The sequence below is a fragment of the Paenibacillus sp. FSL A5-0031 genome (assembly GCF_001956295.1).
Lineage (GTDB): Bacteria > Bacillota > Bacilli > Paenibacillales > Paenibacillaceae > Pristimantibacillus.
This window is the reverse complement of the sequence record NZ_MRTD01000003.1, coordinates 1-115343: the sequence shown is the minus strand read 5'-3', so window position 1 is coordinate 115343 and position 115343 is coordinate 1. Positions and strand designations below refer to the sequence as shown.

The 115343-nt window shown below is 45.2% G+C and carries 84 protein-coding genes and 1 riboswitch (1 of these 85 running past the window's edge); of the genes, 18 read left to right on the top strand and 66 right to left on the bottom strand.

Annotated elements, in window-relative coordinates; genetic code table 11:
* Window positions 1-806, bottom strand: partial view of an L-fucose isomerase gene (locus BK120_RS06690; protein ID WP_076266722.1) — the 5' end (the start) only. Its footprint begins 985 nt before the window's first position; the window shows 806 of its 1791 coding nt (coding positions 1-806); its start codon is at window positions 804-806; its stop codon lies off the left edge, out of view.
* A 126-nt stretch (window positions 807-932) separates the two neighbouring features.
* On the opposite strand from BK120_RS06690, the gene BK120_RS06685 reads away from it, so the two are divergent.
* Window positions 933-1952: a LacI family DNA-binding transcriptional regulator gene (locus BK120_RS06685; protein ID WP_076266721.1), complete on the top strand. Its 1020-nt coding sequence runs from the start codon at window positions 933-935 to the stop codon at window positions 1950-1952.
* Window positions 1953-1996: 44 nt separating this feature from the next.
* On the opposite strand, the gene BK120_RS06680 is transcribed toward BK120_RS06685, so the two are convergent.
* The 7 genes from BK120_RS06680 to BK120_RS06650 form a co-directional block, all read right to left on the bottom strand.
* Window positions 1997-2518, bottom strand: a complete 522-nt coding sequence (locus BK120_RS06680; protein ID WP_076266720.1) for a complement C1q domain-containing protein — start codon at window positions 2516-2518, stop codon at window positions 1997-1999.
* Between the two features lie 166 nt (window positions 2519-2684).
* The gene (locus BK120_RS06675; protein ID WP_076266719.1) at window positions 2685-3773 is read right to left on the bottom strand and encodes a tetratricopeptide repeat-containing glycosyltransferase family 2 protein; all 1089 of its coding nucleotides are present in this window, start codon (window positions 3771-3773) and stop codon (window positions 2685-2687) included.
* A 150-nt stretch (window positions 3774-3923) separates the two neighbouring features.
* Window positions 3924-4130 (bottom strand): hypothetical protein, encoded by a 207-nt coding sequence (locus BK120_RS06670; protein ID WP_076266718.1) that lies wholly within the window; start codon window positions 4128-4130, stop codon window positions 3924-3926.
* A 97-nt stretch (window positions 4131-4227) separates the two neighbouring features.
* The gene (locus tag BK120_RS06665) at window positions 4228-5076 is read right to left on the bottom strand and encodes an NAD-dependent epimerase/dehydratase family protein (RefSeq protein WP_076267044.1); all 849 of its coding nucleotides are present in this window, start codon (window positions 5074-5076) and stop codon (window positions 4228-4230) included.
* Between the two features lie 15 nt (window positions 5077-5091).
* Entirely contained in the window at window positions 5092-6033 is a 942-nt protein-coding gene (locus BK120_RS06660; RefSeq protein ID WP_076266717.1) for an aldo/keto reductase family protein, read from the bottom strand.
* A gap of 211 nt (window positions 6034-6244) precedes the next feature.
* Window positions 6245-6793 carry a hypothetical protein gene (locus BK120_RS06655; RefSeq protein ID WP_076266716.1) on the bottom strand — a complete coding sequence of 183 codons (549 nt, stop codon included), beginning with the start codon at window positions 6791-6793 and terminating at the stop codon, window positions 6245-6247.
* Window positions 6794-6916: 123 nt separating this feature from the next.
* Window positions 6917-7771, bottom strand: coding sequence for an AraC family transcriptional regulator (locus tag BK120_RS06650; protein WP_076266715.1), 855 nt, complete (start codon window positions 7769-7771; stop codon window positions 6917-6919).
* A 148-nt stretch (window positions 7772-7919) separates the two neighbouring features.
* Here BK120_RS06650 and melA point away from each other — a divergent pair, with 148 nt between their 5' ends.
* On the top strand, window positions 7920-9218 hold the full coding sequence (gene melA / locus BK120_RS06645; protein ID WP_076266714.1) for an alpha-glucosidase/alpha-galactosidase: 1299 nt from the start codon (window positions 7920-7922) through the stop codon (window positions 9216-9218).
* A gap of 143 nt (window positions 9219-9361) precedes the next feature.
* Window positions 9362-10117 carry a cupin domain-containing protein gene (locus tag BK120_RS06640; RefSeq protein WP_083681688.1) on the top strand — a complete coding sequence of 252 codons (756 nt, stop codon included), beginning with the start codon at window positions 9362-9364 and terminating at the stop codon, window positions 10115-10117.
* A 100-nt stretch (window positions 10118-10217) separates the two neighbouring features.
* On the opposite strand, the gene BK120_RS34820 is transcribed toward BK120_RS06640, so the two are convergent.
* The 7 genes from BK120_RS34820 to BK120_RS06605 form a co-directional block, all read right to left on the bottom strand.
* Entirely contained in the window at window positions 10218-14720 is a 4503-nt protein-coding gene (locus BK120_RS34820) for a glycoside hydrolase family 2 (protein WP_076266713.1), read from the bottom strand.
* A 78-nt stretch (window positions 14721-14798) separates the two neighbouring features.
* Window positions 14799-19181 carry a beta-L-arabinofuranosidase domain-containing protein gene (locus BK120_RS06630; RefSeq protein WP_076266712.1) on the bottom strand — a complete coding sequence of 1461 codons (4383 nt, stop codon included), beginning with the start codon at window positions 19179-19181 and terminating at the stop codon, window positions 14799-14801.
* An 88-nt stretch (window positions 19182-19269) separates the two neighbouring features.
* On the bottom strand, window positions 19270-19866 hold the full coding sequence (locus tag BK120_RS06625) for a TlpA family protein disulfide reductase (protein WP_076266711.1): 597 nt from the start codon (window positions 19864-19866) through the stop codon (window positions 19270-19272).
* Complete coding sequence (locus BK120_RS06620; RefSeq protein ID WP_179089758.1) at window positions 19863-20876, bottom strand: S-layer homology domain-containing protein; 1014 nt, start codon at window positions 20874-20876, stop codon at window positions 19863-19865. The genes BK120_RS06625 and BK120_RS06620 overlap by 4 nt, the downstream gene beginning before the upstream one ends.
* 215 nt (window positions 20877-21091) lie before the next feature.
* Window positions 21092-21364, bottom strand: a complete 273-nt coding sequence (locus BK120_RS06615; protein ID WP_076266710.1) for a DUF6171 family protein — start codon at window positions 21362-21364, stop codon at window positions 21092-21094.
* 14 nt (window positions 21365-21378) lie between these two features.
* On the bottom strand, window positions 21379-22872 hold the full coding sequence (locus BK120_RS06610; protein WP_076266709.1) for an alpha-N-arabinofuranosidase: 1494 nt from the start codon (window positions 22870-22872) through the stop codon (window positions 21379-21381).
* Window positions 22873-23053: 181 nt separating this feature from the next.
* A complete protein-coding gene (locus BK120_RS06605) occupies window positions 23054-23842 on the bottom strand; it encodes an alpha/beta hydrolase (RefSeq protein ID WP_076266708.1) in 789 nt (262 codons plus the stop codon).
* A 243-nt stretch (window positions 23843-24085) separates the two neighbouring features.
* On the opposite strand from BK120_RS06605, the gene BK120_RS06600 reads away from it, so the two are divergent.
* On the top strand, window positions 24086-25066 hold the full coding sequence (locus BK120_RS06600; protein WP_076266707.1) for an aldo/keto reductase: 981 nt from the start codon (window positions 24086-24088) through the stop codon (window positions 25064-25066).
* Window positions 25067-25231: 165 nt separating this feature from the next.
* Window positions 25232-25717 carry a C40 family peptidase gene (locus tag BK120_RS06595; protein WP_076266706.1) on the top strand — a complete coding sequence of 162 codons (486 nt, stop codon included), beginning with the start codon at window positions 25232-25234 and terminating at the stop codon, window positions 25715-25717.
* A 210-nt stretch (window positions 25718-25927) separates the two neighbouring features.
* On the opposite strand, the gene BK120_RS36270 is transcribed toward BK120_RS06595, so the two are convergent.
* Window positions 25928-30493: a LamG-like jellyroll fold domain-containing protein gene (locus BK120_RS36270; RefSeq protein ID WP_076266705.1), complete on the bottom strand. Its 4566-nt coding sequence runs from the start codon at window positions 30491-30493 to the stop codon at window positions 25928-25930.
* A 384-nt stretch (window positions 30494-30877) separates the two neighbouring features.
* The gene (locus BK120_RS06585; protein WP_076266704.1) at window positions 30878-31519 is read right to left on the bottom strand and encodes an ATP-dependent DNA ligase; all 642 of its coding nucleotides are present in this window, start codon (window positions 31517-31519) and stop codon (window positions 30878-30880) included.
* Between the two features lie 133 nt (window positions 31520-31652).
* On the opposite strand from BK120_RS06585, the gene BK120_RS06580 reads away from it, so the two are divergent.
* Together BK120_RS06580 and fabV are read left to right on the top strand one after the other, a co-directional pair.
* Complete coding sequence (locus BK120_RS06580) at window positions 31653-31862, top strand: alpha/beta-type small acid-soluble spore protein (protein ID WP_076266703.1); 210 nt, start codon at window positions 31653-31655, stop codon at window positions 31860-31862.
* Window positions 31863-32066: 204 nt separating this feature from the next.
* Entirely contained in the window at window positions 32067-33257 is a 1191-nt protein-coding gene (fabV, locus tag BK120_RS06575) for an enoyl-ACP reductase FabV (RefSeq protein WP_076266702.1), read from the top strand.
* Window positions 33258-33286: 29 nt separating this feature from the next.
* Here fabV and BK120_RS06570 read toward each other — a convergent pair whose 3' ends face one another.
* The 3 genes from BK120_RS06570 to BK120_RS06560 all read right to left on the bottom strand — a co-directional run bounded on the left by BK120_RS06570 (window position 33287) and on the right by BK120_RS06560 (window position 35555).
* Window positions 33287-34540 carry an MFS transporter gene (locus BK120_RS06570; protein ID WP_076266701.1) on the bottom strand — a complete coding sequence of 418 codons (1254 nt, stop codon included), beginning with the start codon at window positions 34538-34540 and terminating at the stop codon, window positions 33287-33289.
* A 156-nt stretch (window positions 34541-34696) separates the two neighbouring features.
* Window positions 34697-35164 carry a MarR family transcriptional regulator gene (locus tag BK120_RS06565; RefSeq protein WP_076266700.1) on the bottom strand — a complete coding sequence of 156 codons (468 nt, stop codon included), beginning with the start codon at window positions 35162-35164 and terminating at the stop codon, window positions 34697-34699.
* A gap of 190 nt (window positions 35165-35354) precedes the next feature.
* Window positions 35355-35555: a cold-shock protein gene (locus tag BK120_RS06560; RefSeq protein ID WP_054024035.1), complete on the bottom strand. Its 201-nt coding sequence runs from the start codon at window positions 35553-35555 to the stop codon at window positions 35355-35357.
* A 279-nt stretch (window positions 35556-35834) separates the two neighbouring features.
* Here BK120_RS06560 and BK120_RS06555 point away from each other — a divergent pair, with 279 nt between their 5' ends.
* Window positions 35835-36614: a CAP domain-containing protein gene (locus BK120_RS06555; protein ID WP_076266699.1), complete on the top strand. Its 780-nt coding sequence runs from the start codon at window positions 35835-35837 to the stop codon at window positions 36612-36614.
* Window positions 36615-36700: 86 nt separating this feature from the next.
* Here the strand turns inward: BK120_RS06555 and hisC are convergent, their stop codons facing one another.
* From hisC to BK120_RS06485, 14 genes are all read right to left on the bottom strand, one after another.
* Window positions 36701-37810: a histidinol-phosphate transaminase gene (gene hisC, locus BK120_RS06550; RefSeq protein ID WP_076266698.1), complete on the bottom strand. Its 1110-nt coding sequence runs from the start codon at window positions 37808-37810 to the stop codon at window positions 36701-36703.
* Between the two features lie 198 nt (window positions 37811-38008).
* Window positions 38009-40558 carry a beta-mannosidase gene (locus tag BK120_RS06545; protein ID WP_076266697.1) on the bottom strand — a complete coding sequence of 850 codons (2550 nt, stop codon included), beginning with the start codon at window positions 40556-40558 and terminating at the stop codon, window positions 38009-38011.
* Window positions 40559-40595: 37 nt separating this feature from the next.
* A complete protein-coding gene (locus BK120_RS06540; protein WP_076266696.1) occupies window positions 40596-42074 on the bottom strand; it encodes a glycosyl hydrolase in 1479 nt (492 codons plus the stop codon).
* Complete coding sequence (locus tag BK120_RS06535) at window positions 42071-43171, bottom strand: SGNH/GDSL hydrolase family protein (protein ID WP_076266695.1); 1101 nt, start codon at window positions 43169-43171, stop codon at window positions 42071-42073. The genes BK120_RS06540 and BK120_RS06535 overlap by 4 nt, the downstream gene beginning before the upstream one ends.
* A 55-nt stretch (window positions 43172-43226) precedes the next feature.
* Window positions 43227-44261, bottom strand: coding sequence for a glycosyl hydrolase (locus tag BK120_RS06530; RefSeq protein ID WP_076266694.1), 1035 nt, complete (start codon window positions 44259-44261; stop codon window positions 43227-43229).
* A gap of 61 nt (window positions 44262-44322) precedes the next feature.
* A complete protein-coding gene (locus tag BK120_RS06525) occupies window positions 44323-45327 on the bottom strand; it encodes a carbohydrate ABC transporter permease (protein WP_076266693.1) in 1005 nt (334 codons plus the stop codon).
* A gap of 26 nt (window positions 45328-45353) precedes the next feature.
* Entirely contained in the window at window positions 45354-46253 is a 900-nt protein-coding gene (locus BK120_RS06520; RefSeq protein WP_076266692.1) for a carbohydrate ABC transporter permease, read from the bottom strand.
* Window positions 46253-48829 carry a DUF5696 domain-containing protein gene (locus tag BK120_RS06515; RefSeq protein WP_076266691.1) on the bottom strand — a complete coding sequence of 859 codons (2577 nt, stop codon included), beginning with the start codon at window positions 48827-48829 and terminating at the stop codon, window positions 46253-46255. The genes BK120_RS06520 and BK120_RS06515 overlap by 1 nt, the downstream gene beginning before the upstream one ends.
* A gap of 14 nt (window positions 48830-48843) precedes the next feature.
* A complete protein-coding gene (locus BK120_RS06510; protein WP_076266690.1) occupies window positions 48844-49464 on the bottom strand; it encodes a Yip1 family protein in 621 nt (206 codons plus the stop codon).
* The gene (locus BK120_RS06505) at window positions 49461-50960 is read right to left on the bottom strand and encodes an NHL repeat-containing protein (protein WP_076266689.1); all 1500 of its coding nucleotides are present in this window, start codon (window positions 50958-50960) and stop codon (window positions 49461-49463) included. Before BK120_RS06505 ends, BK120_RS06510 begins: the two co-directional genes overlap by 4 nt.
* A 9-nt stretch (window positions 50961-50969) precedes the next feature.
* The gene (locus BK120_RS06500) at window positions 50970-51836 is read right to left on the bottom strand and encodes a carbohydrate ABC transporter permease (protein ID WP_076266688.1); all 867 of its coding nucleotides are present in this window, start codon (window positions 51834-51836) and stop codon (window positions 50970-50972) included.
* Between the two features lie 4 nt (window positions 51837-51840).
* Window positions 51841-52764, bottom strand: a complete 924-nt coding sequence (locus BK120_RS06495; protein ID WP_076266687.1) for a carbohydrate ABC transporter permease — start codon at window positions 52762-52764, stop codon at window positions 51841-51843.
* On the bottom strand, window positions 52764-55628 hold the full coding sequence (locus BK120_RS06490; RefSeq protein ID WP_083681732.1) for an extracellular solute-binding protein: 2865 nt from the start codon (window positions 55626-55628) through the stop codon (window positions 52764-52766). Before BK120_RS06490 ends, BK120_RS06495 begins: the two co-directional genes overlap by 1 nt.
* 241 nt (window positions 55629-55869) lie before the next feature.
* Window positions 55870-57231, bottom strand: coding sequence for an ABC transporter substrate-binding protein (locus BK120_RS06485; RefSeq protein ID WP_076266686.1), 1362 nt, complete (start codon window positions 57229-57231; stop codon window positions 55870-55872).
* Window positions 57232-57748: 517 nt separating this feature from the next.
* Between BK120_RS06485 and BK120_RS06480 the strand changes: the two genes are divergently transcribed.
* Window positions 57749-58753 carry a LacI family DNA-binding transcriptional regulator gene (locus tag BK120_RS06480; RefSeq protein ID WP_076266685.1) on the top strand — a complete coding sequence of 335 codons (1005 nt, stop codon included), beginning with the start codon at window positions 57749-57751 and terminating at the stop codon, window positions 58751-58753.
* 112 nt (window positions 58754-58865) lie between these two features.
* Here BK120_RS06480 and BK120_RS06475 read toward each other — a convergent pair whose 3' ends face one another.
* Window positions 58866-60299: a cellulase family glycosylhydrolase gene (locus tag BK120_RS06475; protein ID WP_076266684.1), complete on the bottom strand. Its 1434-nt coding sequence runs from the start codon at window positions 60297-60299 to the stop codon at window positions 58866-58868.
* A gap of 165 nt (window positions 60300-60464) precedes the next feature.
* Window positions 60465-63689: a glycosyl hydrolase gene (locus BK120_RS06470; RefSeq protein ID WP_076266683.1), complete on the bottom strand. Its 3225-nt coding sequence runs from the start codon at window positions 63687-63689 to the stop codon at window positions 60465-60467.
* A gap of 483 nt (window positions 63690-64172) precedes the next feature.
* Here BK120_RS06470 and BK120_RS06465 point away from each other — a divergent pair, with 483 nt between their 5' ends.
* A complete protein-coding gene (locus BK120_RS06465) occupies window positions 64173-66191 on the top strand; it encodes a serine hydrolase domain-containing protein (protein ID WP_083681680.1) in 2019 nt (672 codons plus the stop codon).
* 122 nt (window positions 66192-66313) lie between these two features.
* Here the strand turns inward: BK120_RS06465 and BK120_RS06460 are convergent, their stop codons facing one another.
* The 12 genes from BK120_RS06460 to BK120_RS06405 all read right to left on the bottom strand — a co-directional run bounded on the left by BK120_RS06460 (window position 66314) and on the right by BK120_RS06405 (window position 79307).
* Window positions 66314-66958 carry an HNH endonuclease gene (locus BK120_RS06460; RefSeq protein ID WP_076266682.1) on the bottom strand — a complete coding sequence of 215 codons (645 nt, stop codon included), beginning with the start codon at window positions 66956-66958 and terminating at the stop codon, window positions 66314-66316.
* A 102-nt stretch (window positions 66959-67060) separates the two neighbouring features.
* Complete coding sequence (locus BK120_RS06455; RefSeq protein ID WP_076266681.1) at window positions 67061-67747, bottom strand: ECF transporter S component; 687 nt, start codon at window positions 67745-67747, stop codon at window positions 67061-67063.
* The gene (locus tag BK120_RS06450; protein WP_076266680.1) at window positions 67735-69384 is read right to left on the bottom strand and encodes an ABC transporter ATP-binding protein; all 1650 of its coding nucleotides are present in this window, start codon (window positions 69382-69384) and stop codon (window positions 67735-67737) included. The genes BK120_RS06455 and BK120_RS06450 overlap by 13 nt, the downstream gene beginning before the upstream one ends.
* Window positions 69375-70244, bottom strand: coding sequence for an energy-coupling factor transporter transmembrane component T (locus BK120_RS06445; RefSeq protein WP_076266679.1), 870 nt, complete (start codon window positions 70242-70244; stop codon window positions 69375-69377). The genes BK120_RS06450 and BK120_RS06445 overlap by 10 nt, the downstream gene beginning before the upstream one ends.
* The gene (locus tag BK120_RS06440; RefSeq protein WP_076266678.1) at window positions 70237-71010 is read right to left on the bottom strand and encodes a DUF4430 domain-containing protein; all 774 of its coding nucleotides are present in this window, start codon (window positions 71008-71010) and stop codon (window positions 70237-70239) included. The genes BK120_RS06445 and BK120_RS06440 overlap by 8 nt, the downstream gene beginning before the upstream one ends.
* Window positions 71011-71186: 176 nt before the next feature.
* Window positions 71187-71387, bottom strand: a riboswitch (cobalamin riboswitch).
* 14 nt (window positions 71388-71401) lie between these two features.
* Window positions 71402-72067: an ABC transporter ATP-binding protein gene (locus BK120_RS06435; RefSeq protein ID WP_076266677.1), complete on the bottom strand. Its 666-nt coding sequence runs from the start codon at window positions 72065-72067 to the stop codon at window positions 71402-71404.
* A complete protein-coding gene (locus tag BK120_RS06430; protein WP_076266676.1) occupies window positions 72064-73719 on the bottom strand; it encodes an ABC transporter permease in 1656 nt (551 codons plus the stop codon). Before BK120_RS06430 ends, BK120_RS06435 begins: the two co-directional genes overlap by 4 nt.
* Before the next feature lie 2 nt (window positions 73720-73721).
* Window positions 73722-74861, bottom strand: coding sequence for a Fe(3+) ABC transporter substrate-binding protein (locus BK120_RS06425; RefSeq protein WP_076266675.1), 1140 nt, complete (start codon window positions 74859-74861; stop codon window positions 73722-73724).
* Window positions 74862-74988: 127 nt separating this feature from the next.
* Entirely contained in the window at window positions 74989-76404 is a 1416-nt protein-coding gene (locus tag BK120_RS06420; protein WP_076266674.1) for an ATP-binding protein, read from the bottom strand.
* The gene (locus BK120_RS06415; RefSeq protein WP_076266673.1) at window positions 76401-77078 is read right to left on the bottom strand and encodes a response regulator transcription factor; all 678 of its coding nucleotides are present in this window, start codon (window positions 77076-77078) and stop codon (window positions 76401-76403) included. Before BK120_RS06415 ends, BK120_RS06420 begins: the two co-directional genes overlap by 4 nt.
* 144 nt (window positions 77079-77222) lie before the next feature.
* Complete coding sequence (locus tag BK120_RS06410; protein ID WP_076267040.1) at window positions 77223-78665, bottom strand: DHA2 family efflux MFS transporter permease subunit; 1443 nt, start codon at window positions 78663-78665, stop codon at window positions 77223-77225.
* A 57-nt stretch (window positions 78666-78722) separates the two neighbouring features.
* Entirely contained in the window at window positions 78723-79307 is a 585-nt protein-coding gene (locus BK120_RS06405; protein WP_076266672.1) for a TetR/AcrR family transcriptional regulator, read from the bottom strand.
* A gap of 212 nt (window positions 79308-79519) precedes the next feature.
* On the opposite strand from BK120_RS06405, the gene BK120_RS06400 reads away from it, so the two are divergent.
* Complete coding sequence (locus BK120_RS06400) at window positions 79520-80509, top strand: aldo/keto reductase family protein (protein WP_076266671.1); 990 nt, start codon at window positions 79520-79522, stop codon at window positions 80507-80509.
* A gap of 14 nt (window positions 80510-80523) precedes the next feature.
* Here BK120_RS06400 and BK120_RS06395 read toward each other — a convergent pair whose 3' ends face one another.
* The 6 genes from BK120_RS06395 to BK120_RS06370 all read right to left on the bottom strand — a co-directional run bounded on the left by BK120_RS06395 (window position 80524) and on the right by BK120_RS06370 (window position 85311).
* Entirely contained in the window at window positions 80524-81417 is an 894-nt protein-coding gene (locus BK120_RS06395; RefSeq protein ID WP_076266670.1) for a LysR family transcriptional regulator, read from the bottom strand.
* Between the two features lie 176 nt (window positions 81418-81593).
* The gene (locus BK120_RS06390) at window positions 81594-82220 is read right to left on the bottom strand and encodes an FMN-dependent NADH-azoreductase (RefSeq protein WP_076266669.1); all 627 of its coding nucleotides are present in this window, start codon (window positions 82218-82220) and stop codon (window positions 81594-81596) included.
* A 159-nt stretch (window positions 82221-82379) separates the two neighbouring features.
* Complete coding sequence (locus BK120_RS06385) at window positions 82380-83039, bottom strand: response regulator (protein WP_076266668.1); 660 nt, start codon at window positions 83037-83039, stop codon at window positions 82380-82382.
* 9 nt (window positions 83040-83048) lie between these two features.
* Window positions 83049-84701, bottom strand: coding sequence for a GAF domain-containing sensor histidine kinase (locus tag BK120_RS06380; protein WP_076266667.1), 1653 nt, complete (start codon window positions 84699-84701; stop codon window positions 83049-83051).
* A 107-nt stretch (window positions 84702-84808) separates the two neighbouring features.
* Window positions 84809-85120: an MFS transporter gene (locus tag BK120_RS06375; RefSeq protein ID WP_076266666.1), complete on the bottom strand. Its 312-nt coding sequence runs from the start codon at window positions 85118-85120 to the stop codon at window positions 84809-84811.
* Window positions 85121-85122: 2 nt separating this feature from the next.
* The gene (locus tag BK120_RS06370; RefSeq protein ID WP_076266665.1) at window positions 85123-85311 is read right to left on the bottom strand and encodes a hypothetical protein; all 189 of its coding nucleotides are present in this window, start codon (window positions 85309-85311) and stop codon (window positions 85123-85125) included.
* Window positions 85312-85487: 176 nt separating this feature from the next.
* On the opposite strand from BK120_RS06370, the gene BK120_RS06365 reads away from it, so the two are divergent.
* The 4 genes from BK120_RS06365 (at window position 85488) to BK120_RS06350 (ending at window position 90278) form a co-directional block, all read left to right on the top strand.
* Window positions 85488-86429 (top strand): ribose-phosphate diphosphokinase, encoded by a 942-nt coding sequence (locus BK120_RS06365; RefSeq protein WP_076266664.1) that lies wholly within the window; start codon window positions 85488-85490, stop codon window positions 86427-86429.
* A gap of 152 nt (window positions 86430-86581) precedes the next feature.
* Complete coding sequence (locus tag BK120_RS06360) at window positions 86582-88060, top strand: spore germination protein (RefSeq protein ID WP_076266663.1); 1479 nt, start codon at window positions 86582-86584, stop codon at window positions 88058-88060.
* Window positions 88057-89157, top strand: a complete 1101-nt coding sequence (locus tag BK120_RS06355; protein WP_256710817.1) for a GerAB/ArcD/ProY family transporter — start codon at window positions 88057-88059, stop codon at window positions 89155-89157. Before BK120_RS06360 ends, BK120_RS06355 begins: the two co-directional genes overlap by 4 nt.
* Window positions 89154-90278, top strand: coding sequence for a Ger(x)C family spore germination protein (locus BK120_RS06350; RefSeq protein WP_076266662.1), 1125 nt, complete (start codon window positions 89154-89156; stop codon window positions 90276-90278). The genes BK120_RS06355 and BK120_RS06350 overlap by 4 nt, the downstream gene beginning before the upstream one ends.
* A 64-nt stretch (window positions 90279-90342) precedes the next feature.
* Here BK120_RS06350 and BK120_RS06345 read toward each other — a convergent pair whose 3' ends face one another.
* From BK120_RS06345 to BK120_RS06335, 3 genes are all read right to left on the bottom strand, one after another.
* The gene (locus BK120_RS06345) at window positions 90343-91107 is read right to left on the bottom strand and encodes a DUF3891 family protein (RefSeq protein ID WP_076266661.1); all 765 of its coding nucleotides are present in this window, start codon (window positions 91105-91107) and stop codon (window positions 90343-90345) included.
* A gap of 58 nt (window positions 91108-91165) precedes the next feature.
* On the bottom strand, window positions 91166-91468 hold the full coding sequence (locus BK120_RS06340) for a chorismate mutase (protein ID WP_076266660.1): 303 nt from the start codon (window positions 91466-91468) through the stop codon (window positions 91166-91168).
* A gap of 171 nt (window positions 91469-91639) precedes the next feature.
* Window positions 91640-92947 carry a family 4 glycosyl hydrolase gene (locus BK120_RS06335; protein ID WP_076266659.1) on the bottom strand — a complete coding sequence of 436 codons (1308 nt, stop codon included), beginning with the start codon at window positions 92945-92947 and terminating at the stop codon, window positions 91640-91642.
* A 67-nt stretch (window positions 92948-93014) separates the two neighbouring features.
* Between BK120_RS06335 and BK120_RS06330 the strand changes: the two genes are divergently transcribed.
* Window positions 93015-93995 carry a helix-turn-helix domain-containing protein gene (locus BK120_RS06330; protein WP_076266658.1) on the top strand — a complete coding sequence of 327 codons (981 nt, stop codon included), beginning with the start codon at window positions 93015-93017 and terminating at the stop codon, window positions 93993-93995.
* Here the strand turns inward: BK120_RS06330 and BK120_RS06325 are convergent.
* From BK120_RS06325 to BK120_RS06285, 9 genes are all read right to left on the bottom strand, one after another.
* Window positions 93982-95598, bottom strand: a complete 1617-nt coding sequence (locus tag BK120_RS06325; RefSeq protein ID WP_218639582.1) for an alpha-amylase family protein — start codon at window positions 95596-95598, stop codon at window positions 93982-93984. The two genes, BK120_RS06330 and BK120_RS06325, sit on opposite strands and share 14 nt — an antisense overlap.
* Before the next feature lie 203 nt (window positions 95599-95801).
* Entirely contained in the window at window positions 95802-96893 is a 1092-nt protein-coding gene (locus tag BK120_RS06320; RefSeq protein ID WP_256710826.1) for an LLM class flavin-dependent oxidoreductase, read from the bottom strand.
* Between the two features lie 199 nt (window positions 96894-97092).
* Window positions 97093-99090, bottom strand: a complete 1998-nt coding sequence (locus BK120_RS06315) for a beta-galactosidase (protein ID WP_076266657.1) — start codon at window positions 99088-99090, stop codon at window positions 97093-97095.
* Window positions 99087-99914, bottom strand: a complete 828-nt coding sequence (locus tag BK120_RS06310; protein WP_076266656.1) for a carbohydrate ABC transporter permease — start codon at window positions 99912-99914, stop codon at window positions 99087-99089. The genes BK120_RS06315 and BK120_RS06310 overlap by 4 nt, the downstream gene beginning before the upstream one ends.
* The gene (locus tag BK120_RS06305; protein ID WP_076266655.1) at window positions 99911-100795 is read right to left on the bottom strand and encodes a carbohydrate ABC transporter permease; all 885 of its coding nucleotides are present in this window, start codon (window positions 100793-100795) and stop codon (window positions 99911-99913) included. The genes BK120_RS06310 and BK120_RS06305 overlap by 4 nt, the downstream gene beginning before the upstream one ends.
* Window positions 100796-100989: 194 nt before the next feature.
* Entirely contained in the window at window positions 100990-102285 is a 1296-nt protein-coding gene (locus BK120_RS06300; protein ID WP_076266654.1) for an ABC transporter substrate-binding protein, read from the bottom strand.
* 101 nt (window positions 102286-102386) lie between these two features.
* The gene (locus BK120_RS06295) at window positions 102387-103448 is read right to left on the bottom strand and encodes a response regulator transcription factor (protein WP_076266653.1); all 1062 of its coding nucleotides are present in this window, start codon (window positions 103446-103448) and stop codon (window positions 102387-102389) included.
* On the bottom strand, window positions 103441-105219 hold the full coding sequence (locus tag BK120_RS06290) for a sensor histidine kinase (RefSeq protein WP_076266652.1): 1779 nt from the start codon (window positions 105217-105219) through the stop codon (window positions 103441-103443). Before BK120_RS06290 ends, BK120_RS06295 begins: the two co-directional genes overlap by 8 nt.
* A gap of 95 nt (window positions 105220-105314) precedes the next feature.
* Window positions 105315-106652 carry a glycoside hydrolase family 30 protein gene (locus tag BK120_RS06285; RefSeq protein WP_076266651.1) on the bottom strand — a complete coding sequence of 446 codons (1338 nt, stop codon included), beginning with the start codon at window positions 106650-106652 and terminating at the stop codon, window positions 105315-105317.
* A gap of 215 nt (window positions 106653-106867) precedes the next feature.
* On the opposite strand from BK120_RS06285, the gene BK120_RS06280 reads away from it, so the two are divergent.
* Both BK120_RS06280 and BK120_RS06275 read left to right on the top strand, forming a co-directional pair.
* Window positions 106868-113575, top strand: coding sequence for a DUF7507 domain-containing protein (locus BK120_RS06280; protein WP_083681674.1), 6708 nt, complete (start codon window positions 106868-106870; stop codon window positions 113573-113575).
* A 23-nt stretch (window positions 113576-113598) separates the two neighbouring features.
* Entirely contained in the window at window positions 113599-115251 is a 1653-nt protein-coding gene (locus tag BK120_RS06275) for a DUF11 domain-containing protein (RefSeq protein WP_179089757.1), read from the top strand.
* Window positions 115252-115343 lie beyond the last annotated feature (92 nt).

Below are 115343 nucleotides of genomic sequence, written 5' to 3'. Positions count from 1 at the left end.
ACCGTTTCCCAGTCCTCATCTTTACGCTCTCTTGACGTCTGGATATCCGCAGCATTGTTATCTGCTCCTTCGATACAGTTCTCCTTCACCCAGGTAAGCGCTTTCTCGAACTCCGCTGTATCATAGATGTTTTCTTCCATACGGCGTACAAATTCAGTCATATCAATGTACTCGGTACGCATGCCAAGATATTCTTGGAAGAAAGCGTCATTTACGATTGAACCGGCGATACCCATAGATACAGAGCCCATCGACAAATACGATTTACCGCGCATATAAGCAACCGCCAGACCTGCTTTTGCAAATCCGATCAGTTTATCTTTAACATCAAACGGAACGGAAGTATCGCCTGAATCTTGAACATGCTCACCATAGATGCCAAAGGCCGGAAGCCCTTTTTGCGCGTAACCCGATAGTACAGCTGCCAGATACACCGCGCCTGGGCGTTCTGTCCCATTAAAGCCCCAGACCGCCTTCGGAATGCTTGCATCCATATCCATCGTTTCCGTGCCGTAGCACCAGCAAGGCGTTACCGTTATCGATACCCCTACGCCAGAGGTAGCAAATTTTTGCGCACAGGCTGCTGCTTCAGCTACTCCGCCAATACAGCTGTCAGCGATGACACATTCAACCGGTTCGCCGTTTGGATAACGCAAATTGTCCGATAAAAGCTTAGCTGTCGCGATTGCCATGTTCATGGTTTGTTCTTCCAACGATTCGCGAACGCCTTTTCTTCTTCCGTCAATTGTTGGTCGAATACCTATCTTTGGAAACCCTGATTGAAAACGAAAGCTAGTATCTGTCATATTAAAACCTCCATTATGTTATAATAATGTTACCGATAACATTAAAATAGCAACAATAAGGCTTGCTGTCAATGACTACTTTTTTGTATGATAGAATCTATGATTTATCCATAAGGGGATTACGAAATGGTAACAATATATGATGTAGCCGCTAAGGCAGGCGTCTCCGCTATGACCGTCTCTAGAGTTATCAATAACACTGGTAAAATAAGCGAAAAAACGAGAACGAAGGTAACTCGTGTTATGGAGGAGCTGGGTTATGTTCCGAATCAAACGGCGCGAAGCCTCGTACTCCAGCAAACGAAGCTGCTATTCCTGCTCATAACTGATATTATGAACCCTTTCTATACGACGCTCGCACGCGGCGCGGAAGATGCTGCCAAACGTTCGGGTTATCGTCTGCTGTTTGGAAACAGCGACGAAAATCTGGAAAAAGAAGCCGATTATGTGACGACCATCTTGACGACTCGCGTTGACGGCGTTCTTGTCGCTCCTGCTGGCGATCCCTCTCTTCCTCATTTGAATTCACTGCGCAAGCATAATGTGCCATTTGTGCTGCTTGACCGTGAGGTACCGGGCATTGATTGCGATATCGTGCTTGGCGACAGCAGAGACGGTGCAAGAAGGCTTGTTGAGCATCTAGCCTCACAAGGGCATCGCACAATAGCGATGGTGAATGGTTCTTCCTCCATCTCCAGTGCGAGATTAAGGCTGCAAGGCTATCAAGACGGCATGAAGCTCAATGACCTGGACTATAACGAGAAATATGTATTTGAGACCAGCTTTGGTCCTTTAAACGATTTGACCGAAATGGGCCAGTGGTTCGATCAGCTCTCCCCTCCTCCAACGGCTATCGTTGCGGGCAACAATGTGCTTGCTGTAGAAATTTTACGACTGTTCCGTGAACGCGGAATGAGCGTTCCTGACAATATGTCCATCGTTTGCTTTGACGATCTTGGACCTTATTCAGAAGTAGAACCATTCCTTACCGTAGCTGCTCAGCAGGCTTATCAATTCGGCTACATGGGCATGCAAATGCTAGTTGACCGCATACAAGAGCGTGAAGCTGCGCTGCCGTGGAAAAAAATCGTTTTGCCGGCAGAACTGATTATTCGTCGATCCGTGAAGGAAATCACTTCACTCTAGCTAAGCTTGTAAAAAAGTGCCTAGAGGAAACCTCCAGGCACTTTTTAGTTTATTCTTGCTCCTTCAAACCGAGTAGCTAAACCGCTCTGGATTTGGACATTCTTATTCAAAACGGTGGCAAAAACCTGTACTCGATCACGCGCCTGCAATTGTACAAGACCACTAGCTTCAATAATGCCGCTTGTATTTGTAAAATCTTCTTGATCTGAAATTCTTGGCACGCCGTTTACTCTTATCTCCAAATCAAGCGTATAGGTTGTGACCGTAACCGTTTGAAAGAAGACACTTGCAAAAAGAGCGTAAACGCCTTTTTGTTTTGGACGAAAAGTTGAGTTAGCCGGGTTGTATTCATTGTTGAGATCCAGCTCTTCCACTTGATAAAGAACTTTGGCAGTTGTACCATCAAGAAGATTCTGATCGATTCCAGAAACAGCTCTGAACGCGGATTTTCGTCTTCTCACTGGCTTACAGATCAATTTCTTGCTGACAGGTCGCTTGCAGACAACCTCTTTGCAGATAAGCCTTTTGCTGCTCTGTTTTACCTTCCTTGCTCTTGTAACAGTCATGCTTTTCCCTCCTTCTAACCCTATTTATTTAGCTGGTAACAAAACTAGTTGTTCTAGCAATACATTATTATATGGATCGAATCGATTAATAGAGACGGTACTTGTCTAGCAAAGATGAAACAGGCTGTTTTATTAAAAAATAAAGAGTAGAATTCATATGATCCTGCTAGCTTCCAGCCTTTCTTTTGCCCAGTCGTTTCTCTAGCAATTGTTTGTTGTCTAATAGGTTTGTATCCGTGGGAGCATATGAAAGAGCAATCTCATTATGCTTATACGCTTGCTCTAGTTTCCCTAACTTGCCGTAACAGGCCACTAGCTGCAAATGGGGAAACCATGTCCAAGCCATGTGATTAATGCCAAGCAGACGTTTTTCCGGTTTTTCCAGCTTCAGTGCCAATTGGTACCAGTTAATCGCTTTCTCATAATCATAGTTTTCCTGAAAAAAATAAGCGATACGGCATACGTAATCAGCACGCGGTATATCATAGTTGAATGTTTTTAAAAGAGATTGCAGCTCCTGCTCTTTATTGCCAAGCTCATGATGACAATGAGCCATTCGATCACAAGCTAGCAATTGATCTTCAAAGTAGCTTGCGCGATTAGAAATAATAGCTTCATAAATCTCAATTGCCTTTTCAAAATAATGATTAGCGGTTAACTCCATTGCATAGTGCAGCAATTGCCGATTGGAGAGAACGGCTCCTTTCGCCAGCATTCGTTCATATATACGCAAATTTCGTTCCGAGTTTGTATGCACGCGCCCGTGACTCACAGCAATATCAGAGAAGATCACATGTCCCTCAACTGCCAAATATTCATGCACGGGATCATGCCACTGAAATTGCTTGGAACGCTTCACCAGCCGGTTTCTTTGAATGACAGCTGTAGGCTGTCCAAGAGAATCGAATCCAACATAATAATCCATGCTAACGGAGTCAACAGTTGAATCTATCGTTTGTTTAAGCAAGCTAAACTTCGTTCTATCGTTTTCTTGAAGCCAATCGTCTGCATCCAGCCATAAAATATAATCTTGAGCAGCATGACTGAAAGAGTAATTTCTCGCAGCCGAAAAATCGTCATTCCAATCCATATGAAAGATTCTACTTGTGTAGTTAGCTGCAATTTCCTTTGTCTTATCTGTTGATCCCGTATCTACAATTATGATCTCGTCAACTAGGTCTTTGACGGAGTTTAAGCATTTTGCCAGTACTTGCTCCTCGTTTTTTACAATCATGCATAAACTAATCGTAATCATTGCTACACACCTCCATAACCTATTCTCTAAGCAGTATATGGAGCCATAACTTGTGGTGTTTGGACAAATATACAAACAAAAAAAGGCCGGAAGCTCCTCCTTTTACGGAGAAATCCGGCCTTAATTGTTGATTGCATATGAACGTTAACTCTAGTATTGCTTTGGTGGAACCTCAGGCGGAATGTCCGGCTTGATCTCAGGAACAACCTCCGGTTTAATTTCCGGGATCGTCTGCGGCTCAATTTCCGGAATAGGCTGGTCGGGCTTAATGACCGGCGAATCCGGGGGTATAATTTCCGGCTCCTGTCCTGGATTTGTCTCAGGAACCTCCTGCGGCTTGTTTTCATTATCTAACATGCTTCATCAGCTCCTTTCGCTTATAAGCATGTTTACCCCAAAACAGTCCTAAAATAACGTTCACCGTATAATTTTTTTCTCGGACTCGACTTTCCCTTTACCCGTTGACGTAATTGCGCCATTGATGTTTTGGCTTCCAGCTCAGCAGACGTTTAGCCTTTTCATTGCAGAGCAATGTTTCGTGCCCCTCCAGCGGCTTGCGGAAATCATTGACCTCCGGGAAACGAGCGGCCATTAGCGCACGGCTTGGCAGCGCCATGCTGCTATCATCCGCTGCAAGATTAAGCGCCACGCTTCCGAGCCCCTCTGCTTCAATAGCGAGCTGACAAGCTTCCGCCGCATCTCTCGTATCAATGTAGCTCCATAGAATGCGCTCACGCTGTTCGGGATCATGGATAAATGACTCGAATCGCTCATACGCTTCTGGTGCAATAACATTGCCTAGGCGGAATGAAACAACCTGCATGCCTGTTCTACGGTTTATCATATCCGCTGTTTGTTCATTTACGATTTTGGACAAGCCATAGCTGTCCTCAGGAAGCTGCGGATGCTCTTCATCGACGGGAACATACTTAGGCCCGAACTTCTCTTTGGCAAAAACGAGGCCATAAGAGGATTCGCTCGAAGCAATAACTACCTTGCGGATGCCAAGACCCGCTGCAGCTTCCAATATGTTGTAGGTAGACATCACGTTGTTGTGAAACGTAACCTCATTCGGATGCGAATACGCAACTGGAATGGCAGCCAAATGCACAACGGCATCCGCCCCAGCCAATACGCCGTACACTTCACCCAAATGGTTCAAATCAACGATTACGGTGCGGCATAGCGGTTCGGCTGGATGTTTCACATCCGCATTCACAACCTCGTATCCCTGCTCAACAAAATGCTTAACTACCCATTTCCCCAGCATGCCGCTGCCGCCTGTAACAACTACTTTCGGCACTTCATTCACTCCTTCTTATGCTCCTAATATTTGTTCAATCCGCTCCGTAATATCAGCGCTTAGCACGACACCCGAAGCCTTCACGTTCTCTTCCACCTGTGCAGGATTGCTAGCTCCAACGAGTGCACTAGATACATTCGGCTGGCGCAAAATCCATGCAAGTGCCAGCTGACCAACCGTTAACTCCAGCTCTGCAGCCACCACGCTCAGCTCGCGCACTTTATTGATTTTCTCTTCCGTCACACCTTTGCGCATGCCATCAAGCTTCGCTGCACGGCTGTCCGCAGGCACTTCATTCACCGAACTGTATTTGCCCGTCAGCAGTCCTTGAGCGAGCGGCGAGAACACGACTTGTCCAATACCGCCGCGCTCTCCGTAAGGAATGACTTCCTTCTCGATATATCGGTTAAACATATTATAAATCGGTTGGTTAACTACGATTCGGTCGAGCAAGTAACGATCAGCAATTGCATGCGCTTCCACCATTTGCGCGGTTGTCCATTCGCTAACGCCAACGTACAGCACCTTGCCTTGGCGTATCAGATCATCAAGCGCACGAAGCGTCTCTTCCATTGGCGTACTTGGATCATGGCGGTGACAGTAATATAGATCCACATAATCTGCTCCAAGCCGTTTCAGGCTGGCATTGCACTGCTCCATAATATGTTTGCGGGATAATCCCCGATCATTTGGACCATCACCCATCTGTCCAAACACTTTGGTTGCGAGCACATAGGATTCCCGTGGAAAAGCACGAAGCGCTTCTCCCATCAGCTTCTCTGCTTCCCCTCTCTCATATACATTCGCTGTATCAAAAAAATTAATGCCAAGCCCGTAAGCTGTTTGAATCGCTTTCACCGCATTTTCACGTTCTACATAACCGCCGTATGTTAACCAGCTTCCCAGACTGATCTCGCTAACCTTCAATCCACTTTTCCCTAAATGACGAAATTGCATCTCTACTCATCTCCTTATGAATTGTAAAATAGCAATCGAAATGCTGCCTTAAGCACGCTCGCATCTCTATTCTAGAGAAGTTTGTATCATTATGTAAGTAGTGAAAAAAAGGTCACTATATTATATGAGATATACATACTATACTTAAAGTAACTGCTAGATTCTTGATCTTTATCTTAAAATAAACCCGTTGTGACAGGGATTGGCAATACTATTCGTCCAACCATTGCTGCACTTTATTGTCCATTTCTTTTTGTAAATCTTCTAAAGTGCCGGTTTTATTATGCAGCATATCCAAATACTTTTTTGGAAACATCTTTTTCAACGAAGATTGATAAAGACTGCCGTCTTCCGGTTCAGTATATTCGGTTACAACATATCCCGCTGCTTTTTTCTTCAAGCGAATGACCGCAGGCAAGGAATGCCCCGCTTGATTTTCTAGCCCCGAAAATTTATTAAATCCGCCAAAATAGGAATACATATACACAGTAATAATGCCCGATGATTCGCTTGTGCCATAAACCTCATGCACCTCAAACTGTTTTTCTGTTTGATAGTAAACTGAATCGTATTTTTGAATAATATAATTTGAAATAACCTCGTTCATGTTATCTGATATATGTTTTTCTTCATTGGAAGTTTGCATTTCCTCTGACTCGCTAGAGACCACTTTCCCACTGCTATTCGTTGTTCCATTATTCTCACAGGCACTAAGTATACAAACGGCGGCTAGCAAAACAAACCAAATCTTGAACCTCATTTCAAACCCCTCCTATTCATCCTCATCATCATAGACTCTTTGATGATTACTTAGGTTGCATTTATGGAGAAATTATCCACTGTTTTCGAATAACACCTATCTATTTGTCGCTCGTTTATCGTTCTATTGCTTATTCAAGTTTTTGCGAAATTCCGTAGGGGATTGTCCGCTCCATTTGTGAAATTGCTTCGTAAAAAAAAGCGGGTCATTAAATCCAACAGATGAGGCAATCTGGGCGATCGTAAGCTCACCTTCCAGCAGCTCCTCTGCTTTCTTCATGCGTACCTTTTGTAAATATTGCATGGGCGGCAGCCCCGTCGCATCCTTGAACAGCCTCGTTAAATGCGCGCGATGATAGCCGAGCGTTTGAGCGATCCCTTCTATAGAGAGCTGCTGTCCATATTGGAGCGATATGAGGCGAATTGCCTGATCAATTTGGCGGTAAGAACGAGATTCTGGTACGATCTCTTCGGTTATTCTCGCAGGGTTCATTCGTCCAAGCTCATGAAATATTAGTCTCAGCCAACCCGAAGCCTCCATATTGCCAAGCGCTGGGGCATTCGTTTTCTCCATACCTTTGCGTATTTTCCGAAACATTCGATAAATCGTCGGCAGCGAGAATCCGCGTATAACAGCAAGGTCTGGCGTGATCCCAATCGAACGAAGAGAAGCTTCCACAATATCTCCCGAGAAGGCTACCCATGTATATTTCCAAGGATTGTGCAGGCTTGCCTCGTATTTGACCAGAATATCCGGAAAAATGATGAAAGCGTCCCCCGCGCTGCAAGAGTAAGTCTTCCCCAGCGTTTCAAATGTGCCTTCCCCATCCAGTACAATGTGAATTAAATAATAATCATGAACAGCCGGTCCTATAAAATGGCCCGCGACCGGTTCGCCGATTCCGCTGAACAAGACCGACATTTCGCCTTTCAGCGGAGCTGTATTAATACTCATGGTTATACGATGATGCGTTTCCATCTATGCACCTCCATTAAGCTGACTTCTCTAAGCATACTAAATGATGCAACATTTCTCCATATAATGCTTCGTTCCTTCCATATTCATTTGCAGTTGTTCTCCTTATACTAAAGGAGTCAGCAATCATCCAATAGGAGGCTATTGTCTAATGTCTAAAATTACTTTTATCGGCGCAGGAAGCAGTGTTTTTGCCAAAAACATTCTTGGAGATGTCATGCAGACACCTGCACTGCAAGGTTTTGAAATCGCTTTATTTGACATTGATGCGGAGCGTCTTCTCGATTCCGAGCAAATGCTGCTTAATATTAAAAAAACAAGTGAAAGCACTTGCGAGATTAAAGCTTATACCGACCGGAAAGAAGCGCTTCGCGGTGCCAAATACATCGTAAACGCCATTCAAGTAGGCGGCTATGATCCTTGTACGATTACCGATTTCGAGATTCCAAAAAAATACGGCTTGCGCCAAACGATTGCCGATACCGTAGGCATTGGCGGTATTTTCCGTAATCTACGCACGATTCCTGTAATGCTGGATTTCGCTCGCGATATTAACGAGGTTTGTCCAGATGCCCTGTTCCTTAACTACACCAACCCAATGGCCGTGCTCACGAATGTAATGAACACCTATGGCGGCGTGAAAACGGTTGGCTTGTGCCACAGTGTACAAGTTTGTGTACCACATTTATTTGATCATTTGGGTATGGATACAACGGGCGTTAAGTACAAAATTGCAGGCATCAACCATATGGCATGGCTGCTTGAAGCAAGCAAAGACGGAGTTGATCTTTACCCGGAAATCAAACGCCGTGCAGCCGAGAAGCAATTGGAGAAACATCATGATATGGTTCGTTACGAGCTCATGCTGAAATTCGGCTACTACATCACCGAATCTTCCGAGCACAATGCGGAATACCATCCATACTTCATCAAACGGAACTATCCAGAGCTGATCGAGCGTTTCAACATTCCTCTCGATGAGTATCCGCGCCGCTGTGTTAGTCAAATTGAAGGCTGGAAATCCATGCGCGATTCACTTATTAATGACAGCAAGCTTGAGCACTGCCGCAGTCATGAATATGCTTCGTACATTCTGGAAGCCATTGAAACGAACAAGCCGTTCAAAATTGGCGGCAACGTGATGAATACTGGGCTTATTACGAATCTGCCGAAGGAAGCTTGCGTAGAAGTACCATGCCTCGTTGATGCGAATGGCGTTACACCAACCTATGTTGGCGACCTTCCGCCACAGCTTGCAGCATTAAACCGTACGAATATCAACACGCAGCTATTAACGATCGAAGCGGCGATTACTGGCAAGCGAGATCATATTTATCACGCTGCAATGCTTGATCCGCATACCTCAGCAGAATTGTCTATGGATGACATTGTATCGCTTTGCGATGAGCTCATCGAAGCGCATGGCAGCTGGCTTCCAAGCTATAAATAAACGAATAGGCAGACGAGTGCATCGTTATTCATGCACTTGTCTGCCTTGTTTTTTTCCAGCAACCTTCACCATCATATGGGCAAATACATATCCTATCCCAGTAAACATTTAACCAGCTAATGGAAGAGGGGCAGGATTTTCAAATGACTTCTTATATGGACTATACGTCTCCACAGACGGAATTTGCTTATGATTTGAACAATAGTACTTTTTTCAAAAAAGATCCATACAACTACATCAACTTGCTTTCAGTGAAGCAATTGAATACGTTAGGGAATTCGTCGCTTCTCGATATCTACCTTAGCAAAAGCAATGTCGTTGAGCCTCACTACCATCAGAATGCGTCTGAACTCGTATATTGCATATCAGGATCAGCAGAAATCGCGCTCATGAACCCTTTTACGAACGAGTTCCTTCATTACTTGGTACAGCCTGCTCAAGTCGTCAACATTCCGCAAGGCTGGTGGCACTATGAAATGGCGACCGTCGATAATACTCATCTGCTAGCCATCTTTGATGCGCCAATCCCTGAAGTTATTTTTGGCTCCGATATTTTAAGATTAACTCCAACCAACATCCTTGCGTATACCTACTGCTTAGACCAAGAAAAATTAGAAAATGCGTTAGCACCTTTAAAGGACACCGTTATTTTGGGACCTCCGAGCAATTGCAGCTATAATCCCGTACAAGGCCAAAGCAAAAATATGCAAAAGCCTAATCAAGCTCCAATGCAGCAGCAAGCTCCAGTGCAATCGAATCAAGTATTGCAGCCAAACCAAACGTTGCCGTTCAATAAAGCATATCAGCCTAATCAAGGTATCCAATCTAACCAAGCTAAACCTAACCAAGGCTATTACAATCAAATGTATGGCCAGCAGTATTATCAGCATCCATATTAATAACTTAAACCCACAGAAACCGACAAAAAAAGAGGGAACCCAAGCAGTCCGTTGCTTCGGGTCACCCTCTTCTTTATTGTAAGCAAAATCTAACGAAATGTTACCCCAGAATCCATCTTGCAAGCATCGCGATATCCACAATATCAATCTTGCCATCCGCATTTAGATCGGATTTCTTATATTGCGACCAATTCGGATCTGCGCTTGTTTTGCCATATGCAGCTGCTACGATGCCGAGGTCGCCAATCGATACCTTATTGTCGTTATTAATATCGCCTGACAATTTGGAAGCTTGGAACGTCGTCACTGCCGCACTTAGCTGAGCAATAGCTGCGCTCACTTGCGCTTCGCTTGCATTCGGGTTAACGGCAACGGCTTTCGCTGCGGCTATGGCTTCACCGAACGCTGCTTTTGCTGCTGCCGGATATTGACCAGGCTGTGTGCCGACTACCGCTCCATCGTAAATGGCTTCCGCTGCGGCTATCGCCTGATTTAAACCCGTCACATCAACAACGGCACTAATTTGCAGCGTATGGGAAGCTGATTTTGCTTCAAGCTCTTCTCCCAAGCTATTTGCAACCGTAAAGTCGCTAATTTGAATGGCTGTATTGCCTGTGCTCCCCGTAACAGCTGCCAAGAAGCTCAGCTTCAGCCATTCCGAATTGGCATCAATGCCTTTGCCTTGACCTGCCGCTACAATCCTCACCTTGCCTGGCTCGATAACCTTTTGCTCAAGGATGCTGAAATCCTGCTGCAAGGAGGTGGCGCCAGTCAGCGTTAATTTCGCAGCATCGAAGCTAACTGTTAAAATTTGCGCATACAGCTTTGAATATTTCTCCTCCGTTACGCCTGACAATCCAACCGTTGCATCGAAGGATTGACCCGCTTTCACCTGTGCCGCTCCGGCAATCGTAGCCGTCGCGTCTTTCACAGCAGGAGGTACAACAGAAGCTGCGAAGTCAGCAACCGATTTGCCTAGCGCCGCCAACGCTGCATCTACTGCCGCTTGGTCTGCAGTTGCAAGAGCCAATACGTCTTTAGCTGTTGCGATTGAAGCAGCAAATGCATCTTTTGCAGACTGCGGATATTGACCGGGTTCTGTGCCTGCAACAGCGGAATTATGTTTGGCTTCAGCAGATACAACTGCCGCTTGAAGTGCTGTTTTATCCGACAATTGAGCAGGACCAACCGAGAAATAATCAAAATTTGCTTGGATTGACGTTTTATCACCCGAAGATAGACCATAGAAACCGATTTTCAAATTGCTTAAATTAACAGTCATCGGGTCTGCCGCAGGTTTCCATGCGCTGCCATCCCAATAGAAAGTAGAAACGACGTTGCCTACCTTTTTGATTTGCAAATAGGACGTATCGTAACCTGGATGGCTGACCATGTTTGTCGCTTTAACATAAACCGCATTTTTCTCATATGCGGTTTCGAGGCTTTTGCCAGTTGTTGCTTCCGTATCCCAAACATGGCCCAGCTTGACGTAATTGTCCTCATTTTGCCAAACGAACAATCCCGCTTGCTGGAAGTTTTTGCGTACAGGCGCTTCCACTTTTGTTGTAATGACGAAATCGCCTGCTGGCGCATCCTTTAAAAATATGTTCGGCAAGTTATTTGAATTTCCGAACGTGTCGCCTGGTGAAGTGTCCAAGCTTAAAAAGCCTGGTTTGCGCGTCAGCGACCATTTGGAGTTGTCTGCCTTAAAGACAGACCAAGCACTGTCTAGCGTCGCCTCATTAAACGGATCAACGGAAGAACCCGCCGGAATTGGATCGTTCACCGATACAAAAAATTGCTCACGCGCGTTTTGGAGAGATTTAAGCGCTGTTTGAATTTGTGCAGGCATTGCAGCCTCATTCTGAGCTGTCTCGCGGGCGGAATCAATAACAGCTTTAAAGGAATCAGCAGTCGATTGCCCATATTCACCGGCTCCTGAACCTATTTTCGCGAGATTCAGCATTCCTTCTGCTCTTGCAATTTCAGCGAGCAAATCCCCTTTGGTTGCTGTGCCGATGAGCTCACGATGCGCGGTCGCAATTCGATCAAAATCCATTTTTTCAACCTTGCGATCGTAAGACAATAAGCCGTTAATTTCATATTCCACATCTGTAATTTGTGTGTATATGGCTGCGCTCAGGCCTGATTCCTTCAGCTGCTTCAACCTGTTGATGTAGGCAATATAAGTAGAAGTCAGCTGTTCTTTGCTATTCATTAATTGATAGGAGAATACGAGCGGGCTCCATTCATGTCCTGGGACATGCAAGCCTAAACCGCCATATTCGCCAAGCACAGCTGCCCTTGTATCGCTGTAATTCGGAGCGCCGGGATCAGGATAGCGATGAATATCATTCAAATCGCCGACGCCAGCATCCCACCAGCCGCTTGTGCTGTTAACGAGCCTAGTCGAATCAAGGCTTTTTACATAGCTGGTAGCATCCTTCGTCATTTGCCCGCCTTGATCAAATTGTCCCCAGCCTTCATTAAACACCGTCCACACAATGATCGATGTCACGCTGCGCAATTGATCAACCATCTCTTTGTATTCTTTAAACCACTGCGTCTTCGTTGCTTGTGTAATATCTGACCCTTTATTTCCTTGACGATCCTCAAGGCTCGGCATATCCTGCCATACGAGTACGCCTAGCTTATCTGCCCAATAATACCAGCGTGCAGGCTCCACCTTAATATGCTTGCGAATCGTATTCATGCCGACGCGTTTAACCGCCTCGATATCAAATTTCAAAGCTTCGTCCGTAGGTGCCGTGTATATGCCGTCCGGCCAAAAACCTTGATCAAGCGGCCCCATCTGGAAGACGAATTTCCCATTTACTAGCGGCCTTGTTATACCGTCTACCTTGCCGAGCGTAATCTCTCTCATGCCAAAATAGCTTGAAACCTCATCTACTGTTTGTGCTCCATCCTTCAGATACACCTTTAAATCATATAGATATGGATCATCTGGGGACCAAAGCCGTGCATTTGGAACTGCCACAGCAATCTCAGCTCCAGCTGCTCCTGTTGCGGTTCCCACCACTTTTCCATTTTCCAAAACAACCGCTTCAATCGTTTGTCCTTCAACGCCGATAGCAGCTGCCTTCAGCTTCAAGATGCCATTATGAATATCTGTTACCATGTCGAGTTTATCGATATGTGCAGCGGCTACAGGCTCAAGCCACACCGTTTGCCATATACCCGATACGGAGGTATACCAAATGCCGCCGAGTTTTTTGACCGTTTGTTTGCCAACGGCTTGGTCTGCCCCCATATCCGTCTCGTCCAGTACATGCACGATAAGCTCATTGTCCCCAGCCACAAGATAATCCGTAATGTCAAAGCTAAATGAGGTATAACCTCCCTTATGGCTGCCTACCGATTGTCCATTGACATACACCGTTGCCAAGTAATCAACCGCGCCAAAATTCAGCTTCACTCGCTCACCATCCCAGTTCTCAGGAACGGTAAAGGAACGCTTATACCACATGAGATCCTCCACGCGGTTAATGCCAGAGAGCTTTGCTTCTGCTGCAAACGGAACGAGAATTTTCTCCTTCAACACTTGGCCTACAGGAACAGCTTCTCCCTTCTGAGCTGCTTGGAACTCCCATTCTCCATTCAAATTCATCCATTTTTCACGCGCTAATTGAGGTCTTGGGTATTCAGGCAGAACGTTTTCTTTGTCTACATCCTCCGCCCAAGGGGACATGATCTGATATTTCGAACCATTGTAGACAGGTTTATCGAAGCTAGCTACAGCTGCTCCTGCCGCCGTTTCAAGTCCGCCTTTGCCATCGTAGATTACTTTAACATTGCCTACATCCTTAGAATACATTGGATCTTTCAGCAGTACGGTAACGACTTTATCGTCCCCATCCTTCAAAGCTGCCGACAGAATAGGCAAATCGCCCGTCACGATACGCAATTTCAGATGCTTTACAAACTCAGCAGTGATTGGCTTCAAAGATTCTTGGAATGGCAGCTCAACTTGCAAACCATCCTCGGATACGATACCTCCAAGCGCGAAACCGTCTGGCAAATAAAACGCTTCTGTTGGTACTGCTTCCTTCGCTAAGCTCTTGCTAGACCAGCGCAGGTGAACATTCGAGCCGCCCGTGTCTTCGAACAACTCCAGCTTAATGCTGTATTTCTGACCTGCAACCAAAGTGACAGGCTTTGAAGTTTGCTCTTTGTCCCAGTCCGCTATCCAGTGGTCGATCGTAAGCTTATTATCAACCCAAAGGCGGAAGCCATTATCACCTGTAATGTAAAAGGTATAGTCCTCAGAAAGCTTAGGCTGAATGAAACCCGTCCATCTGATGCCGACGCGATCTTCTTGTCCTGTAAACATTTTGATGGCCGGCTCTAAATTGGAGATATCCAAATTCGAATCGTAGCCAGCTCCTTTAAAGGTTCCAAAAGCAAAATTGGGCGGCCCTCCCGCAGTGAAATATTCAGCCATCAGCCCATGCTGCTGCGAAGCTGCCATTCCCCCTGCATCTGCTGCCGCAGCCTGGGGTGCAAAGGAGATTGCGGAAGCTACTATACTAAATATCATAGATAATGCCACAAGCGTACTCATTGTTTTTCTTATATTCAACATGAACGGAACCTCCAAAGATTCATAGTATCGATACCCAAATCTACTGGAGGAAGTGATGCGCCTTCCCCCTTGTACCGTTTAGCCAAGAATCAAACGAGCGAGTAATGCAAGATCCTCAATATCCACTTTGCCATCATGATTCAAATCTGCCTTTTGGAACTGCTGCCAATTCGGATCGCTGCTGGATTTGCCATACGAATAAGCTACAATCGCCAAATCGCCAACTGTAATTTTATTATCATGATTCACGTCACCGTTACTTGGCTTGATGACACCGGCAAGGAAGTCTTCTAATGCAGCATTCAGCTTCGTAATCGCGGCTGCAATTTCAGCTTTCGTTGCCTTCTCGTCATCAGCAACCAGCTTCGCTTTGTTGATAGCCGATTGCAGCTGCTGCTTCATCGCAGGAGGATATTGTCCCGGTTCTGTTCCTGTTTCCGCTCCATCATACAAAGCTTCCGCATGCGATAATGCCGCCAGCAGTGCAGACTTATCACCCGGAGCTGCCTGTATCTGAAGATGATGCTGCGCTTCAAACAGCAGCAGCTCCTGCCCTTCTGCATTTGCAAGCTTAACATCGGATACCGTTATAGAGGTATTAGCCGTTTCTTCTGTTATGCCCGCTTTGAAAGTCAGCTTCAGCCAGTCTTCGTTTGGTGAAAGGGCTGCCCCCTCTCCAAACGCTAATATCCGAATTTTTCCCGGCTCAAGCTCTTTGGGTTCAAGTACATTCAGCCCTTCCCGTAGTGGCGCCGCACCCGAGAAGCTTAGTTTGCTTGGATCAAAGGTTACCGTAATGTCCTGCGCATAAACGCTCTGATATACGCTGTCCGTAACATTTCGAACCGCTAAGATAAGATTCAGATCAGCACCGCTCGGTACGTTTGCAGCACCTGTCAGTACAACTGTTCCTTGATCCGAAGGCTCAACAGCTTCTTTACTAACTGCTGACAATGCGATGTAGTCTAGCTCATAAAAGCCCGAATTAGATCCAGCTCCCCGCATAAACTTGATTGAGTTAATCCCTTCCTTCAGCTCAACGTTGATGCTTGAAGCCATAAATCGGCCCCAATTAATCGTCCCTGCGAGCTGCAAGGACTGCTCTTCGCCTTCATTAACAATAATTTTTGCAGCAGCTGGCTGATAATTCCCCGTATTCTGCGCGTACCAAATAAACATTTTGTACGTCCCTGCTGCTGGAACCTCAACCTGATTAAAGTTAACGTAGCTGTCGGCATAGTCGATACCGCCAACGTAGCTTGAGCCTGATGCATGCACATTATTGCTGCGAGCCGACGCTTTGAACAGCTGGGCGTTTTCCGCCTCGTATTTATAAGGTTGAATGCCCGTTTCCTCAGTCACCTCAGGGAAATAAGTAACCCGCAGGTTTTCCGCTCCAAACGGAACAAGCGTAATTTCCTCCGTAGGCTCTGCGGAATATACAGGACCAACCGGCGGCTCTGCAGCTGATACCCCGTTAGCTGCTTTGCCCCATGACGGGATTCTCTTCCCTTTGGCAATTAGCTTAATCGGTGTCGTCTCCTGTATGAACGGATTATCCGGCATATCGGATACGACGACCTGAATCGAATCTGCTGGGTTGTTGCGATCAAGCAGCAAACCATAATTCCAAGGCGACTGCGCATTGATGCTGTATTCCTTGAAGCCGAGCGCCTTCACTTGCGGCGCTGGATTAGACTGTTCTACCCAGTTCTCATCGATTTGCAGAGAGAATACGAGCGGTCCTCGTTCGATGCCAATTGAATTGTTGACCCAAGTCGACGTTTTGAGCTCCATTGGCAGGGTCAATACAACGGTATCGCCTTTTGTCCAGTGCCGATCAATCGTAAAATATTGTCCGGATACTGCGGCCTCTTGCGGCTGCCCATTCACCGTGATAACCGCTTTGTCCGTCCATTCCGGAATACGCAGCTTCAGCGGGAAGTTCACACTCTTGGACGCTTCCTCAATCGTAAACCGAATTTGATCCTCGAACGGATAGTTCGTCGTTTCCTTGACGGTTACATTCGCTCCATTGATTTTGGCTGATACACGGCTCGGTCCATAGGCAATTACGCCTAGCCCGCCATCCGAAGTACCCGCCCACATGTCCTTCACAAAATAAGGCCAGCCCATATGCATATTGAAACGACAGCAAGGATAACCCGAATATGGCGACTGTACGGTGCCATTTCCGTAATTTTGCTTAAAGCCATGATCGGTTACGCCGCTTTGCACTTGATTCGGCAGCGAATAGTATTGATGGGTTTTAATATCCTTGCTCATAGCACCCGGAAGCGAATTAAAAGTAATTTTCTCCAGCGCATCTCCGATTGCCGGATCACCGGTAATCATGGCTGCAACCGCGTTGCTGTGTACCCGCTCTACAATGGCACAAAGCTCAACCCCTTGCGTTGAAGCTAACCCTGCGAGCATCTCTGTTCCTGAATTCATGCCGGTAATTTGATTGTGTGATTGATTCAGATGCTCTACACCTGCTTGAAATGCAAGCTTATCTGCTTCATTGTTCGATAGTTGATAATAAATAGAGGGGGTTTTAATCGATTGATTGACGTTGACTGTATGCTGCGAGTAAAAGTTATCAGGATTAATCTTAGCGGCTGTTAAAAAATGGTCGTTCGTAAAAATGTCAGTCTCATCGCCGCCTTGCTTATGCAGCTTCTCAGCGAGCTGCAGCAGAAACTCATCTCCTGTACGGTTGTACAGCCAGAGCACGACATTCATATTGTCGCCGCTGCGGATTTGTCCCCAATCCCTAAGCGGACGCTGGTCTAGATTGTTCAGCTGGTAATGAAAATAGTTCGTAAGAAAGGATATCACTCTCTTGTCATTTGTCGCCTCGTAATAATCCTTGAGCACATAAATAGCAACCATGCGCGGCCACCAATCATTGTCGCTCGCAGGACCGAAGAAGCCGTCATCACGCTGGCTGTTCAACATCCAATTGACCCATTTTTGCGACTTTGCAATCAGCTCCGGATCGTCAAGCGTATAAGCGAGCGCGACCAATCCCTTCACATAATAGATAGGGCGTTCCCAGTTCGATTCTGGCGCTGTTCCACCCAGCCATTCCGAATTTGTGCTGAGCTCTCCGTATAAATCCTCTGCGTATCCGGTTGCACCATCCTTCATAAGCTCTAATTGCTTAAGCAGCCAACCATCAGCTTTGACCGATCCAAGCGGAAGCGGCACAAACGGCGTTTGTACAAGCGGGTCTTTATTTTTGACCAGTTCTTGGAACGACTCCGCCGGTACGGCATAGTCTGTTGCAATAAAATTGTCGAATAGTGGCTCAGATTCATCCGCCCATACCCCAATGCCGCCTGAGGTAAACTTTTGTTCACTGTCATCGGTGTATTCCAGAATGGAATTATGCATATCGTCCACATATATTTTGATGCCGTTTCCATAGGTTACGACCTTCAATTGATAAAACTTGTTCGCAGTGACCGTATCCAGCGCCTTAACGACTTTAAGATCGGTCCACTTATCCGTTAGCCGGCGAAGTACCAAGTTTCCATCATTTCGCAGTCCTGCAAAATAACCTTGAGGCACCTTTCCCTCACCGCTTAGCTTAGTTCGAAACAAAAGTCCTGCCGTACCCGCAGCTGGCGGCAGCTTAATATCGGTCTCCACTGTAAAATCGGAGAACACCGTATCCTTTACGAGCAAAGCCTGATTTGCGCCAGCGTTTACGGTTATCCCGCCCGATTGCAATTTCCATTCGCCTTGAGCAGCATGCCAACTCGGCAATGTGAGCCCATCCGCTGGGACATCAAATGAATCTGTAAATGCGAGCTCCCCCTTATCATTTGAAAGTTTGAGATTGTCATAGGTCGGTTGGGATTGGTAAAGCCTTACGCCGACCTGACCTTTCGTATAGGTCGTATCCGATTGTTCCAATACCAGCTTATCATTGACATAAAACTTAATTTGCGATCCGGCAACGCTAACTTTAAAGTGATAAACAACATTAGGATTAATCGCTATCGAAGTTCGCTTCAGCTCAGTCCATTTGTTGTCCATACGGCCTAGAAATACGCTGCCCGTTCCTTGGGCGGAAATGCCTGCGTAATAACCTTTCACATTGTCCGCCCCTGGCGCTGCGCTAACCGTTCGGAAAAGCAATCCCGCATCACCGTTTCGACTGGCAAGGCTTATATCTGCCTCCACGGTGCCATCTTGTATTTCGGTTTGCTTAACCAAAGCTTTAGAGCCCGGTCCGCTTTCTCCAGTCATTTTGCCATTTGCCGTTGACCATATGCCATCGATGACCGTCCAATTTTCATTAATGATGGAACGATTGAAATGATCCTCGAAAAAAACCGGCTCTGCTCCAGTCGCAGCTTCTACATGAACTGCTGGCAAAAAAATGCTTACATACATTGAAAAAATGAGCGGTAATACAATCATTGATTTCAGCCTGGCACTGAACCGCATCCAGCTTCACTCCTCAATCTTAGTTCTTGCAATCGCAAGCTCATGCTAAGCTTGCGTTTCAATTCAGCTGCTAGAATATGATGCAAGCTCACCTCCCCTCCGTTAACATTTCAAGCTTGCTCTCAAACTCCATCGGATCTATCAAATGAAATGTATCCAGTACCGTGCCGTCCGTATCGATAATAAATGTAGTTGGCAGCGCATGCAGCTCGTATAAATAAGAGGCACGTTTATTGGCATCCAGTAAGTTCGTAAATCGCCATTCATTCTCCTCGATGAAGGTTTCAATGGCGCTTGCTTGTTTTTCTTCCGATGATAGATTCACGCCATAGAAATCTACTTTATCTTCATATCTCTCATGCAGCTTCTTTAAGGTGGGAGCTTCAACACTGCATGCCTCGCACCAGCTCGCCCAAAACTGCAAAACAATCGGTTTATCTTCTGCACCCGCTACGGTGTGGGTTTTTCCGTTCAGATCCTTGAGCGTAAAGGCTGGCGCCTTCACACCTGAAGTCGCTTTGCGGTGCAAAGCAGCCTCCTGATTCACACTTAATACGCTCTCCAGCGCGGATGCATCCAGCTTATCGCCTGCATTCCCGCTCGTTTGATCCGAATTTAATATGAAAAACAAACCCAAGACAGTAGCCGACAAAAAAACAGAAATTACTAGAATCGTTTTTTTCATTGCTTTGAGTCAATCAAAGCAAGCAAGAGAGTAACGGCTTCAGCCCGAGTCGCATTAGCGCTTGGTGCAAATTTATTTTCGCCTCTGCCTTTGATGATGCCCGCTTCAGCAGCCATCGCTACAGAAGGCTCCGCCCAAGCTGGAATTTGGCTTCGATCTGCAAATGAGGATTTTTTCGCCTGATCAACCTTCCATTCGAGCGCTCTAACGACCATTACCGCAATCTCCGCGCGATTAATTGGTTTGCTAGGGCGGAATGTATTGTCCTCGTACCCTGTTATAATGCCAGCTTCTACTGCAGTACCAACAAAAGCGGAAGCCCAGCTGGGTATGCTGCCTGCATCTTTAAACGATACATCTGCTGCAAGATCAGCCTTCAAATCTAGTGCTCTGACGAGCATCGCTGCAAATTCCGTGCGGGTAACCTGTGCATTTGGTTTGAAGGTTCCATCCGTATAACCATTAACAAACCCTAGCTGAACAGCCCGTTCAATGGATGCGATTGCCCAGTGTCCCGCAATATCTTTGAATGATACCGCTGAATTTCCGAGGTTAGCGGTAAGCTTCACATTAGGCTTCAGCGTACTGGAATCAAGGGTACTTTTTACAAGCTTCGCATCGGTAAGCTTTACCTCGGTATTTCCATTTCCTATTGGCTCGAATAGAAAGCTGGATAATACGCTTTTACCATTCTCGCCTGCTTTGTTCCCTATCTTCGTCGCAGCAAACACAATTTGATTGCCTTCGACGATCGGCGATATCGAGAATCCTGCAATGCTGCTGCTGGCACTCTTAAAGCGCAGCTTCTTTGCATCAAATGTCAGCTTCACCTCATAAGCGTACATATCGGTTAGCTTATCCGCAGTAACGACGACTTTAATATCTTTATCCGATTTCTCCTGGGTAAGTGCGAACACCGGCGTATCCGCTGCAAACGCAAAGCTTGGGAGTGCCATAGCAAGCAATAAAACGATCAAACCAGCCGACATAAAACGCTTACATTTCTTCAATGAAATCGTCCCTTTCATCTACATAGAATAGTAATGAGAGATGTGCATAACCATCTAGCCATCCAATCGATAGTTTTATTGTACAAAGATGAATTTGGAATGTATTTGCAATATCAGGTTAAAAGTTATGAATTTCCGCCGTTCCTTTTTTAAAATAAATAGAGCTGCTCTCTATATAGACAGAGAGCAGCTCTAAAATCCTTAATTATATATTTTCATGCATATTTCGACCAGCGGCTATCCCCAGGATTCGGACAAGCACGTTCTTTATATTTGGCAGCAATACGTACGAAACACCCGCATACGGTACAGGTCGTACCATATTGAAACTTAGGGCAGTTTCTACATTGCTGTAGGCGCTGCTCGTACACATCATCCGGCACACTAATTTCAGACTGGAACATCGGCGCCGCCAAGATCCGATCAATCTGCTCATCCGTGACAAGGTAATCATCACGACAGCCTTTGCACGCATTTTTGCTGCTCATCGCTGGTGGTATCCCTATTCTGAGATCAGCTCTAGCACTGTTACCGACATTGGCGAGAGCTTTGCGCTAATTTTTGATCCATTAACAGTGAAAGCTTGAAATGCGGTTGGCGCAACAGCTTCCGGATTTTCAAACGTGTTGTGCGCATCCTTAACGGAAGCTGAAAGCTCTGTACCCGAAACCTTAAGCCCTGCACCAGCTAGGCCGCGAAGATCAATCTCCACATCCGCTTCGGACTGATTGTCCAAATTACACAAGCTTACATGGATGCGGCCACTCGCGTCCTTCGATGCAGATACGGATACTTGCGGAATCTTCTGGTCATTGTGCGCATAATCCTGACTGTCAATCGACGTGGTAAGAAGCGTTGCATCCTGATGCACCTTGTACATATCAAAAACGTGATACGTTGGCGTCAGCACCATTTTCTCACCCTCAGTCAAAATGACCGATTGCAGCACATTGATCACCTGAGCAATGTTAGCCATTTGTACCCGGTCGCAATGATCGTGAAAAATATGAAGCGTAATTCCAGCAACCAGCGCATCACGAATCGTGTTTTGCTGATACAGAAACCCTGGATTTGTACCCGGCTCCACATCGTACCACGTACCCCATTCATCAACCATAAGGCCAACTCGCTTCTTCGGATCATAACGATCCATAATAGCCGAATGGCGCGTAATCAGCTCGTCCATATAAAATGTTTTCTTTAATGTACCGTACCATTCATCCTCGGAGAAGCCTGTTGCTGGACCTTTTTGTGTCCAAAACTCACCCGGAATGGTGTAATAATGCAGCGATATCGCATCCATCATCCCATGCGCTTCCCGCATGACAACGTCCATCCAGCGGTAATCATCTACGTTTGGACCGCAAGCGATCTTATGGATTTTGTTATCGCCATAATTGCGCACATAGGTTTGATATCTGCGATACAGATCCGCATAATATTCAGGTCGCATGTTGCCGCCGCAGCCCCAGTTCTCGTTGCCGACGCCAAAATATTTCACGTTCCACGGCTTTTCCCTGCCGTTTTCTGCACGCAGCTCTGCCATTGGCGATACGCCGTCAAATGTCATGTACTCTACCCACTCTGACATTTCCTGAACAGTGCCGCTGCCCACGTTGCCTGAGATGTAAGGCTCGCATTCCAGCATTTCACACAGCATTAAAAACTCATGCGTGCCAAAATGATTGTTCTCAACAACACCGCCCCAGTGGGTGTTGATCATCCGCTTGCGCGACTCGCGCGGTCCAATGCCGTCCTTCCAATGATATTCGTCCGCGAAGCAGCCGCCCGGCCAGCGAAGAACTGGAATTTTCAGCTGCTTAAGCGCTGCGACTACATCATTGCGAATCCCATTTGTGTTCGGAATAGGAGAATCCTCACCTACCCATATCCCTTCATAAATACAACGTCCCAAATGCTCAGAGAAATGTCCATAAATATTGCGATTAATCGTACCTGCAGCCAAATCAGCGTTAATGGTTATACGGTTTGCCAAATGAATCGACCTCGCTTCAATATAATAGAATAGATAGACTTTGATAAACAGTTGGATTAATATATTTATTCATCCAAATACTTAAACGTTAATCCTAACCAAATCATAATGGTAGCGGATACATTTTGCAACCCTTCGAATAAAAAAAAGCTACCAGCCTCTCGGCATGATAGCTTCCTTCTTATTCGTTTTGTTTTGGCAGCCATTCTAAGAACTGCTGGATATGCGTGTCCCAATAGCTCCATTCATGATTACCCGGACCTTCAACATAAGTTAAAGGATAATTCGCCTGCTCGCTCGCATTACGGAAGGCGATATTATCATTGTATAGAAAATCCTCCGTACCACAGCACTGATAGAGCAGAGGCTTAGCCGCCGAATCCAACTTAGCACTCCCCGCTACAAGATGCAGCAAATCATCATCCGTGCCTTTAATTTCTTTATCACCATATATGAGATGGAACAGACGCTTCAAATCAGTCATTTCGCTCCGTTTCACCATATCCGCCATATCCAGCGCACCGGATAAGCTGCCAGCTGCGGCAAAACGATCCGGATGCCTTAATGCCCATTTGAATGCTCCATAACCGCCCATCGATAAGCCAGCGACAAAATTATCTTCACGGGCATCAGATAGCGGGAAGAAAGAACGAGCAACGGCCGGAAGCTCTTCGGTTAGAAACGTCCAATATTTATTGCCATAGGCCATATCCGTATAAAAGCTTTGATGCACATTCGGCATGACAACCGCAAAACCTTGCTCGGCTACATAACGTTCGATAGAAGTTCTGCGCATCCAAATGGTATCATCATCAGACAAGCCATGCAGTAAATATAACGTTTTATGAAGCTTCTGACTGCTGCGATTATTCATACCAATTTGCGATGTCGTCTGCTGCGGCAAAATAACGGTCATCGATGTACTGAGGCCTAGTGCCTCAGAGAAAAAGTTGCAAGTAATGAGTGCCAAACGCTATTCCTCCTATTAATAAATATGCTTTTTTTATCAGCTTACGCTAATGATATGTAATACTAGTAATGTAGCATCTATATGAAGCGCTTGCAATCTATCATATGAAACGGTGATGCTTTCATGCCCTATACGCCCTAAGGTTAGTTAGTGAACTTTTTTTCAGTGCTTATATGTACAGAAATAGAAAGGTATAATAGAAATCGTCACAGAGTGAATATAAATTTTGGAGGTTGATTACGAATGAAAATGATGCCATTAGAGCGTCGTGGAATATCCGACAGCCGTCTCGTGTTAGGCTGTATGGGTTTTGGCGGAAGCTGGGATCTTGCAGACCCGATTACCCCTGATCATATCAAGCAAGCAGAGGAAGCGATAGAAGCCGCGCTATCAATCGGCATTACAATGTATGATCATGCGGACATTTATACAAGAGGCAAAGCAGAATCCGTATTCGGTCAAATTCTTAAACAGCAGCCCAAGCTTCGCGAGCAGCTCGTCATTCAATCCAAAGTAGGCATTCAGCTTTCGGATGGCATTTTACCTGGTCGCTTCAATTTCTCGCAAGAGCATATATTATCGTCTGTTGATGGCATATTGGAGAGGCTTGGTACAGAATACTTAGATGTTTTGCTGCTTCATCGTCCTGATCCGCTTATGGAGCCGGATGAAATTGCAGAAGCTTTTACGAAGCTGAAATTAACCGGCAAGGTTCGCAACTTTGGCGTATCCAATATGAGCCCGGGACAAATTCGTTTCCTGCAGCGCTCGCTGCCTGATCCTATTGTCGTAAATCAGCTGGAGATGAGTCTGCTCCGTCATGATTTCATCGATCAAGGTGTGCATGTCAACCAAAAAGCAGGTTTAAAAGACAACTTTGCTGAAGGTCTTATGGAATTGATGCAAATGGAAAATATACAAATTCAAGCATGGGGGCCTTTGGCACAGGGGAAATTTTCTGGAAGAGTATCCGAGAATGCAACGGAGTCAGAATTGAAAACAGCTGCTCTCGTACAACAAATAGCTGATGAAAATGAAACGACACCGGAAGCCATCGTATTGGCTTGGTTAATGAAGCATCCCGCTCGTATTCAACCTGTAATCGGCACTGTTAATCCTAAGCGAATAGCAGCTTGCAAGGATGCGGTGAAGCAATCGGAACTTATGACGAGAGAGCAATGGTATACGCTTCTAGTAAGCGCAAGAGGCATAAATATGCCTTAATTCGCGGGAATACGCGGATTATTAATATTTTTTCATTTAATTCTCATAATCGCTCATAATCCTTATAATACCTACCCTTTTGTTCTCATGAGTGAAAATAGCCCTTTTGCGGATGTGTTATAGTCATAATACATAAAACGAAACGCGGAGGGACAACCTGACAGCATGAGAAAATTACACCTACTGAAATCGATTGCCAAAGCAGGCATTTGCAGCGCTATCGTCATATCGGCATTCACAATCGGAACTTTTGCTCCAAAGGCACATGCAGCTACACCTGAAACACTTAATCTTGTTTCTACAGGAAAAGAATTTATCGGCACTCCATATAAATTCGGTGCACCGGCAGGCGTTACATACGCATTTGACTGTTCATCTTTTACTCAATTTTTGTTCAAAGGACTTGATGTTTCTCTTCCACGCACATCTGTAGCACAAGCTACGGTTGGCGAGAAGGTTCCTAAGGGTTCACTCAGCATGGGCGATCTTGTCTTCTTTAAAACGAATGGCAAGACGATTAGCCATGTCGCTATTTATGCAGGCAACAACAAAATTATCCACAGCGCTACAAGCACTGGCGTTACCGTATCGGACATGACCTCCAGCTACTGGTCCAAGAGTTATGTTACAGCAAGACGCGTCACAAATTAATTTATAATATAGAACTTGGCTGTTATCGCCCTTTGCGATAGCAGCTTTTTTTCTGTTTATCGTGAATCAATCGCTAGCTTCTATAACATTCTTAACCATATATACGGGATATGAAACAATAAGATTATTTTCTTTCTATTATGGATGAAATGAATAAGAAAAAAGACATGCAGTACCTTCCTCAGGCCTGCATGTCTTTTTCATTATTTTTTAACGGCTGCCAAGTGCAAATTCAGCCGCTATTTGCTCTGCCGTTAGCGCTTTACTATAAATTTTCAACTCATCTACTGCGCCTTTAAATGGAGTATCCCAATAGTTTACCCCCACGCCAAACACACCGCTATTATTAGTAAACACATTTGGGAAACCGGGGCCTGTAAACTTTTCCTTGCCATTAATATATACTTTGGCTATGCCGTTATTAACGGTAAATGCAATATGCGTCCATTGTCCAATGTTGATTTTCAGCCCTGTACTCGCATCGTACCAAGCAGTGCCAGACCAAAGCATCGTGTCGCTGTTGACTGGGCCTCTTGGCACGAAGCTGATCCAGCTTTCATTCGTTCTTGATCCAAAAAATGCTGTCGCAAAGTTGGTCGCCTCCGCTGGATTAAGCCACATGGAAACCGAATAAACATTGCCTTCAATTATTCCGTCTGGCAGACGAATGCCTGAAGCGCCGTCCAATACAGCCGCTGACCCCAAGATGCCTGTTCCAAACGAAATGCTGCCTCCCGTATTATCTACTCTGTTGCCTGTAATCGTACCCGCAGATACACGCCCTAATGAATCCATCAGATTTGAGTCAAAAGCATAATAAGCATTTTCACCATCCGTTACATGTACAATATAGGTCGCTGTTTTGTGTCCGGCATCATCAGCTGTTGCAGTTATTGTAGTTGTTCCGAGTGCAACTGCTGTTACTTGCCCTGTAGCTGCATTCACGACAGCGATGCTGGAATCACCAGAAGACCAAGTAATCGACTTATTAGCTGCATTAACTGGCAAAACATTGACTTCAGGCAAATAAGCTGTGCCAATCGCTAGCGACTTCTCCGCAGCACCAAGCTGAATTTGTTCAACTAGAACAGAGGCATCAGGCTCGCCAAAAGCCAACCACCCTATTTTCTCTGTATTTAAAGCCACATCGTAAATACGAACCTCATCGATGAGACCTTTATAAGGAGTATCCCAATAGTTGACCCCTAGTGCAAACAGACCGTGCTTGTCTGTGAACACGTTTGGCATTCCTGTACCGGAATATTTCTTAATGCCGTTGATGAATATTTGTGTCTCGCCGTTCTTCACTGTAAATGCAATATGTGTCCACTCATTCAGCTTGATTTGGATACCTGTAGATGCATCATACCAAGCTTCACCTGACCACAGCATCGTATTATTTTTCGCAAAATCATGCCCTCTTGGCATAAAGCTGATCCAGCTTTGCGGTGTTTGTGCACCGAAGAAAGCTGGAGCAATGTTTGCTGCCTCGGAAGGGTTCAGCCACATCGATACTGTATATTCATTCGTTGAAATTAAGCCTTCCGGCAAAAGAACACCAGACGCGCCGTCAAAGCTAGCCGCCTTTCCTTTGCCCGTCGTGCCATCTACAAACGAAATTTCTCCGCCTGTACGATCAATTCGGTCGCCCGTGATCGTTCCTGCCGCCATTATGCCCGTCATCTCTTCAAGATTATTCTCAAAATTGTACTGAGCGACTAATCCATCTGCTAAAGGACTTTCATTATGCTGTTGAACTATAAGTGTGAACGTTTTGGATGCGGATGCGCTGCCTATCGTTATCGTTGCTGTTAATTGTACTGCTGCATCGCCTGAACCTGCGCTTGGCCTTGTTACAGCCCCACTTGCCGTTACGACTGATACATTCGAAGACTCCCATGTAATCGGCCAATGGTTTGCAGCTTTCACGGGTAGGCTGACATCATTAAATACGCGGCTTGTATCGCCTAGCATTAATCTATTAACTGCATTCGCAGCGAGTTCTTGATCAGTAAACGCTGCCAATTGACTTCCCCAAACAGCAGCACCTTTGCCTGACAAAGCGCTAAAAACCATGACGTGTGCATTCGAAGTAGGGTCCCATTGGCGAATGAATACCCCTTTGTATGTCGTTTTAACAGGAACGTCATTTACAAGCTCATCAACTTTCAGGTTCGCATAATAGTCGCCATCTAGTTCCCAAGTTCCGGACACAGCACCTGTAATTTTGCCGCCTTGCTCCAGCTTAATGTAAACAGAAGGTTTAATCTCCTTCGTAATCTCTTTGCCATGGTTAATATAATGATATGCGCCAACGACATCGCTTTCGGAAATTTTGCCAATCGTCTCACCTGTGTAACGATGCGGAGCGACCACTGGCCAGCCATCTTCATTCATAAACATCTGATGCACACGAACCTCGTGGCCTTCCCCGCGGTAAGGGAACCGGCTGTGAAAGATGTTGAACAGCTTACCATTTGATTCATCATAGTAAGTCGAGTTATGACCTGCAGATACATAACCATAGGTAGGGAAGTTCTCTTGTCCATTTAAATTGCTGAAAATAAAATTGCCAAAGCTCTTCACTCCATACGGTTCAATAGCCGCATCTTTAAAGAATGAGCCCTCTAGTCCGTGAGCCTGAATCATATCCTGACCTTCATAATCCACATAAGGTCCATCCGGCTTTAAGGAGCGAGAGATTCTCATATTGTAGCCGCCAACCGAATCTAAACCTCCAAATGTCACAAATAAATAATAGTAGCCGCTATTTGGATGATATTGGATGTAAGGAGCTTCAATGCGACTGTGATTTTGACCCATCAATCGTTTGCCATAACCTTGATTTTCTAATGGAAAACCGGTTTCAGCATTCATCTCTAGAATAAAAATTCCACCTGAGTATGAGCCATAGACCATCCATAATCGGCCATCCTTATCAAAAAACGTATCCGGATCAACAACATTCGGATGTTTTGTACCGTCATAAGCCGTACCCTCAGCGCTTATTCCTTTGCCTGATTTCAGGAAGATGCCTTTATTCACATATGGCCCTTCGATATTATCCGCAACTGCAACCCCGAGTGCTGAGAGCGGTTGATCTCCTTTGCATGCATTGTAATACATGTAAAACTTTCCATCTGCAAGCTGAATAACATCAGCAGCCCATAGCGTATCCGTTTCTGCCCAGCCGAGCGCCTCAGCCAATTCCTTTTTCACGTTGCTTTCAGCACTTTTGAATAGTTTATTCGTTTCCGTCACGCCTGAATCAATTAACGACCAGCTCATGAGATCATTCGACTTGGCAGCCGCCAAATGCGAGCCAAATACGTAGTAAGTTTCGTCAACTTTAATAACGGATGGATCGTGAACCGATACATTTTCAAAAGTCGGCGTCGATGTCGGAACAGGAGTTGTTGACGGGGCAGGAGTTGTTGTTGGCGCAGGTGTTTCATTTCCAACACCATTACCTCCAGCAGCAGGAATCGTCGCTGTCTCTCGCTCAAGCTTAGCCTCATTCTCACTATTGCTTGTCACTTTGCCTTTGCCTGTAATTTTGAGTTTACCGTCAAACAGAATGATAATCTCTTTAATTTCCGCGGCCTCATTTACATGCAAGGCAGCTTTTTGCTCCACTATCATTTTACTTATGATGCCTTTCAGCAATTTAACAGCAGGAAAAGACAATGCAGAAATCTCAACCTTATCAATGTTTCCATCCAGCTCAATGGTTGCAACCTCTGATGTATCCTTATCAATCATTACATTTTTGAAGCCTTCACCAGTTAAACCGGCTGCCTCCTCAAGCTTAACGCCTGAAATGGTGAACACTTGACCAACGGTTGTTGTTCCTTCTGTTACAATTCGCAGCTTGCCATTCTTTTTATCAACAAAAATTTGCGCGATATCCGAATCATTTATTTTGATGCTGTTTTGGCCTCCTCCAAATACTTTCACTACTCCTTTTACTTTGACATTGTCGAGTATGACGTCCCCTTCGGCGATGCCTTCGGTTAAATATAGATCTCCTTCAATAGTTGTATCTTTTAACGTAATATTCGCTGTATTAATGATTATGTTTTTGCTTGAAACATCCGTATATGTGCCCGCTTGATTCAATATCTCTCCAGAAATATTGTTTATTAGCCGCAGCGCCTCAGCTCTTGTAATCTTGTTAGTTGGTTTAAATGTTTGATCTTTATACCCTGTTGCGTATCCTTCCATAACGAGTGCATTCACTGCTTCCTTACTCCATGAAGGCAATGAGCCTAGATCCGTAAGAGCGCTTTCATTTTTGGTCGCACTACTCAATCGAAATACTCTAACTAAGATAACGGCAGCCTCTTGACGAGAAATCGAATCGTTGGGACGGATCGTTCCGTCGCTGTAACCGGAAATATATCCTGCCGCAACCGCCTTCTTCATTTCACTGTAAAAAGAACTGGATGCAGATACATCAGAGAAAACAATCTCTTCCTCATCAACAAAACGAAACACCCGATTCATCAGAGTCATAAATTCCACTCGACTAATCGCTTGATCTGGCTTAAAATCCCCATCTCCATAACCCTGGATAAGCTGTTTCTCGTACCACTCTGTAAAATCCTTTTCCGCCCAGTGGCCTTTCACATCGGATTTGATTTTGCTTTGGTTTGCACGATCCAAGGTACTCTGAACGGGTTCTGTATTACCTTCAGCAGCCACAATTAATGGTGCAGGTACAAGTAATAAACAAACAAGAACCCATGCAATCAGTTTGCTAAAATATTTGAGCATCGCATAACTCCCCTTTCGATTGAAAATCATGTTTCATTCATCATGTTGGCATCATCAGTAAATCGAACGATACGCTCCCAATCACCTCACATTCCTTATTCCTGCATAACTTTTGACCAACGAATAATAATAAAACTAATCGATTACTAATTTTATTAACGTTTACATTGTAACGAAAAACGCTGTAAATCGTCAATATAAAATATATAAATGATGTAAGTTAGTTTCTCTCCCACTCCCCCACTAGTACGGCAGTATTCCATTCCTTCGTTTTAAAAATAAACGCAAAAAATGCCATCAGCTTTTGCCGACAGCATTCATCTCACTCACTATAAAATCATTTACGCATATTCGTTGTTATTAATAAAAATATTAATAATACCTTTACTCAGCAATTGAGGTTTTTTTCTGATCTGAAGCCATCGATAACGATTTATAATCATCATTTTTCACCTTTAGCCAGCTCTCCTGACGACCCTCAGCGTAGATGCTATCCTTGCGCTTGCAGGCAATGCCCTCCAAATCCGATCTTCTTACAAGATCAAAAATAGCTGCACCCTCTCGCTCCACGTACAGCATCTTTTTGAAATAGGCATTATCCTCCAAAATATATTCCAGCAGCCGCTTTCGCTCAAGCAGCGGTTTTTGCCTTAAATCAAGCCCGTTGTAATAAAGAATATCAAATACAAAAAACTGGACCGGCTTCGTCCTTTTGGCTTCACGGATACTCGGCTCCTTCTTCAGCCTGTAACGTTCCTGCAGCGACTCGAACTCAATCGCTCCTGTAAATGGGTTTACATAGGTTACCTCGCCATCTAACAGAACATCCGCAGGCTCCCTCAGCGGTACATTATGTAATTCGGGATACTGCCGCGTAACTTCATTAAAATGCCGAGTATATAAAGCAGCTTTGCTTCCCATAAAGGAGAGCTGCAGACGGTGTCCATCCAATAGGGGTTCAAATATAAAATCATCATCATCAAAAGGTTTTTCATATTCCGTTAATAACATGGGTTCCACAAACATTACGGCGCCCCCTTTCCGTTTAACCATTTTAGCATGATTTCACTTCAAAAATAGGAGGTAAATTTAGGTGAATGATATGAATAAACTCTCACTCGTATCCACATAATAGGTTCAAGAAGGAGGCTGAGAAAAGATGGCAAATCGTACGAATCAACTTCTTATACCGCAAGCCCGTGCAGCTCTAGAGCAGCTTAAATATGAAGTGGCCCAAGAGCTTGGCATTCAACTTCCGCAAGACGGATATTATGGCAATATGACCACTCGTGATATGGGCTCTATCGGCGGATTAATTACACGCCGGCTCGTTCAAATGGCTGAACAGCAGCTGTCAGGACGTCGTTAATTTCTACATAAATAAGCGCCAAGAATGCAGAGATGCTTTCTTGGCGCTTATTTATTTGAGAAAAAATAAGAAATTGTGCAAATAAATGCTTTTGTCACGAATGGAGAACTTCCCTTCTTCCATAAAAATCGGTAAAATGGGAGAGAGTTGTCCCGTTACATAACGCATACAAACAAATTCCATTATGGAAAGGAATATTCTAATATGATTATTCAACCAAAAACTCGTGGCTTTATTTGCACGACAGCACATCCTGAGGGCTGCGCACAACAAGTACAACGTCAAATCGATTACGTAAACGCTCAACCAAGCATTGAAGGCCCGCGCAACGTGCTCGTCATTGGAGCTTCAACAGGTTATGGTCTTGCTTCACGTATCGTTTCTTCTTTCTCTGCTGGCGCTAATACAATTGGCGTTTATTTTGACAAAGCTGCTGAAGGCGCACGCACAGCATCCGCTGGCTGGTACAATTCTGCTGCTTTCGAGGAAGCTGCTGCAGCTGCTGGACGCAAATCTTTCAGCATCGTTGGAGATGCTTTCTCTGATGAAATTAAAGCAAAAACTATCGACTTGATCCGTACGGAGCTTGGTCAAATTGATCTCGTTGTCTACAGCGTAGCTTCCCCGCGCCGTACACATCCAAAAACAGGCGAAACGTTCTCTTCCGTTATCAAGCCGCTTGGCGGCACCTATTCGAACAAAACCGTTAACTTCCATAACGGCGATGTAACGCAAGCTACAATCGAGCCGGCAACAGAAGACGAGCTTCGTCAAACGATTGCTGTTATGGGCGGCGAGGACTGGCAGATGTGGATTGACGAGCTTGAGAAAGCTGGAGCACTTGCTGAAGGCGCAACTACAGTTGCTTACTCTTACATTGGACCTGAAATTACACATGCAGTTTATCGTGAAGGTACAATTGGCGCTGCTAAAAATGATCTGGAAGCTACGGCTCACCGCCTTAACGAACAGCTCAGCACAAATGGCGGTCGCGCATTCGTTTCCGTTAACAAAGCGCTCGTAACGCAATCAAGCTCCGCGATTCCAGTTGTGCCGCTATATATTTCCGCCCTTTATAAAGTGATGAAAGAAAAAGGCATTCATGAGGGCTGCATTGAGCAAATGTATCGTTTATTCTCAGAACGTCTATACGGCGAGAATGAAACATTAGTTGATGAAAAAGGACTTATCCGCGTTGATGATTGGGAGATGAGACCAGAAATCCAAGCTGAGGTTGCCGATGTTTGGGCTAAGCTCTCTACAGAAAATGTTTATGATCTTTCTGATCTTGAAGGTTATCGTCGTGAATTTTTCCAGCTATTCGGTTTCGAGACAGATAGCATCGATTATGAAGCAGACGTTAATCCAGAAGTAAACATCCCAAATCTTCGCTAATATTTCCACTCTAAAACCAATTCGAGCGTTTATTCACTCGAGTTGGTTTTTTTTTGTGTTTGCTGGTGCAAATACATTACTTGTATGGCCACTGCTATAAGGATCATCCCCATAAAAGCGGGTGCGGCATGACCAAATGATACATAGATTTGACCTCCAATGATTGGCCCAATCATTCTGGCTAAGGCTTGAATAGATTGGCTGCCTCCTTGGATTCTCCCTTGTTCACTCGAATCGACAGACTTGGAGAGCATACCATTGAATGAAGGCCCAAAGATTGAATCACCAAAACCAAATATAAACATTCCAGCGATCAAAAGAGGATAAAACGAGAACAAAGCTGATGCGGCAATGAGACTGTAGCCTATAATCTCCGAAACCATTCCAAGAGTGGCGATCTGTTTATCACTACGTTTTTTCAAAAGCTTTGGCATGATGAATCCTTGTGAAATAATGTCTTGGACGCCCATAATTGAAAACATAAGTCCGATTAATGCAGGCTTCCAACTGAAAGAATCCATTGTGAATTGTGAAAAAACGGCCTGTAAAGATCCGTTAGGTATCCAAAGCAAGAACGCTGAGATAAGCAGCCTATTGATGTTTTTCATAGAAAGCAGGTTTGCAAGCTGTGTAAATGCATTCAGTCTTACAAAGGTAATTTCTTTCAGTCTATTTTTCTTGTCAAGGCTCTCCGGCATAAAAAAGTATCCATAAACAACATTCAATAAAGTTATGATTGCTCCAAAATACATGGGTACAGCATAACCAAACTTAGCGAGTAATCCGCCTAGAGTTGGACCAATGACAGTGCCAACGCCTACAACCGCACTCACCCATCCAAAGTATTTGGTTCTCTGCTCTACTGGAATGATGTCTGCAAAATATGCGAAAATCGTACTTATGCTCCCGCCTGTAATACCTTCAATTATGCGTCCAGCAAATAGAATCCATAACGCTCCTCCTATGCCAAAAACAAAGTACCCGATTGCAGAACCCAAAAGGCATATTAAAAGCAATGGACGTCGGCCATATTTGTCGCTCAATGCTCCGAGTACGGGAGCCGCAAAAAATACGCAGACTGCATAAACTGAGGTCAGCAGCGTAACAACTATCGCTTGTTCTCCAGGATTGCTTGTATACGGCTGCACTAAGAATGGGACGACAGGTATGATGATACTAAAGCCTATTCCGCATAGAAACACAGAGATAAGACCGAATAGTAAAGCGTGTTTATCTACGGATTGTTCTGTGTTCTGTTTATTGTGTGATCTAAATCCGAACACTTAAATTCTCCTCTCTAAAGTTGTAATTTTGGTTCCTTGGAAACAAACATATCGTATCTAATTTTTGTTTCCTTGTCAACAAAATAATAACAATAAAAATGCAGCCCTTACTCGAAAGAGAAAGGCTGCCTGAGGTTTTATTTTCATTATTCGTATTTATTCTGATTTAATATCCATTTTTTTTATTTCTGCATCCAAATGCCTACTATACATTTCCACGAAGCTAATCATACTTTCAACTTGTTCCTCGGTTACCTGCTCAAATACGGCTTTATCCCGCTCTTGAAACTCTTTGTGCAGATCCTCGTGGATGTTATAAATTACTTTCCCTTGCTCAGTTAGCCTAAAATAAATTTCTTTCTTATTATCCGACTTCTGGTAGCTTTCAATAAGGCCTTTTTTAATGAGCTTCTTCGTTATTTTACTTATGGCACCGCGAGTCATATAAAAGGATTCTGCAAGTATGGTCACGTTGGAATCTGCATTTTTTTCAATGTATTCGATGCAATGTACTTCAGAAGACTTGTAACCCTTAAGGCTGTCTTCCATCTTATCCTTATTAAGCCAAACCATCTTATTATATAAGTCCCTGAATCCCATCATGATCCGTTCTTCTTTGTTCATGTCCTGTCCTCCCACCCGTTTGGTGCATTAACTATATTAACAAAATTCGTTTCGAGATGTTCGTCAACATACCTCTACCTTACCAAAAACAAAAACAGAGTGGAAGTCCTGCTCCCACTCCGAAAATTTATAACTTGATTAATGTATAAAAAAAACCCCTTAACCGAAGTTAAGGGGTTTTGATTTGATACTATAGTTTTACAACGTTTTCTGCTTGTGGTCCACGGTTGCCTTGAGTTACGTTGAACTCAACGCGTTGACCTTCGTCAAGTGATTTGAAACCGTCGCCTTGGATTGCGGAGAAATGTACGAATACGTCATTGCCGCCTTCAACTTCGATAAAACCGAAGCCTTTCTCTGCGTTAAACCATTTTACTGTACCTTGTTCCATAATTGATTACCTCCAAAAGTATATTAACATGTTTTTTCCAGAAAAACTAAAAATCACACATTGAAAAAGATATCATCATACAAATGACAACCTTTTCAATGGGTGAATTCAAGGTTAAATTTGTTGTTTGTATTGATAATATACCATAGGCATTTGTAATAAGCAAGTCTTCATTTTAAAAAAGATCAAATCCCTTTTTTCTCCGGGATAACAACAGCTTAGTCAGGAAATTATATATCGGGTAGCAAGCACACTATTCTAACGTTGAGGAGTATGTACATGCGGAAATTTTTCATTTTAGCTTTACTTATTTTAGCTGTAGGCTGTTCGTCAAATCCAAGGATGTCAACCAATAAGCACTCTGCTCTTGGTTACACATCAACCAAAACACCTATTATTACGTCAACGCCACACACAACCCAGGCCTCTTCAATCTCTACACCGATGATGAAGAATCCTACTGTTTCAATGAAGGGCTCGCAGTACAACAACATTCCAGATTGGCTGTTGGGCGATGGAGCAAATGGACTCGTTAATAAATACCCTTATCCATTTCCGTCTCAATACCCTGGCCAATACCCAGCTCAACAACCAACAACACAGAATCCAACAACTCAAAACCCGACCACTCAGAATCCAACGACTCAAAAACCATCGACTCAAAATCCAGTGGAGAAAGCTCCTTCTTCCTCTGGACAATATGAACAGCAGGTGCTCCAACTGGTCAATTCTGAACGATCAAAATCAGGGTTGCCTGCACTCAGCATGGATGGATCTTTATCCAAAATGGCTTTGGTCAAAGCACAGGACATGATTAACAACAATTACTTTGATCATAATTCACCAACTTATGGTTCTCCCTTCGACATGATGAAACAATTCAATATTACGTACAGTTCTGCTGGTGAAAATATTGCTAAAGGTCAGCCTACTCCTGATCAAGTAATGAAGGATTGGATGAACAGCCCTGGACACCGCGCAAATATTTTGAAATCCAGTTTCACTAAAATTGGAGTTGGGTATTACCAAGGGGCATGGGTTCAAGAATTTACTGGTTAATCGCATCGATCAAAAAAAGAGCAGCCGACGAATTTCCACTCGTTGGCTGCTCTTACTAACATCGCGGCATAATTATTTACTAAAGACTAAACCGAACCAAGTATTTCGCTTAATGCGGCAATAAACTGATCATTTTCTTCCGGCATACCTATTGAGATACGCACATGGAGCGGCAAACCCCACGTTTTTCCGTGGCGAACGATAATCCCTTTAGCCATTAAACGCATGTAGATGGACTCCGATTCCGGCCCAATCTCAGCAAGTACAAAGTTGGTCATACTGCGAGTATATTTGATTCCAAGCTGGTCAAATGAAGCGTACATGCGCTCACGTTCCTTAACAACCAGTGCTTGCGAACTTAAAACATGCGCTTTATCACCGATCGCTGCTGCTGCCGCTGTCTGGGCAAGTGCATTAACATTAAACGGCTCCTTCACTTGAAGAATGCTCTGAATAATTTGCTGAGGGGCAGCCCCATAGCCTACTCGAATTCCTGCAAGACCGTAAATTTTCGAAAAGGTTTTTAGCACGATGAGCGGGTAGCCTGCTCTTACAAATTCCATTCCATCCGAATACAGCTCCTCCGAAACGTAGTGGCTGTAAGCTGTATCGAGCATAACCATGATACGTTTTGGGATTGAATCGAGTATATAATTCAAATCTTTTTGAGCTACATAAGTACCTGTTGGATTATTTGGAGAACATAGATATATAATTTTGGTACGATCAGTCACTGCAGCAACAATAGCTTCTGCATCATATTGAAAAGCATCATTGAGCGGGACAACGATTGTTTTAGCTCCCATCAGCTGAGCACCAAACTCATATTCACTAAATGTAGGTCCCGGCACAATAATTTCATCACCCGCATCCAAAAAAGCTTCTGCTACAAGCGTGATGAGCTCATCTCCGCCGTTAGTAACAATGACTTGATCTGCATGCAGGTCGTAATGATCGGCAATGGTTTTCTTCAATAATTGAGACTGGTTGTCAGGATAACGATGAAGATCGATCAAGGCGATTTGAATGGCTTCTATCGCTTTTGGAGAAGGTCCTAATGGATTTTCATTAGAGGCCAGCTTAATTACATGCTGCAGGCCATATTCGCTCTGAACCTCCCAAATCGGTTTGCCTGGCGAGTAGGGCTTCATCACTTCCAAAGCCTTTCGTGGTTTAACTTCAATTTTCTCGTTCATACATTTCACCCTTACTAAATAAAGTCGAAACCTTTATTACGATAATACATTAATCCTTTCTCGCAGTAAAGAGTTAATGCGAGATAAGATTGTCGAAATAATGACTAAATTCCCGCTTCAGCAGTATCGTATTGAACATTAAGAAAAGGAGGCACCCCACATAGGCGCCTCCTTTTTATCTACTTTTTTCACTTCATTTTATTTGCCTTCAGCCAAAAAATCGATCATTGAACGAGCTTGCACCTTGCCCGCTGCAGCTGGCTTACTGGCAGCTTCTCCACTTTCGCGCAAGCGGAACTCTACGATTTTAGCTACACCCGGTATCAAATCAAAGAAGTTGTCCGTGAACATGCCCTCGTGCTCTGCGGTAATCCATACCTGCTTAGCAAGCACATCCGTCTCCAGCGCGAACGACGTACCGTTGCTGCCTTCAACCTCTGAAATTCGAATAACCGCTGAAGTTAGCTTCTGTTCTTTCGCTTTCACGAAATAATGTTCCTTGCTGTCTATCAGCTTACCGCCTTGGGTCAGCTCTGCATACAATACAACACGGTTTGCTTCGCAGCCTGTCAGCCATTCAAGCTCGTTTATTGAGCTTACAATTGCTGCACTGTTTCCTGCTGTGGACACTTGAGTGGTTTCCTGCTTAATTAACACGCCTGTAAAGTCGTATAGCGATAATCTAAGCTCGCCTTTCAACGATTCCAGCAAATCCGTCACCGCATGAATATTGATGACGCCGTCATCTGTCTTGTCAAAGGACAGCATTGTGTCGGCGAAGCTTCTTTTCGCATAATACTGCATAGCTTTCCATTTCCCGTAATAATCCATGCCTGCCCAAGAAGCTACTGGCCAGCAATCATTCATTTGCCAGTATAACGTGCCCATGCAATATGGCATGCTGCGACGATGCGCCTCAATCGCCATCTTCATCGCTTCTGCTTGCAGCACCTGACTCATATAAAGAAAAGCAGGGAAGTCCTTAGGCTCGCTCATATAGATATCCATGTATTCTTTAATGAGACGGTTGCCGTCGCCATTTTTCTGATGCGCGCGCATTACCTTAGAATCCAGAGCCAAATCCTGCTCCGTTGCAAATTTCATCACCGTATCATACTCAGGGAATGACTGGAAGCCGTATTCACTCATAAAACGGCCGATTTTCAGGTTGTAGTTCTCGAATGGCTCAACTGCGTGCCATACTCCCCAGTAATGAACATCTCCCTCTGCAGATAGCGGATGCGCATGCTGGTTAATATCCCCCGACAGCGATATAAGCGGTGAGGATGGCCAATATTGTGTTCCTGGCGCAAAGGCTTCAACCGCATCAGGTAAAATGTCATGGAAAACTGCCTCGTAGTCCGCCCAAATGACGGCACGCTGCTCCGATGTATATTCTTTTTTCCAGCCCCAGCCGCCCTTCTCATCAAATTGCGCCCAAGCCGAATCAATCTCGTTATTGCCGCACCACAGCACGATGGAAGGATGATTGCGCAGCCGCTTCACATTCTCTTCTGCTTCCAAGCGAACATTTTCTAGAAAGGCCTCATCGCCAGGATACATGCTGCATGCGAACATAAAGTCCTGCCACACCAAGATGCCGTACTCATCACAAAGCTCATAGAACACCGATTGCTCATATATACCGCCGCCCCATACACGAAGCATATTCATATTCGATTCCGCAGCTGAAACAATTTCATGTCTATATCGCTCATCCGTAACTTCAGTAATGAAGCTGTCATTAGGAATATGGTTTGCACCTTTCGCAAACACAGGAACGCCATTAAGCTCAAAATAAAACGAGGCTCCAACCTCATCCTTGTCTCGCACCAATCGAATGGAGCGAAGACCAGTACGAACGGATTTTGCAGCTATCAACTCTTTATCCTTGCAAAGCTCTGCTGTAAATGTATATAAATGGGCATCACCAAGTCCTCTGCTCCACCAAAGCTTCGGATTCTCGATTTCAACAGGCAGTTGAATCACATTAATCCCTTGCTTTAAGTGCGCAGCCTGCTCCCAAGTTTGTCCCCCAGCACTTAACTTCACCAAGCCGTTCCATTCATGCTCCGACTCAATTTCCACATCTACCGTTAAGCTAGCTTTCGAAGCATTTACCTGATCCTGCTTCACATATACATCGGTAATTTTGCTGCCCGACCAGCCTTCTAGTCTAGCTTCACGCCAAATACCGCTAGTAACGAATCGCGGACCCCAGTCCCAGCCATAATGATAAGGCGCTTTTCTTGCAAAAATACTAATCTTCTGAGCACCCAGTCCGCCAAGCTCTGATTGATCATTACTAGCTGGTAGATTATAGCCAAGCTTCTCGATCTTCGGCAAATCCTCTTGCACAGGGGAGCGGAATTTAATCAACAATACATTATCTTTGGCATTCACCATAGACGTTACATTTGCTTTCCATGTTCTGAACATATTGTCTGCTGACAATACATGATGGCCATTTACATAAACGTCTGCATACGTATCTAATCCATCGAATACGAGTTCAATAGTTGAGGCATTAAACAATTGATCATTTACGTCGAAATGAGTCTCGTATTCCCAATCTATTTTGTCAATCCATTGCAAATCATGCTCATTTGTTTTATAGAAAGGATCTTTGATGATGCCATTGCGCAGCAAATCCGTATGAACGCAGCCAGGCACGATGGCTTCCATCCATTCTTGCTCCTGACAAGCTTTGAATTTCCAATTACTTAGCACTAGTTGTGTTTCTCTCATTTTGTCCTCCTAAGAATATGTGTCTTCCTATCGCTTGTCATTCTTCTTTATCTACAGCTTTTTTCATACCAAACAAGTCTGGAAGTTCATCCAGTGTCGTCACATTTGAATGATTGTAGATTTTTTTCAAAATATCTTGGCTGTTATGTTTTCCATCGTTTAAATAATCGCCTTCCCAGGTGACAAACCAGCTCCAATTCGCACCATACGCTTTCATTAAGTCCGGGTCAGGAATGGAACCATTTTCGGTCATTGCAACAAGTTTTTTATTACTTACTAGAGCGACGAGATTATCAAAATAATTAATGGCTGGAGAATGATCTCCAGGGGTTGGATAACTATCTACACTAACGATATCCACTACGTCATCTCCTGGATACCATTCGGGCTGGACCGAATTCCAGATCCATATGAGATTGTTTAATTCATGCTTATTGACCAGTCGATCGTATACGATTCGGTAAAGCTGCTTTGCCGGCTCAGGACCCTTTGCTCCCCACCAGAACCACCCGCCTTCAGCTTCATGAAGCGGTCTAAATAACACGGGCACATGGGCATCCTTTAACCTTTGAAGCTGTACGGCAATCGTATCGATATCAGCTAGCAGCAGCTTGTACTCCTCCGATCCGGTGTCACTCAAAGCTTTCTCCAAATCAAAGGTTACCGAATCAGCATAAAACCCCCGCCACCATTCTTTTCCCGGCTCGTCAATTAAGCCGGTTGGAGCGTTCCAATGCCATAAGAAGGTTGTAATGCCGCCCTGCTTATGCCAGCCAATTGCTTTTTCCACTTCATACGAGATGGCTCCGTGCGCTGCTCTTGTTTTGGAATAATCGATTAAATCAAACCCGACCATCGCTGGTTCTTTACCGGTAATCTTCTCAATCCAAGAAACATTATCCAGTCCGGTTTGACCCGACAACATCGACTTGCCATAGTTTTTCACCAAATAATTCATTAGCTTTTTGGCTTCTGCAGAAGCATTCCCATTCACTAATTCACCAGAGACCTGATGTTTTGTTTCAGGCTTCGTCTTTTGCAGCTTAATATAGTCGATATCGTAATAACCCCAGCCGCGAGTCAGGCTAATCGTATTCGTTCCCTCTTGTAAAAGCAGCTTCCCTGCCTTGAGCTCCGTAAATTGATCATTTGGCTGTAAAACCAATTCGCCATGGGGCTGATTATTCAATGAAATGCCAGCTACTTTATTGCCATTTGGCGCCCGGTAGCTGACCCATACATTGTATAATACTGCCTTTGGAGCAACAACCTCAAACGATAACTGGTCCTGCTCATCCGTAAAATCAGTAACGAAGCCTGAGCCAGAGAAGCCCTCCGCTTCTTTGGAAACCATAGTACCTTGAAGCAGCCCGGACTCCGCTTCGAATTTCAAAAATGGTTCTTCCTTGTTTGAGCTTGGCAGAACAGCCAATATAACGACTAAAGCGGCGCCTAGAAGCGCTAAGCTGACAGCAAGCGCACTAATGACAACTCGCCTGCTCCTAAGGGCGGTCACCTGATAATCCCCACTTTCGCTAGACGGAAATTAGTGCCTGTGCATTCTGGTCGATTGCCATGAATGACTTCAAGCTCGAAGCGGTGACGGCCGCTCACCCAATCATCTCCGAAACAGCTTAAGCGATACCACCCATCATCCTGGACCCATGATGGCCTCTCCCGCTCCATCACTTGCCACTCCCCATCATCTATTCGGTATCGAAACTCAGCTGAGCTTCTCCCGAAGTCAAAGCCAAGAACGAGTCCTCTTCCCTCGAAGGAGAAGGACAACTCTGCTCCAATGGCCGATGTCTCGAGCACTTGATCGATCCACTCTAGATGAGGCCATCTCCTTATGGCCCAAGAACCTCTCGTATGAATGTGATGAAAAGCTAAGTCGAATACATCATCCCAGCATTGTGTATCCAGCGGCTTTGGTATCAAGTATGAAACCTGATCAGCCTCCACCGCGTGATCCGCATACGATAATTCCTTCTGGAGATATGCAATTACACTTTGCCCATAGCTCAAGCTTCCTCTGCTTGTCGGATGAAGACCATCTGGCAGCCATTCTTCAAATCGCAGCTTGCCTTTCTTGACTTCCTCAAAAGCGTACAAACCCATCCATACCGAGCTTAGCTCATAATGCTCTGCTATCCGCTCAAATTCATTAATCGTGTCCGGTACCAAGCCATGTGCAATGGCGCTGTACATATTTTGCGAATACGTGTATACGATGACGATATCGCGCTGGCCATCAGCGAGCAATTGCCTTATTAATCCTTCGCGCGAACGATTGCGCTTCAAGGTTGGCTCGCCTTCATCATTAACTGCATATTCAATAAAAACCAAATCGCAATTCGTATCGATTAAATCGCGTTTGGCGCGGAAAGCGGCTAAATCGCTGCCCGTTGCTCCGATCGCTGCATTTTCAACCGCGATACGCAGTTCCGGGTATTGCTCCGTGAACCAGGCAATGACTGGCTCCGGCCAGTTATGGCGCGGCCTTGCATCGGTAATCGAGCCTCCAATAAAACCCACCGTCAAGCGTCCCTCTTGGATTCCGCGCCGCGTTCGATGCAGATTGCTTCGGTGATTCCAAATCGACAAAGTCATAAATGGCGTGCTCCTTGCACAAGTATTAGTCCTTGCGATAAATGGCATCCACCCGCTATTCTCGCAGCTGATAATTATTCAAATCAGGCAGCTCATCCTTCGTTAACGAGAAAGGGTGATTATAAAATTTGATAAGCTGTTCCCTATCTGTAAACTTCTCGGCATATACACGGTGCCCATCCACAGTATTATAGACAAAATTGCCATACCACGTGCAATTCCATGCCCATAGTGCACGATCCTGAAGCATAAGATCAGGATCAGGAATCGGTCCATTTTCAGACAAAGCAATAATTTTGTTCATGCTTGTGTAAGCGAGTGCCTTCTCGAAACGATCAAGCTGCGACTCGTAATTTTGCTCAGGAGGATAAATATCTTCTCCAATAATATCGACGTACTCATCGCCCGGATACCAATCCGCATGCTGTCCATTCCATACCCAAATCAAATGGTTCAACTTATGCACGTTCGTCATTCGGTCATACATCAGCTTCCACAATTGAACGCAGGGCTCAGCTCCTTTGCTGCCCCACCAGAACCAGCCTCCCGAAGCCTCGTGCAGCGGTCTCCATAATACCGGTACCCCTGCATCCTGCAGCCGTTTCAGCTCGGAGGAAATCGCATCAATATCTCTGATCAGCAGCTTATAATCCTCTGACTCTTTATCATTCATCGCCTTCTGTACATCAAACGTCGTTGCTTTTGTATAGAAGCCGCTGCCCCACGTTCGGTCAGGGGGCAAATCAATTAAATCCTTAGGCGCATTCCAGTGCCAGCAAAAAGTTACGATGCCGCCGCTTTGCCACCAATCAATCGCAATGTCCGTATCGGAGCATGTGGCCCCGCGCTCTGTGCGCGAGGGTGAATAATTCATGAAATCAAAGCCATAAACGGCTGGGTATTTCCCAGTCACTTCATGCAGTATTTCAAGCTCAGGTGTTGATACTACTCCGATTTGCTGACCGGTCAATATGCGAGTTCCATAAATGTCGCATAAATAGGTCATCAGCCTTTTCGCCTGATCGTCTGCATTCGGGTTTATGAGCTTAGGTTCCACAATGAAACGGGATTGCTGCTTCACATTCAACATTTATGGTTTCTCTCCTTCTTTGACATTTCTTTTTGTATATCCTCACTTAACCTACTGCCTGCTAACCGATAATACCGCTCCGCTCCACACTTTCTACGAAATAACGCTGAACGACTAAGTACAAAATGATTAGCGGTATGATAGCAAGCAAAATACCCGTATCAATAATCATTGCCACATGGTTCGGATCAGCCTTAACGTTACCGCCTCCGGCCGCTACCCCCAGCAGACCTGGAAGCAGCGCATTCGCTTGGGCTGACAATGTCGAAATCTTAATCGGCATAAGTGCGGATTCACTCATGAACAGCGAAGTGAAAAAGGTATCGTTATACTGCCAAACGAAGCAGAACAGCACGACCGTAATGATTGGTGGAACGGCGTTAGGCAGCATGATTTTCAAAAATGTTTTCACTCCGCCAGCCCCATCAATCAATGCAGCTTCCTCTATCTCTTTAGGCATTCCTTTAAAAAACTGGCGGAAAATATAAATGAACAGTCCCGCTTTTAATCCGATTGCCGTTGCAGACGTTATAATAGAAGGCCAATACGTATTGAGCAGATTAACGCCTTCCTTGCCCGTCACTAGATGAATGACTCCGAGTATGTCAAAGCTTCTAAAATGAAGATACATCGGAACCATCAACGTGCTTGTCGGAACTAAAATCGTTAATATGACCAGAGCGAACAGCACATTGCTGCCTGGGAAGTTAAAACGGGCGAAGCCGTACCCAGCAAGCGCGCAAGAAGCTGTCGTTAGCAGCGTAGTCACAATAACAAAGACAAGCGTATTTCCTAGAAGAGGAAAGTAGTGTAAAATATCCATTGCCATTTTGATATTGTCGAGCGTAAAGTGGACAGGCACCATATAAATCGTCGGATTGTAAATATCGACTTTGTCTTTGAAAGCGACAGAAAACTTCATAAGCAGCGGATAAATGATGATGTACGAGATGCCAATAACAAGCGCGTAACGAAAAATGGCGTACAACGTATCGATCGTCTTATTTTTCATTTTCTGCAGCCGATATTTATTGTCCTCGTTGCGAACAGCCTGTGAAGCCTCCATATGCAGCTTCCTCCTTTGTTAATCACTCAGTTGTAATGTACTCTTCTCGATAGCAGCACTCCGATAATGACCAAAACAACGCTTATAATCAACGTGTAAACCCAAGACATCGCTGCGCTGAGCCCAAAATTTTGCGTGGTGAATGCCGTCGAGAAAATCATATCCGTAACTGCGCTGCCCGAGAATGAATCAATAATCGTATAGATGACATTGGTCAAAATGAGCGGGCTAACTAATGGAAATGTGATTTTCCAGAACGATTCATAGGCTGTAGCGCCTTCCATCTTAGCCACCTCATACATGGCACCTGGAACGGACTGCAAAGCAGCTAGAAAAATAAGAATTTGCACGCCTGAGCTTGTAATAATCTCATAGATTCTAGTAATCGCCTGAACGATGTAGTCAACGAACGATAGCGGCAATCCTATGTCGCTAAGTATCATGACCATTGACATAATGTTATAGGTGGAAGAAGCTTCACCCATTTCACTTACGACCGATGAATCGCCTACTAGATTAATAAGCCCCGCTGTTTCAGCAGCTGAAATCGCATTGGAAGCGAGTATGACCGGAAGGAAAAATATCGCTCTCGCGAGTATTCTGCCACGAAATTTCTGATTAAGCAGCGTAGCTGAGAAAAGGCTGAAAAATAATATCATCGGTACATTTAAAACCATTTCTGAAACGGATTGTGTCAAAATCCGATTGAAGGTAGCATCCACGAACAACGCTTCTTTAAAATTCGCCCAGCCAACCGATTCCAATATAAACCCAGTCGGTTCCACCGTTAGCTTGCTGAAGCTGAATTTAATCGATTGGATAAGCGGCGTCGCAAACATAAATATGAAGCCCAGCAGCCATGGGAAAATAAATGCTACGCCTAGAAGTGAGCGCTTGTGCCGCAAAGCTAGCTTATATCCATTCATTAACGCTCACCTCCTACCCAATAGTTTTGAGCTTCAACTTTGTTTCCGTTAATGCTGACTTGCTTATCGGTGTAATTGACAATAATTGATTTCCCATTGCTGTATTGCATCTCTACGACACCGTCTCGATGGCGAATATGCTTCACCATTTGAGCGTTTCTCACATCGGAGAGCACGTCATTTGCTTCCTTATACATCGACAGCGCTTGATCATACCAGTCTTTGTAATGGGTAGAGAACAACTTGTCAAAATGAGTGAATTTCAGTTTAGACGATGGTTCATAGCTCCATGAAAAATGCGGCGCTGAGCCAAGCTCTACCGAACGAAGCAGCTGCTGCTGAATATCCTGCTCATCCTCTAAGTTAATCGCACCGCCGGCATAATCGACATATCCATGAATAACCATTTGATAAAATGGAACTTCCTCATCCGTTAGCACGAAGCCGCTGGATGACGTTGGCACATTTATTAGATGATCTGCGAATGGCCATACATAAGCATTTCCGCCCGTAAGCATCGTTTGATCGACGCGCTCATCCACCTTGCTCAGCTCATCCTCAACGATTTTTTTAGCCGTTTCGCGTTGAATGACACTGCTCGTACGGAAATCAGAACTCAGCACGTTTCCAAGATCCCGCAGCGATATTCCCCGCATGCCAAGCGAATCATACTTCTTCATAAAGGTATCAACAAAGTAGGGAAGCTTTGCCGGTGACAACAAATAATACGAGCCTAATAGCATATCCATTCGATTAAGCGCTCGATTATAAGGATAAAGCTCTGCTTCCTCCCGTGTAACGAAACGCGATGCATCAGAGGATGGAACAAAACCTCCATCATCATGATAAATTTGCTGAAAGGCTACATCTGGGAACAACATCCCGCCGGATTGCTCCAGCTGATTCGCTAGCTTAATGAAGCTGGACTTGCTTCCGAGCTCGCTGTCCACTTTCAGCTTTACTGGTGTCTGATGATTGACGCCGTTGCCGAACCAGCCCGAGTAACGCATGAGCAATCGATCAACCCCATCCGACTTCAGTTGTCCAGCCATTTGTGAGGCTTGCTCAAAGGATGTCATGGAAACGACGGAGCTGTACGGTACACCAAGGAATGATTTTCGCTTATCGACCGTTCCTAGAATATCCAAATAAAATGGAAGCTTTTCATCATCTTTTAATGGCTGAAGCTTGTTTTCAGCTACAAGCCTGTCACGATAAAGCTCAGCCATTCCTGAATAGCTCGCCTTATCGCCAGAGAGAAAGCTGTACCGAATTTGAATGTCGCCTTTATAAATCTCTTCACTCAACAGCTGGATTTCTTGAATCTTTGAGCCTGTGTAAAGCTCAAGCTCATCCTCTCCGCGCAATGAGTAGCTGCTGTGAATATAATTGTAGGAATTTTTTTTACCGCTGATATCAGCAGCGATGCTGGCAACAGCATCACCTTCTTCAATCACCGCAAACCATGCTGCGCTTCCTGCCTTCATCCCAAATACCGGCATTCTAGCACTCTCGCTTACTTGACCGCGGCGGTAGCTGTTATCGTTCGGATCAAGGCCATATACTCTTTGTACGTATTGCTCTTCCTTTACCTTGCCGTTGTTTAGATGGATCAAGCTTCCGGTTCCATCCGGCACGAACATATATCCTTCATTATCCTTATCTGCAGCGCCAAAGAAATTAAGCATCTCGATGCTGCGAATTTGATAGCCTCCGCTTTCTTTGACCTGATTGACTGGAACGGATGCAACCAGCGAACCGCCATCAATGCGGTATTCCAAAGGAATAACGAAGTTTGGTTTGCTCGATTCGCCGCCGCCTGCAACGCCATTTTCCTCATTGTCGAAAGCAAGATCCTCATCGGAATAACCAGCCTTGACGAATGCCGCCGTCATTTTGCTCAGGACAAGCGGCTTGGAAACCTGTGCGTCGAGTCTCTCTAATACTTCCTTATTGTCCGCTTTCGGATAATAGCGCAGTCCCACATATTTGGCCGTCGGCGCATCCAGCTTGGAGAGCACCTTCTCTTCCAATCGCACTTTGCTTATATACCTTGGCAAAGCATCCACACCGATTGACGTATCGCCAATCGTATAGGTGATACGAATGCCGTTCTCAATGCTCTCAGCTGTAAACTGCTTATTTGCGATACTTTCCGTGAAGTTGGTGAACGTATCCAGCGTACCGATTGAATCCCGGAACAGTACCGTCAACTGAGAAGACAATATTTCCTTCTCGAAGCCCGATGCGATCGCATCCTCACTCCGATTGGGCGGATTGCTGTACCAGATTTGGCCTTGCCGTTTATCCCTCACAGCGACCTCTGTCGTTTCGGCGCTGTAGTATAACGATAATTCGGAATTGTCCGCTACAAGCTGCATGCCTGGCACACCTTTTGAAGAATCAGGCATTGCCTTCATTGCGGCTCCAGCTTCCAGCTCAGTTGTCATTTTCATATAAGCGGCTGCTTTAACGGCTTTAGCTCCACGACTGGTGAATAGCAATACGGAGCAGACCAAGATACAAATTGCTGCGGTACAGGCCAGCACCGCAACCAGCTTTTTACGATTTTTCACGGGTGCGGCCTCCTTTACGTACGGAAAATGATTTCACGATAAATATTGATAATAAAATCGATAATTTGCTGCATCATACTCAGTACGAGCGTCCCAAGAAATACGATAATACCCATTACGATTACCGTCAGCAGCATCGTAATAATCGTTTTAAACGCCGTATATTGATGAACCGTCATCGTACCGACAAATAGAAGCGCTAGAAACCAAATGGTAGATATAGACATGACTAAATAATAAAAAGCCGTTTCTTCCTGTACCATAAACCGGCTCGCAATGGTCATGGGCACATAAAGAATGACCATAGGAACAAGCGCATAACCCGTCGCCATAACAATTTCCTTGAATTTACCTTCGCCATCCATTAAGGTTGTAATCGCCCAATTGGATATACACCAAAGAAAGAAAGGAAATACAATCGTAACGAGCTGAGTCAGGCTGTTCAAATGACGTGGATCATTATAGTTCACCAGAAAACCTGCAAACTGATTTTGTAAAATAACAGAAACGATGACGAGCAGCAAAATAGCTAATGCGACCTTTACTTTTCCTTTGCCGTCATACTTCATATCCCAGAAGCCGTCAAAAGGATGAACGATTAAATGCAGCGGAAACTTGATGAAATCCTGCTTCATAGCGATCTGCCCTCCTTAGCGGTTTGCGCTGCAAAGTCCGACATCGTAAGCTTCCTCTTTTTCATACGAGAGCTTACCAGCTTGAACGCAAGCCATGCAGCTGCTAGGACGATCAGCATTGTTAGAAAGGTTCCTGAATGTTCCTTCATTACTTCCCTGCGGTACCTTTTGTAAGCTACGGAATAACTATCGCGGTCCATGCCTAGCTTAAAATACTCGAGCGCTTCCCCGTTCTTCCGCTCCATCAGCAATGATTTGCCAATGCCTATATACGCAATATCGTAGTTGCTGTTTAACCGAAGCACCTCTTGCCAAACCGGTACCGCCAGCTTATCCTCACCGGTGTAATGCAGCTTCACAGCCTCGTTTACGCTGGCTCCAAACTTCGTTGGCTCAAATACGACGATATTGCTTTTCCCACGATCAAGCACCAGTTGTTTTTCACCCAAATGCTCGACGGCGACCGGTATTTTAAACGTACCGATCTGATTCCCCTTACCGCCATACATATAGAGCAAATCGCCTTCGTCATTGTAGGTAAATACTTTGCCTTGATTTCCGTCAAGCACGCTGTACATTCCGTTTTCGAGCACCTTCACATCAATCAGCTTGGAAGGACCAACAGCGCGCCTGAACAAAATATCCCCTAACACATCGAAGTAACCGAAGCGCTTCAGCACATCCTCACCTGATGGATTAAGTCTTTTTACTGGTTCCTTAGAGTCAGGATCGATGTTCGTTGCATATACAAATCCTTTCGCATCGATATCGATATTCGAAAACTCGGTTGGAATAAACAGCACCATTTGCGCTTTCTGTGCTTTGGTTGAAAGCAAGCGCCATATGACTTCGGTATAGTCCCGCTGCACTTTGTTTGTCCCTACATATCCGATAAACTGGCCTTTCTCATCAAACTGCATGATGCCCTCGTAGATGCCTTGCGCTACGACATAAACCCGTTTAGCTTTATCTACCGTTACCTTTAACGGAATAAATTTAAAATCACTTGCCAAAACATCAGATTTGGGCTGCTCGATTATTCGAAGCAATTCACCGTCGCTCGATAACACGACAACTCGCCCGTTGTCCGTATCCGCAACATAAAGCTGCTCCTCCTCATCAACGAATAATCCCGACGGATTTTTAAAACCGATCTTTTCTCCGTCCTTCTCGTACTCGTTAATGATGTTTTTCACTTTCCACTGATCATCTAAAATAACGATTCGGCCATTGCCGCTATCCACAATGTATATGAGCCCGCTTGCAGACACGACCATATCCTTTGGCTCTAAAAAGTCACCGATGCCAATATCAGCTCCGGATATGGAGAGTTTGGGTACATAAGCCGCCGGTGCTGGAACTGCTTCTTCCCAATAGTTATAGTTGTAGCTCTCATATGGCGTCGACGCTGCAGACGCAGGTAGAGGCGCTGCGGTAATAAACAATAGGGAAGCCGCCGCGATGACGAGAAACCATTTTTTCGCTGACAAGTGCATTCCCCCCTTTTAATCTTTCATTCCTGAAGTCGCCATCGTTTCAATAATTCGGCTTTGCGAGAAAACGAACAGCGTAATCGGAACACTCATCAGAATGAGTGCTACTGCTGCCGCCGCTCCTGCGCGAGCAATACCGCCTGCCACAACTTGATTAGCTGCAAAATGCAGCGATTTAAGCTGTTCGCTGTAAATGAAGCCATTCCCATCGCTGCCCCAAAGAATTTGGAAAAGCAAAATAATTAGCGTTAGCCATGCCGGTTTTACATTGGGCATTACGATGGTCCAGAAAATTCGATATTCGCTTGCTCCATCAATTTTTGCCGCCTCTAACAGCACATCAGGAATTTGCTCCATAAATTGCTTCATTAGATAGAGACCGAGCGAATAAGCAAAAGCCGGAATGATGACTGCCCAATACGTGTCGATCAAGCCTAACCATGACATGATCATATAGTTTGGAATAGCTGTTACGGCTGGCGTAAACATCAAGGATAAAACGACAATGCTGAACATGAAGCTTTTACCTGGAAACTTATGCTTGGCTAGCGGATAAGCAGCTGCCGACGCTAACAGTACATGTCCAATGATTCCCATGCCGGTAATGAAAACCGTGTTGAAAATATATCTAGAAAAAGGAACCCATGAATTGCCTAACAATGCGAATAAATCGATAAAGTTGTTCATGGTCGGGTTTCGAACAAATAATGTCGGAGGAAACATAAATATTTCATCCAACGGTTTAAAGGCATTATTAATCGCATAGATTAGCGGCACGATCATGAACGCACCAAACGCCGTAAGCAAAACAAAAAGCGAGAAGCTGCCCCAGAACGATCGATTTACCCGTTTCCTCGGGATTCGAAAGGAGAAGTTCATGAACTTATTCACCTACCCTGCGAAGAAGTTTTTGAACGATGAGATTCGATCCCACCATAATCATGAATAACACAGAAGCAATGGCAGAAGCGTAACCCATCTCAAAACGGGTAGTACCGAAATCGATTAAGTGAGTAACTATCGTCTCAGCTGCATAGTTGACGCTTGGGAACCCTGCGAGAGCGATCGAAACATCAGCCACTGCAAATGCCGTCGTAATCTGAATGACTGCCCCGAACATCAGCTGCGGCCGCATCGAAGGCAATGTAATGTACCAAAGCTCCTGCCAGCGATTCTTCACGCCATCGACTGCGCCAGCCTCATATAATGTCCGGTCAACGGTTTGCAAACCTGCAATAAATGCAAGAAAACCCGTTCCAAGACTAAGCCAAAGCTGAACAAGAATGATGATCGGCAAAATGTATTCCTCTTTTTTCAACCATTGAAGCGGCTCCAAGATGATGCCCAGTTTCAATAAAAAACCGTTGGCAATACCATAACGATCGCCGGAGAAAATCATCAGCCATATAAAATACACGTTTCCGGATATGGATGGCGCATAAAATACGAGTGTCATTATCGCTCTTAGCTTTGGAGACAGCTCATTAATAATCCATGCAAAAACAAAACACGCGATATAACTAATCGGTCCCGTTATTACAGCGAACAACAGCGTGTTCTTTACGGCAATGAGGAAAACATCATCATCTAGAAATAAGCGCGTATAGTTCTGCCAGCCGACAAACTTTGGAAACTCCAGCATATTGAAGTACGTAAAGCTAAGCACCACCGACACCAAAACCGGCAGTACTGTAAACACGGCGAACAAAACCATGTAAGGCGCCAGCAATATGTAGGAGTGTTTGTTTGCTTTCACTTCCCGCAGCTTCAGGTTCCACCAATTTTGCACGCTTGACCCTCCCTCCATTATTGCGGCAACCCGAACTCTTTTCGTTTCGTCGTAATTTCATCCTGCATATATTGGACATAGTCCATAATCGATTCTCGCGCCTGCACTTGACCAACAACCGTCTTATAGAAAGCATTAAACAAATGTCGGCCTGTGAAATATCCGCCTGGCACTTCCGGCACCCCTTGTACCCATTCAAATTGCGCCTTCAAGTTTTCGTAATCGGCAACCGGCCATGGCAAGCTGTCGAGTGCCTTGATATTGGCAGTCGGATAACGGGCTGCTGCGCCCATCAAACCTTCCATTTCACGACCAAACACCGTTTGTGTCGCTTCGCTGGTCCACCATTTCATGAACTCCCATGATGCTTCCTTGTCCTTCGCCTTCTTCATCATTACGACAGCGCTGCCTCCGCTTGGCACCTCACGATTAATGGAGCCATCCTTCTGGATGGTTCCCGGAACAGGAGCGAAGCCCCACATGCCGCGAATTTCTGGCGCAAATACAGAAAGCTGGTTATAGGTTGTATAATCTGCAATGCCGATTGGCATCTGCCCTGTACGGAAGCGATTGGAGAAATCATATTCCCGTTCTAATTTATAGTCGGTATAAAACTCCGTCCATTGCTTAAATGTTTCGATGCCGATGCGTGAATCCAGATCGGATTCTTTGCCATCATTGCGGTATAGCTGTCCGCCATTCTGAAATAATAGTGCCGCATACATCGAGTTTGGCGGTATGTTTTGCCCTTGAACAGCAGCTTGTGCTACAACTGGCAAACCGAATTGCATATGATTTTTGCTTAGAACGGCTAGTAAATTAGAAACTTCATCCCAAGTTTGCGGAATTTCCAGCCCCAGCTGATCAAGCACATCCTTACGGTAAAAGAGCATGTTGAACGTTTGCGTTTCCGGCAACGCATAAACCCCACCATCATAGCTGTATGGAACAACTGCGCTTGGACGGAAACGTTCCCTCACCTCTTCGAAATCAGCAAACTGTGTCAAATCAGTTGAAGCGTTGCGCATCGCAAAGTTAACAGGCAAATCATTTTCAATCTGCATGGCGATGTCGGGACCTTGGCCAGCCAGCGTTGCAGGCAGCAGTGTTCCCATGTTTACCAGCTTCAAGTTGACATTAATGCCGGTAACGGATGTAAAGGTTTCGTCAATCATCGCCTTCATCGTGTTGGCTTGATCCCGACCGCTTCCGATCCATACGGTAATCGACCTTTGGTCGGCGTCCTCAGAAATATTTCCGATCTGATTGTAATCCGTAAAGAAAGAAGAAATAAAAGTTGCAGATTGATGCTTAAGATTCGCAGCGAAGCCCATCCCTTTTTTAGGGAATTTCTTATCTGGTGAAGCGACATACAGCGCATCAATCTCAAGCGGCTGCTGCCTTGCTTGCTGAACCCAAGTTCCTAGTCCGCCCGTGTTTGTCTTGTAGGCCCCAAGCCTTCTCGGAATGGTATCCGGCTTCTCAACCATCTCATCCAATTGCAGTGACATCGTCTTTAGTAGAGCCTCTTGGTCACTGGATTGTCCTGATAATTTGACGAGCTGCGCGGCAATGGTTTTCAGACGTTCACTTTCTTCTTCAAAAACGTTAAGTATGTTGGGTACTTTTTTCTCAATCTGATAATCACGGTATTCATCGGGCTTTGTTCCCGTAATCATCAATATTTTGCGATACATTTCATTCAAATTATAAAGACTGCTTTCAACCTCTCGAATGAGCGGGGCAAACTCGCCTAGGCTTACCTCAAGCCTGAGTGTATGCTTTCCTTTTTCCAGACGGTATAAATAAGGAGACTTTCCACCCATCACATCAAGCCGATAGGAGCTCTTATAACGAAACGCAACCTTTTCCATTTCCTTAAAAGGAATTTCGCCGTCAATGGTTAATGTACGAGTTGAATAAATGCCTCTAACGAAGTTTTGCTGCGTTTTAAAGGCAATTTGGTAAAGCCCCGTTTCAGGGACATCAACTTCCCATTCCATCCATTGACCAGGAAGACGAAAGTTCAAGCCGCCAATCGTATTGATTTTTATTTTTGAAGAGCTGTAAGGATATACTGCAGCACTTGAACGCTCGCTGAGCGGATACAAGGTAGGTGAAGACTTTGCTGTGGAAGCCTCGCCTTCAATCGTAATCAATTGGCCGCTCGTCGCCTTCAGACCATCTGCTTCATACTGCTTTAGCAACTGTTCATAGGTTAGTGGAGCAGGCTGTTGAAATAGTTTCAATTGTTTAACGACCATCGGTTCCCGTGTAGATTCAAGCGTAATCGTATGTTTGCCCTGCGAAAAATAAAATAAGAAAGGTTCATTCTCGTAACCATCGGAATCTTGAAATGTTTTCTCGCTCCATCTCGGCTTCTCCACTTGCTTTGGTCTGAGATCATTGCCTTGATTGTCCTGAACAACTTGAGCTGCTTGATTATCCCAAACACGGTCAAACTGCAGGAAAGCAGCTTCTCTGAACGGACGTTTTCCGTCAATGAATAAATCCCGTTCAATCGCTGAGCTTTTTCCTTCAATGGGATAATAGAGCAAAGAAAGATTATAAAGACCCGCATCAGTCACATCAAATGACCATTCCACTTTGCCCGATTCGCCTGTTAACAAGGAAGATCCGTCCATGCCCTCGTAGTTGTTAAGCTTCTCGAACTCAGCACCCTCTACATGGCTGTAATTGATTGCTTCTAATACGATTTCCCGCTCTGGACGGGCAGCCGCCTCATATTGCGAGACATAATCATGATATTTTTGTTCATTATAAGCCGAGATCTTCGTCGATCCGGATTGAACGGACCCCTCCGTCAGCGAATTATCCGAACTGCCGACTGCATGCACCTTAGGCACTGACGGAAGTACCATTAAAACTGCCAAAACAAAAGGGACTATCTTCTTTGCCACATTGGTTAGCCGCAAATTGCTTATCACCAGAGGTCCTCCTTACATGCATAAACGGTTTCTCCGTCCATAGGCGGGGAAGCTCACGTTTGATGGTGAAATATAAGCCCATATATCTTCTAGCATTTATTTTCCTCGTTCTCATACAATCGGGGGAAGTCATGAAAGACGTCCCCCGACCTGTACATTAAACCGCTGCCTTCAATTACTTAGAAAGCTTGGCTATTGACGCTTCTGCTTCCGGCTTATACTTCTCTGCAGTCGCAGTCACTGATTGATTGTTTACGATAATATCTGTAACGAACTTTCCAGTCGGGAATTCAGGATAAGCATCATCCAGCAAGATTTGGCCTGTGTTCGTAATATGATCACGCTGCATAGCTACATCTTCCTCGTGATTGTAGAGTCCTTCCAGCCACTCTTGGCTAGGGAACTCTTCCGTTTGAGTAATATCAAATGTTTCTTCGTAAATTTGGTAAACCAATTGCGCGTCTTTTACGCCTTTTGGAATAAATTTAGCCGCTTGTGCTGGGTTCGCATAAGTAACCTCAGGACTTCCTTGAGGGCCGTTCGGAATAGGCACTACGCCGATATCGAACGTTAAATCACCAATGTTCCATACCGGTGCTTGGAACATCGCTACATCGCCGTCTTTGAACGTGTTGAACTCTTCATAATTCATTCTGTCGCCGGTTTTAATTTTCATAACGTTCTCAACGTTGTATAAACGGTTCATAAACTCTGCTGCTTCTATCGTTTTTGGATCGGTTAAGCCTTGAACGCCTGTTCCTTCGTCAACGATTTTGCCGCCGTTTGCAGCAGTAAAGTTGCGGAAAATATCAATGGACCAGCCTGAGAAGCCATAAACGTCAATTTTTCCGTCATTGTCTGTATCCTTAGTTGCTAGCTTTGCAATTTCCAAAAACTTGTCCCAGTTCCATTGGCCGCCTGTGTAAAGCTCTTGAAGATCCGGAAGGCCAAGTTTTTTAAACAAATCGCGATTGTAGTGCATTGCTGTACCGCCTGAACCTGGATTGTCAAATGCATATTCGCCGCCAGCAATAGCAGGCGCTTTGGCCATCAAGTTTGCATCGTTGTTGATGTTATTAGCTGAAGTTGTAAACTCGCTGATCGGAAGCAGCTGGCCTTTCAATACAGCCGGCAATGCTGCTTTGTATTCCATTTGAACGATGTCTGCAAAAGGCTCACCTGTCAGGACAGTAGCCGTAAACTTCGGCATGTATTCTTCAAAAGGAACGTTTATGAATTCGATTTTCACATTATATTTTTTTTCAACTTCTTCAATTTTAGCGAGACGCTCTTTCTCGGAAGCCGTTGCTCCTGCTGGTGTCAAATCCCACCATGCAGCTATTTTAATAACGCGTCCACCCATATCGACAGGTTCTGGTGTTGCTGTGGATTCCTCAGGTGCTGCAGTCGGATCAGTGACAGCGCTTTCTTTTGGAGCGTTATTCGTTCCTTTATTTCCACCGTTCCCGCCGCTGCAAGCTGTAAGTATGAGCATGAAACATAACACCAAAATGGACAAACCTTGTATTTTTCTCATGACCGAACCTCCCATTTTTACATTCTTCAGTTGGTATAAAGTAAAAATCTCCATTTAAAAGCGCTTTCATTCCTAAACTTTGAAAAACCAAACAGCTAACCTCACCGCCTTTTCGTTATTTGATTTCCGTAATTTGTTATTTTGTTTTGCATAACGAATATAACACCAAAAACAAAACTGGTCAATTGTTTTTTATCTGTTATCTAATCGCACTAATATTTCTAAAAAAATAAACAAAATCCCGTTTTATCGCTTGTATACCCTTGAAAAAACAGCTATATTTATCTACATAACAAAATAACAAAAAGACAATAATAAAGTATTGAGGTGAATGAACTTCCTAAATAAAACTCTAAATAAAATAATGATGTTTAATGTTTTTTAGCAATTAAAAAACAAGTTTAATTGTTAGTAACAATACGGTAAAATAATGACTAGCATTTCTTCACATATAATAATGGACTTCTTTACATATAGATGGCTTGGCAAACTAACTAATTAAGGTAGGATGAAATTTATGCGCCGGAAGGTAACGATTCAATCAATTGCCGATTATACAGGGTTGTCCAAATTCGCAGTATCACGAGGGTTAGCCGGAAAATCGGGGGTTAGTCCACAAACAAGAGAAGTGATATTAAGAGCTGCAGGACAGCTTGGTTATTTTAAGGACGCTCAGACGCCTCCTGTTTCAAGCGAACTGATGGATACAGAATCACGAAGCTGGTCCGGAACCATTCTAGTGCTTTTCCCAAATGTTCGTTATCAAAATACTGATTCCTTATATTGGGGTCCAATATTTAACGGCATATCTACAAGGCTGAACCAAAAGGGCATTAACATCCTTACATTAACCGAGCCTACTAACGACTCCATGTTCTCACTTTTAAACCCTGAAGCAATTATGGGCATTATTACTGTAGGCTCTATTTCAACCTCTGTGCTGCTTGATATTAAACGGCTCGGCATTCCTGTCGTGATGGTCGATCATTACGATCCAAACTTTCACTGCGACTCGATTTTTACAGATAACTTGTCCAGCATGAGAGAAATAATGAACGCCGTCATTACAAAAGGGTACAAAAACTATCAATTTTTAGGAAACATTAGAGATGCACAAAGCTTCTATGAACGATTCCTTGGTTTCCGTTCAGCTCTCGAAGACAATGATATTGAACTAAAGCAAATTCCTTCCCTAATGGGACCGGAAATTGAGAACTTTCACGATACATTCAAAGCTGCTATTGAGGAGCATGGTTTACCTGAAGTATTTGTTTGCGCCAATGATATATTTGCCTCTTTTGCGTTAGATACCTTGAAACATATCGGCATGTATATTCCAGAAACGCTCGTTTTCACCGGTTTCGACAATACCCATCCTCAGATTCCTTTTTTGGCAACTGTTAATGTAGATAAGGAGCTGCTCGGCAAACGTGCTGTTGATCAGATGCTTTGGAGAATACTCAACGCAACAACGAGCTACGAGAGAACCCTTATTCAAGCTGAGATTATTTTCAGAAACTAAACATAAAAAGAGGATGACCATCGCGGTCATCCTCTTTTCGCAGTAGTGCTTCGTCTAAAAATCCGGCAGGCCTTCCTTCCTCTCCCTATCCTATAAGTACCTATCCATTTCGTTATTGCAGCACAACACTGTCTACATAAACCGAAGTTGATCCGCTTGAGTTAGTAGGTGAAATGAACTGAACGCCCACTTCACGCACATCACCCAAATTGGCTACTCCAGATAAGCTCAGTGAAATCGTAGATGCCCCCGATGAATTGATGTTTACCGTTCCTGAATCATACCAAGTGTAAGCGGAGCCCGTCTTAATAAACAGCTTCGCCTGCAGGCCACTGCCAAAGCTTCCCCATGCCGCATGCTTCACTTTAACAGAAACAGAAGATTTGCCGCTGAAATTATTAGCACCCGCATATTGCAAATAAAATTGACCGCCGCCTAACGTAACGTCTGCTTTGAGCGAGCTGCTGCCGCTTGCCGCCCATTCGGTTACAGACCATGGCCCGCCAGCAACGTTTGATGCCGTCCAGCCTTGTGCATTTCCACCTTCAAAATCGTACAACGTAGAGCTGCTGCTGCTGTTAAACACGGAAGCTTTTGTAGAAGTAGCCCCAATGCCATTTGTTCCGTTAATGACAAGATTGCCCCATGTAGTAAGCGTCTGCCAATCACTTGTCGTCATATCCAGCCACGAATTGGCCGAATCATTTCCTGTCCACGACCATGCCATATAACCGATGCCTTTCGCCTGACTTTGGTTCATGACCTCTTGTGCATTAACTTGACTTCCCAAGTTGTTATTGCCGTTGTTGTAGTTATAGCCAAACTCTCCAACCATAACAGCCAACCCTAAATTTTTAATCGCTTGCAGCTCCGTGCCAATCCGAGAAGAATCATTCCATGAGCCATACATATGAATGGAGAACATGACATTATGATCCGGATCATGAGTGAGGAGCGCGTTGCCATATGCTTTGATTGGTGAAGAATTTTGTCCCCAGCCTGAGGCATCAACGATAATCGTGTTATGAATTCCAGCATTTCGAATGGTTGAAATAGCCGTCTTGTACGCATCGCGCCAAGCGGTATCCGCAAGATTCCCATCGCCCCATTCATTAGCAATATTAACGAGCACATACTTTTCATTGCTCGTCAAAATCGTTTTAACCGCGCTGCTGGCAAAATAACTAGCCATATTATTTAAAGCAGTTGCGCTGTTAGAGCCTGTTGCATCATGCAGTTCAACAATGGCAACCATGCCGAGCTGTTTGCAACGATCGATAATTTGCTGCAACCGCGATGCCGAACCGCTTGTCGTCCAGACGATTCTAACAGCGTTCGCTTTTTTCGAGCTAATCGTGCTTAGCGCATCATACGCTTGTGTATCAAACCATGCGTGAGCATTATTGACACCTCGAATGACAAAGTTATTGCCGTTTGCATCCTTCAAATTGTTGCCGCTTACATAAAAACCGTTAGCCGCATGGGTTTGTTCAGTTGCGATAAAAGGCACAACCAAAGCTAGCATAAGCACAAGCATAAACGTCATTTTCAATCTCCTGATCATCATAATAACTAAATCCCTCCAACTGTTTTTTTGTTTTGCAGCCCTAGGTTCTTAGTGTTTGATCTGGTTGCCTGTTACTTTAAAGACGTTGACATATTTATGAGAGCCTACCACCCCTTTCATCACCTGCTGCTTTCTTCGTTTTCCTTAATCGAGAAACCGCATCAAATTAGAAACCATTTCAGCCGCTTGCTCACGGTTCACAACTGACTTTGCTAAAATGGAATCATTACTTTTCCCCGCTGTACTTCCAATAAGCTTGGCGACGCGTTCCAACACTGCTGCCGCATCCTGCTTAGTCATGGCTTCGCGCGGACCAAAACTTCCGTTTTCTTTTCCTTTAATAAGCCCGAGCTTTTGAGCTGTTGAAACAGCCTTGGTATACCAGCCATCACTCGGAACGTCGTTAAATGTGTTGCTGGCAGCATCGTCATTCAAATCAAACGCTTGAATAATGATTTGAACAAACTCCGCTCTTGTCACAAGGTCAAGAGGCTTAAATAAACCATTGCCTTTTCCCTGTATGATTCCTCTTGCAGCCAAATAATCGATTGCGTCCTGGCTTGCTGCGGATGAGCCTTTATCCTTGAATGAAACATCTACTGCCGCAGCTGCATATTGACTGAAATGCGTGGGATGAAAAATAACTTTTTTTGTTGTTGCATCGTAATAGCTGTTTTTTACAACCTCAAGCTCGCCGTTTTCTTTGATGTGGTATGTCACGATCGTGTTTGAATTTGCGTCCGTAGCCAATGAATAATTCAAAACAACTTTTAAAGATGCTGCATGAAATGTTGTTATTTTCTTTCCGTCAATGTCAAGATTCAAATCATAAACCTGCGCGCCACCAAGCTTAGCTTGGGCAAGATCGCTCATTTGGGATGGATCGACAATAGCGAATGTGAACGTAATCGTTGCAGATGTTCCGCTTAAATGGCTTGATAATTCGGAAAGTGAAATTGTAATCGCAGCATAACCGATATTCACTTCTATCCGCTCAAGACCTTTGTCTATAGCCTTGGCTATTTGCTCAGCTGGAATATTGACCTTTACCTCCTTAGCTCCTGCTGCTGGAGTCCCGGTAACAAGGATTGTACCCTTTTGAGCTTTGGCGACAGCTGCCTCAAACTCTGCGCTATTAAGCTGAATCGTTTGTTTGCCGCCAGGTCCCGCTGCAGGAGGCTGGCTTGTGTCTGGATTAGACGGCGTAACGATGGGCTCAGACAAAGTGGTTACTTCAATCTGCGGACCGCCAACGCTCCAAACTCCATCTCGTGTAGCCGCTTCTACTTTAAACGTATATTTTGTACCCGCTGCTAGTCCGCTAACCTCATAGCTGCTGCTGGAGCCATTCACCGCAGCCAGTTGAATACCGTCTTTATAAATCAAATAATTTATGATTTCCTGCTCGCTTGATGCACCGCTCCATGACAAGGTCGCGTTCGTTTGATTGACATTTGCTGCTTGTAACTCAGCATTGATCCACTCTGGCGCTTTCAAGCCATAGGTTGACAAGTTGCTCGGCAGCTCATCGAGCGTAATGACATACTCATGGTTGAAGACATGAGTAAGATGCTCGGCCGTATTATAAATACCGTTTCTTATAAAATCACCCGTCCATGTGCTGAACCAGCTCCAGTCTGCACCATATAAAGGCAGCAAATCAGGATCTGGAATCGTTCCGGTCTCCGGAAGTGCCACAAGCTTGCGATCCTTGACGACCTCTACTAGACGATCATATTTATTAATATTTGGGCTATAATCGCCTGCTTGGTTGTAAATGTCGGTGCTAATAATATCAACCACATCATCTCCTGGATACCAGTCGGATGACACGGAGTTCCACACCCAAATCAAATTGTTCAATTGATGCTCGTTTGTTAACCGCTCATACATCAATCGATATAGCTGCTTGGCAGACTCTGGTCCTTTGGCGCCCCACCAGAACCAGCCTCCCTCTGCCTCATGCAGCGGTCTCCATAGAACAGGAATATTAGCATCCTGAAGCCGCTTCAGCTGAATGGCAATCACATCGATGTCACCGAGCAGCAGCTTATACTCCTCTGAATCCGGATGACTAAGCGCATACTCAACATCAAACGTTGTGGAGTCGGTGTAGAAGGCTCTCCACCATTCTTTGCCCGGCACATCGATTAAACCGTTTGGCGAATTCCAATGCCAGCAAAGGGATACGATCCCGCCTCTTTCCGCCCACTCCATCATTTTTTCTGTTTCCTCTGACTTCGTACCATGAGCTACCCGAGTAGGAGAATAGTCGATAAGGTCGAAGGAAACCATCGCAGGAAGCTTGCCGGTTTTTTCATAAATCCACTCCGCATCAGATAATTCCTGCTGGCCGGAAATGATGTTTTTGCCGTAGTTATCAACTAAATAATTCATGAGCGCACGCGCTTCCCTTGTTGCATTGGGGTTGATTAACGACTTTGGAACCTGATGCTCTTTATTCTCGATAGGCATTGGAGTGAGCTTTATATAATCAATGTCATACCAACTCCAATTGGCATCAAAGGTTATCGTGTTGTTTCCTGCATTCAAAAAAACCTTACCTGCCGATATTTCAACAAATTCAGCTGATTCATTAAGATCAACTTCAAATCCTGAAGCCCCGGCTTCTTTTTTATTAACGGTTATTAGCGTTTTTTTGAAGCCGTAAGAAGCTCTGTAACCAAATTCCAGTGTATAAAAACCTTCAGCAGGAGCCGATACATTTAACTGAACAGATCCTCCTGGAATAAAAACATAACCGTCGCCGGAATAGCCGTTTCCAGTAGAGCGTATTTCTGCTCCACCCGCCAAAATCCCCGCTTCCGCTTCATATTGGCTGGTATCTGGCACAATAACGGTATCCGCGGATTCAAGTGTAATGTATTCAATGCCATAATAACCCCAGCCTCTTTCAAAACGAATCGTATTGTCGCCTTGCTTCAGCATAACTTTCCCTGCGGAAGCTTCTGCCGAGACAGAGCCAGCATCCGCAATCGCAGGCAGCTCAATCTCCCCGTTGCTCTGACCGTTTACGAGCAGCGACGTTACCTTCCGTCCATAAGGCGAGTAATAACCAATGTTCAGCTTATATAAGCCAGTTGCTGCTGCTTGAACATGAAAGGTTGCAGCTCCAGGATCACCAGTGAAAAATGAAATGTAACCGTTTCCAATATATTCAATGTCACCTCCTGCAGTTGTAGTTAAAAATTGTGCTGCGCCCTCTACTTCTGCACTTGCTGCTTCATATTTAAAAGCAGATGCAGTCGCGTTTACATAAGGGTAGAGAGGAATGGCACCCATAACAAACGTTAGGATCAAAGCATAAAACAAAACCTTCCGTGTTCCCCATCGGTAGTTAAAACCCATTTCATTCGTCACCTCTAATTCATAATGATGAAGCTATGCTTTTGGGACGTGCCGCCTTGCGATAGTATAATCAGTCCCGACAGAAAACGCTTTCAAAAATGCATCACCTCCTTTCTACGTTTAGTAGACGTAAGTAGCTAAGTTACATGAACAGGAGCATCTTGCTGCATGGGTAAATTTACAAGCTGCATTTCGTTATTGAGAAGATAACATAAATAACATTATTTTTGCAATACAAATAATAAATAACTTTAGAATAACAAATAACACTTTTGTTATTGTCGAATTTGGCCGTATAAATGCTGCACTTTGTCTCATTTGCTAGCTCAAACGAATAACAATTTTCATAAACCTTGCAAACAAAACCTACCCTTTCGACTAAAGTCTAGGTAACAATTAGACCAATGACTGATTTGATGAAATGGCGATTCCATTAAAGTTAAGAGGAAATAAATTACATATTACTTGAAAGGATGGAAATCAATGATGTTGGTGTTTCAACAAAGAAGGAAAAGTAGGAAAGCTTGGGCTCCCGCCCTACTCGCAGCAGTGATCGCCTTTTCGGCCATCTCATTTCCTGCAAGGAGCGTTGAGGCAGCAGGTGCAACTGGCCCCAAGGATGCTAAGGAAGTTGAGGCGTTTGTCGATGAGTTCTTTAATCGTCCTGAGGTTGCGAGCTCGCTAGCTGGAAGTGCAGTGGTAGTGGTGGGCAATGATAAAGTACTGCTGAACAAAGGTTATGGTTATGCCGATGTGGAGAGTAAGAAACCTGTTGATCCTGATAAAACCATGTTCAGAATAGCTTCCATATCCAAAGTATTTACAGCAACAGCCGTCATGCAGCTCGTAGAAGAAGGCAAAATAGATTTGGATCAGGATGTAAGCCCCTATTTGAAAGGTGTGACGATTCCCAATGAGACCGGCAGCAAACTAACGATGCGACATTTATTGACTCATACAACAGGTTTCGACAAAACAGATGTATTGACTGCTCCAGATGCGACCCGCAAAGACTATCCTCTCGAACAATATATTAAAGAGAATTTACCTACCATCGTGCGTAAGCCGGGAGCGGCTTATCGCTATGATAATTTAGCTTTCAATTATCAAGGATTAATCGTGCAAAATGTGACAGGCAAGCCTTTCGAACAAGTCGTTGATGATCAAATATTCCGTCCGCTGCAAATGACAAACAGTGATTTCCGGTTGACGGATAAAGTGCTGGCAAACCTTGCTACCGGCTATAACCAATTAAAGGAGCCTTGGCCGCAATACCAGCTCACGCCTACAATAGCGCCAGACGGGGGCATGTTCGCAACTGGCACGGATATGAGCAAATTTATGCTCGCTCAGTTAAACGGCGGCAAGCTTGGTGAAAATCGTATTTTGCAGGAAAATACAGTTAAGGAGATGCAGCGGGTACAGGTTGGCATTCATTCAGAAATTCCGAACATGGCTTTAGGTTTTGAGATGTTTTTCCAAGAACATTTTAATGGCGAGACTGTCATTGGAAAGGGCGGAGATTTGGAGGGCTATCATTCGTGGATGTGGCTGCTGCCGGAACAAAAGGTAGGCGGATTTGTTGTTACGAACAGCGATGCCAGCGATATACGTGAGCAGCTGTTCGCCGCGTTTATGGATCATTATTACCCTCAAACAGAGAAAGAGCGGCCTGCCATTGCACTAACCAAGGCACAATTAGCACGCTTTGAAGGCAGCTACCAGTATTTGCGCGCCCCGCTCGTTTATTACAAAGTAAAGGCGGAAGATGGTTATTTATCCGTTGCCGGACCCAATAGCACCAGGAAACTAAAACCCGTTGGCGAGCTGCTGTTCCAAGATGAAGATGGAAAACTTGGCGCATTTAAAAAAGATGAAGCTGGCAATATCTCATACTTTTATTATTTGCTAATTGATGCTTGGTGTGAACGTATAACCCCATCACCTACCTATTCAGATGTACCGCGCAATCATCCGTATGCCGATGACATTTATACTTTACGTGATTTGGGCGGGGTTTTGAATCCAACATCTACCCTTTTCGAACCAGAAGGAAAAACGACTCGTGCTCAATTCGCAGCTCAGATTGTACGACTAGCAGGTATTACTAAATCACACCAACCCTCTAAATTCACGGATTTAAAGGCTCATCCATATGAATCAGAAATTCAAACATTGCTAGAGATTCACGTATTAAGCGGTACTTCAGCCCAGAGGTTTGAACCTGACCGATCGATTACAAGGGAAGAAGCTGCTGTCATTATCTATCGATTATCACGTTTTCTTGGTTTCCCTCCCATTCCAGCGAAGCTGAGCGGCAAGACTTCAGCTTGGGCCGAAGAAGCGGTTCAATTCATTGTTGGAGCTCGTTTATATGGACCAGAAATAAAATCAACAGATAAAGGTACAGATTTCCGTTCGAGAGATCCGCTGCTCCATAAGGAAGCTGCTGCGATTTTAAACCGTTTCGCTAAATTATTTGCTTCAAGTGCAGGCATCTAATAAAAAGAAAGACTGCGTAGTCGCCCTTCATCAAGGCGGACTATGCAGTCTTTTTTTGTATAAACGACAGTTGTAACGAAAGCAGTACAACATACGGATCACTCAATCATTCATTAATGCTTCTAAGGAATAAGCTCATCACCGTTCATAAACGTTTGCAAGTCTTGATCAGCCTTCGATTGGTTGCAAGCATTGCAAGCACAAACGCAATTATCCGGCGTTGTATGCCCGCCTTTAGCGCGCGGCAGCATGTGATCGATCGTATCCCCCTGCTCCCCGCAAAAATAACAAATGTGATGGTCACGCTCCAAGATGTAGCGCCGGAATTCCTTATTGCTGAACAATCGGCGTATCGTATGGCGATTGACGATAACCGCAGCATGCTCCTTTACCAGCGTTATCGCAAGCTCTGGCTCAATTTCTTGATACCAGCGCCGTCCTTTATCCGTCTTGCCTCTCATCCAAATCGTACCTTGACGCGTAGGCTTTAGTGCTGCCGGATCATTCGGCAGCGTTATGGATGTCATCGGTGGAACCGGGAATGGTTTGCTGGGATGAGCTTTTCTTCGTATTGCTTTATAATCATTAAGTTGAACATCAGGCAATGGAGCTAAAGCCGCTTTCGCTTGCCTGCAAGCTCGGCATGCACCGCGCCTTGCACCAGCGCCGGCTCGTTTGCCCGTTCGCCGCAGAAACTCAGAGAGCGGTTTCGTTTCCTTGCAAATGGCGCATGGTTTGGCAGCAAGAGGTTCTGTATCATCCATCATTTTTTCCGGAGCATATGATTAGCTATGCAGCCGAATTCGTCCCCTCGTGTTTTTATACTATTGTAGCATTAATATAAGCTCGAGGGGAAAATGGCGTATAAACTATGATTCCAATAAACCGTATTTCCTCTTGAAGCGCTGCAAAATGGCAATCCAGCTGCTCCCAAATACGGCGAGGAAAAAAACATTGGACAGCGCATGCGCTAGATCAAAATAAAAGCTTTGAATGTAGGCAACAAAAATCAAATTCCAGCTCAGCGCGTCCGGCAATCCGATGATAAACCAAATATTCATAATCCAGCCAAACAAGAAGCCCCATCCAAAACCAAATATGAGCAAGCCGGTCTTCGTCTTAATGAGCCAAGTATGCCGCAGCCAACCAGCACTAGCCCCGATCATCCCCCAGCAAAACATTTGCCACGGTGTCCACGGGCCTTGACCTAGAAAGATATTCGATACGACTGCAGCTATTGCGCCGATAATGAAGCCCGATTCAGCTCCAAACACAATCGCAGCAATAATGATGACGAAGGATGTGGGCTGAACGCTCGGCAGCGGCGCAAACGGTACGCGGCTGATGGCCGCAATGGCCGCCAGCACAGCAAGGATAACAATCTCGCGCGCTTCGATCTTCCGTCTCTCAAACCTTGCAAAAAAAGGAATCATCGTGACAAATAGCAACACGATACTTAGCATTAAGTAATGATCATCGGTAATGGCAGAGGATAAAGCCATAGCTGCGATGAACAATCCAATGCTGGCTATGAACCAGAGCTTTATTTTGCCCACGTTGCAATCACATCCTCTGTCGTCAGCGCTTCTGGCAGCCATTCCCGTACCGTTCGATTGATGGCTGTTGTGTAAAAATAATTAGTGCCAAAAAATTGTGCCGGCTCCGCCTCAGCAGATATTGCTCCATCAAACAGCATCGCGCAGCGCGTTGCATGCTCGGCAGCAAATTCAATATCATGCGTGACCATGACAATGGTTTTGCCAGCTTGGCATAACTGCTGCAGCAGCTCCGCTGTTCGCTGCTTGGCTATGGGATCTAGCCCCTTTGTCGGCTCATCCAAGCATAGAACATCCGGCTCACCAAGCAGCACTAACGCGAGCGCCGCTCTCTGCTGCTCTCCTCCGCTCAAATCATAAGGATGCTTCGGCAAAATAGAGGAAATTTGCAGGGAATCGACAACCTGAGCTATTTTCCGATCCCGATCATCGAGTTTGGCGTAATCCGCCATCCGCTGAAGCTCTTCTTCAACTGTATCGTAGCTAAAATAAAGCAGTGGATTTTGCGCCAAATAACCGACATTAACCGATTTATCCCGCTTCAGCTTGCCTCGCTGCGGCTTTAATAATCCGGCCATCATTTGCAGCATCGTAGTTTTTCCAGCCCCGTTGCCGCCGAGCACCGCCAAAAACTCATGCTTGTAAACGTTAAGCGACAGCTTCTTCAACACCTCTGTACTCGCTTTTTCGTATTTAAACGTTATTTCATCACAAGCAAGCAGCCATTCCTTTTTTTCGAGCTCGCTGCTTTCGTTGATTACTGAATGATTTGCGCCTATTGTATGTACGCCGAAAACATTGGAGAGCCACTTCTTCCCTTCACGCACGGTTAGCGGAATTTGATTTGCTTCTGGTAGGGCACCAGCCTTCTGGGTAGATAGAAACAGCTTCGTAACGGAAGGCAGGTATGGCATATCTTTTTGCGCTGCATCAGCACCAACGAGCCGGCATAGCTCCCTCGGCGGCGCGTCGTATTTCACTTTGCCTTCCTCCAGCATAATGATTCGATCTGCAAGTGGAATAACATCCTCCAGCCGATGCTCGCTTATAATAACCGTCATCGACATTTCCTGATTTAGTCGATAAATAAACTGCAGAAAATCTCGCGCCGCTACCGGATCAAGCTGCGAGGTGGGCTCATCTAATAGAAGCAGCTTTGGCTGCAGCAGCAATACTGAAGCAAGATTGATCAGCTGTTTCTGTCCCCCCGATATTTCATGAACGGATTTGTTAATGAGCTCATCCAGCCCAAAGAAATGGCTCATTTCGGCTAGTCTTTTACGCATAACCGCTTGCCCATAACCGACATTTTCCATGGAAAATGCCAGCTCATGCCAAACCTGATCCATCACAATTTGATTTTCAGGGTTTTGAAATACCATGCCGATCTGCTCTGCCGCTTCGACCGCTGGCAGCTCCTCTAGCAATACACGATTATACTTAATGGTGCCTGAGCGTTTCCCCGTAGGCTGCGTTTCTTTTTTCAAGTGCCGAAGCAGCGTCGTTTTGCCGCAGCCGGATGCTCCGCAAAGAACGACAAAATCGCCTGGCTTGATATTTAAAGTAATGTTATCGAGTGCTGCAACCGTTGATTCCGGATAATGGAACGTCAATTGATCAACCTGAATTACTTCCATGACCTTCTCTCCATTTCTTCAAGTAGGACTGGTGTTAAAAGAAAGGCGCAATAGCAAGCGTATGCAATGCCTTCCCCCCTATGAAACTGCATTGTTTCCAGACGCGGGTAAATAGTAAGCACACCAAAACCTTGCATCCAGCCCCAAATGCATACTAGTGCCATTGCTCCAAGAAACAAAAGAACATACCAATCTCTACGATCCATACGATAGATGACATAAGAGCTTCGTTTAGCTGCGCCATACCCTCTAGCTTTCATAGAATCAGCGGTCTGAAGCGCCTCCTCCAAGGACCAGGTCAACAGCACACGAACGAGCAGCATGCCGTCCTTGCTCCGTTTTTTTAAGCTGCCTTCGAGAATCGAAACCCCTTTTATTCGTTGAACCGTAGTAATTTGATCCAGTCTCCGCAAGAAAAGCGGTACGAACCGAATCGACATCGAGGTTAGCAGTGCAGTTCGCGGAGCGACTCGTGAAAATAAATACATCCATTTCTCCGTCGTAACAATCTGTTGAAACGATACAAAGGCAAGTAAAATACACAATAAAGAGAGCATCATCGTCACACCATATAAAATAGCTTCCAACGTGATCGGCTGATCCATAAAATAAAATAAAATATGCCGCCCGCGATGAGAAAACAGCGGGTTAAGAACAGCAACCAAACCGCCCATTAGAACATAATAAGGAAGCAGCTTAAGCAGCCGCTTCCCTTCGCCATGAATGACAATAATAACCGTAATCGCAGCAAGTGACGTCAATAAAAAAACAGGATGAAATAAGAGCATGCCGAATGTAATGACTCCTGTATAATAACTGAAGCTCGTAACCGGATGTACCGAACCGAACGCACTATTCATCGAATTTTGCTCCTATATCCTCGCCAAGATCAGTCGTATACAACCATTCAATAACATCGCCTTCATTAACCTTGTAAACCCCGGCGCCCTTGTTAGGAAACTCACCGTTTACTCGGTACATCCAGCCGCTTTTCGCGCCCAAATCGAATTCGTAGATATTATCGATGCCTTCGATATAAGCGCCGCCTTTAACACCTCTGTATTCCATTTGTATTTTGTTTTTTCTCGTAATTTTCTTCAATACATCTAGAACGGTATCATCCTTCTTGAACTCTACGGCTGTTGGTGCAAGCACCGTTCCCGTATCTTTGTCCGCGACAATTGAAATCGTAACCGTCTGCACAGGATTCGGCGTTGCAACAGGCGTGACGGGCTTCGCAGTAGCCACACTGTCTGTTTTGTTTGGTTTCGCAGAAGCTGTAGGCTCCGTTTTTGGATCATCCAATTTCGGCTCATTTGTCTGCTTCGGCTTCGGGGAAGCCGTAACTTGCTTATCGCCAGCGTTGTCAGTTGCCTTCGCTTTATCTTGATCTTTATCTTCGCTAGGTATCTGCGTTGCCTCTGCCGTTTCTGCTGCTGAAGTACTCGTTGGCTGCTCGTCAGCGGCTTTATCCGCTTCTTGCCCCACTTGTCCTTCGTTGCTGGTTTGTACTTGATTGGTATTGGAATTAACGCTCTGTGCCGGACTGGCACAGCCAGCTAATAAACCAATAACCAGCCATAGGATCATTAAGCTTGGTAACCATTTCTTGCAGATCTTTGCCATCGTCTCTTTTCTACTCCTTTTTGTCTCATTCACACAAACCTTAACAATAAAAAAAAGACCCCCTTCTATTAGGGGATCTGCATGTCGAATGTAAGAATAGCAACCGTATATAACTAAAATATATGATGCGTCCTGCAAAACGATTACGCCTCCACATTCTTTACCCCCGAAGAATGAGAAACAAAATAAAAAAGGCAGGTTTCCTGGCTCGTGCGTCAACGCGATTCTCACACCTTCCCATCCTTGAATTGGACAGTGGCATTTGCAGAGAATCACTCTTCACATACAGTGGCGGGACCGCGCCGGCATTGAACCGGACTTCCCTATTAAGCAAACAAAAGCATGGTTTTGTTTGCACCTTCTCTATTCAATTATGCGATTATTTAATCAATCATATCGGGATTGCTGGGGTTTGTCTATATGGGATTTGAATGATTCGATCGCAAATAGCAGCTGCATCCTCTTGATCATGGGTGACGAACATACAAGTAATTTGGGCTTTGTGAAGCAATCGCTTCAGCTCCTCCCGAATGCTTTGCTTTAAGTGTGCATCCAAACTGCTAAATGGCTCATCCATCAACAGCATCAAGGGAGACGGGGCAAGCGCACGAGCAAAAGCAACACGCTGCTGCTGACCGCCGCTAAGCTCATGCGGATAACGCTTAACGAAATCATTTAACTGTATCAGCTCCAGCATTTCATCCAGCCGTATGAATCTATCTTTTCTCGATAATCGATGTAAACCAAATAATATATTTTGACCGACAGTCAGATGAGGAAACAACGCATAATCCTGAAACACCATGCCTATGCCGCGCTGCTCAGGCTGAATAAACTGCTGATCATCCACTAAAACCCTGCCGCCAGCGGCAATACGTCCCGAGGCAGGAATCTCAAGCCCGGCTATAATCCGCAGCAGCGTGCTTTTCCCGCAACCGCTGTGACCAAGCACTCCAACCACTTCACCCTTCTGCATTTGCATCGTAAAATTTTCTAATACACTCTTTTTCCCATTATCATAGCTAAAAGAAACGTTAGTCAGCTCAAAAAAGTTCATCTGGATTTCTTCTCTCCCAACCAATGATAAACAAAAACAGTTGCCATGCCCACCGTGATTATGAATAAAGACGGTACCGAAGCTTGATGAATTTGCTCATCGCTTGCATATTGATAGGCTTTTGTCGCTAGCGTCTCAAAATTAAACGGGCGCAGCAGCAGCGTCAGCGGCAGCTCCTTCATCATTTCCATAAAGGTAAGCAGGAAGCCTGCTAATATGGAGCCTTTTATTAAAGGTAAATCCACTTTGAAGAAAGTCGCAGTCATTCCTTTGCCGAGCGTTCTGGAAGCTTCAGAATAACGATTGCCTATTTTATCAAATCCCGCTTCCACCGCATTAAATCCTACACCAAGGAAGCGGATTACATAGGCGAAAATAAGCATCACGAGCGACATGCTGAGCACGAGCTTGCTCGATCCAAAGCCTAACCATGAATAGACGCCGCTTAATTGATGGTCTAGGGAAATAAACAAAGCAAGCACGCCAATGGACAAAACAGCACCCGGGATAGAGTAGCCCATTAAAATTAGCTTCGTTGCTGCAAGCGACAAAAGCGACCGATTCAGGCTGCGGCTTACATTGGCGGCAATAACAGCAAGCACCATCAACACGGTAATCGCAACAATGGAAACCAAAAGCGTGTTGGAGACGAGCTGCGTAAATTTGCTGTTCAAAACATCTTGATATGTCCATGTCGCCCAAACGAGGAGCTGAATTACTGGAATAGCGAACGAAAGGGCAAATATAACCGTGCTCACAAAAATAGCAGCAGCTGATCCTAAATAGGATAACTTCCTTCGTTTAAGCGGATTGAGCTTGCTTGTCGCGGAATGATACATTTTTCGCCTGCGAAGCAGTCTCTCCATAATAAACAAACCAATAATAGCGCTCATTAGGAGTGCAGATAATCTCAGGGCAGAATCAACGTCATACATACCAAACCATGTTTTGAAAATTGTTGCAGTAAACGAAGCAATGCCAAAATGTTTGGTTACTCCAAAATCATTCAGTACCTCAAATGCGACGAGGCTGGCTCCGCCGATAATTGCAGCCTGCGACAAAGGCAATACGATTCGAAAAAAAATATGAAGCTGCCCTTTGCCGAGCAATCTTGCGTTTTCTATGAAAGCTGCGCTTTGCTTCTCCATAAAGGTTTTGGTCATCAAATAAATGTAAGGAAATAAAAACATTGAAAATATGAAAATAGCGCCTTTCATGGACAATATATCAAAATAAGCTTGGTTAGGGGTTACGCCGAGCGTATTTCGCATAAAAACTTGTATGCTGCCCGTATAGCTCAGCATAGAACCGTAAGTATAAGCTGCAATATATGGAGGAATAGCCAGTGGCAGCAAAAATGCAAAGTGAAAAAACTTCCGCATCGGGAAATCATAGGCTGCAACAAGCCATGCAAGCGACACGCCGATGACGACGGAGAAAAACACCGATCCTACTACAAGATAGAAAGATTGAACGACAGAATCAAACAGCATATACTCTTTGATTTGCTTCCAGTTTTCATTCGGTTTGTCAAACAAACCGAAAAAAATATAAAGAGACGGAATAAGGGCCATGATGGCCCCTATTACGCTCAATATAACCCAGCCGTTCAATATTCTCTTTAAATTTCGCAAAGAGATGGAAGCCATCATTATTATTTCCAGCCTACCTTAGCCAGAAGCTCGACTGCTTTTTTGTTATGATCGCCCAGCTTGGAGAAATCCAGCTTCTGTGTTTTAAAGTCACCCCAGCCCTTTAACAACTCAGGCTTTTCTGCAGCAGCATTTACAGGAAATTCGAAGCTTCCTTGCGTTAACAGCGTTTGCCCATCCTTGCCTGTCATGAATTCGATCAGTTTAACAGCGTTATCTTTATTCTTAGCGTGCTTAGTAAGGCCTACGCCGCTGATGTTAAGATGTGTGCCTGTCGTTTCTTGGTTCGGGAAGAATACGCCAATTTTCTCAGCAACCTTAACCTCTTCCGCATCCTTCGAATTCAACATTTGCCCAACGTAATAAGTATTCATAATCGCAACATCACCTAGACCAGCAACGACCGCTTTCGCTTGGTCGCGATCTCCGCCTTCAGGATCACGAGCAAAGTTTGCTACAATCCCCTTCGCCCATTCTTCAGCTTTTTGCTCTCCATTTAGTTCGATGAATGAAGCAAGCAGCGACTGATTGTAAAGGCTGGCAGACGAGCGCGCCAATACTTTCCCTTTCCATGCAGCACTTGCAAGATCTTCATAGGTGGATAGCTGCTCCGGCTTTACACGATCTTTGGCATAAACGATAACTCGTGCACGGGTTGCAATACCAACCCAATTGTTCTCGTTATCCCGCAGCTCTGCGGGTACATTGCTATCAACCGTTGTGGATTGAATCGGCTGAAGCACATCATTTTGCTTCGCATAATTTAGAACGCCGCCATCTACTGTAATGAACAGATCTGCTTCTGAGCTTTCTCCTTCTCGCTTCAAACGTTCAACGAGCTCTTCTGCCGTACCTTTAATTTCATTGACTTTAATGCCTGTTTCTTTCGTAAAGGCATCAAACAACTGGCTGTCAACATCGTAATGTCTTGCGGTAAACACGTTTACGACTTGCTCTTTGCCGTTATTCTTACTCGTATCATTACTTCCACCAGCCGCTTCAGTCGTTGCTGGGCTCGCCTCTGGCGATGGCGAAGAAGCATTCGTCTTATCGTTTCCTGCATTATTCGCTCCACAACCTGCTAATACGAGCACTGTCAGCATCGTTAACAATACGACACTTACGATATAATCCTTTTTCATCTTGGTCATACCTCTCATTCTCTCTTTTAATTTGATAATGAAAATCATTACCACCAACTCAACAGTTCCTATTGTAACCGACTAAAATGAGAAAATGCTGTGAAAATAAAAAAAAGCTACCCGACATTCATTTTCGGGCAGCTCGTTTAAAAATAGCTGAAACGGTTGTACCTTGATGAAGTTTACTTTCAATAAGCAAACTACCGTCATATCGTTGCACCAAACGGTTCGCAATCGACAGCCCGAGTCCATGACCGCCGCTTGTGCCGCTCCTCGAACGGTCTGCCCGGTAAAAACGATTCATAACGAGCGGTAAATCCTGATCGGATATGCCTACGCCAAAATCCGTGACTTGTATGACAACATCCGTTTCCCCTAGCAAGCAGCATAACTCTATTTTTCGGCTTTCTCCCGAATAGTTGACTGCATTATCGAGTAAGATGAGCATAATTTGCTCCAGATGCTGCTCAGACACAAATAGATCTACGTCTGACAAAAGACTCAAATCAGCTTGAAAAGTGAACTCCGGATGAAGCACCTCTATATTTCTAATAAGCTGTTCCATCTTCTGCTTCGAATGGCTGCTCATCTCATCTCCGTAAGTCGGCTCTTTCTCCGCACGTGACAATGCGAGCAGCTCCTGTACAAGTCCTTTCAGTCGAGCAATTTCCTGCGACGAAGCTTGCAAAGACTCTTCCAGAACTGCAGGGTCATCCTTTCCCCAGCGCTGCAGCAGTGCGAGATGACCTTCAATAATGGCGATTGGCGTTCTTAATTCATGAGAAGCATCCTCTACAAATTGTTTCTGTTGCCCGAACGAGCGCTCAAGCTGATCCATCATTTCATTAAACAGCTTCATGAGCGTTGCAATTTCATCATTTTTATTTTCGTTTAGCTGAACCCTTTCTTGTAAGCCCTTCTGCTTTACGCCGGTCATGGCAACATTCATCGCTTGAAGCGGCTTAAGCAGCTGACGAGCCAGCAATCCTCCGCCGATGCCGCTAATAACAATGGCACCGACACAGCAAATTAACATAATTCGAAAAAAAGCTGAACTAAGCTTCTCAAAATCCTCAATGTTTTTCACAATTTCGATTGTTCCGTTAAACGAGAAGATCGTTAAAGGGCTGCGCATAAGCAGCAGGTTTTGGTCAAGAAACCACGACCCTTTGTCAGCTAAACTCGAAGAAGGATAAGCATTTAACCACTGCTCTGTTAGATTATCAGAGACAATTATGATCGGTGCTCCATCTTCATCAAGCACGCGAATCAGCTGATTTTTACCATTTACTTTCTCAAGAAAACCTCTGATCGAGCTCAGTTCCGATTCGTCGAAAGTGAACTCCTTTTCCAGCAAATAGTTTAATACTTCCCGCATATCTTCCTGTGTAGTCGTCTCTGCTTGTTTCTTCATCCACTTCTCTACAAACATATATTGAACAGCGTTATAAGCAGCAAATAGCAGAAATAGCAGCAGCGCCGACCATAATGTCAGCTTCCACTTGATCGGTATGCGTGAGAAACTTACGCGCGAATTATTCATTTTTTCATCACATACCCAATACCGCGCAGCGTCTGAATGCAGCTCGTTCCTCCAGGGACATCAATCTTATTGCGCAAATATCTCACATATACATCAACAACATTCGTATCGACAGCCGCATCGTAACCCCATACGGTATCAAGCAGCGTTTCGCGTGAGAACACACGATTCGGATTTTGCATGAAAGCAAGCAGCAATCCATATTCCCGCTTAGTCAACTCTATGATTAGTTCGCCTCTGCTAACGATTCTAGCGTCTAAATCAACACTTAACTCACCTGAAGACAAAATGGAACGCTGATCTGATGCAAGCATATCCTGTCTCCTAAATACAACGCGTAGACGTGCAAGCAGCTCTTCAATCGCAAACGGTTTCGGGATATAATCGTCCGCACCGCTATCAAGGCCAGATACTCGGTCCGTAACGCTGTCTCTCGCTGTCAGCATAAGAATAGGTGTTGCTTTTGATTCACGAATACGCCTGCAAACCTCTAGTCCGTCCATACCAGGCAGCATAAGATCCAATAAAATAACATCCCACTCTTCTCGCAAGGCGCGCTCCAATCCACTATTGCCATCATAAGAAACAACTGTCTCAAACGATTCATGACGCAGCTCAAGCTCAATAAAACGCGCTAAATTTCTTTCGTCCTCAATAAGTAAAATCTTTTTCATGGATTGACCCGCCTTTAGTAATGCAAATGCTTCTCTGCAGCATATTTTCAATCATTGTAATTGATAATTGTTCTCACCGTCAATCATTCTATTAAAAAAGAGACAGCCCATGTTCCCATAGACTGTCTCTAGTATTCAAATCTATTATTTCTGTTTGCTCACATGAACCCGTTTAATGAAGAAAGCAACGATCAGACCGATAATGGCAACAATCATAGCGAAAATAAATGCGTTCTGAATACCCGCCGTCAAAGCAAGCGGAGCATTTGCCGGATCTGTAGGATCTGCTACATCCTTCATAAAGCCTGTCATTCCTGCGGTCATAATACTTACTGCAACTGCGGTACCGATAGCGCCAGCGACCTGCTGCAGTGTATTCATAATCGCCGTACCATCCGGGTACAACTCGCGTGGCAGCTGGTTGAGCCCGTTTGTTTGTGCAGGCATCCATACCATCGAAATACCGATCATCAAGCATGAATGAAGGACAATAATTAACGTAATGGTTGATGCTGTCGTTATGCCTGAGAAGAACCATAGCGCAGCGGCAACGATGACAAGACCTGGAATAACGAGCCACTTAGGACCAAACTTATCGAACAGGCTGCCCATAATGGGAGACATAATTCCGTTAATTAGACCGCCTGGCAGCATAATGAGGCCAGCTGTCAGTGCGCTAAGACCAAGTCCACTGATCAAATACATAGGCAGAACGAGCATAGAAGATAAAATAACCATCATACAAATAAATACCATTAATGTTCCTACAACAAACATCGGATGCTTAAACGCCCGTAAGTTCATCATCGGCTGCTTCATCGTCAATTGACGAACAGCGAAAATCGCAAGGGACAAAATACCAACGATCATGGTCGCAATCACTTTTGTACTGCCCCAGCCGCCTTCACCTTCACCCGCGCTGCTAAAGGCAAACACGATGCCGCCGAAACCCAGCGTTGAGAATACGAGAGAAAAAATATCAATTTTCGGTTTTGTTATGGTAGAAACATTTTGCATATACATAATCCCAAATAATAGTGCAATGACTAGGAACGGAAGCGACAACCAGAAAATCCAGTGCCAGCTTAAGTTTTCAATCAAAAGTCCTGCAATCGTCGGGCCTACAGCAGGCGCAACCATAATAACAAGCCCAATTACACCCATTGCCGCTCCCCGCTTCTCAGCCGGGAAAATAATGAGGATCGTGTTAAACATAAGCGGCAGCAAAAGCGCCGTTCCGACTGCTTGGATAACACGCGCAGCCATAAGAACTTCAAAGCTTGGTGCGAGCGCCGCTACCAATGTACCTAGTACGGAGAAACTGAGTGCAGCTATGAAAAGCTGCCTTGTCGAGAACCATTGGAGCAGCAGTCCCGATACGGGAACCAATATGCCCAGCGTCAGCAAGTATCCCGTTGTAAGCCACTGTACCGTTGGCGCCGTAATATCAAAGACGCGAATTAAATCGCTTAGTGCTACATTTAATGCCGTTTCACTAAACATTCCGATAAAGCCGCTTAATAATAATGAAATCATAATGGGGATTACTTTATATTTTTGCCCCGTATTTTGTTGCGATTCTGTCATTGTTGCTTGCAAGCCTTCCACTCTCCTATTATCTATCTAGCATTTATTCATGACTTCTCATAGAGAAGGACATTTATTAATGATATACGGCAAACATTTCGCTGCGGATAACAACGGCTGCTTGTCCCGATTCGTCAGCGTTAGAATGAGCGCACCTTCCAATAAGGAAACGGTGACGACGCCAACCTCAACTGCTCTAGTGTCTTCCATTCCAAGCTGAACCAGTCTATCGGAAATCACGTTCTGCCATGCTGCAAATACACCTTGTCCAGCTGCTCTCAGCGTTTCGCTAATCGATGAGGTTTCGACTGCCATCCAGAAGCTAAACGGCATATAACCCTTATAATCAAACTTCTCTGCATCATCAGCCATATCAAATACAAAAGCCTGAACGGCTTCAGCAGGGTCCTCGTAATTAGCAAATTTCTTTCTCCATTTCTCAATCACAAGCTCCTTCGTGCAGTTAATGCATTCCAGCGCAAGCTCTTCTTTGCCGTTTGGGAAATAATAATAAAGAGATCCCTTCGGACAATCACTTTCTTTAATAATTTGGCTTAATCCCGTCGCATGATAGCCCTGCGTAAAAAAAAGCCTAGCTGCCGTATCAAGTATGGCATGCCTTGTATTATGTTTTTCCGACATTGATTCACTCCTCGATTATAACGATCGGTCTATATAATAAAAACATTGATCCGCTTATCACGTCAACCTTTTTTTATATCCAGTAACAATAGAACCATTCGTCCTTCGATTCTATTAATACATAAATCAACTTAATAATGCGTTTATTATATATTTTTAATATTAAATATAGGTTGCTATAATCAGATTTACATTGAAAGGAGGAATGAAACATGAATTATAGGAAACTTGGTAAAAGCGGCTTATTAGTAAGCGAAGTGGCTCTCGGAAACTGGATAACCCACGGTGCACAAGTGGATGACAACACCGCACAAGCATGCGTAAATGCTGCACTAAACGCTGGAATTTCAACTTTCGATACAGCTGATGCTTATTCGGAGACGAGGGCGGAATCGGTCTTAGGTCATTGTTTAAAGGGAATACGTCGTGAAAGTATTGAATTGTGCACGAAGGTTTTTCATCCAACAGGGAATGGGCATAACGATAGAGGGTTATCACGCAAGCATATTATGGAATCCTGCCATGCTTCACTTCGCAGATTACAGACGGACTATATTGATATTTATTACGCTCACCGATTTGATACGACCGTATCGCTTGAAGAGACATTTGTGGCGTTTTCCGATTTGGTTCGACAAGGAAAAGTTTTGTATATCGGCGTAAGTGAGTGGACAGCAGATCAGATAACGCAAGGATCGGCTTTGGCAAGGGAGCTGAAAGTTCCTTTTGTTGCGAGTCAACCCCAATATTCTATGCTTTGGCGGGTTATTGAAGCCGAGGTTATTCCCGCTTGCGAGCGTGAAGGAATTGGTCAGATTGTCTGGTCACCACTTGCGCAAGGTATTCTTTCCGGTAAGTATGCTCCTGACAAGCCTATACCAGAAGGCTCGCGCGCTTCTACGGCCGCTGGTTCGCCGTTTTTTAAACGTTTGGCAGGACAATGGTTGAATAAAGAAGTCCTTCAGGCAATAGAACAACTAGGGCCGATTGCACAAAAATGCAGCTTAACGCTGTCACAGCTCGCGGTAGCGTGGGTTTTGCAAAATCCGCAGGTGTCCTCCGTTATCATTGGCGCCTCGAAGCCGGAGCAGGTATTGGAAAACGTAAAAGCGGCAGGAGTTAGTCTAGATGCTGAGATTATAATGCAAATAAATAACGTATTAAAAGACGTTGCTCAGTTTGATGCTAGTAAAACAGGTTAGAGCGTTCTCACAAGTCAGCTAGTCTGGCTAGCGGCTGTTTCCTCCACTGCTTTTAGAAAATGAGTCAGAACCGTTTCACTCTTCTCTGTTTTCCAGGCTGCATAAAGAGGGACACGCGGTGTATCCTCATCAAATGATCGAAATACGACATCACTGCGTTGAAATACGGAAACCGAAGAGGGAACAATTGAGATGCCTATGCCTGCAGCTGCCAGATTTACAATCGTGTACATTTGAACAGCTTCCTGCACGATGCGAGGCTGAAATCCATGCTGCCTGCAAAAATCTACAATTAGGTCATGAAATGAAGCCCCCATATGATGTGGTGATAAGATAAAAGGTTCTTCCCTCAAAGAATGCAGTGAAACGGTTGGTTGATCGGCTAACGGATGTGTTTTGGGCAATACAGCAACAAGTGATTCGTTCGTGAACAGTCTAGATGTGATATGTCTTGAAGGGTCCAGCAACCGATGGAATCCAACATCTATTTCCCCATCATGCAGCGCTTTCAGTTGCTCAGCAGATGTCATTTCAGAAAGTGTAAGCTGTACATCTGGGAACCGTTCTCGATATTTCTTTAGAACATTGACCATCATACCGCCTGCTGCTGAATCCACAAACCCGATGGATAAATTGCCTATTTTACCTTCACTTGCAAGTTGTGTCATCTTTATCGATCGTTCCAAATGAGCAACAATGTTTCTCGATTCCTCCAAAAATATCGCACCAGCAGTCGTAAGTCGAACCTGTCTCTTGGTTCGTTCCAAAAGTTTCACACCAAGCTCTTCTTCAAGAACTTGAATTTGTTGGCTCAATGGAGGCTGAGTCATATTCAGCTTTTGGGCAGCACGGTTAAAATGCAGCTCTTCTGCTACTGCGATAAAATAACGCAGCTTTTTCAAGTCCATAGACATCATACCTCTTCCTGTATCAGCTCTGATTTATCAACCTTTCGTCCATGCTCTTATATCGCCATCGTACCCGATCACGTATCGCAACTCAAATTTTTATTAAGTTTTAAATTCATCCACATACAAAAAGGCAGCCGAAATTGTCCGGCTGCCTTCGCACTTAAACGGTTGATTTAGAAACGAGCAGCTGAAGCTGCTGCTTCCTCAAGACCTTTTGCTACAATAGCTTCTGCTTGGTCAGGAAGTTGGTTGTGACCTTCAATGATGATGCTCTCTAGGTTAGTCACACCGTAGAAGCCCATTACTGTGCGGATAAAGTTATGTGCCATTTCAACCGAAGCTGCAGGGCCTTCGGAATAAATGCCGCCGCGAGCAGTAAGCAATACGACTTTTTTATCAGTGATCAGACCAACTGGGCCTTCAGCTGTATATTTGAACGTTTTGCCAGCTTGTGAAAGGTAGTCGATATAAGTGTGCAATACTGCAGGAACAGTGAAGTTCCAAAGCGGGAATGCAAATACCACTTTATCCGCCGCAAGAAATTGATTCATATATTTGTCCGAAACAGCTACAGCTGCTTGCTCTTCAGGTGTAAGGTCATAACCGCGAGCTGCTTTGAAGTTGCCGTTAATCATATCAGCGTTCATGTAAGGCAAGTTTTCATTGAACAAATCAAGCTCAACCACTGTGTCTTCTGGATGGCTAGCTTTAAAGCTGTCTAGAAAAGATTGATATAGCTTAACGCTGACTGCCTGTTCGATTCCACGATCGTTTGCTTTAATAAATAATACTGTACTCATTGTATATTTCCCTCCAAGATGTTTGTTTACTTTTTGTAAGTACCTTAATTGTATATAGTTTTAGGGCAACAATCATCGGTAAATAGACCGAAAAATCGACATAAAAAAACCGCCAAAGGCGGAGAGCTAGTCTTACGACTATAGTCTTACGTCAGCGTGTTATTCAGGTTCTCGCATTAACTGCACCGCGTATAACGCAGCTTGCGTTCGGTCCGTTAAATCCAATTTGCTTAAAATGCTGCTCACATGCGTTTTGACTGTTTTCTCCGCTACAGTGAGCGAGTGAGCAATATCTTTGTTGCTCATTCCTTTGGTAAGCAATTGCAGCACCTCTAGCTCTCTCGGAGTCAATATTTCACTTAACTCACGAATAGGCAGCCCTTTCACCGAACTAATCTGCGGCGATACTTGAGCGAGTAACGCACTCGCTATATCCGGATGCAGCTGAATATTTCCTTTATAGGCGCTGCGAATCGCTTCTGCAAGCTGATCAGGCTCTACATCCTTCAGCATATACCCAGCAGCTCCGGATTGTAGAGCAGGCACGATATGACTGCGATCCGAGAAGCTGGTGAGCACAAGCACTTTAATATCCGGATTTTGCCTAGCGATTAAATTGCTCGCCTCGATCCCATCCATAACCGGCATGTTCAGATCCATCAGTATGATATCAGGCTTTAGTTCAGCAGCTTTTTCCACCGCTTCCTTGCCGTTATTCGCTTCACCCACCAGCTCAAAATCAGGCTGCATGCTTAGAAAAAAAGAAATTCCCTTCAACACAATTTGATGATCATCAACGAGCAATATTTTTATCGTCAAAACAGTTCCTCATTCCTCTTCCCACATTTCCATTTCCGTTGCAATCGGTATAACAGCTGTCACCATTGTAGGCTGCCCTTTTCCGCCCGTAATCGTTAGCTCTCCGCCAAGCGTTTCTGCACGTTCCCGCATCGTCAGCATTCCCATGGTCAGTTTTCCTTTACGCTTCTCTTGCGAAAAACCGCGGCCTCGATCCAAAATTTCCAAGCAGGCGCGAGACTCTGTTTTGATGAGCCGCACATAAACGGTATTCGTATCTGCATGTTTTCTTACATTATTAAGCGCCTCTTGCCCGATTCTCCAAAGGGCTTCTTCAATCGCACGCGGAAGCTCGCGAACGCCCTCCACCTTCTCATACACGGTTAAGTCCATGCTCTTGCCATATTGCTTAAGCGCAGTAATCAACCCATGCTCCAGACCTGCCGGCCGCAGCTGCCAAATCAGCGTTCTCATTTCCTTCAGCGCTTCCTGTGACAGTTGTCTTATTTCTTGTAACGATCGTTCCACGACAGGTTCTTTGCCTGCCAGCACCGTCTCGGCGCCCTTCGCTAGAAAGGATAAAGAGAACACCTTTTGAATAACCGAATCATGCAAATCTCTAGCCATTCGATTTCGCTCTTCCATGCGTGCGAGCTCGCGCCGCTGCTCATATACCCGCAAATTTTCTACGCTTAACGTGAAATGATCCCCAAGCGAATACATGAAGTCCTCTAAGTAATCATCAAACTGCTTGCCTAACTGACTGCTTACAAACAGAACGCCAATAGGGCGGCTGCGAATGCGAAGCGGTATTGCGACTGCTGATGAGAATGGCGGTATCCCTATGGATGATAAAGACGAGCAGGAATTGCTGTCGCATACGGACTGTTTGACAAGACGATTCTCATGAAACGCTTTGCTAACCATCCCGCCTTGATCGATGGCAAGCGAAAGCCACTCTTTTCGGACGTGATTGTCTGTATAATGTGCGCGAAGCGATAATTGCTCTTGTTCATACATAAATAACGATACATGCTGCCAGTTGAACGTATCGCCTATATGGCTAACCGCTTGCAGCGGCAGATGGTTTATATCTTGTATGGCGTTTATTTTCTGAATAACATCACCAAGCTTCGCATAATGAATCGCATGCTGCTCCTGCACCTGATACAGGCGGATTCGCTTAATCGCCGTCCCGATCTGATAAGCAACGGCTTGCAGCAGAGCAAGCTCCTCCTCATTAAAACGATCCTTGCCAGCTTCAGCAACATTTAACAAGCCGAATTGATCCGTTCCTGCTCGTAGCGGAACCGTCGCATGATGAGTAACACCCTCATTATCACCAAGCTTGTTCGTGATGGCATATGTAATTCTTGAGCATTCAATAATATTTACTGCTTGATCCAGCTTGTTTTGCTTAAAGCTTTCAACGCACCAACAAACCTCGCCGCACATGACCGCCTGATTGTTTGCCGCTAAACCTTGAGGCAAATTATATGTAGCCGCGCAAAGGTTTTCACTTTTATTGTCAATCATAAATATCCAGCCCGTAGTAAAACCTGTAACCTGAAGCAGCTTGGCAAGCACATCGTTCAGCATTTGATCCATGTCGTTTGTGCTGTTAAGTGTCTCTGCTATCTCCTTCAATGCGACCAGCTCATAAGCTCTTTTTTCTCTGGACATGCTTCCACCTCCTTCTAAGCACACATTATACACCTACCTGAACCGCAAAAAAAAGAGCCGATCCAAAGCAGCTTGCACTGCTTAAGCTGGATGGCAGACTCTTTGGATTAGCGCTTTCGAAACGGCTTTTTGATCAAAAGAATATAACAGGCTACAGCACCCAGCTCTGCAATCGTTATCCAAATTCCCATAGGGAGCGCATTTGCGCTGCCGCCAAGACCTACGAGCGGTGAAATAATGCCCCCAAAAGTAAAGGATAATAACCCGAGCAATGCAGATGCGCTGCCTGCAGCATAGTCATGCTTTTGCATCGCTAAGGAGAAGCCAGTCGTCGAAATAATACCAACGCTTGCTACAACAAAAAACAATGGCACAAGAATCGCAGCGAGCGGCGCGTCAATTAATATCATGATAAGCAAGATTAAGCCAGCTGATGCTGAACAAGAAATGAGCTTGTAACGAAATCATCCGTTAGCTGCGGCAGCGCCGGCAAATACATGTCAAGGGACAACGGCCCAAACGCGGAGAGCGATCCAAGCAAGAGGATCAGCCAAAGCCGTTTAATGCCAGTGGATTGATGTTGAGTTTGGATTTTTTTCTGAGCAAGCAAGTAGGGCATCTCCTTCTGTGGTACTTTTTCCTTGATCCACTTTATCACCTTTCATTATTTGTTCCAATAGAAACGTCGTTTCATCAAATATTTGTCCTCTTTTGTTTTGTTTGTTATGATTGAGCTAATAATGTCGTTTAACGTAGCATCTTGTAGCTACCATTTAGGAGGATCACATGCAAAAGATTAAAATTTTCTCCGGCACTTCGAACCAGAAGTTGGCTGAGGAGTTATGTAAAGAACTTGAGCTCCCGCTAGGCAATGTCGCAATATCAAGGCATCAAAGCGGTGAGATTCATGTTTCATACGGAGAACCTATTCGTACTTGTGACGTATTCATCGTCCAATCACTTTCCCATCCCGTAAATGAGCATTTAATCGAAACTCTCGTCATGATAGACGCTGCCAAACGAGCATCAGCGAAAACCATTAATATCGTTATGCCATACTATGGTTATGCACGTCAGGAAAGAAAATCGGCACCGCGAGAGCCAATCTCCGCTAAGATGGTAGCCGATGTATTGACTACCGTTGGAGCAAACCGAATCATTACCGTCGATTTGCATGCAGATCCGATTCAAGGCTTCTTCGATATTCCAGTCGATCATTTAACGGCGCTTGATTTGATCATTGATTATTTGCGAAGCAAAAACATCAAAAACCCTGTTGTCGTATCGCCAGATGCGGGCCGAGCTACAACTGCCGAGAAGCTTGCCGGCTTGCTTGACTGTCCGTTTGCGATCATGATCAAAAATCGTCCCGCTCATAATCAGTCTGAAATCACGCATATCATCGGTGATGTTGAAGACATGACACCAATTATTATTGAAGACTTAATTGATACAGGCAGCACAATAGTAAATGTCGTAGAAGCGCTTAAGAAAAAAGGCGCGCATGATTCCTACATATGTGCAACGCATGGCCTATTCTCAGCCAATGCGCTTGAGAAGCTGGATCATCCGAACATCCGCGAAGTCGTTATTACGGATACGATCAGTATCGGCCAAGAGCATTCGAGTAAATTTGTCGTACTGCCGATGTCCCCGCTCCTTGCAACCGCCATTAAAATCATTACCGAAGGCGGCTCGATTGCAACGTTGTTTAAATCAGGCTCATAGGCCGTTAGTAAAGCAAAATAACATATAACATCAATTATACCCCCTTGCTCTTTCGCAAGGGGGTATTTATTTTGCATGCGTATAGCTATGGTAAACCGTGGCAAAATAGGTGTATCAATCAAGACGGCAGCGAGGATGGGAGGACGCAAGCAATGGATCAAACAGAACCTATCAGCTCAGACCTGAAAGTAAACATAGAACGTATAAAAGAAATTTTTTCGGATACAAGCGATTTAGTCATAAGGAATCTAACGATCAAGCAAACTACTGAGCAAGCAGCACTCATCTACATCGATGGGCTGACAGATGGAGCAGCAATTAATAGTGACGTCCTTCGTCCCTTGCAGCTAGATTCGAGCGAGGGAAAACCTGGTGATGAGTTAATGATGACCATTGGACAAATCGTACCCGAAACGGATTGGTACCAAATTGAGATAGCAATACTGCACGGTAAATCCATATTATTCGTGAGCGGCAGAGAGACGGCCTATGTGCTTGGCACAAGCGGCTGGCCGCAGCGGGCAATCGAAGATCCACAAATGGAAGCCTCCTTAAAAGGCGCCCATCAAGGCTTTGTCGAAACCAGCGGCCAAAATATCGCTATGATCAGACGTTATATCCCGAATCGCGAATTAAAAATGAAACGGCTGATTGTCGGTCGGCGCGGCCAGACCTCCGTAACGATTATTTACCTGGAGGATGTAATGAATCCTCAATTGTTAAACGATCTTAAGGATCGAATTCAAAAGATTGACGTAGATGTCATTTTAAACACGGGTGAGCTGGCAGAGCTGATCGAGGATAATCCCTTCTCACTCTTCCCGCAATTCGTTCTTACTGAGCGGCCAGATTCTGCAGCATCGCAAATTTTGCAAGGAAGATGTGTCGTTATCGTCGACCGCTCGCCAAGCGTACTCGTTGCTCCAGTCAGCTTCTACTCTTATTTCCAAAGCATCGACGATTATAGTACTCGTTGGTCCATTGCAACCTTTTTGAGGCTGCTGCGAATGTTTGCATTTATTACTGCTACATTTTTGCCTGCCTTTTATATCGCAGTTGTTTCCTTCCATATTGAGATCATTCCAATGAAGCTGCTTCTCACCCTGGGAGAATCACGCGGACAAGTACCGTTTCCACCTTTTGTGGAGGCCATTATAATGGAAATCACTTTGGAAATGCTCCGTGAAGCTGGCGTCCGGCTGCCCGCCCCCGTTGGCCAGACTGTTGGCATCGTTGGGGGTATTGTACTTGGACAAGCTGTCGTTCAAGCTGGCTTAATAAGTAACGTTATGGTTATCGTTGTAGCATTTACGGCCATTTCTTCATTTATTTTGCCAAATTACGATATGGTTGCAGCCGTTCGCTTAATTCGTTTCATGCTCATGATTTTATCCTCACTGTTCGGGTTTGTTGGGATCATTGTTGGTTTGATGACGATGATCGCTCATTTATTAACGCTTAAATCGCTTGGCATGCCATATGGAAGCCCACTGGCTCCGCTCCGTTTCTCAGATTTGAAGGACACCCTAATAAGAGCACCATTATGGCTGATGGAAAAGAGACCAAAAAACGCACTCCCGCTTCAAGAAAAACGTCAAACAAACACTCGGAAGGAGGATGGAGCACATTGACGAACACCGAAGGTAATACGATAACTTCGATGCAATTTATTTTTATTATTTCCGGTATTCAGATTAGTGTCGCCGTCCTTTCCTTACCGAGAAAGTTAGCAGAAATAGCAGGAACGGATGGCTGGATTTCCATTCTAATTGGTTATGCCATCAGTCTTTTATGCGGGTATATCATTATTATGGTGATGAGACATTGTTCGGATAAAACATTAATTGATGCGCTGCCTGCAATGATGGGGAAATGGCTTGCCAAAGGATTTACCCTATTGTTGGCCTTGTTTTTCCTCTCTCTTATGTATGACGGTCTTGTGCGCACCATCCTGATTATTAAAATTTGGCTGATGCCAAACACACAGTCCTACATACTCATGATTCTGCTGTTAATACCCGCTTATAAAATCGCTATAAACGGTCCTCGCATCTTAGGACGATACGCCGAGCTAGTAGCTGTCATATCATGCTGGTTGCCCTTTGTTTATCTATTTACCCTTAAATATGCTCATTGGCTCAACTTGCTGCCCATATTAAAAGTAGGCTGGCTTCCCGTCCTCTCGGCGGTGAAAGCAACGATCTATCCGAACCTGGGCCTGGCTGCCGTTTTTATATTTTATCCTTATTTAGTTAAGAAGGATAAAGCTGCTTCTTCACTGTTTATATCCAATACGATTACCCTATCCGTACATCTATTTATTACAATCATATGCTTCATTTACTTCAGTCCCCATGAAATCACACTTTATAATGATCCAATCATCAGTATTCTCAAAACAATTGAATTTCGCTTTATTGAACGGATTGAGGTGCCTTTCATCGCTTTTTATTTGTTCGTCTTCTCACTCGTTTGGATTCCGTCTATGTATATCGTCTCTTTCTGCATAAGCAAGGTTTTCGGGCTAAGCAACCATCGTGTCCCATTACGTATCTTGTGCATTATTCTTGCGATAGCTACTTTTATTCACATCCCCTCATTCAAGCGAAGCGATCAAATTGAATTATGGCTTACTTGGTTTGGTTTTGGGATGGAATATATACTACCTAGTCTACTGCTGCTATATATGGTCATTTACAAACGAGTACACCGGAGGGCTGATCTATGAAGCTGCGCCTCTTTTTTGTATGTTGCTTGTACATTACGATTTGCCTTACTGCATCCGCCTGCGGGGATCAGCTGTATTTAGAAAATGCGGCAACACCGCTTGCTCTTGGCATGGATTTGGATAAAAATGAGAAATTTCATTTTTATTCTTCCGCTCCTGTTTTCAGCAAAAACATAAAGAAAAAGAGTCAAGAAACTTCAGGAAGCGCAAATTCGCTTCGGCAATCCAAAGCGATTCAAGACTCGCAATCAAGCGGCTCCATCCAAGGTCGAAATTACCAAGTGATCCTCCTAGGCAGACATTTTCTGAGTTACGAGGACTGGTTTCCGATGCTTGATGTGTTGTTTCGTGATGCAAGAAACACGGTAACCGACCGTGTTATTGCTGTTGATGGCTCATTAGAGGAAGTATTTTCACTAAATCCTCCTGATCAGCCGCTGCTTCCTATTCTGCTCCGAGGCATGGTGGATACCAAATCGATAAAATCGGAAACGTATGCGACGACCGCCCAAGAATTTCACAGGCAGTTTTATGATAAAGGCTTAACGCCTTACATTGCTGAGGTGAAGATCGTCAATAACCAGGTTAGGCTGAAAGGCTCAGCATTGCTGAATCAGAAAGGCAAATATGAGCTTTCTTTGGGTCCCCAAGAAACGATCCTGCTAAGTATTTTGCAGAAACAAGCGGCACCGGGCTTCAGCTTGTCCTATCCCATCCCTGGCGAACCCGTAAACGGACCATTCGAAACGAATATTTTGAGCCTGACTGGCGCCAAAGTAAAAACAAAAATCAAAACAACCTATGAAAATAATAAATTCAAGTTTGATATTCACGTGAAGACAAGGGTCGGTCTCTCCGAGCATCTATTCCCTTTCAATGTAGAGAAGGATGATACAAAGCTGGAAAAACAGGTTGCTGTTCTCATGCAGGAGCAATTTACGAGCATTATCGAGAAACTGCAAAAGCATAAAATCGATCCCATAGGGCTTGGGGTGTATGCAAGAGCAAAGGAATACGAGAAATTTTGCAAGGTAGAGGATCGTTGGGGTGAGACATTTGCGAATGCTGAAGTGCGTGTAAAGGTAGATTTAGAAATAACTTCAATGGGGCCTGTTAAGTAAGTATCGAGGGATTAAAAAAGAAGGATACCGGGCAAGTATGCGGTATCCTTCTTTCTAGCGACGACTATTCCAATGGCTCTTGCTGAAAACGAATCTTATGCTCAAGCAGCTCTGCACGCTGATAAGCTTCTGCGATCCCATAAACAGCTATGTCCGCCTTGCTTACTTCTTTATAAGATAATGAAGTCTCCACCTCATGTTTGAAAGGGAATGGATGCAATTGGATGATCGTTTCATCCTTCCAATCCGCTATTAATGAGGTTTGCCCCGTACGGTCGAACCAATAGGGAAACCCATCAGCAAACCATTCATATTGATTTCGAGGCGTTCCCGGCTGCTCCATACATACAAACAGCGACAGCTCATCACAAAGCAGCAGCGCTTTCGCATGAAGCTGAAGCAGGCTAACATCCAGCTGCAGTCGCTCGATGATCGCGCTTTGTCTTGCAAATTCACGTTCTACAAACGTAATCGTATCCTCATTTCTGAATCTTTCAGCAAGCGTCGTATACAAAATGCTGCCAAGCAAAGCGGCGTATTCGCTCGTTTTCTGAACATGATCCAAACCTTTAGAATAGAAGAAAAAGCGGATGTTGCCTGGAAAATCGCGGAACGAAAACGGCATATTTGCTGCATCATTCCAAAGCGGGATACGGTCCAAATCAATCCAGCTGCTGTCATGCTCATATGCAGCGTAAGCTAATTCATCTTTTCGTTCCTCACTATGAAATAACTGGCTCTGCCAGGCAGAAACAAGATCTCCGGATATTCTCGCATGATCATGTTGTGCGATCAATATGAATGCGTCTTCCTTCTCATATAAAATCATCGTTTCCATCCCTTTCTTCGTCACACAGTAATTGATTGATATTGTATTTCTATATCAGCTAATCACGAGTGTTCAGCGCGTAAACCTGCTCAATCTCCTTATGCCGTGAAATAACAACGTCCATTAAACATCTATAAATCGAAGCTGCTGTCTCTGGATTTAAATCATGGCTGCTCGCAAGTTTCTTTATTTTATCAAATTGTTTGGCTTCACGGCTCAGGTCTTGTGCAGCGAGATGATTTGCTGCTTTGTACATACCCACTTCTTCCGTTAATTGAAACCGCCTTGCAAGCAAGGAAATGATGTCGTGATCGATTTGATCGATCGCTTGTCTTAATTCATCTAGTCTAGAAACTTCCATGCGTCTCTCCCTTAAATATTTTTCCTATAATTGTACCATCTCCATCACCCAGCGGCTATGTGCATTCGCATTTATCGGATGTAAGCCCCAGAACAATAAAAAGAAGAGCCGCCTAATTTCTAAAGAGCAGCTCCCCTGTGAACATTTCTATCGTTCTATTTCGCGAAGACATTACAAATGAAACTGTGGCAGTAAATCAGCATGGCTTTCGAGCATCTGCTCCAAAGCTTGATAAGCAGCCTCTTTATTTTCAATAGCCGGATCGGCGTCTATCGCTTTCTTCGCAATAGAGACATTGCCCGTCACTGCTGCTTCAACAACAAGCTCATGAACATCCGAAATCGCGCGGCACAATTGAAGCAGCGGCTCTGGGAAAGCTGGAACCTCTACCGGATGAATCATGCCGCCTGATACGGTTACAGGTATTTCTACGATTCGCTCTGAGGGCAGACCCGGTATTGCTCCATCATTCTTAACGTTCAAAATATCAATCTGAAGGTCGCTGGCCGTATACAACGCTTGAGCAAGCGCTACTGGATGCTCCCAGCTGCCATGGTCAAATAAACGATCATAATGCATTTTGCCTGCACCAATCTGCTTCAGCTCTTCCAAGCGTCTGCTGCGTTCTTCGAATGATCCATGATATGGAGGCGCTGTCGTGTAATGAATGTCCTCTTGATAAGGAAGATATTCCGCATGATGGTCAACGTGTCCAGCCGCGACTGCTCCATACTCGCTCAGCCATCGCTTAGAGATGCGAAGCTCGCGCTGCGTCTCTTCATCTTGATCAGACCAGTTCTCCTCTTCAATATAGTGAATAAGCTTAGGCAGAAGATCCTCACCCGTGCGGCTATCTTTTATTTCCATCACCCATGCAAAGTGATTAAGTCCAGCAGTTACGATAGATAGCTCAGAGGCCGATTTGCCAAGCAGCTTTGGCAGGAATGTGTAGCCCTCAGCACCCCTATACGCAATATTGCAAAATCCAGCTATGCGAATCGATGAATAACGTGCTGCTGCCGTTACGACACGAGGCATTGGATTCGTTACATCCAGAATCCACGCCTGCGGGCACAGCTCCTCCATATCACGGCAAATATCCATAATCAGCGTAATGGACCGGAATGCATTCATTAAGCCCCCCATGCCTCCACATTCCCTTGCTTGATCCGCCATCCCCAATGCATGTAATATATCAAAATCGATTTGCCAACGGCGTGCACCTTGAACCGAGGCGGATACGATAACAAAGTCCGCACCTATTAGCGCTTCTCTTCTGTTTACCGTTGCAGTCGCAAGCATATCTACCTCTAACTGCCTTGCTATTTCTCTTGCAGCTGCTGCCATCCCTTCAGCCGCATCCAGATTTGGATCAACAAGGACAAGCTCACAGCCTGCAAGCCTCTCCTTTACAATAATATCTTCGAGTACCGTTGGTGCAAATACGAAGCTTCCTCCACCTATCAATACAATTTTCACGATAGTCTCATTCCTCTCGGTTGTCTTTGGATTGCTATTGTTGAGCGGTAAGAGAGATAATAAAGGTATGAATAATTCCGTTTACAAAGGAGCTATGATGAGCAATCTGAGTCCTGCCCTCAACCAATCATTTCCTAATTATAAAGAACAGCTTATCCTATACGGCATGCGCACGTTCGAAGCCGGCCAAGGTCCTGTATGCGATTTACATCTGCATCATCGGATGCTGGAGATCAATATTGTCCTAACAGGCGATCAAATCGCTCGTATTGGAAATGAAAGTTTCACACAGCATGAAGGTGATATTATTCTCATTCCCCCCATGAAGCTGCATGACTTTATTGTTCCCGAGCAGCAGTCGATGCACGGTTTTGTCATTCATTTGCAAAATGTGGACAGCAAGCTGCTCTACGCCTTTCGAGCTTGCGGAGAGTATTTATTTGCGAGAGATCATCCGCTCAATGAGCGCCTGAATCCGCTGCTAAAAGCACTTATTTCATGCTTGCAGCAGAATCCTTCTGCTCACCGCGTCTTTATGCTTTGTAATGAAATGCTGGTGCATTTGGAGGAGTTCGTGCAGAGCGAAGCCTTGCTCTCCATCAATGAACCAAATGAGCAGCCGCTTGCTGATCGGATCGCGAGGGAAATTGAGGCGCTCATCAGCACCTTCAATGAACTCGGTACAGATTCCTCAACGAGCAACTGGCTTGAAACCATTGCAGCCAAAACAGGCATTAGCCGCAGACATGCCGGCCGTTTGTTTCAACAAGCGTACGGCATGTCGCCTCGTCAATATTTATCAATCATTAGACAGCAGGAGGCCATGCATATGCTTGTCATGCGAAACATACCGCTTGAAGTGATCGCATTCCGAATCGGATTCGAGAATGTGCAAAGCTTTATTAGGCAGTTCGCCAAATGGACTGGATTAACGCCTGGCGCCTATCGGAGACAGCATAAATCAACGATAAGCTATTTGACGCCGCTTGAGGTGGAACCTCATGCTGGTCATTTATCCAACCACGTTCCTTCTGCTACCTCAGAATAATTTCAGGACGCTCATTCAATTGTACGCCGCGTTCAGCATACCAATTGAAATGCCGCTCCTCTCCGGCTATCTGCCAACGGGACGGGCAGCGATCATCAAGCCAGTCCAGCGGTTCAGCCGGCGGCAGCGGTTTAGACGCTCGTTCGAACGCTTTGCGAATCGCTGCTTCCTGTTCCGCGCCAACCGCCTTTGGATCTGCAGAAATGAACAGCGGTGTGCCGCTTTCGGACAATAGCTCCAGCCACTGCTTGTTCAAATGCCAAGGGACATCGTCGGTCAAGCCAACACAATCCGCATCAGCCGCAAAAAAAGTGTCATGCTGCGGCATGCGGAAAGCAAGCGTGTTGACACCCATTTTACGTGTACGCTCCCATTCCTTACCGCTCGTATCGTCACCGGTCCGCTGAATTTCAACCAAGCCCGCTGCTAAGTGCCCTACTGTATTACAGCCAATAATTAAACTGTCCGCTGAAGCTTCTGCAATCTTCTTATACAAAGCGACAATAATTTCCGCCGTCGTCTTCGTGCGATCAGCAAAAGCTAAACCATGATTACTCATCGATGCGCCCATTTCAAAGCCCCATTTGGCAAAAATATCGAAAGTGGAAAAATCATGCTTAATCAGTTCATAACCCCAATCGTGCAGCTTGCGAATTTCATTGCCCACATAGTCAAGCACATCAGGAACGCTTGGGTCCAAATAGATGCTGCCCGCATTGTGGCCACCATATCTTCTCCAATGATTTGGCACACTGTTTGCGACTAATAGCGGTCTGCACCAAATGCCAGGACGAACCCCGATTCCTTTCATATCGCTGGCCAGCTGCTGCATATCAGAAAACTGATAATTGGGTTCCCAAGGCCCACCATTGCAGCTGCCCCCGCCGCTGCAGAGCTGCCAACCGTCATCAATAACCATAAACGGACGGTTATCGACCGAAGAAGACCAATCTGACACGCGCTCCGAATCAGCGATTATCTCTGCTGTCGAGCTATTCCCATAGGCATAATACCAGTTGTTTCCCCCATACACAGGTTGTGAAGGCAGGATCGGCTGCTTGCACATCTGTTCGCAAAACGCCGTTGCTGCACGAAATGCCGATTCGCCTTCCGCACCTTCTCTCGTTACAATGACCGCAGCCTCGAGCGTTCGATCACCAAGCAGCACTCCCGCTTCACCGCAGCGAACATCAAGTGTCAGGCTGATTCCGCCTGCATCCGCTTGCCAGTAACAAAAGGAGCTTGTACCGGTCTCTACGCCATAACCATGCGTGCGTCCCCCTTCTGACAACAGGAAATACCATGGCATTTCACGTTCAGCAACTAACCCCCGCCATTCCAAATCACCGTAGCCTCGTTCCCATTGATCACCCAGAACACGCATGCCCCCGCTGACCAGTTCTCGCTGCCATCTCAGATGAAGCCGCCTAACTGGCGTCTGGCCTGCACTTAATCGAACGGCCATACGATTAGCCATCGTTTCAAATGAAATAACGGTTTCGCCTGCATACCATTCTCGTGAACGGAATGACGCGCGAACCCATCCCTCTTCCCACTCCACTTCAACATTGTCCGGATTGGTTAATAGATCTAAAAACTCCATCGTGAGCGCCTCCCGTATTTGAACATCGTTCTATAAAACCGAGTATAGTATTCGCTGCCAGCAATTTGAATAACGAAATGAGTCGTATCACGAATAAATAATGAACCAAATGGGACATCCAATAACATAAAAAAAGACTGCCGCCGCCACATCATGGCATTGAACAGTCTTTATATTCACGATTAATCTAGCTTAGCTGCCTTTTATTTGTTCAGTTCTCTGCGTACAACCGGCGCAACCTTCGTCGCCAGCAGCTCAATGGAAGCCGCTACCTTTGAGAACGGAATGCCGCCAATATCAAACTGAGCCATGAAGCGCTGATGACCGAATAGCTCATGCTGCGCCAATATTTTCTCAACAAGCATTTCCGGGCTGCCAACAGCCAGCGCATTGATTGGGTTTGCCAATTGTTCGAATTGCTCGCGTGCCATCGACTCGCCCCTCTGCTTGCCTCCCATAAACTGGCTTACATAATGAGCATAATAAGGATAATATTCATCCTTCGCTTGCTCAGTCGAGTTGGCAATATATCCATGGCTTGTGATCGCTACTTTTAGATCTTCTTGTTTATAGCCTGCGCGAACACCAGCAGCACGATATACGTCTACAAGCGGTTTAAATCGAGCTGGATCTCCGCCAAGGATGGCAAGGGCCATTCCTAGACCATGGCTTCCTGCGAGTTCCGCGCTCTGAGGCGTACCTCCGACACCGACCCATACGGGCAGCTTCGCCTGCTCTGGACGAGGTGCAATCTCAGCATTCAGCAGCGGCGTTCTATATTTTCCATCCCAAGTGATATGCTCGGTTTCATTTAACTCAAGCAGCAGATTAAGCTTCTCCTGAAAGAGCTCCTTATAGCTCTCAAGCTCATACCCAAACAATGGAAATGACTCTATATACGCTCCTCGTCCCGCAATAATTTCCGCGCGTCCATCCGAGAGCAAATCAAGTGTAGCAAAATCCTCGAATACTCGAACTGGATCTGAGGTTCCAAGCACCGTCGTTGCGCTCGTTAACCGAATCCGCTTCGTCGCTTGTGCGATTGCAGCAAGCAGAACAGGTGGAGATGTAACAGCAAAGTCCAAGCGATGATGCTCACCCACTCCAAACACATCAATGCCCGCCTCATCTGCAAGCTTGGCAGCTGCGACGATTTCCTTCAAACGTTCTCTCGCATTTGGCGATACTCTACTGATAGGATCAGTACTTATATCGCCTAATGTGTAAATGCCAAATTCGAACACATCTGCTCGTTCCTTCGAAGGCTGAGCAACTTGTTGTATTTTCTCGTTGATTTCAAACACCGCTTTCCTATATTTATGTCCAAGGCAAAAGTATATATTTTGTTCGCCGACCTAGTTACTTTACGTAAGTAATGATACATAAGTTATTAAGTTGCGTCAAGATCAAGAGCATGAAGCCCGCCTAAATGTCTTACAAAGTACAAAAGAACCTTCAAAATCACAGTAAAAGTGATCGGAAGGTTCCTACTATTTAGGCTGATATGATGAGAAAGCCCCATGGTGCGAGCTCCAGCTGTTGTCCACTAGTAACTTTACTACCATTCAGCAGCTCAGTACCGTCCTGATGTTTATAGTCAAATGTAACGGCATCATCTGAGTAGTTGAAATAATATCGTATATTCTTTCCGCTACTATTCAAGCCTGATTTTACGATGATTGGAGAAACAAGCTCTTGCTCTGCGCCCCAAAGACCTGCATTCTGCAAAGCCCCGCATAGCACACGTCTTACAACAGCAGGACCAGGCAAGCATCCTATATAGGTAGCTGTTCCTTTTCCATAGTTATTTCTTGTAATTGCCGCATATTCACCCCACTGCGCATGATCATAAGAAGCCAGCACTTCAGCGGTTGTTGGCGTGATGAGCTCCATCCACGCTTCAACCTCTTTCGCCTCGTTACTCTGATCGATCAGCGGGCCTTTTAAACCGACATGATTTGGCGTTACGAACATGCTATAGGATATGCCGCAAGCTGCTTGTATGATACCGGGCTGCTGTGAAGTACGTACCTTAATGACCTCGTCGGCGAAGCCGCTTTTGAACGTATAAACGACATGTCCTCCGCTTCGTACGAATTCATTTAATCGCTCTAAACTCTCTGAAGGGGCAGCATAAAGCGCTGGTACGACAATCATCTTGTATTTATCCAAGTGGGCGCAGGTCGGCTGAATAAAATCGACCTCGACGTTAAGCTTGTACAATTCGTCATAGAGTGCGCGAACAACATCATTGTAGGTTTTGCCATCGGGAAGCTTAAACCATTCCATTGCGGATAAAGCCTCGTTGCTGACCATTACAGCCACTTGATTGTTTTTGCGCAAGTTGGCAAGATCCTCGCTCAGCCTAGCAAAATCCGCACCGATCGTTTTGGCTTCGTTATAAACAGGATTAGGCTGAAAATCATGGCTGAGCAGCCCCTTCCAATACGTTTCGAACGAATTGTGAATCGAATGCCAGTGCCAATACGCGACCATATTGGCGCCGGAAGCAAGGTGGCTGAACGCCTGCAAGCGCAATTGCCCGGGATATGGCGTCCAATGCGGAAAGGCCTGTGCCTGCGTTTCGAGCACTAAGTAATTATCGTTTTTGAGCGAACGTGTCATGTCGCCGCCAAATGAGATTTCGATGCCGGTTAAATCATTCTGCGAAGGATGATAAATATCGACGCCCGCAATATCAAAGGGCTCTGAAGCAGCAAAGTGATCAACGGAAGGCTGAACGCCAAATGAGTAGCCTCGCCATTCAAAATCAAAGTTTTGAGTTACAAATTGTCCCGGCTGCTTATATTCGTTCACGATAGAGACCTGCCATGCCAAAAACTCATTTACCAGCTTCCGCTGGAACTTCGCGAACTCCGCGCCTAAGCTGCCATTGATTGTGCCGATAACGGAAGGGAACTCCTCCCAGCTGTTGATGCGATTGCTCCAATAATCAAGCCCAAACAGCTGATTAACGACGTCCAGCGTTTCATAAGTATCCCTCATATATTTGACGAACTGCAGCTGGACATTTGGTCCCGCCGTATCATAATGTTTCGTTTCATTATCCGTCTGATAGCCAATCACGGCTGGATGTGTACTTACGCGGCTAATGAGCTTGCGGATGATTCGCTCTGAATAGAAAAGATAAGCAGCATTCGTAATATCCATAATTTGGCGAGCGCCGTATTTGCCTGGTCCGCGAGGGGTTACGGCAAGTACATCTGGGTGCTCCTTGACCATCCAAGCAGGCACGGCATAGGTTGGTGTGCCAACAATGACGGCGATACCGGCTTTGTACATCGCATCCAGTACTCTGTCTACGGATGAGAAGTCGAATACGCCGTTTTGCGGCTCATGTGTGCTCCATGTCGATTCCGCGATTCGAACCACGTTAATGCCTGCTTCCTTCATCATCCGAATATCCTCATCTAATCGCTCATAAGGCATATATTCGTCATAATAAGCGACGCCATATAACAGCTTATTCATCCTTTAACAGCCCCCTCGGCAATCCCATGCATAATAAACTTTTGGAAGAACGAGTAAATAATAATGACTGGAATCGCGGTCAGTACGAGCGCCGCCAAAATAAGCGACCATTCTTTGTTATACTCACCGAAGAGCGTGTTTGTCGATAAGATAAGCGTGTAATTGCTTACGTCCGTCAGCATGAGCAGCGGCAGCAGGAAATCATTCCAGATCCAGAGGAAATCTAAAATCGCTATCGTCACCGTAATCGGCACAAGCAGCGGGAAAATAATTTTAAAGAACGTTTGATATTCATTGCAACCATCAATTTGCGCCGCCTCCTCCAGCTCCTTAGGGATAGACTTCACGAAGCCATGATACAGAAAGATCGCCATATTGACGCCGAGTCCAATATATATGATTGCAAGCCCATACGTACTGCCTTGAACAGACAAGGCTTTGGCCATTCTAGTCAATGGAATCATAATCGAATGAAACGGCACAAGCATGGAAGCGATAAACAGGAAAAAAATCAAATTGCTTATCTTTCCGCTCGTACGTGACAGCTTATAGCCAGCAAGCGATGCACAAAAGACGATACCGCCGATGCCGAGCACCGAAATAATGATCGAGTTGAGTGTGCTGCCCAGCAAGTTGATTTGATGAAAAGCATTTACATAATTATCGAATTGAATCTTTGATGGCAGCGAGACGAACGATTTGAACATCTCACCTTGTGTCTTAAACGAGTTAATAACCGCCAAGTAAATCGGGAAAAAAGAGATCGCAGCCCCAATCGACAGGAAAATGGTAATAAGGAGGGAGGTTGATTTATTCTGTCTCATGCTTCCACCTCTCTTTTCTTCATGACACGAATTTGGATAAATGTGAAGATGAGAATAATCACGAATAGAATGACCGATTTTGCGCTGGCATAACCATATCGGAAGTTGTTTGAGAAGGCTTCCTCATAAATGTTCATCGTAATAACCTGCGTGCTTCGCCCTGGTCCTCCGCCTGTCAAGCCATATACAACCTCGAACACTTTAAACGCGCCGTTTAGCGTAAGGAAGAAACAGATCGTAATCGCATGTGAAATCATCGGCAGCGTCACATTGCGAAACGTTTGGAAAGCGGTAGCGCCATCGATAACAGCTGCTTCCTTCAAGCTTTGAGGCACACCTTGCAGTCCTGCCAAATAAATGATCATCATATAGCCGACGCCGTTCCAGAGGGAAACGGTCAGAATCGAGAAGAAGCTTACTTTTGGATCACCGATCCAAGCTTGATCTAGAAACGTAAGCGCTGTCTTTTCTGCCAGCTGAGGAAGCACCTGCGCGAATACAAATGTCCACATAAATGCGCTGATAATCGTGCTTATCATGTTAGGCATGAAGAAAATGGTACGGAAGAAACCTTTGCTTTTGCGGCGTGATTCAATAAATACAGCCAGCAGCAGCGCAAAAACATTTTGCAGCACAACCATGAACAGCACATACTTCAAGGTGAACAATAACGAACCGACAAAATCGGGATCGTCTCTAAGCGCTTCAATAAAGTTGCCCAATCCAATAAAGTCATAGTCACGATTCAAGCCATTCCAATCCGTGAAGCTGTAAAACATTCCGCCGAGCGTTGGAATCAGCAGGAAGATCGCGTACAAAATAAAAGCGGGCGCGACAAACGTAAATAACGAGATGTATTTTTTGTAGCTCTTGATCGGCACAGTATCCGCCCCTCTCCTATGTGTCTTTACTGAGCAAAAGCGTCTTCGGCGTTCTTTAGACGCTGAGTAGCTTTGACGGTGAAATATAAGATAAGCATGAGAAAATGATACACTCTCTTATTTTTTAAAATCGGGATGAAGCGAAGCAGAATGCAGAATCTCCTTGTCTCCCCTTCATCCCGAGCATGTGCTGTTTATTTATTTACCTTGTTGTACGATTTCCAAGCTTTATCAAGTGCTTTGAGTACGTCATCTTGCGATAATTGACCGGCATAATACGCTTGCAGCCCTTTGCCCACTTCATCCTTCACGGATTGAGGAATAGCTGGGTCTTGATAAGACTTGCCTTCTTTCACATAAGCTGTTGCATCATTAACCCATGGATAGCTCTCATACGTATGCACGGTGGAGATTGGGTTGAATTTAAGCGCTTGGAAGAAAGCATTTGAAGCAGTGTCATCCAGAATGTAGTTGATGAAATCCAGCGCGACTTCCTTGTTTTTTGTGCTCTTAGAAACAGCAAGAGAAGTCGAAGCACTTAGGTTAATAAGAGTCGCATCTGGATTGTCATTGATTGGCAGAGGTGCTACACCAAAATCAAGATCCGGATTGGATTTAAGAATTGTTTCTGCGTACCACGGCCCTTGCAGCCACATTGCGCCTTTGCCTGCTGCAAACGCTGCTGCGCCATCATCGCCGCCCACTTCTGTCGCTTTTTCCGTTCCGTTCGCATTGATAAGATCAAAGATGTCGAACATTGCTTTTAGCTCTGTAAAGGAGCCTTCATCCTTATTCATCCGTTCGATGAAATCAGCATCCTCCGTATTGATAAGTGCGCCCGCTGCGAGCGGCAGCACGAGCTGTGGAATCCAAGCTTCCTTATATGAAAGCACAAAAGGCGTTACCTTATTCGCTTTCAGCTTCTCGACAACCGCTTTCATTTCTGTCAGCGTTTTTGGAGGTGTAATGCCAAGATCCGTAAAGATCTTTTTGTTGTACAAGTAGCCCCAAGACAAGGTTTCCAGAGGAACGGCTACGACTTTACCATCTGTCGTTGTAACTGAAGGTTTAACGCTGTCCAGCAGCTTGCCGACAAAAGGCTGATCGGATAAATCCTCTAAGTAACCTGCTTTGTAGTAAGAAGGAATTTCGTTAATGGCATGAAGCGCGAAAATATCAGGTGCATCATTGGAGGCAAGGCGCGTCTTCAAAATTTGCGCCGCATTATCGGCTGTCGGCATTTCGAGCTGTACCGACACGTCGATGTTTTTCTCAGCTTTTTCCTTGGCTACGAAGTCAGCAATATATTTATCGTAATGCTCTTTAAAACGAGGCTGAGCAATGAACATTTTCAGCTTTACGCTCCTAACTTCACCGCCGCCGCTTGCTGCCCCATCTGTGCTGCCAGCATTATTTGTATTGCTGCCGCAGCCAGCTAACAGTGTTGTCGCGAGCATCGTAACGAGTAAGCCTTTAACTATTTTTTTCATCTCATTTGACCTCCCAGAAGCTTGTTTTGTTTACGCTTTCATTGTATCTAAAAAATGAAAGCGTTTAATTGGACAGAATTAGACTCTTTCGTTGGACATTTTTAAACCTCGCTGCTCTTCCTCATTTCACCTGGCGCGATGCCAAAATGTTTCTTGAACACACGATAAAAATAGGTGATATCCTCGTAACCCGCCATTTCCGCAATCGCTTTAATAGGAATGCTCTCATCCATCAGCCACTCTTTTGCCTTCACCATGCGTAGGTGCAGCATATAATCCGTGACATTGCGTCCATATTCCTGCTTGAACACTTTACTCAAATATTCCTTGCTCACAAAAAAAGCTCTAGCGAGCTGCTCCAGCGTAACCGGCTCCGTATAATGTTTCTCCATATACAGCCTAACTTCATCCAAATTCAATTTGTTTTTAAATTTGCGCTGCTGAATAAGCTGCCCTAGTGTAGTCAAATAATGATGGGTAAGAAAAGCAGCTGTATTCTCACTTGACTGGGTGATTTCATGACCATACGGCGCATGCAGCGAGTCGCTGTCTTGTGAATTAGCATTCATTAATTCCTTAAGCAGCAGAAGCAGCTCTTGTACAACCTGCTCCAGCATGACCGCTTTTGTAATTCCGCTCTGCTCAAGCTCCTTCATCATTTGATCAAGCGTTGTCTTAACGCCATCTGTATTCAGCTCATTGAAACGCAACTTTAAAAGCTTCTTATACGATGCCAATGTATATGAAATATCAAGATCAAGTGATATTGTTCCACGCTCCATTTGAACAGCTTCAAGCCCGCTTTTGCAATTTTGCAGCGCCGTATTTAGTTCTTTCGGATCAACTGGTTTAAGCAGATAATCCATCGCCTTGAAGCGAAGCGCATGTTTGGCATATTGAAAATCATCATACCCGCTGACGACGATCGTCTTAATTGCTGGAAACTGGTCATTAAGCTGCTGCAGCAGCGCAGCGCCATCTGTTCCGGGCATCCGCATATCCGTAATGACAATATGAGGCTGCAAAACCTCCATCATTCGAAGCGCTTCTGTACCGTCCTCTGCTTCTCCTACAATTTCCATGCCGAGGCTTTCCCATTCTCCGAACGCTTTGATGATGTCTCTTGCCCAGCTCTCATCATCCACAATGAATACTTTAAGCATGCTGATCTCCCCCTGCTATTGGAATCGAGACGGTGACCGTCGTTCCCGCTCCTAACTCGCTTTCAATCGTAATCCCATAGTCTGGGCCAAAATGCATTTGAATGCGGGACGCAACATTTTGAATGCCGATGCGATTGCCGTGCGTCCAAACCTGTCCGCTATGTTGGTGAAGCCGCTTTTGCAGGTCGGCAAGCTTATCCTCGCGTATGCCGACGCCATTGTCACGGATTCGAATTCGAACTTTATCATGCTCACGCGCTACGCTCACGCTAAGCTCCCAATGACCTGATTTATTTTCTAGTCCATGGAAAAAAGCATTTTCAACAATTGGCTGAAGCGTCAGCTTCGGAATAGGAGAAAGCATCATGGACTCGTCCATTTCCGTGTGATAAGTAAGCTTGGAGTAAAAACGCTGCTTCTGGATAAGCATATAATTGTTTAAATGATCGATTTCTGCTTTTAAAGAGGCGAGATCGTTCGGATCGCGAATGACATATCGAAACATATCGCTAAGCGATCGAATGATTTCGTAGCTCTCCGCAGGTTTTTTCGTAAAGAGCATGCTGCCGATCATTTGAAGTGTATTTTGCAAAAAATGCGGATTGATTTGCGCTTGGAGCGCTTTAAGCTCCGCGGTTTTTTTCTCTAGATTGATGCTGTATTCCGTTTTAATATGCTCTCTAATGCGGTATGACATGTTGTAAAGCTTCGTTTCAAGCAAGCCGATTTCATCTACGCGGTTGCTTTGAGGCAGCTCTGTTTCCTTGATGATGCCAAGGCCCTGCATCGATCTTGCGAGCGTAACAATTGGCGTGGCCGTCCGCCATGCTAACAAAATAGCAATCAAAATCGACAGCACGATAGAAATTGCGCCTACGATAAGGCCAAATCGCATCGTCGATTGCGCGCTCTTATTAATAAAGCTGGTCGGAATAATCGTAATCAGCTTCAAGCCGACGGGATCAATCGTGTTATAGAAGACGTACGCCTTCGACATGCGGAAATAACCTTGATCCTCTGTTGTTTCCTTGATCCGCAGCATAATGTTATCCGAGGGGCGCTCTCCGAAACGTTGATAAAGCACATTTCCGTCTTCGCTCGCGATCAGAACCTGATGATCCTTGCCGCGACCTATCAAATCGAGCGTCTGATCAAGCATCGACCAGCGAATTTTAAGCGAGATACCGCCTAGCTTCTCCCGATTCTCAAAACGGTTAATGCTCCGAATCAATTGAAAGTGACCTTCATCCCCATTATTAGATTGAATAAGAAAATCTTTATTTTCCTCAAATAGCTGCTTATAAGGAGAAGGGATCGTAGGCGAGGTTTCCAAATCATATTGATTTCCGCTTATGGTAAACAGTTTCCGCGGCTCTTTCAAAAACAGCTCGACGCCGATGACATGATTTCCTGCGGAATAAAACAAATTGCTCAGCGTATCCATAATATTTTTTTGAGCGGCAAATTGGTTAATGAGCAGCGAACCCTCTGTGCTTGCCAAATAATCACTAAGATGAGGGCTGATGAGAACGGAATAAACGAGATTGTTCAATTGCGAGAACTGCTCGCCCAAGTAGACGCCAGTCCACTTCATATTGGATAAATTCGTTCCGATAACTTCCGCTTCCATCGACTTTCGGTTGTTTTCGGCGGCCAAGGCAGTAACCGCTATAATCGGAATAACGGATAAAAAAATCATCGTAAAAATCAATTTATTCCGAATACTGCGCCGGAAGGGCTCTGTCAGTATACGGATTAGCTTGGCCAACATTTGCTCTCTCGCCTCCCGCTTCTCTTCTAGCTATTGTGTGCAAAAAACTAACGCCCCATCGATTGCTGGCGTTAGTTTATATGCTTTCATCATCCTCATGGAATGACGATCGTATGAAAGGATTCCGGTTCCAGCTCGAGCAGCTGGAGTTTGGAGCCGACGGACAGACGCAGCTCCCTTTTTTCCTTGAATGGATTCGTTAAGACGATGATGCGTGTGCCGTCTGGCTTCTCGAAAGCAATTGCATTGCCTGTCCATGGACCCTTCAGCCCTATTCTTCGATCATCAGGCGAAGTGAAATGGGCAAAGTGCTTCATCACATAATACTCCGGATTACGGATGGCAAGCTGCTTTTCCTTGTCTACGGTCAGCATTGCATTTTGCTCCCAGCCCCATGTGCTGCGGCCCTTTGGCTCCAGCACCATGTTCCAGTAAATATAAGCGTTCACGCCGTTCGTAAAATAATGATGATAGAGATTAAACACATATCTTGCATAGAACCAACTGTTTTCACCGTCACCGCATTCATTTTCCGTTTGCATATAACGAAGCTCAGGATAGCTTTGAACGGTGCGCTGCAAAGCATGCTTGCCCGCCCATTGATAGCCCACGCCCTTCACATATTTATAAGCTTCAGGGTCGCTTAGCACCGTATTGGCATACGCATCAAAATCAGTTGCCTTCTTCTTCAGCCATTCATCCCATGCCTCCGGCGCATTAATTGTGCCAAGCCATATTTCTGTATCGAGTCCATGGCTCTCGAAGGCAGGTCCCAAATATTCACGTATAAATTCACGAAGCTGCTCGCCCGTCCATACGCAGGAAGGAAACTTTTGATCCGCAACCACCTCATTTTGAACATGAACCTGGTGAATCGTAATGCCTTCTGCCTTGTATGCCTCAACAAACTTTACGAAATAGAGCGCGTACGCTTCTAAAATTTCTTTCTCCCAGCGCAGCGTGCCGTAATTGTACGCCTTCGGAAATTTCATCCAGGTCGGAGGGCTCCACGGAGAGGCGAACAGCTTCAATTCAGGATTGAGTTTTAGCGCTTCCTTAATATAAGGAATCAAATGTTGTTGATCACGGGCAATGGAGAAATGCTCCATACTTAAGTCTCCGTCTGTTTCGTTTAAGCTATACCATTCCAGTGCATAATCGCTAGCGCCTATCGGAAGCCTGCAAATACTGAATTTATGCTCGCCTTCGGGATGAAAGAGCGCATGCATCACTTGACTGCGTTCTTCCTCCGGCAGATGCTGCAGAGCAGCAAAACCAAGCTCGTTAAAGCAGCCTCCAAACCCTTCTAGCCGCTGAAAGCTCTCACCTGAGAATGTCAGATTATGATGTCCATTACCGGCTTCCTCTATCGTTTTATTGAACCATCGCTTGGTTTCCGTGCTTGCAAACCATTGTATCTGTTTCTCTCTCATCACCGCAAACCTCACTTTTTGAAAGCGTTTTTATCATTATATCTTGTAAATGAAAGCGTTTAATTGGACGAAATTAGACTCTATTCTTGGACGATATTAAACCAACGCAACAGAGCGCAAAAACTATATTTTAAGAAGACAAACAAAATAGTGGCTAAAGTCTCATAAACTAAGCAATACATTCATTTTTACAACAAAATTAGCTTTTGAAGGGGGTGAATACGATACCTCTGGTCGTCCGATCAACATTAAACGCAACCGGCGCCATTACATTTACCGGGAATACGCTGGGTCTCAGCCGCTCAGATGTTGCTGGAACCCCAGGTACTTCAGACAGTATAGGCGCTTTCAGCACTACGAATACAGCAGCTCGGTACGGCACGTACCCGCTTGGAACGACGAGCAACTATTTGGAAAATAGTTCTGCCGCCGTTCTCGTTCTCCCCACTGGAAGCACTGTACTTTATGCAGAGCTTATTTGGGGCGGCACTTATGTCAATGGAACCGTTAATCTAACCGCAGCCATTAACAATCCCGTTACGTTTATTACACCGCTGGGAACCTCAAGCATCACTCCTGATGCAGCAACAAGCAATACGTTCGATTTGGGGGGAGGCGCACTTGGCTATACTCGTTCAGCCAATGTCACCTCGCTTGTGCTGGCGGCTGGCGCGGGTACCTATATAACAGGCGGCGTAGTCGGAACGATTGTTATTCCCGGCGATTCAACTGCTAACCATGCTGGCTGGACCCTCGCCGTCATTTATCAGAATCCTTCACTTCCGTTTCGCAACATGTCGCTTCGAGTTGGAGCTATTTTGGTTCAAAGCACTTCGGCAGCGGTCAATACGACAATAACCGGATTTGCCACGCCGATCTCGGGAGCCTTAGGCGGCAGGGCGTTGTTTAGCGCTCAGGAAGGAGATGCAAACCGAACAGGTGATCAGGCGTTGTTTGGCCCGACGGCAGCTAGCTTAGTAGCTCTATCTGGCACAAACAATTTCGCGAACAATTTTTTCGCCTCACAAATTAACAATGATTCCGGTGCATTAAACACAACTGGAACTTTCGGGGACCGCAATCAAACAAATGGCACACCCGGCACGAACATCATTGGCGGTCGGCAGGGCTGGGATATTACGAATGTTGATATTTCCGCTAGGCTGACGAACAACCAGAGCTCAGCCGTTTTGTCGCTTACAACTTCCGGAGATGCTTATGTATTAAACGCAAATGCCATCCAAGTCAATATAAATGCGCCCGTTATCAATGTAACGCTAAGCGAGAATGCAACAGGGCCTACCATCGGCGACATCATCACCTTTACGGTCACGGTCAGCAACTCAGGGACAGCAAACGCAGCCAGTATCGTCTTAACCGATACTTTGCCTGCTGGCGTTGCGTTCGTACCAGGCAGCGTCGTTGTAGGCGGCGTCTCAAAACCGACGTTCGACATAAGAACCGGAGCACCGCTTGGCTCATTAAATCTGGCAACCTCCATCACCGTTACCTATCAAGCAACTGTAACCTCCTTGCCAAGCACAGCTCAGCTTTCAAGCACAGCCAATGCGGCCTTTACGTTTCAAAGTATAGCCGGCGGTTCCATTATTACGGGTGTCATTCCATCCAATACAGTCACTATCCCTGTTTACGCTCCTAATTTATCCATTGTAAAAAGTGCGAGCACACAGAACGCAACGGTTGGTAATCAAGTCGTCTATACGCTGCTCGTAGCGAATACCGGTAGTTCAGCAGCCATTGTCAACCTGACGGACAACATCCCTGCGGGAACTTCATTTATACCGAATAGTTTCCGTGTCAACGGAATCGTTGTAGCAGGTGCGAATCCTTCTGCGGGAGTAGCCATTGGAACGATTGCAGCTGGGGGATCGTCAACAATCACGTTTCAAGTGCAAGTAAATGTTTTGCCATCTCCACCTCAGCTTGTGAATCAGGCATCAGCCACCTATACGTATCAAATACCTGATGGAAGAATCTTTTCCGGCTCATTAACTTCAAATACGGTAACAGTTCCTGTAAGACTTCCAAATGTTGTTGTCACGAAGAGCGCTAGCTTAACCGACATCGCCGTAGGTGAAACATTAACCTATTCCTTAGTCGTCACGAACAGCGGCATCGAATCCGTCACCAATGTCACATTGGGTGACACCATTCCTGTTGGAGCGGAATTCACCTCTGGGAGCGTAATTGTAGCTGGCGTATCCAAACCAACAGCAAATCCCGCGAGCGGCATCAGTTTAGGAACCATTGCGCCAAGCAGCTCTGTCACCGTTACTTTTGCAATTCGCGCGACTGCTATTCCTAGCTCAGGTACATTTGTTAATCAGGCTTCGGTATCCTACAGCTCTGGCGTTTTCACAGGTCTCTCACTGTCTGGCAGCGTGACAACGCCTGTATATCAACCCATCATCAGCATTACAAAAAACGGTACGCCTACGAACGCTACTGTTGGAGGAACAATAACCTATTCATTCAGCGTAAAAAACAGTGGAAATATTGCTGCCCAAGTGACCTTAACGGATAATATCCCAACCGGCTCATCCTTTGTGCCAAACAGTGTCATCGTTAATGGAACAGCACTTCCCGGCAGCAGTCCCGTTACAGGCATTTCACTTGGCGCTTTGCCTCCTTCCGGCGTATCAAGCGTCTCATTTCAAATCTTGTTAAACTCGCTTCCGTCGCCGCCATCTTTAGTCAATCAAGCCTCAGGCTTATATACCTATCAGTTGCCTAGCGGCAGAAGCTTAAGTGGGAGCAGCAGCTCCAATACAATCACGCTCACTGCCCAAGCGCCAAACGTCACAATTACCAAAGCTGTCAACGCCACCGCAGCTGCTATAGGTGACATTTTGACGTTTACGATTGTCGCTGTGAATAACAGCGTCGTACCCGTTACAAATGTCAACATCTCCGACACATTGACCAACAGCGCAGCTTTCATTGCAGGAAGCGCAACAATTAACGGGGTAGCAACAACTGCAAACCCGAATGTCGGCATATCTATCGGCACCATTAATCCATCTGCCAGCGTAACTATCGTATTTCAGGCACAAGTAACATCGCTGCCCGATCCCGCTGTCATATCTAATCGTGCGGCCATCAGCTATACATCAGGTTCATTTACAGGATCATCGTTATCCGAAACGATTCAAATTCCGGTGTACCAGCCCATCATATCTATTGTTAAGCTTGCAAGCACTCAAAATGCAACGATAGGCGACACTTATACTTATACATTAAGAGTTCAAAACAGCGGTAATATTGGCGCTACAGTAAACGTAACGGATAATATCCCAGCCGGCGCTGTTTTCGATACAAACAGCGTGCTCATAAATTCAGTACCCTTTCCCGGATTAAACCCTGTAACAGGGATTCCCATCGGGAATGTACTGCCAGGGAGCATGACAGAAATCAGCTTTGTCGTGACGGTTGCAACACTGCCTTCACCTCAATTTCTCGTCAACCAAGCAAGTGCACCCTACAATTACTCACTGCCGGACGGTCGTCAATTAAATGGTGCATCGGCTTCTAATACCGTATCAATACCTCTGTCACTGCCCAACGTAACTTTAGTGAAATCTGCAGCACCAACCTCCGTCGTTGTAGGCGATACCTTTACCTATACCTCCATTGTAACCAACAACGGTATTGCTCCTGTTAACCATGTCGTAGTTAACGATCCTTTGGCCGATAATATTGCCTTTATTAGCAATAGCGTGTTCATTAACGGCACTCCCCGGGCGGATTCAGCTCCATCCACCGGTATCCCAATCGGTACCCTCGCCCCTGGCGGTTCGGCTACCGTAACTTTTGAGGTGAGAGTAACGATGGCAGTCCCAACGCAAATAACGAATCAATCAACCGTAAGTTTTACATCAGGTGCATTCTCAGCTTCATCCTCGTCTAATACGACAACAACTCCTGTAACTCAGCCGCAAATTTCTTTGCAATTAAGCGCAAATACAAGCAATGCTACGCTTGGAGACACTGTTACTTATACTGTACTTGTAAGCAATACTGGGAATCTTGAGGGAATACTCACGTTGACTGATGCACTTCCGGCTGGAACAACGTTTGCGCCAAACAGCGTCGTCGTTGGCGGCGTTCCGCATCCTGGAGAATCGCCTGCAACCGGCATTAGTGTGGGAAGCGTTTTGCCTGGTGTGCCGATAACTGTTACCTATTCGACTGTAATTACAACACTTCCAAACCCGCAGGTCCTTGTGAATCAAGCCATAGGAGCTTATACATTTACACCGCCAGATGGAAGGCTTCTGAATGGCTCCACACAATCAAACGTATTGTCTGTTCCTGTTTCTGCACCTAACGTTGCGGTCGTCAAAAGCACAACGACGGTCGATGCTGCACTTGGAGACATCATTACTTATTCAGTTGCCGTAACAAACAGCGGCATTGAATCGATCAATAATGTTGTACTTACAGATCCTGTACCGGACGGAGCAACATACGTTGCCGGCAGCTTGACGATAAACGGCAATCCCGCACCTGGTGTGCCTGCATCGGGAATTGCCCTTGGATTAATCCCTTCATCCAATACGGTAACCGTGTCGTTCAAGCTCAGCGTTACTTCTATTCCAGTCTCCGGGCAAATCGGAAACCAAGCAAATATTACCTTTACATCCGGTGTATTCTCGGGCATGACGATGTCCAACGTCGTTAATACCCCTGTCTATCAGCCCGTAATCTCACTCGTTAAAAGTGCAAATTCTATTAACGCCACACTTGGGGACACCGTCAGCTACCGAATCGACGTCAGCAATACAGGAAATTATGCTGGGAATGTAACATTGACTGACAATATCCCGCTCGGTGCAATCTTCGAGCCCAATAGTGTCCTAGTGGGAGGGCAGCCTCAGCCAGGTGCCGACCCTGTAACAGGCATCAACATTGGTGCTGTTGCTCCTAATGCAACAGTGTCCGTTACCTTCTCGGTCATCATCGATTCCCTGCCGAATCCGCAGCAGCTTTCAAACCAAGCTCTTGCAAGCTTTGCATTTGTTCTGCCAAGCGGCCGCCCGCTTAGCGGCAGCTCAAGCTCCAACACCGTCGTAATTTCTGTATCTGCACCTAATGTCAGTGTTGTCAAAAGCACAACTTCAACAGCCGTAGCAATTGGCGATATCGTCACCTATTCTATAAACATTCTCAATAGCGGCATCGCAGCGGTAAATAATATTATTTTTACAGACCCATTGCCGGTCGGAAGTGCTTTAGTTCCAGGCAGCGTATTGGTAGACGGAGTGCCAAGACCAACGGCCAACCCCGCAACCGGCGTAGCTATAGGGACGATCGTGCAAGGCACTACCGTTGTAGTATCCTTCAACGTATCCGTCATTTCTTTACCCGCTTCTGGACAGCTTAGCAATCGTTCATCTGTCAGCTTTACATCAGGTGTATTCTCGGGTGTCACTTTCTCGAACACAGTGATCATTCCTGTCTATCAGCCGATACTAACAGGAACCAAAAGTGGAAACACAAGCAATGCGACGATTGGTGACACCGTTGTCTATACGATTGCAATTCAAAATACCGGCAATTATCCCGGTAACGTTACCTTAACGGATACGATTCCAGCTGGCACAAGTCTTGTCCAGAACAGTGTCATCGTAAATGGCCAGCTCGTGCCAGGTGCAGATCCGGCAGCAGGAATATCGCTTGGCAGCGTCACAACTACGGCAAGCGTCACTTTTTCGGTAGTCATCAATGCGCTTCCGCAAAATCAGCAGCTTGTGAACCAAGCGTCCGCTACCTACAGCTTCTTGCTGCCAGATGGCCGCACCTTAGGCGGCTCATTTAGTACAAACGCCTTGTCCATTCCTGTATCTGCACCTAATGTTGCCGTTGTGAAGAGCACCACTGTTACCGATGCGGTCGTAGGTGACACGATAACCTATCGAATTGCAGTTACGAACAACGGCATTGAGAATATTAATAATGTGCTGGTGGTCGATCCCTTGTCCCCTGGATCATCCTTTCAGGCTGGAAGCGTCTTAATTGATGGTGTTCCTAGACCAGCAGCTAACCCGTCCCTTGGCATCTTAGTCGGGTTGATCGCGCCTAGCGTTACGGTGTTGGTTGATTTCAGCGTACTAGTAACGTCGCTTTCAGATTCCGGCACGCTCAGCAATAGAGCTACCGTAAGCTTTACGTCGGGTGCTTTTTCAGGAAATACGTTTTCCAACACGATCGTTACACCAATTTATCAGCCTATTCTTGCACTTGGCAAATCTGCCGATACCGCAAATGCGACTGTCGGAGACACAGTAACTTATTCACTGACCATCACGAATACGGGCAATATTGCCGTGCAGGCATCCGTATTTGATACGATTCCAACTGGTGCCGCCTTTGTGCCAAACAGTGTGCTAATCAATGGCGTACCGCAGCCTGGCGCTAATCCGGCGACTGGTGTTCCTGTTGGCACCGTTTCGCCTGGCGCATCCGTTAGCATCCTGATTTCACTGCAGGTAACGGTAGATGCACTACCTTCGCCGCAGCTGCTCGTAAACCAAGCAACAGCCAACTTCTCCTACGTACCGCCGGATGGCCGTGTGCTGACCGGAACTATTTTATCGAATGTATTGTCTATTCCTGTGTCTTCTCCAAATGTGTCTGTCGTGAAGAGCGCATCTTCCATTGATGCTGTTGTAGGCGATACCATTACCTATACTATAACGGTGTCCAACAATGGCATTGAATCCGTCAATAACGTCATACTCATCGACCCTACCCCAGCAGGAACAACGTTTACGACGGGCAGTGTCACTGTAGATGGTTCACCGCGGCCAACAGCTAATCCCAATAATGGCATTACCATTGGCACCATTGCTGCTGGAGGCAGCTCAACCGTTACATTCAATGTGCTGGTTGTTACACTATGAGCCCGCTTCCTGGCGGTAATCCAATGGTTCAAAATCAATCGCTTGTTCAGTTTGCCTCAGGAAGCGCAGAGCTGGTGACCTACTCCAACACGGTCAATACCGCATTAATAGGGACTCGTATCGTACTCGAGAAAAAAGCCTATGAAAGCGAGGTTACTCTTGGCAGCACGATAACCTACAATATCACGGCAACGAACACGGGAAACACTGCCGGCAGCGTCATACTTACCGACAAGCTGCCGGAAGGAACTTCATTTGTCGCGAACAGCGTAATATTGAACGGAACACCCATGCCTGGCGCTAACCCAAACAACGGTATTGCAATTGGAAATATGATGCCGCAAGCGCAAGCACAAATCATATTTCAACTCATTGTCGTTTCCATTCCAAGCAGCCTTCAGCTAGTTAACCAAGCGCAGGCAGATGCCGAATTTCGAACAGCAGAAGGACGAATTATCACGAGTATTACCCACTCGAACACGCTCGTTACACCAGTTAATGAGGTATCGCTATCTGCCCGACTTAGCGCAAGCACCGAACAAACCTTTGTCTCAGAGCATGTAACCTATGAACTTACAATTGTTAATGACGGCAACCTTAGTCTCCGAGAGGCAGTCGCTTCCTTCGATCTGCCTCTCGGTATCCTTTTTGTACCCGGCAGCGTGACAATCAATGCTGTTATTTCACCAAGCGCTGACCCGAATGCAGGTATCCCGCTCGGCACTATTAGACCACAATCAACCATCGTTATCACCTATCGCGCGCAAACGACGGAGGATGCAGCCTCTATATCTATCAGCAAAGCGATCGTTCGTTATCAAATTTCCGGCACGCCGGATTATACACAATCAAATGAGGTCGCCGTTATCCTTATCCAGCCTGAGATCAGCGTTAATAAGCAAGTAGATCCGCTTGTCGCTGTCCCAGGTGATGTCTTGCATTACTCGATCTACATTGATAATGCCAGTAATGTTGCCGTTGATGCCGTGATGGATGACACTTTGCCTGCTGGCACATTCTTTGTACCAAACAGCCTGAAGTTAAATAACCATTCGATGCCAGGCGTGTTTATTGAAGATGGCATTAATCTCGGTACGCTGCTCGGGCAATCACAAAACAGGATAACCTTTGATGCCCAAATCCCTTTACAACTTGCCACTGTTGCACCATTAACGAACACTGCATCGGTTGTCTACACTTTTCGGCTCTCAGACGGAAGAATAGTTAGCAATTCCGCGATCTCAAATGCTGCAATAACAGAAGTGGCTGCTCCTATTATTCAGCTTACAGCAGAGATCACTCCGCCTATTGTGGAGTATGGCGATACAATAACCATCGTTTCAACGCTTATAAATAAAGGGAACTTGCCAGCTTTCGTTTCATTTACAAGCGAGTTTCCATATGGCGTAGATTTATTGCCGAAAACGTTCCGTGTGGATGGAGCTCGACTAAGCCCCATTGATTATGACGGCAACCAAACTTGGCAGCTTGGAATTATACTACCCGGAGCAACACTTGAAATCATTTATTCTGCTATCGTTACGGACGCAATCGCTTCTGATGAAATCGTAGGTTATGTCAAAGCGAAATTCTCCTATGAGGTAAGCGGACAAAGCTACACTGGCGAGGCTCTATCCAATTCATTAGCAGTTGCTGTACTTGGGGATGACGAGTGAAACAAAGAAACAAATAAGGGGCTGTCTCAAAAGTCATTTTGCGATTTTTTGAGCACTACTTAGAACTTATTTTCATCGAGAAAAAGGACCTC

Bases quoted from the DNA above. Each gene is read 5' to 3' on its own strand.
- BK120_RS06415 (WP_076266673.1), bottom strand. From the start codon at position 77,078: ATGAAAAAGATTTTACTTATTGAGGACGAAAGAAATTTAGCGCGTTTT.
- BK120_RS06495 (WP_076266687.1), bottom strand. From the start codon at position 52,764: ATGGAGGGAGGGTCAAGCGTGCAAAATTGGTGGAACCTGAAGCTGCGG.
- BK120_RS06420 (WP_076266674.1), bottom strand. From the start codon at position 76,404: ATGAATAATTCGCGCGTAAGTTTCTCACGCATACCGATCAAGTGGAAG.
- BK120_RS06525 (WP_076266693.1), bottom strand. From the start codon at position 45,327: ATGGAGGCTTCACAGGCTGTTCGCAACGAGGACAATAAATATCGGCTG.
- BK120_RS06680 (WP_076266720.1), bottom strand. From the start codon at position 2,518: ATGACTGTTACAAGAGCAAGGAAGGTAAAACAGAGCAGCAAAAGGCTT.
- BK120_RS06650 (WP_076266715.1), bottom strand. From the start codon at position 7,771: ATGGAAACGCATCATCGTATAACCATGAGTATTAATACAGCTCCGCTG.
- BK120_RS06435 (WP_076266677.1), bottom strand. From the start codon at position 72,067: ATGAACTTTTTTGAGCTGACTAACGTTTCTTTTAGCTATGATAATGGG.
- BK120_RS06485 (WP_076266686.1), bottom strand. From the start codon at position 57,231: ATGAGAAAAATACAAGGTTTGTCCATTTTGGTGTTATGTTTCATGCTC.
- BK120_RS06505 (WP_076266689.1), bottom strand. From the start codon at position 50,960: ATGCACTTGTCAGCGAAAAAATGGTTTCTCGTCATCGCGGCGGCTTCC.
- BK120_RS06425 (WP_076266675.1), bottom strand. From the start codon at position 74,861: ATGAAAAAGGATTATATCGTAAGTGTCGTATTGTTAACGATGCTGACA.
- BK120_RS06410 (WP_076267040.1), bottom strand. From the start codon at position 78,665: ATGACAGAATCGCAACAAAATACGGGGCAAAAATATAAAGTAATCCCC.
- BK120_RS06655 (WP_076266716.1), bottom strand. From the start codon at position 6,793: ATGAGGTTCAAGATTTGGTTTGTTTTGCTAGCCGCCGTTTGTATACTT.
- BK120_RS06535 (WP_076266695.1), bottom strand. From the start codon at position 43,171: ATGACTTTGTCGATTTGGAATCACCGAAGCAATCTGCATCGAACGCGG.
- BK120_RS06670 (WP_076266718.1), bottom strand. From the start codon at position 4,130: ATGTTAGATAATGAAAACAAGCCGCAGGAGGTTCCTGAGACAAATCCA.
- BK120_RS06545 (WP_076266697.1), bottom strand. From the start codon at position 40,558: ATGAGAGAAACACAACTAGTGCTAAGTAATTGGAAATTCAAAGCTTGT.
- hisC (WP_076266698.1), bottom strand. From the start codon at position 37,810: ATGAACGAGAAAATTGAAGTTAAACCACGAAAGGCTTTGGAAGTGATG.
- BK120_RS06630 (WP_076266712.1), bottom strand. From the start codon at position 19,181: ATGCGGTTCAGTGCCAGGCTGAAATCAATGATTGTATTACCGCTCATT.
- fabV (WP_076266702.1), top strand. From the start codon at position 32,067: ATGATTATTCAACCAAAAACTCGTGGCTTTATTTGCACGACAGCACAT.
- BK120_RS06675 (WP_076266719.1), bottom strand. From the start codon at position 3,773: ATGATTACGATTAGTTTATGCATGATTGTAAAAAACGAGGAGCAAGTA.
- BK120_RS06595 (WP_076266706.1), top strand. From the start codon at position 25,232: ATGAGAAAATTACACCTACTGAAATCGATTGCCAAAGCAGGCATTTGC.
- BK120_RS06395 (WP_076266670.1), bottom strand. From the start codon at position 81,417: ATGGACTTGAAAAAGCTGCGTTATTTTATCGCAGTAGCAGAAGAGCTG.
- BK120_RS06290 (WP_076266652.1), bottom strand. From the start codon at position 105,219: ATGTTGGCCAAGCTAATCCGTATACTGACAGAGCCCTTCCGGCGCAGT.
- BK120_RS06400 (WP_076266671.1), top strand. From the start codon at position 79,520: ATGAATTATAGGAAACTTGGTAAAAGCGGCTTATTAGTAAGCGAAGTG.
- BK120_RS06450 (WP_076266680.1), bottom strand. From the start codon at position 69,384: ATGGAAGTAATTCAGGTTGATCAATTGACGTTCCATTATCCGGAATCA.
- BK120_RS06345 (WP_076266661.1), bottom strand. From the start codon at position 91,107: ATGATTTTATATGAGAAGGAAGACGCATTCATATTGATCGCACAACAT.
- BK120_RS06520 (WP_076266692.1), bottom strand. From the start codon at position 46,253: ATGAATGGATATAAGCTAGCTTTGCGGCACAAGCGCTCACTTCTAGGC.
- BK120_RS06315 (WP_076266657.1), bottom strand. From the start codon at position 99,090: ATGAATAAGCTGTTATATGGCGTCGCTTATTATGACGAATATATGCCT.
- BK120_RS06510 (WP_076266690.1), bottom strand. From the start codon at position 49,464: ATGAAGCAGGATTTCATCAAGTTTCCGCTGCATTTAATCGTTCATCCT.
- BK120_RS06475 (WP_076266684.1), bottom strand. From the start codon at position 60,299: ATGACGTTTATGCTTGTGCTTATGCTAGCTTTGGTTGTGCCTTTTATC.
- BK120_RS06460 (WP_076266682.1), bottom strand. From the start codon at position 66,958: ATGATGGATGATACAGAACCTCTTGCTGCCAAACCATGCGCCATTTGC.
- BK120_RS06295 (WP_076266653.1), bottom strand. From the start codon at position 103,448: ATGCTTAAAGTATTCATTGTGGATGATGAGAGCTGGGCAAGAGACATC.
- BK120_RS06470 (WP_076266683.1), bottom strand. From the start codon at position 63,689: ATGGGTTTTAACTACCGATGGGGAACACGGAAGGTTTTGTTTTATGCT.
- BK120_RS06560 (WP_054024035.1), bottom strand. From the start codon at position 35,555: ATGGAACAAGGTACAGTAAAATGGTTTAACGCAGAGAAAGGCTTCGGT.
- BK120_RS06365 (WP_076266664.1), top strand. From the start codon at position 85,488: ATGCAAAAGATTAAAATTTTCTCCGGCACTTCGAACCAGAAGTTGGCT.
- BK120_RS06640 (WP_083681688.1), top strand. From the start codon at position 9,362: ATGACTTCTTATATGGACTATACGTCTCCACAGACGGAATTTGCTTAT.
- BK120_RS34820 (WP_076266713.1), bottom strand. From the start codon at position 14,720: ATGTTGAATATAAGAAAAACAATGAGTACGCTTGTGGCATTATCTATG.
- BK120_RS06430 (WP_076266676.1), bottom strand. From the start codon at position 73,719: ATGATGGCTTCCATCTCTTTGCGAAATTTAAAGAGAATATTGAACGGC.
- BK120_RS06405 (WP_076266672.1), bottom strand. From the start codon at position 79,307: ATGTCGGAAAAACATAATACAAGGCATGCCATACTTGATACGGCAGCT.
- BK120_RS06685 (WP_076266721.1), top strand. From the start codon at position 933: ATGGTAACAATATATGATGTAGCCGCTAAGGCAGGCGTCTCCGCTATG.
- BK120_RS36270 (WP_076266705.1), bottom strand. From the start codon at position 30,493: ATGCTCAAATATTTTAGCAAACTGATTGCATGGGTTCTTGTTTGTTTA.
- BK120_RS06310 (WP_076266656.1), bottom strand. From the start codon at position 99,914: ATGAGACAGAATAAATCAACCTCCCTCCTTATTACCATTTTCCTGTCG.
- BK120_RS06325 (WP_218639582.1), bottom strand. From the start codon at position 95,598: ATGGAGTTTTTAGATCTATTAACCAATCCGGACAATGTTGAAGTGGAG.
- BK120_RS06465 (WP_083681680.1), top strand. From the start codon at position 64,173: ATGATGTTGGTGTTTCAACAAAGAAGGAAAAGTAGGAAAGCTTGGGCT.
- BK120_RS06330 (WP_076266658.1), top strand. From the start codon at position 93,015: ATGAATAATTCCGTTTACAAAGGAGCTATGATGAGCAATCTGAGTCCT.
- BK120_RS06440 (WP_076266678.1), bottom strand. From the start codon at position 71,010: ATGGCAAAGATCTGCAAGAAATGGTTACCAAGCTTAATGATCCTATGG.
- BK120_RS06390 (WP_076266669.1), bottom strand. From the start codon at position 82,220: ATGAGTACAGTATTATTTATTAAAGCAAACGATCGTGGAATCGAACAG.
- BK120_RS06275 (WP_179089757.1), top strand. From the start codon at position 113,599: ATGGTTCAAAATCAATCGCTTGTTCAGTTTGCCTCAGGAAGCGCAGAG.
- BK120_RS06380 (WP_076266667.1), bottom strand. From the start codon at position 84,701: ATGTCCAGAGAAAAAAGAGCTTATGAGCTGGTCGCATTGAAGGAGATA.
- BK120_RS06285 (WP_076266651.1), bottom strand. From the start codon at position 106,652: ATGAGAGAGAAACAGATACAATGGTTTGCAAGCACGGAAACCAAGCGA.
- BK120_RS06480 (WP_076266685.1), top strand. From the start codon at position 57,749: ATGCGCCGGAAGGTAACGATTCAATCAATTGCCGATTATACAGGGTTG.
- BK120_RS06660 (WP_076266717.1), bottom strand. From the start codon at position 6,033: ATGCAATTTCGTCATTTAGGGAAAAGTGGATTGAAGGTTAGCGAGATC.
- BK120_RS06555 (WP_076266699.1), top strand. From the start codon at position 35,835: ATGCGGAAATTTTTCATTTTAGCTTTACTTATTTTAGCTGTAGGCTGT.
- BK120_RS06350 (WP_076266662.1), top strand. From the start codon at position 89,154: ATGAAGCTGCGCCTCTTTTTTGTATGTTGCTTGTACATTACGATTTGC.
- melA (WP_076266714.1), top strand. From the start codon at position 7,920: ATGTCTAAAATTACTTTTATCGGCGCAGGAAGCAGTGTTTTTGCCAAA.
- BK120_RS06600 (WP_076266707.1), top strand. From the start codon at position 24,086: ATGAAAATGATGCCATTAGAGCGTCGTGGAATATCCGACAGCCGTCTC.
- BK120_RS06625 (WP_076266711.1), bottom strand. From the start codon at position 19,866: ATGAAAAAAACGATTCTAGTAATTTCTGTTTTTTTGTCGGCTACTGTC.
- BK120_RS06580 (WP_076266703.1), top strand. From the start codon at position 31,653: ATGGCAAATCGTACGAATCAACTTCTTATACCGCAAGCCCGTGCAGCT.
- BK120_RS06585 (WP_076266704.1), bottom strand. From the start codon at position 31,519: ATGTTTGTGGAACCCATGTTATTAACGGAATATGAAAAACCTTTTGAT.
- BK120_RS06500 (WP_076266688.1), bottom strand. From the start codon at position 51,836: ATGAACTTCTCCTTTCGAATCCCGAGGAAACGGGTAAATCGATCGTTC.
- BK120_RS06340 (WP_076266660.1), bottom strand. From the start codon at position 91,468: ATGGAAGTTTCTAGACTAGATGAATTAAGACAAGCGATCGATCAAATC.
- BK120_RS06530 (WP_076266694.1), bottom strand. From the start codon at position 44,261: ATGTTGAATGTGAAGCAGCAATCCCGTTTCATTGTGGAACCTAAGCTC.
- BK120_RS06615 (WP_076266710.1), bottom strand. From the start codon at position 21,364: ATGAGCAGCAAAAATGCGTGCAAAGGCTGTCGTGATGATTACCTTGTC.
- BK120_RS06490 (WP_083681732.1), bottom strand. From the start codon at position 55,628: ATGGTACTTCCGTCAGTGCCTAAGGTGCATGCAGTCGGCAGTTCGGAT.
- BK120_RS06300 (WP_076266654.1), bottom strand. From the start codon at position 102,285: ATGAAAAAAATAGTTAAAGGCTTACTCGTTACGATGCTCGCGACAACA.
- BK120_RS06445 (WP_076266679.1), bottom strand. From the start codon at position 70,244: ATGAATAGTGCGTTCGGTTCGGTACATCCGGTTACGAGCTTCAGTTAT.
- BK120_RS06360 (WP_076266663.1), top strand. From the start codon at position 86,582: ATGGATCAAACAGAACCTATCAGCTCAGACCTGAAAGTAAACATAGAA.
- BK120_RS06565 (WP_076266700.1), bottom strand. From the start codon at position 35,164: ATGAACAAAGAAGAACGGATCATGATGGGATTCAGGGACTTATATAAT.